Annotated in this window: 108 protein-coding genes (2 of these 108 cut by a window edge); 50 read left to right on the top strand and 58 right to left on the bottom strand. The window is 63.5% G+C overall.

Features of this window, described 5'->3' with window-relative positions:
- From KVP10_RS06795 to KVP10_RS06785, 3 genes are all read right to left on the bottom strand, one after another.
- A protein-coding gene (locus KVP10_RS06795; RefSeq protein WP_217963740.1) for an ABC transporter permease crosses the window boundary here: on the bottom strand, window positions 1-554 show its 5' portion. Its footprint begins 382 nt before the window's first position; 554 of the gene's 936 nt are visible here — the first part of the coding sequence; the start codon lies at window positions 552-554; the stop codon falls past the left edge of the window.
- Window positions 555-623: 69 nt separating this feature from the next.
- A complete protein-coding gene (locus KVP10_RS06790; RefSeq protein WP_217963739.1) occupies window positions 624-2,195 on the bottom strand; it encodes an ABC transporter substrate-binding protein in 1,572 nt (523 codons plus the stop codon).
- Window positions 2,196-2,394: 199 nt separating this feature from the next.
- The gene (locus tag KVP10_RS06785; protein ID WP_217963738.1) at window positions 2,395-3,834 is read right to left on the bottom strand and encodes a M81 family metallopeptidase; all 1,440 of its coding nucleotides are present in this window, start codon (window positions 3,832-3,834) and stop codon (window positions 2,395-2,397) included.
- A 354-nt stretch (window positions 3,835-4,188) separates the two neighbouring features.
- Here KVP10_RS06785 and KVP10_RS06780 point away from each other — a divergent pair, with 354 nt between their 5' ends.
- The 4 genes from KVP10_RS06780 (at window position 4,189) to KVP10_RS06765 (ending at window position 8,289) form a co-directional block, all read left to right on the top strand.
- Window positions 4,189-5,094 (top strand): LysR family transcriptional regulator, encoded by a 906-nt coding sequence (locus KVP10_RS06780; RefSeq protein ID WP_217963737.1) that lies wholly within the window; start codon window positions 4,189-4,191, stop codon window positions 5,092-5,094.
- Between the two features lie 131 nt (window positions 5,095-5,225).
- On the top strand, window positions 5,226-6,485 hold the full coding sequence (locus KVP10_RS06775; protein WP_217963736.1) for a D-amino acid dehydrogenase: 1,260 nt from the start codon (window positions 5,226-5,228) through the stop codon (window positions 6,483-6,485).
- Window positions 6,475-7,935: an amidase gene (locus tag KVP10_RS06770; protein ID WP_217963735.1), complete on the top strand. Its 1,461-nt coding sequence runs from the start codon at window positions 6,475-6,477 to the stop codon at window positions 7,933-7,935. Before KVP10_RS06775 ends, KVP10_RS06770 begins: the two co-directional genes overlap by 11 nt.
- Before the next feature lie 72 nt (window positions 7,936-8,007).
- Window positions 8,008-8,289 (top strand): peptidylprolyl isomerase, encoded by a 282-nt coding sequence (locus KVP10_RS06765; RefSeq protein WP_217963734.1) that lies wholly within the window; start codon window positions 8,008-8,010, stop codon window positions 8,287-8,289.
- Between the two features lie 164 nt (window positions 8,290-8,453).
- On the opposite strand, the gene KVP10_RS06760 is transcribed toward KVP10_RS06765, so the two are convergent.
- The 4 genes from KVP10_RS06760 to KVP10_RS06745 form a co-directional block, all read right to left on the bottom strand.
- On the bottom strand, window positions 8,454-9,665 hold the full coding sequence (locus KVP10_RS06760; RefSeq protein ID WP_217963733.1) for an MFS transporter: 1,212 nt from the start codon (window positions 9,663-9,665) through the stop codon (window positions 8,454-8,456).
- Between the two features lie 161 nt (window positions 9,666-9,826).
- On the bottom strand, window positions 9,827-10,639 hold the full coding sequence (locus KVP10_RS06755) for an alpha/beta fold hydrolase (RefSeq protein WP_217963732.1): 813 nt from the start codon (window positions 10,637-10,639) through the stop codon (window positions 9,827-9,829).
- A gap of 60 nt (window positions 10,640-10,699) precedes the next feature.
- On the bottom strand, window positions 10,700-11,677 hold the full coding sequence (locus KVP10_RS06750; protein WP_217963731.1) for a Bug family tripartite tricarboxylate transporter substrate binding protein: 978 nt from the start codon (window positions 11,675-11,677) through the stop codon (window positions 10,700-10,702).
- Window positions 11,678-11,747: 70 nt separating this feature from the next.
- Window positions 11,748-12,872, bottom strand: a complete 1,125-nt coding sequence (locus KVP10_RS06745) for a mandelate racemase/muconate lactonizing enzyme family protein (protein ID WP_217963730.1) — start codon at window positions 12,870-12,872, stop codon at window positions 11,748-11,750.
- A gap of 185 nt (window positions 12,873-13,057) precedes the next feature.
- Here KVP10_RS06745 and KVP10_RS06740 point away from each other — a divergent pair, with 185 nt between their 5' ends.
- Window positions 13,058-13,921, top strand: coding sequence for a LysR family transcriptional regulator (locus tag KVP10_RS06740; RefSeq protein WP_217963729.1), 864 nt, complete (start codon window positions 13,058-13,060; stop codon window positions 13,919-13,921).
- 69 nt (window positions 13,922-13,990) lie between these two features.
- Here the strand turns inward: KVP10_RS06740 and KVP10_RS06735 are convergent, their stop codons facing one another.
- Window positions 13,991-14,764: an MBL fold metallo-hydrolase gene (locus KVP10_RS06735; protein ID WP_217963728.1), complete on the bottom strand. Its 774-nt coding sequence runs from the start codon at window positions 14,762-14,764 to the stop codon at window positions 13,991-13,993.
- 169 nt (window positions 14,765-14,933) lie between these two features.
- Here KVP10_RS06735 and KVP10_RS06730 point away from each other — a divergent pair, with 169 nt between their 5' ends.
- On the top strand, window positions 14,934-15,872 hold the full coding sequence (locus KVP10_RS06730; protein WP_217963727.1) for a dihydrodipicolinate synthase family protein: 939 nt from the start codon (window positions 14,934-14,936) through the stop codon (window positions 15,870-15,872).
- 59 nt (window positions 15,873-15,931) lie between these two features.
- On the opposite strand, the gene KVP10_RS06725 is transcribed toward KVP10_RS06730, so the two are convergent.
- The 3 genes from KVP10_RS06725 to KVP10_RS06715 form a co-directional block, all read right to left on the bottom strand.
- Window positions 15,932-16,897, bottom strand: a complete 966-nt coding sequence (locus KVP10_RS06725) for a Bug family tripartite tricarboxylate transporter substrate binding protein (RefSeq protein WP_246600369.1) — start codon at window positions 16,895-16,897, stop codon at window positions 15,932-15,934.
- Between the two features lie 88 nt (window positions 16,898-16,985).
- The gene (locus KVP10_RS06720; protein WP_217963726.1) at window positions 16,986-17,396 is read right to left on the bottom strand and encodes a cupin domain-containing protein; all 411 of its coding nucleotides are present in this window, start codon (window positions 17,394-17,396) and stop codon (window positions 16,986-16,988) included.
- A 73-nt stretch (window positions 17,397-17,469) separates the two neighbouring features.
- On the bottom strand, window positions 17,470-18,564 hold the full coding sequence (locus KVP10_RS06715; RefSeq protein ID WP_217963725.1) for an Ldh family oxidoreductase: 1,095 nt from the start codon (window positions 18,562-18,564) through the stop codon (window positions 17,470-17,472).
- Window positions 18,565-18,763: 199 nt separating this feature from the next.
- On the opposite strand from KVP10_RS06715, the gene KVP10_RS06710 reads away from it, so the two are divergent.
- Window positions 18,764-19,693: a LysR family transcriptional regulator gene (locus tag KVP10_RS06710; protein WP_217963724.1), complete on the top strand. Its 930-nt coding sequence runs from the start codon at window positions 18,764-18,766 to the stop codon at window positions 19,691-19,693.
- A 218-nt stretch (window positions 19,694-19,911) separates the two neighbouring features.
- Entirely contained in the window at window positions 19,912-20,700 is a 789-nt protein-coding gene (locus KVP10_RS06705) for an SDR family NAD(P)-dependent oxidoreductase (RefSeq protein WP_217963723.1), read from the top strand.
- Between the two features lie 223 nt (window positions 20,701-20,923).
- Here KVP10_RS06705 and KVP10_RS06700 read toward each other — a convergent pair whose 3' ends face one another.
- Complete coding sequence (locus KVP10_RS06700) at window positions 20,924-21,916, bottom strand: Bug family tripartite tricarboxylate transporter substrate binding protein (protein WP_217963722.1); 993 nt, start codon at window positions 21,914-21,916, stop codon at window positions 20,924-20,926.
- A 215-nt stretch (window positions 21,917-22,131) separates the two neighbouring features.
- Here KVP10_RS06700 and KVP10_RS06695 point away from each other — a divergent pair, with 215 nt between their 5' ends.
- Together KVP10_RS06695 and KVP10_RS06690 are read left to right on the top strand one after the other, a co-directional pair.
- Entirely contained in the window at window positions 22,132-23,007 is an 876-nt protein-coding gene (locus KVP10_RS06695) for a LysR family transcriptional regulator (protein ID WP_217963721.1), read from the top strand.
- Between the two features lie 72 nt (window positions 23,008-23,079).
- Window positions 23,080-24,102 (top strand): LacI family DNA-binding transcriptional regulator, encoded by a 1,023-nt coding sequence (locus KVP10_RS06690; protein WP_217963720.1) that lies wholly within the window; start codon window positions 23,080-23,082, stop codon window positions 24,100-24,102.
- Here KVP10_RS06690 and KVP10_RS06685 read toward each other — a convergent pair.
- The 12 genes from KVP10_RS06685 to KVP10_RS06630 form a co-directional block, all read right to left on the bottom strand.
- Window positions 24,090-25,142, bottom strand: a complete 1,053-nt coding sequence (locus KVP10_RS06685) for a tagatose 1,6-diphosphate aldolase (protein WP_217963719.1) — start codon at window positions 25,140-25,142, stop codon at window positions 24,090-24,092. The two genes, KVP10_RS06690 and KVP10_RS06685, sit on opposite strands and share 13 nt — an antisense overlap.
- Window positions 25,139-26,092, bottom strand: coding sequence for a sugar kinase (locus tag KVP10_RS06680; protein WP_217963718.1), 954 nt, complete (start codon window positions 26,090-26,092; stop codon window positions 25,139-25,141). The genes KVP10_RS06685 and KVP10_RS06680 overlap by 4 nt, the downstream gene beginning before the upstream one ends.
- A gap of 104 nt (window positions 26,093-26,196) precedes the next feature.
- Complete coding sequence (locus KVP10_RS06675) at window positions 26,197-27,273, bottom strand: ABC transporter ATP-binding protein (RefSeq protein ID WP_217963717.1); 1,077 nt, start codon at window positions 27,271-27,273, stop codon at window positions 26,197-26,199.
- Window positions 27,274-27,282: 9 nt separating this feature from the next.
- Window positions 27,283-28,257 (bottom strand): alcohol dehydrogenase catalytic domain-containing protein, encoded by a 975-nt coding sequence (locus KVP10_RS06670; protein WP_217963716.1) that lies wholly within the window; start codon window positions 28,255-28,257, stop codon window positions 27,283-27,285.
- 17 nt (window positions 28,258-28,274) lie between these two features.
- Window positions 28,275-29,087 carry a carbohydrate ABC transporter permease gene (locus KVP10_RS06665; protein WP_217963715.1) on the bottom strand — a complete coding sequence of 271 codons (813 nt, stop codon included), beginning with the start codon at window positions 29,085-29,087 and terminating at the stop codon, window positions 28,275-28,277.
- 9 nt (window positions 29,088-29,096) lie between these two features.
- Entirely contained in the window at window positions 29,097-29,966 is an 870-nt protein-coding gene (locus KVP10_RS06660) for a carbohydrate ABC transporter permease (RefSeq protein WP_217963714.1), read from the bottom strand.
- 74 nt (window positions 29,967-30,040) lie between these two features.
- The gene (locus KVP10_RS06655) at window positions 30,041-30,784 is read right to left on the bottom strand and encodes an SDR family NAD(P)-dependent oxidoreductase (RefSeq protein ID WP_217963713.1); all 744 of its coding nucleotides are present in this window, start codon (window positions 30,782-30,784) and stop codon (window positions 30,041-30,043) included.
- A gap of 113 nt (window positions 30,785-30,897) precedes the next feature.
- Entirely contained in the window at window positions 30,898-32,196 is a 1,299-nt protein-coding gene (locus KVP10_RS06650) for an ABC transporter substrate-binding protein (RefSeq protein WP_343218697.1), read from the bottom strand.
- A 319-nt stretch (window positions 32,197-32,515) separates the two neighbouring features.
- Entirely contained in the window at window positions 32,516-34,246 is a 1,731-nt protein-coding gene (gene araD / locus KVP10_RS06645; RefSeq protein WP_217963711.1) for an L-arabinonate dehydratase, read from the bottom strand.
- 219 nt (window positions 34,247-34,465) lie between these two features.
- Window positions 34,466-35,386 carry an ABC transporter permease gene (locus tag KVP10_RS06640; protein WP_217963710.1) on the bottom strand — a complete coding sequence of 307 codons (921 nt, stop codon included), beginning with the start codon at window positions 35,384-35,386 and terminating at the stop codon, window positions 34,466-34,468.
- Window positions 35,387-35,392: 6 nt separating this feature from the next.
- A complete protein-coding gene (locus tag KVP10_RS06635; RefSeq protein ID WP_217963709.1) occupies window positions 35,393-36,163 on the bottom strand; it encodes an ABC transporter ATP-binding protein in 771 nt (256 codons plus the stop codon).
- The gene (locus tag KVP10_RS06630; protein ID WP_217963708.1) at window positions 36,160-37,221 is read right to left on the bottom strand and encodes an ABC transporter substrate-binding protein; all 1,062 of its coding nucleotides are present in this window, start codon (window positions 37,219-37,221) and stop codon (window positions 36,160-36,162) included. The genes KVP10_RS06635 and KVP10_RS06630 overlap by 4 nt, the downstream gene beginning before the upstream one ends.
- 196 nt (window positions 37,222-37,417) lie before the next feature.
- Between KVP10_RS06630 and KVP10_RS06625 the strand changes: the two genes are divergently transcribed.
- On the top strand, window positions 37,418-38,911 hold the full coding sequence (locus KVP10_RS06625; protein WP_217963707.1) for an amidase: 1,494 nt from the start codon (window positions 37,418-37,420) through the stop codon (window positions 38,909-38,911).
- Window positions 38,912-38,929: 18 nt separating this feature from the next.
- Here KVP10_RS06625 and prpR read toward each other — a convergent pair whose 3' ends face one another.
- Window positions 38,930-40,882 (bottom strand): propionate catabolism operon regulatory protein PrpR, encoded by a 1,953-nt coding sequence (gene prpR, locus KVP10_RS06620; RefSeq protein WP_217963706.1) that lies wholly within the window; start codon window positions 40,880-40,882, stop codon window positions 38,930-38,932.
- Between the two features lie 201 nt (window positions 40,883-41,083).
- Between prpR and KVP10_RS06615 the strand changes: the two genes are divergently transcribed.
- From KVP10_RS06615 to KVP10_RS06590, 6 genes are all read left to right on the top strand, one after another.
- Window positions 41,084-42,073 (top strand): Bug family tripartite tricarboxylate transporter substrate binding protein, encoded by a 990-nt coding sequence (locus tag KVP10_RS06615; protein ID WP_217963705.1) that lies wholly within the window; start codon window positions 41,084-41,086, stop codon window positions 42,071-42,073.
- Window positions 42,074-42,415: 342 nt separating this feature from the next.
- The gene (locus KVP10_RS06610) at window positions 42,416-43,702 is read left to right on the top strand and encodes an aconitase/3-isopropylmalate dehydratase large subunit family protein (RefSeq protein WP_217963704.1); all 1,287 of its coding nucleotides are present in this window, start codon (window positions 42,416-42,418) and stop codon (window positions 43,700-43,702) included.
- Complete coding sequence (locus KVP10_RS06605) at window positions 43,695-44,213, top strand: LeuD/DmdB family oxidoreductase small subunit (RefSeq protein WP_217963703.1); 519 nt, start codon at window positions 43,695-43,697, stop codon at window positions 44,211-44,213. The genes KVP10_RS06610 and KVP10_RS06605 overlap by 8 nt, the downstream gene beginning before the upstream one ends.
- On the top strand, window positions 44,210-45,145 hold the full coding sequence (locus KVP10_RS06600; protein WP_217963702.1) for an isocitrate lyase/PEP mutase family protein: 936 nt from the start codon (window positions 44,210-44,212) through the stop codon (window positions 45,143-45,145). The genes KVP10_RS06605 and KVP10_RS06600 overlap by 4 nt, the downstream gene beginning before the upstream one ends.
- Before the next feature lie 206 nt (window positions 45,146-45,351).
- The gene (gene yghU / locus KVP10_RS06595) at window positions 45,352-46,230 is read left to right on the top strand and encodes a glutathione-dependent disulfide-bond oxidoreductase (protein ID WP_217963701.1); all 879 of its coding nucleotides are present in this window, start codon (window positions 45,352-45,354) and stop codon (window positions 46,228-46,230) included.
- A 161-nt stretch (window positions 46,231-46,391) separates the two neighbouring features.
- Window positions 46,392-47,582: a Zn-dependent hydrolase gene (locus KVP10_RS06590; RefSeq protein ID WP_376810947.1), complete on the top strand. Its 1,191-nt coding sequence runs from the start codon at window positions 46,392-46,394 to the stop codon at window positions 47,580-47,582.
- Window positions 47,583-47,773: 191 nt separating this feature from the next.
- On the opposite strand, the gene KVP10_RS06585 is transcribed toward KVP10_RS06590, so the two are convergent.
- Window positions 47,774-48,502: an IclR family transcriptional regulator gene (locus KVP10_RS06585; RefSeq protein ID WP_217963699.1), complete on the bottom strand. Its 729-nt coding sequence runs from the start codon at window positions 48,500-48,502 to the stop codon at window positions 47,774-47,776.
- 128 nt (window positions 48,503-48,630) lie between these two features.
- On the opposite strand from KVP10_RS06585, the gene KVP10_RS06580 reads away from it, so the two are divergent.
- From KVP10_RS06580 to KVP10_RS06565, 4 genes are all read left to right on the top strand, one after another.
- On the top strand, window positions 48,631-49,614 hold the full coding sequence (locus KVP10_RS06580) for a tripartite tricarboxylate transporter substrate-binding protein (protein WP_217963698.1): 984 nt from the start codon (window positions 48,631-48,633) through the stop codon (window positions 49,612-49,614).
- 159 nt (window positions 49,615-49,773) lie between these two features.
- Complete coding sequence (locus KVP10_RS06575) at window positions 49,774-50,643, top strand: tripartite tricarboxylate transporter substrate binding protein (RefSeq protein ID WP_217963697.1); 870 nt, start codon at window positions 49,774-49,776, stop codon at window positions 50,641-50,643.
- A 48-nt stretch (window positions 50,644-50,691) separates the two neighbouring features.
- Window positions 50,692-51,561 carry an SMP-30/gluconolactonase/LRE family protein gene (locus KVP10_RS06570; protein ID WP_217963696.1) on the top strand — a complete coding sequence of 290 codons (870 nt, stop codon included), beginning with the start codon at window positions 50,692-50,694 and terminating at the stop codon, window positions 51,559-51,561.
- Between the two features lie 34 nt (window positions 51,562-51,595).
- Window positions 51,596-52,450: an amidohydrolase family protein gene (locus KVP10_RS06565; protein ID WP_217963695.1), complete on the top strand. Its 855-nt coding sequence runs from the start codon at window positions 51,596-51,598 to the stop codon at window positions 52,448-52,450.
- A gap of 82 nt (window positions 52,451-52,532) precedes the next feature.
- Here KVP10_RS06565 and KVP10_RS06560 read toward each other — a convergent pair whose 3' ends face one another.
- Window positions 52,533-53,279, bottom strand: coding sequence for an IclR family transcriptional regulator (locus tag KVP10_RS06560; protein ID WP_217963694.1), 747 nt, complete (start codon window positions 53,277-53,279; stop codon window positions 52,533-52,535).
- 248 nt (window positions 53,280-53,527) lie between these two features.
- Between KVP10_RS06560 and KVP10_RS06555 the strand changes: the two genes are divergently transcribed.
- The 3 genes from KVP10_RS06555 (at window position 53,528) to KVP10_RS06545 (ending at window position 56,359) form a co-directional block, all read left to right on the top strand.
- The gene (locus KVP10_RS06555; RefSeq protein WP_217963693.1) at window positions 53,528-54,490 is read left to right on the top strand and encodes a Bug family tripartite tricarboxylate transporter substrate binding protein; all 963 of its coding nucleotides are present in this window, start codon (window positions 53,528-53,530) and stop codon (window positions 54,488-54,490) included.
- A 60-nt stretch (window positions 54,491-54,550) separates the two neighbouring features.
- Window positions 54,551-55,228, top strand: a complete 678-nt coding sequence (locus tag KVP10_RS06550; protein ID WP_217963692.1) for an RraA family protein — start codon at window positions 54,551-54,553, stop codon at window positions 55,226-55,228.
- 102 nt (window positions 55,229-55,330) lie between these two features.
- Window positions 55,331-56,359 carry an amidohydrolase family protein gene (locus tag KVP10_RS06545; protein WP_217963691.1) on the top strand — a complete coding sequence of 343 codons (1,029 nt, stop codon included), beginning with the start codon at window positions 55,331-55,333 and terminating at the stop codon, window positions 56,357-56,359.
- A gap of 9 nt (window positions 56,360-56,368) precedes the next feature.
- Here KVP10_RS06545 and KVP10_RS06540 read toward each other — a convergent pair whose 3' ends face one another.
- Window positions 56,369-57,913: a DHA2 family efflux MFS transporter permease subunit gene (locus tag KVP10_RS06540; RefSeq protein ID WP_217963690.1), complete on the bottom strand. Its 1,545-nt coding sequence runs from the start codon at window positions 57,911-57,913 to the stop codon at window positions 56,369-56,371.
- A gap of 390 nt (window positions 57,914-58,303) precedes the next feature.
- On the opposite strand from KVP10_RS06540, the gene KVP10_RS06535 reads away from it, so the two are divergent.
- From KVP10_RS06535 to KVP10_RS06525, 3 genes are all read left to right on the top strand, one after another.
- Complete coding sequence (locus KVP10_RS06535) at window positions 58,304-60,145, top strand: ABC transporter permease (protein WP_217963689.1); 1,842 nt, start codon at window positions 58,304-58,306, stop codon at window positions 60,143-60,145.
- A 2-nt stretch (window positions 60,146-60,147) separates the two neighbouring features.
- Window positions 60,148-61,278 carry an ABC transporter ATP-binding protein gene (locus KVP10_RS06530; protein WP_217963688.1) on the top strand — a complete coding sequence of 377 codons (1,131 nt, stop codon included), beginning with the start codon at window positions 60,148-60,150 and terminating at the stop codon, window positions 61,276-61,278.
- A 71-nt stretch (window positions 61,279-61,349) separates the two neighbouring features.
- Entirely contained in the window at window positions 61,350-62,552 is a 1,203-nt protein-coding gene (locus tag KVP10_RS06525; protein ID WP_217963687.1) for an ABC transporter substrate-binding protein, read from the top strand.
- Between the two features lie 46 nt (window positions 62,553-62,598).
- Here KVP10_RS06525 and KVP10_RS06520 read toward each other — a convergent pair whose 3' ends face one another.
- Genes KVP10_RS06520 through KVP10_RS06490 form a run of 7 tightly spaced genes read right to left on the bottom strand, consistent with a single transcriptional unit; the run spans window position 62,599 to window position 69,121 of the window.
- Window positions 62,599-64,026 carry an amidase gene (locus KVP10_RS06520; RefSeq protein ID WP_246600360.1) on the bottom strand — a complete coding sequence of 476 codons (1,428 nt, stop codon included), beginning with the start codon at window positions 64,024-64,026 and terminating at the stop codon, window positions 62,599-62,601.
- Window positions 64,016-64,246: a hypothetical protein gene (locus KVP10_RS06515; RefSeq protein WP_217963686.1), complete on the bottom strand. Its 231-nt coding sequence runs from the start codon at window positions 64,244-64,246 to the stop codon at window positions 64,016-64,018. The genes KVP10_RS06520 and KVP10_RS06515 overlap by 11 nt, the downstream gene beginning before the upstream one ends.
- Window positions 64,247-64,303: 57 nt before the next feature.
- The gene (locus tag KVP10_RS06510) at window positions 64,304-65,074 is read right to left on the bottom strand and encodes an ABC transporter ATP-binding protein (protein WP_217963685.1); all 771 of its coding nucleotides are present in this window, start codon (window positions 65,072-65,074) and stop codon (window positions 64,304-64,306) included.
- Complete coding sequence (locus tag KVP10_RS06505; RefSeq protein WP_217963830.1) at window positions 65,055-65,840, bottom strand: ABC transporter ATP-binding protein; 786 nt, start codon at window positions 65,838-65,840, stop codon at window positions 65,055-65,057. The genes KVP10_RS06510 and KVP10_RS06505 overlap by 20 nt, the downstream gene beginning before the upstream one ends.
- Window positions 65,833-66,933 (bottom strand): branched-chain amino acid ABC transporter permease, encoded by a 1,101-nt coding sequence (locus tag KVP10_RS06500; RefSeq protein ID WP_217963684.1) that lies wholly within the window; start codon window positions 66,931-66,933, stop codon window positions 65,833-65,835. Before KVP10_RS06500 ends, KVP10_RS06505 begins: the two co-directional genes overlap by 8 nt.
- Window positions 66,930-67,811: a branched-chain amino acid ABC transporter permease gene (locus tag KVP10_RS06495; RefSeq protein WP_217963683.1), complete on the bottom strand. Its 882-nt coding sequence runs from the start codon at window positions 67,809-67,811 to the stop codon at window positions 66,930-66,932. Before KVP10_RS06495 ends, KVP10_RS06500 begins: the two co-directional genes overlap by 4 nt.
- Before the next feature lie 53 nt (window positions 67,812-67,864).
- On the bottom strand, window positions 67,865-69,121 hold the full coding sequence (locus tag KVP10_RS06490; protein WP_217963682.1) for an amino acid ABC transporter substrate-binding protein: 1,257 nt from the start codon (window positions 69,119-69,121) through the stop codon (window positions 67,865-67,867).
- A 446-nt stretch (window positions 69,122-69,567) separates the two neighbouring features.
- Between KVP10_RS06490 and KVP10_RS06485 the strand changes: the two genes are divergently transcribed.
- From KVP10_RS06485 to KVP10_RS06435, 11 genes are all read left to right on the top strand, one after another.
- Window positions 69,568-70,095, top strand: a complete 528-nt coding sequence (locus KVP10_RS06485) for a MaoC family dehydratase (protein ID WP_217963681.1) — start codon at window positions 69,568-69,570, stop codon at window positions 70,093-70,095.
- A gap of 23 nt (window positions 70,096-70,118) precedes the next feature.
- Complete coding sequence (locus KVP10_RS06480) at window positions 70,119-71,564, top strand: MmgE/PrpD family protein (protein ID WP_217963680.1); 1,446 nt, start codon at window positions 70,119-70,121, stop codon at window positions 71,562-71,564.
- Window positions 71,565-71,604: 40 nt separating this feature from the next.
- Window positions 71,605-72,759 (top strand): acyl-CoA dehydrogenase family protein, encoded by a 1,155-nt coding sequence (locus KVP10_RS06475; RefSeq protein ID WP_217963679.1) that lies wholly within the window; start codon window positions 71,605-71,607, stop codon window positions 72,757-72,759.
- Window positions 72,756-73,946: a CaiB/BaiF CoA transferase family protein gene (locus KVP10_RS06470; protein WP_217963678.1), complete on the top strand. Its 1,191-nt coding sequence runs from the start codon at window positions 72,756-72,758 to the stop codon at window positions 73,944-73,946. The genes KVP10_RS06475 and KVP10_RS06470 overlap by 4 nt, the downstream gene beginning before the upstream one ends.
- A gap of 2 nt (window positions 73,947-73,948) precedes the next feature.
- Window positions 73,949-74,713: a GntR family transcriptional regulator gene (locus KVP10_RS06465; protein WP_217963677.1), complete on the top strand. Its 765-nt coding sequence runs from the start codon at window positions 73,949-73,951 to the stop codon at window positions 74,711-74,713.
- Window positions 74,706-75,929, top strand: coding sequence for an MFS transporter (locus tag KVP10_RS06460; protein ID WP_217963676.1), 1,224 nt, complete (start codon window positions 74,706-74,708; stop codon window positions 75,927-75,929). Before KVP10_RS06465 ends, KVP10_RS06460 begins: the two co-directional genes overlap by 8 nt.
- Window positions 75,929-76,735 carry an HpcH/HpaI aldolase/citrate lyase family protein gene (locus KVP10_RS06455; RefSeq protein WP_217963675.1) on the top strand — a complete coding sequence of 269 codons (807 nt, stop codon included), beginning with the start codon at window positions 75,929-75,931 and terminating at the stop codon, window positions 76,733-76,735. The genes KVP10_RS06460 and KVP10_RS06455 overlap by 1 nt, the downstream gene beginning before the upstream one ends.
- A 125-nt stretch (window positions 76,736-76,860) precedes the next feature.
- Window positions 76,861-77,751 (top strand): LysR family transcriptional regulator, encoded by an 891-nt coding sequence (locus tag KVP10_RS06450; RefSeq protein WP_217963674.1) that lies wholly within the window; start codon window positions 76,861-76,863, stop codon window positions 77,749-77,751.
- Between the two features lie 136 nt (window positions 77,752-77,887).
- Window positions 77,888-79,093 (top strand): CaiB/BaiF CoA transferase family protein, encoded by a 1,206-nt coding sequence (locus KVP10_RS06445; RefSeq protein WP_217963673.1) that lies wholly within the window; start codon window positions 77,888-77,890, stop codon window positions 79,091-79,093.
- 79 nt (window positions 79,094-79,172) lie between these two features.
- Window positions 79,173-80,150 (top strand): Bug family tripartite tricarboxylate transporter substrate binding protein, encoded by a 978-nt coding sequence (locus KVP10_RS06440; RefSeq protein WP_246600359.1) that lies wholly within the window; start codon window positions 79,173-79,175, stop codon window positions 80,148-80,150.
- Window positions 80,151-80,178: 28 nt separating this feature from the next.
- Window positions 80,179-80,934, top strand: a complete 756-nt coding sequence (locus KVP10_RS06435) for an enoyl-CoA hydratase/isomerase family protein (RefSeq protein ID WP_217963672.1) — start codon at window positions 80,179-80,181, stop codon at window positions 80,932-80,934.
- A gap of 58 nt (window positions 80,935-80,992) precedes the next feature.
- Here the strand turns inward: KVP10_RS06435 and KVP10_RS06430 are convergent, their stop codons facing one another.
- The 11 genes from KVP10_RS06430 to KVP10_RS06380 all read right to left on the bottom strand — a co-directional run bounded on the left by KVP10_RS06430 (window position 80,993) and on the right by KVP10_RS06380 (window position 91,187).
- Window positions 80,993-81,556: a fumarate hydratase C-terminal domain-containing protein gene (locus KVP10_RS06430; RefSeq protein WP_217963671.1), complete on the bottom strand. Its 564-nt coding sequence runs from the start codon at window positions 81,554-81,556 to the stop codon at window positions 80,993-80,995.
- A gap of 10 nt (window positions 81,557-81,566) precedes the next feature.
- A complete protein-coding gene (locus KVP10_RS06425; RefSeq protein WP_217963670.1) occupies window positions 81,567-82,409 on the bottom strand; it encodes a fumarate hydratase in 843 nt (280 codons plus the stop codon).
- A gap of 89 nt (window positions 82,410-82,498) precedes the next feature.
- Window positions 82,499-83,476 carry an HpcH/HpaI aldolase/citrate lyase family protein gene (locus tag KVP10_RS06420; protein ID WP_217963669.1) on the bottom strand — a complete coding sequence of 326 codons (978 nt, stop codon included), beginning with the start codon at window positions 83,474-83,476 and terminating at the stop codon, window positions 82,499-82,501.
- Between the two features lie 40 nt (window positions 83,477-83,516).
- Entirely contained in the window at window positions 83,517-84,368 is an 852-nt protein-coding gene (locus KVP10_RS06415) for an HpcH/HpaI aldolase/citrate lyase family protein (protein WP_217963668.1), read from the bottom strand.
- Window positions 84,369-84,378: 10 nt separating this feature from the next.
- Window positions 84,379-85,182 (bottom strand): ABC transporter ATP-binding protein, encoded by an 804-nt coding sequence (locus tag KVP10_RS06410; RefSeq protein ID WP_217963667.1) that lies wholly within the window; start codon window positions 85,180-85,182, stop codon window positions 84,379-84,381.
- 47 nt (window positions 85,183-85,229) lie between these two features.
- Window positions 85,230-86,411 (bottom strand): amino acid ABC transporter substrate-binding protein, encoded by a 1,182-nt coding sequence (locus tag KVP10_RS06405; RefSeq protein WP_217963666.1) that lies wholly within the window; start codon window positions 86,409-86,411, stop codon window positions 85,230-85,232.
- A 96-nt stretch (window positions 86,412-86,507) separates the two neighbouring features.
- On the bottom strand, window positions 86,508-87,215 hold the full coding sequence (locus tag KVP10_RS06400; protein WP_217963828.1) for an ABC transporter ATP-binding protein: 708 nt from the start codon (window positions 87,213-87,215) through the stop codon (window positions 86,508-86,510).
- A gap of 3 nt (window positions 87,216-87,218) precedes the next feature.
- Window positions 87,219-88,175 carry a branched-chain amino acid ABC transporter permease gene (locus KVP10_RS06395; RefSeq protein WP_217963665.1) on the bottom strand — a complete coding sequence of 319 codons (957 nt, stop codon included), beginning with the start codon at window positions 88,173-88,175 and terminating at the stop codon, window positions 87,219-87,221.
- Window positions 88,172-89,035, bottom strand: coding sequence for a branched-chain amino acid ABC transporter permease (locus tag KVP10_RS06390; protein WP_217963664.1), 864 nt, complete (start codon window positions 89,033-89,035; stop codon window positions 88,172-88,174). Before KVP10_RS06390 ends, KVP10_RS06395 begins: the two co-directional genes overlap by 4 nt.
- Window positions 89,036-89,054: 19 nt before the next feature.
- Entirely contained in the window at window positions 89,055-90,269 is a 1,215-nt protein-coding gene (locus tag KVP10_RS06385; RefSeq protein ID WP_217963663.1) for a CaiB/BaiF CoA transferase family protein, read from the bottom strand.
- A 27-nt stretch (window positions 90,270-90,296) separates the two neighbouring features.
- Window positions 90,297-91,187, bottom strand: coding sequence for an HpcH/HpaI aldolase/citrate lyase family protein (locus tag KVP10_RS06380; protein ID WP_217963662.1), 891 nt, complete (start codon window positions 91,185-91,187; stop codon window positions 90,297-90,299).
- Between the two features lie 182 nt (window positions 91,188-91,369).
- Here KVP10_RS06380 and KVP10_RS06375 point away from each other — a divergent pair, with 182 nt between their 5' ends.
- A complete protein-coding gene (locus KVP10_RS06375) occupies window positions 91,370-92,167 on the top strand; it encodes a GntR family transcriptional regulator (protein ID WP_217963661.1) in 798 nt (265 codons plus the stop codon).
- A gap of 11 nt (window positions 92,168-92,178) precedes the next feature.
- On the opposite strand, the gene KVP10_RS06370 is transcribed toward KVP10_RS06375, so the two are convergent.
- Entirely contained in the window at window positions 92,179-93,132 is a 954-nt protein-coding gene (locus tag KVP10_RS06370; protein WP_217963660.1) for a hydroxymethylglutaryl-CoA lyase, read from the bottom strand.
- 31 nt (window positions 93,133-93,163) lie between these two features.
- Window positions 93,164-94,408 carry a CaiB/BaiF CoA transferase family protein gene (locus KVP10_RS06365; RefSeq protein ID WP_217963659.1) on the bottom strand — a complete coding sequence of 415 codons (1,245 nt, stop codon included), beginning with the start codon at window positions 94,406-94,408 and terminating at the stop codon, window positions 93,164-93,166.
- Window positions 94,409-94,512: 104 nt separating this feature from the next.
- On the opposite strand from KVP10_RS06365, the gene KVP10_RS06360 reads away from it, so the two are divergent.
- A complete protein-coding gene (locus tag KVP10_RS06360) occupies window positions 94,513-95,379 on the top strand; it encodes a hypothetical protein (RefSeq protein WP_217963658.1) in 867 nt (288 codons plus the stop codon).
- Here KVP10_RS06360 and KVP10_RS06355 read toward each other — a convergent pair.
- Window positions 95,365-96,342, bottom strand: coding sequence for a quinone oxidoreductase family protein (locus KVP10_RS06355; RefSeq protein ID WP_217963657.1), 978 nt, complete (start codon window positions 96,340-96,342; stop codon window positions 95,365-95,367). The two genes, KVP10_RS06360 and KVP10_RS06355, sit on opposite strands and share 15 nt — an antisense overlap.
- Before the next feature lie 306 nt (window positions 96,343-96,648).
- Between KVP10_RS06355 and proP the strand changes: the two genes are divergently transcribed.
- Entirely contained in the window at window positions 96,649-98,181 is a 1,533-nt protein-coding gene (gene proP, locus KVP10_RS06350; RefSeq protein ID WP_217963656.1) for a glycine betaine/L-proline transporter ProP, read from the top strand.
- A gap of 49 nt (window positions 98,182-98,230) precedes the next feature.
- On the opposite strand, the gene KVP10_RS06345 is transcribed toward proP, so the two are convergent.
- The gene (locus tag KVP10_RS06345; RefSeq protein ID WP_217963655.1) at window positions 98,231-98,464 is read right to left on the bottom strand and encodes a hypothetical protein; all 234 of its coding nucleotides are present in this window, start codon (window positions 98,462-98,464) and stop codon (window positions 98,231-98,233) included.
- Between the two features lie 299 nt (window positions 98,465-98,763).
- Between KVP10_RS06345 and KVP10_RS06340 the strand changes: the two genes are divergently transcribed.
- Entirely contained in the window at window positions 98,764-99,126 is a 363-nt protein-coding gene (locus KVP10_RS06340) for a type II toxin-antitoxin system prevent-host-death family antitoxin (RefSeq protein ID WP_217963654.1), read from the top strand.
- Complete coding sequence (locus KVP10_RS06335; RefSeq protein ID WP_217963653.1) at window positions 99,126-99,770, top strand: ATPase; 645 nt, start codon at window positions 99,126-99,128, stop codon at window positions 99,768-99,770. The genes KVP10_RS06340 and KVP10_RS06335 overlap by 1 nt, the downstream gene beginning before the upstream one ends.
- A gap of 137 nt (window positions 99,771-99,907) precedes the next feature.
- Here KVP10_RS06335 and KVP10_RS06330 read toward each other — a convergent pair whose 3' ends face one another.
- Window positions 99,908-100,564: a M24 family metallopeptidase gene (locus tag KVP10_RS06330; protein WP_217963652.1), complete on the bottom strand. Its 657-nt coding sequence runs from the start codon at window positions 100,562-100,564 to the stop codon at window positions 99,908-99,910.
- 71 nt (window positions 100,565-100,635) lie between these two features.
- Complete coding sequence (glmS, locus tag KVP10_RS06325; protein WP_217963651.1) at window positions 100,636-102,468, bottom strand: glutamine--fructose-6-phosphate transaminase (isomerizing); 1,833 nt, start codon at window positions 102,466-102,468, stop codon at window positions 100,636-100,638.
- A 455-nt stretch (window positions 102,469-102,923) separates the two neighbouring features.
- Here glmS and KVP10_RS06320 point away from each other — a divergent pair, with 455 nt between their 5' ends.
- Entirely contained in the window at window positions 102,924-103,409 is a 486-nt protein-coding gene (locus KVP10_RS06320) for an Lrp/AsnC family transcriptional regulator (protein WP_217963650.1), read from the top strand.
- A gap of 185 nt (window positions 103,410-103,594) precedes the next feature.
- Here the strand turns inward: KVP10_RS06320 and KVP10_RS06315 are convergent, their stop codons facing one another.
- The 5 genes from KVP10_RS06315 to KVP10_RS06295 form a co-directional block, all read right to left on the bottom strand.
- Window positions 103,595-104,662 (bottom strand): glycosyltransferase family 4 protein, encoded by a 1,068-nt coding sequence (locus tag KVP10_RS06315; RefSeq protein WP_217963649.1) that lies wholly within the window; start codon window positions 104,660-104,662, stop codon window positions 103,595-103,597.
- Window positions 104,663-104,694: 32 nt separating this feature from the next.
- A complete protein-coding gene (locus KVP10_RS06310; RefSeq protein WP_217963648.1) occupies window positions 104,695-104,922 on the bottom strand; it encodes a hypothetical protein in 228 nt (75 codons plus the stop codon).
- A 13-nt stretch (window positions 104,923-104,935) separates the two neighbouring features.
- Window positions 104,936-106,327: an MFS transporter gene (locus KVP10_RS06305; RefSeq protein WP_343218696.1), complete on the bottom strand. Its 1,392-nt coding sequence runs from the start codon at window positions 106,325-106,327 to the stop codon at window positions 104,936-104,938.
- A gap of 2 nt (window positions 106,328-106,329) precedes the next feature.
- Window positions 106,330-107,703, bottom strand: a complete 1,374-nt coding sequence (glmU, locus tag KVP10_RS06300) for a bifunctional UDP-N-acetylglucosamine diphosphorylase/glucosamine-1-phosphate N-acetyltransferase GlmU (RefSeq protein WP_217963647.1) — start codon at window positions 107,701-107,703, stop codon at window positions 106,330-106,332.
- Window positions 107,704-108,113: 410 nt separating this feature from the next.
- The gene (locus KVP10_RS06295; RefSeq protein ID WP_217963646.1) at window positions 108,114-108,884 is read right to left on the bottom strand and encodes a PhaM family polyhydroxyalkanoate granule multifunctional regulatory protein; all 771 of its coding nucleotides are present in this window, start codon (window positions 108,882-108,884) and stop codon (window positions 108,114-108,116) included.
- A 330-nt stretch (window positions 108,885-109,214) separates the two neighbouring features.
- Here KVP10_RS06295 and KVP10_RS06290 point away from each other — a divergent pair, with 330 nt between their 5' ends.
- Window positions 109,215-109,442 carry a DUF3717 domain-containing protein gene (locus tag KVP10_RS06290; protein ID WP_217963645.1) on the top strand — a complete coding sequence of 76 codons (228 nt, stop codon included), beginning with the start codon at window positions 109,215-109,217 and terminating at the stop codon, window positions 109,440-109,442.
- Between the two features lie 160 nt (window positions 109,443-109,602).
- Here KVP10_RS06290 and KVP10_RS06285 read toward each other — a convergent pair whose 3' ends face one another.
- Complete coding sequence (locus KVP10_RS06285; protein ID WP_217963644.1) at window positions 109,603-110,430, bottom strand: NUDIX hydrolase; 828 nt, start codon at window positions 110,428-110,430, stop codon at window positions 109,603-109,605.
- Window positions 110,431-110,679: 249 nt separating this feature from the next.
- Here KVP10_RS06285 and coxB point away from each other — a divergent pair, with 249 nt between their 5' ends.
- The 5 genes from coxB to KVP10_RS06260 form a co-directional block, all read left to right on the top strand.
- Window positions 110,680-111,840, top strand: coding sequence for a cytochrome c oxidase subunit II (coxB, locus tag KVP10_RS06280; RefSeq protein WP_217963643.1), 1,161 nt, complete (start codon window positions 110,680-110,682; stop codon window positions 111,838-111,840).
- Between the two features lie 98 nt (window positions 111,841-111,938).
- Window positions 111,939-113,579, top strand: a complete 1,641-nt coding sequence (gene ctaD / locus KVP10_RS06275) for a cytochrome c oxidase subunit I (protein ID WP_217963642.1) — start codon at window positions 111,939-111,941, stop codon at window positions 113,577-113,579.
- 27 nt (window positions 113,580-113,606) lie between these two features.
- Window positions 113,607-113,720: a cytochrome oxidase small assembly protein gene (locus KVP10_RS06270; protein WP_217963641.1), complete on the top strand. Its 114-nt coding sequence runs from the start codon at window positions 113,607-113,609 to the stop codon at window positions 113,718-113,720.
- A 13-nt stretch (window positions 113,721-113,733) separates the two neighbouring features.
- Window positions 113,734-113,961 (top strand): DUF2970 domain-containing protein, encoded by a 228-nt coding sequence (locus KVP10_RS06265; RefSeq protein WP_217963640.1) that lies wholly within the window; start codon window positions 113,734-113,736, stop codon window positions 113,959-113,961.
- A 58-nt stretch (window positions 113,962-114,019) separates the two neighbouring features.
- Window positions 114,020-114,529, top strand: the 5' portion of a protein-coding gene (locus KVP10_RS06260) for a cytochrome c oxidase subunit 3 (RefSeq protein WP_217963639.1). 369 nt of this gene lie beyond the right edge of the window; 510 of the gene's 879 nt are visible here — the first part of the coding sequence; its start codon is at window positions 114,020-114,022; its stop codon lies off the right edge, out of view.

The following is a 114,529-nucleotide window of genomic DNA, read 5'->3' as shown; positions in this document are numbered from 1 at the left end:
GCGCAGGGCAGCGCCAGGCTGCGCAACCACGGGATCAAGCCATGCGACAGGCTGACGTAGCCCTGGGTCGGAAACCATTGCAGCTTGACCCCGAAGGTGTACATGAACAGATAGCCGACCAGGAACACCGGCACCGAAAACGCCAGCACCGAGAACAACATCACAAGCCGGTCTATCCAGCTTCCGGCCCGATAGGCGGCCAGCACGCCCAGCGGTATCGCGATCACCACGGACAGCAGCGTCGTCAGTACCGCGATGGACACGGTGGGCCCCAGGCGTTGCGCCAGCAAGTGCGTGACCGGAGCCTGGGTGAATATGGAAGTGCCCAGGTCGCCGTGCAGCAGTTTCACCGCCCACAGCATGAACTGGCGCCATAGCGGCTCGTTCAGGCCCAGGGCCGCATGCAGCTTGGCGATATCGTCGGCTGTGGCGTAATCGCCGGCGATCAGGGCCGCCGGGTCGCCGGGCGACAGGTGTATCAGCAGGAACACCACGACCGCGACTACCACCACCACGGGGACCACGGCCAGGATGCGCTTGATAATGTATTGCATATGGGACTCCTGCGGCCCGCCTATATTGGACCAACTATCATGCAGGCCGGCAGGCTCATTCCATCGACGCTATTTGTCCAGAACCCAGACGTTGGGCAGGCCCCAGAGTTCGTCGGTGTGCTTGATGTCCTTGCGCGTGGCGTATACCAGCGAGAACTGGCCGATGGGCAAGTTGGGAAAGCTCGTGTAGGCCTCCACCTGGATCTCGTCCAACAGTTTCTTGCGCTGCGCCGGGTCGGTTGCGGCGATCCACTCGGAACGCAGCTTGTCCAGCTTCTCGTCGCAAGGCCAGCCCGGCAAGCTGTTGCCGCAGGCTGCCCCCAGGTAGGTGTTGTTCAGGGGCGAGTCGACGTTGAATTCGGCGGCTGCAGAGACAAACACATTCCAGCCTCCTTGCGCGACCGGACCCTTCTTGGCGCGCCGCGCCGACAGCGTGGCCCAGTCCATGGACTGCACATCCACATTAATGCCGATCTTCTGCATGTCCTGGATGGTCACCAGCGCAGCCGCATTCAGGTAGGCAACGTCCGTGGGCAGCAGCACAGCGATCTTCTGGCCCTTGTATCCCGATTCGGCCAGCAGCTTCTTCGCCAGGGCGATATCCGGCTTGCGATACGGTGCCGAGCCGGCATCCGTGTCATTGGCGCTCCCGCAGATGAAGAAGGTCGCGCAGTACTTCTTGCGCAGATTGTCGGGGTAACCCATGGCGCTGGTCACCTCGTTCTGGTCGATGGCATGGGCCACGGCCTGCCGCATCTTGACATTGTCGAATGGCGGCAAGGCCTGGTTCATGACCACGTAGACTTGCTGCTGCCCGATGACGCCGGTCTTGAGATTCTTGTCCGCGGCCAGGCCCGAGATGAAATCGGGCGGCACCTGCTCGATCATGTCGACTTCGTTGCTCTTGAGCGCAGCGGCGGCGCTATTGGAATCGGGCAGTATCACCCATTCCACGCGATCCACGTGCGAGGCCTTGTTGCCCGCCAGCCCGCTGGGGGCTTCCTTGCGCGGCACATAGGCGGGGTTGCGCACGAACACGACCTTGTTGCCCGGCACCCATTCGTCGCGCTTGAACAGATACGGGCCCGAGCCATCCACTTCGGAGATCGGCTTGTTGGTAGGCATGTCGGCGAGCCGGGCCGGCATGATGAACGCCGGATAACTGGACACCTTGGCCAGGCCGTCGAGCACCAGCCCGAAGGGCTGCTGCAGGGTCAGCTTGAAAGTGTTGTCGTTGACCACGCTCCATTGCCCGCCGGCCTTGGTCATGGCGTGTCCGATATTGTCGCGGGCGGCCCAGCGCTTGAGCGAAGCCACGCAATCGGCCGCGGTAACCGGCTTGCCGTCGCTGAATTTCAGGCCCGGACGCAAGGTAAATGTCCATTCCTTGCCGTCGTCCGACTTCTTGTAGGTATCGACCATCTCGGGCTGGGGCTGGCCCTTGGCATCCATGGCGAACAAGGTGTCATAGACCATGTAGCCGAAATTGCGGGTAATGTACGCCGTGGTGAAGCTCGGATCCAGAATCTTCAGATCGGCGTAGGGCACCATCTTCAGCGTCTTGGCATGGGCCTGCACCCCGCAAAGGGCGCCGGAGATTGCGAGCGCTGCCGCGAGCGGGGCGAGAATACGATTTTTCATGTCTCTGTCCAGGAATGAAATTGTTGACGACGAGCTGCGATTTTCGATGAATCGCGAATCACTGTGCCTGAGTCAGGGCGCCCGCTTGCGAGGCGCTACTCCTGCCCAGATGACCGCTAGTCCGGTATTTTCCATTTTTACCTCCCCCTTGTGTGTTTATCTTGCTATATATTGTTGCGCCATGCCCGCGGCCGCACGGCTACAAGGGCCACTTGGGCCGCTTGATATGCTTGTACGGCAGAGTCTTCCAGTCGGGGCTGGCCACGCCCTTGCCGCCCACGTAGATGATCTGGCGCGCAACCTTGGAAAAAGAGGCATGGAAATGCTGGGCGGATTTCACCACCACGATTTTCTTGGCGGACAGATCGCAGCCTAGTTGGGTGAACAGGTCCGTATTCATGGCCTGGTTGCGTGCGGTGGTCAGGACGATCTCGATGCCCTGGGCTTCGACCAGCGCAGAATTCCCCACGCGCACCGGCGCGCCGGTCAGCCCCGTCATGAGCATGTCTGGCTTGATGGCCTTGACAGTACAGACCACGTCCACCGGATCGCCGGACAACGGCCCGATCTTGCCGCCCAGCCGCATGGCCAGGGTGGCGCCCGGTTTGGCGTCGAAGGCGATGCGCACCGCGCCCGGATCCCACAGAGGCCCCAGCGCGGCATTGCGGATGCCGCGCTCCAGCATGCGGCGCAGGACGAACGTCGAGTCGCCCGGCGCCCCGCTGCCCGGATTGTCCGGCCGATCGGCCAGCACTACCGGGCCGCCGTCGATGGCCAGGGCCTCGTCCAGCGCCGTGTCGATGTCGCGATAAGGCACCATCAATTGCTCGCGCATGGCGATCAGTTCGTCGGCCAGTTGCCGGGCCAGCCGCTGCGCCGCCTCGGGCTTGCCGTCGCTGTACACCAGGACCTTGGTGCCCATGTCCGGCACATCGCCCGTGGCAAAACCATGGGCGACGGAGATCGACAGGATGGAATCCTTGCCTTCCAGGGACTGGATCCGACTCACAAAGCTTTGGCCCGGGTCACGCGTGGTGTGCATGGGCACGATCATGTCGCAATCGACCACGGCGGCTACGGGCTGCACGCGTTTCTCGTACTTGGCCAGGCACAATTCCACGAGCTCTTCGGCACGCTCGACGATATCGGTGTGCGGGTATTCTTTGAACAGCACCAGCACGTCGGCCTTTTCGACCATCGTAGGACTGAGATGGCAATGCAGGTCGAGTTCGGCGCCTATGATGGCCTTGGGCCCGGCCATCTCGCGCACGCGGGCCAGGATGTCGCCTTCGCAGTCGGGGTAGCCGTCGGCCACCATGGCACCGTGCAGGCTCAGCAGCACCATGTCCACAGGCAACGCCCGGCGCAAGTCGCCCAGCAATTCGTCGCGCAAAGCCTCGTAGGCGCTGCGGGTGGTGATGCCGCTGGGCGGCGCCGAAGACACCATGCCTTCATGGACTTCCCAGCCGAGCTCGGCGCCGCGACGGCGGGCTATGGCCAGCGGCGCGCCATACAGGGTGGGGCTGTCGGGATATTGCCCCGCGGGATAATATTCATGGGCCTGGAACGCCTCGATACTGGTCGGAATAGGTGAAAAAGTATTGGTTTCCGTGCCCAGCGCCCCGCTGAATACCTTCATGATCTTCCTTTGATCTTGGACCTGTCGACGCACCAGCCTCTATGGGATCCAATGAGTTTCGACGACAAAGTATGACGCCGGTCATTATCGGATTGCGATTCGACCATTGGCAAATAGCCAATTCTACAGAATGAATAACCTTTGGTTATAGTGCCTGGAATACGATGGATATTCGAATACCCAAGCCATGCCCATGGTCATGGGCGCGCCAGCCTCGCGAAACTCGGGATGACAGGCTTCGCGGCACGTTCCGCTTGCAGTGGTACAGTATCGCGGAACCTGCCGCCGCCGGGCGTTGCGGCGCCACGCGACCCGAACTATAGCAAGAGCTTCCTCTCCGAAGGCGGATCCATAATGCGGCTGCGCCACATAGAAATCTTCGGCGCCATTTGGCGCACCGGCTCCCTGACCGAGGCAGCCGAAGCACTGCACGTATCCCAGCCCGCGGCCAGCAAGCTTCTGGCCAATGCCGAGGCTCAGCTCGGATTCAAGCTGTTCGAGCGAGTCAAGGGGCGATTGCGCGCGACTCGCGAGGCCGAAGTACTGGCCCCGCAAGTCGCCCGCCTGCAGCAAGAGCTGACCAACGTGCGGCGTTTGGCCTATAGCCTCAAGCATAGTCACCAGGGCCATCTGCGCATAGGCAGTACGCCGGCGCTGGGCCTGGGCTTGCTGCCCTCGGTGGTGCGGCACAGCCAGCGCACACAGCCGCATGTCACGTTCGATCTGCATACGCATCACAGCGGCGAACTGGTGGAAGGGCTGCTCGCCCGCGAGCTGGACCTGATCGTCACCTTCGACCAGAATGAATACCCGGGACTGCGGCGCATACATGTGGGACACACGGAACTAGTCTATATGTCGCGCCTGCACAAACCCGGCCCCGTAAAACTGCGCGACCTCCCCAAGCGCGATTTCATAGCGCTGGAAGCCCGCGACCCCTCGGGCCTGCTGCTGCAGCAGGCCATGGACGCCGAGGGCCTGAGCATGAACATCATCGCGCAGGTACAGACCCACTACGTAGCCTGTGCACTGGTAGAGGCCGGCTGCGGCGACACCATTGTCGACCTGATCACCGGGCGCACCATGCTGCGCCCCGGCCTGACGCTCTGCCGCCTCGCGCCTCGCATCGATGTGCCTATCAGCGTCATGGTCCGCACCGACGACCCCTTGTCGGCCCAGCACCAGGCCTTCATCGACAGGCTGCAAACAGTCTGCAAGCAGATCATGCTGCCCGAAAATCAAGACAGCCTGCAGGGCTGATAGCGGTCACTATCGAAACGAGCGCCGAACGCTCCCATATCGCAAGGTTATGGCTACCTCCGATATTGGAATTGACGCTCTCGCAGCCCCAAGCCCAGAATCCCACATCTTTTGTGGGTGGGTCACAAGCCATGCATGTTTGCGTGATCGGAGCGGGGGTCGTCGGCGTGACGTCGGCCTATCAACTGGCGCGGGATGGACATCAAGTCACCTTGCTGGAGGTCGGCGCCGAGCCCGCCGGCCAGACCAGCTTCGCCAATGGCGGGCAACTCAGCTATAGCTACGTGGCGCCGCTGGCCGGGCCCGGAGTAATCCCCAACATGCCCAGATGGCTGTGGCAGAAAGACTCCCCCTTGCGCTTCCGCCCGCGCTGGGACCCTCATCAATGGCGCTGGATTGCCGCCTTCATGCGCGACTGCCGCTCGTCCGTGGCACGCGCATCGACAGCGCAGATGCTGACGCTGTCCTACCTGAGCCGCGAAACCCTGCATACGCTGCTGCAGGACGAACCCCTGGATTTCGACCTGCGGCGCAACGGCAAGCTCATCGTCTACCGCGACCCCGCGCTGCTGGAAAAGGCTCGTACGCAGGTCGCCTACCAGGCGGCGCACGGCTCGAGCCAGCGCATACTGACGCCGGCGCAAGTCCTGCAGCTGGAACCGGCATTGCAATCCTTCGGCAACACCATGGCCGGCGCCGTCTACACGGCCGACGAGGAAACCGGCGACTGCCGCAAGTTCACCCAAGGCCTGTTCGACCGCTTGCAGCAGTTCCCCCGCATGACGCGCTTGCTCAAGACCGGGGTGCTGAACTTGCGGCGCGAGCAGGGGCGCATCGTTGCCGCCTGCACCTCTGCCGGCGACATCGAAGCCGACTCGTATGTGGTCGCCAATGGCATGGGCAGCCGCGCGCTGCTGCGCCCCCTGGGCCATGACGTGCCTATCTATGCGCTGAAAGGCTATAGCCTGAGCATCCCACTGCCGGCAGCCGAAGAAAGCGCGGCCCCGGCCATCAGCGTCACCGACTACCAGCGGCGCATCGTCTACGCCCGTATCGGCGCCTCGCTGAGGGCGGCGGCCATGGTCGACATCGGCTATGACGATACCCGCCCCAGCCCCGAACGCATCGGAGGACTGGCCCGCCAGGTGCGCGAGGCCTTTGCGCGCCTCGACCTGGGCCGGGCACTGCCGTGGGCCGGCCTGCGCCCCGCTACGCCCTCGGGCAAGCCCATCATCGGCGCCAGCCCCGCGGCGAAGAACCTGTGGTTGAATATCGGCCAAGGAGCGCTCGGCTTCACGCTGGCCTGCGGCAGCGCCGCGCTGCTGGCGGCCCAGATGGCGGGCCGGCGCCCGCCCATAGACCCGACCCCATTCCATCTGCATGCTGCCTGAAGATTTCGTTTTCGAACGTTCGATCGCCGAACTGCAGGACGCCATGTCAGCAGGGCACTGCACGTCGCGCGACTTGGTACAGGCCTACCTGCGCCGCATCGCGGCTTACGACCACCTCGGCCCGGCACTCAATTCGATTGTCGCGCTGAACCCGGCCGCCGCCGCACAGGCCGGCGAACTCGACGCCGAGCGCGGCGCCGGGCGCTTGCGCGGACCGCTGCATGGGATACCCATACTGCTGAAAGACAATTTCGACGCGGCCGACATGCCGACCACCGGCGGCACGCGGGCCCTGGCCGGACACAGGCCCGAGCGCGACGCATTCCAGGTACGGCGCCTGCGGCAGGCCGGGGCTGTCATCCTGGGCAAGACCACCATGCATGAGCTGGCCTGCGGCATCACCAATATATCGTCGCTGACGGGCGTCACGCGCAATCCGTACGACCCGCAACGCGTGCCTGGCGGTTCCAGCGGGGGCACGGCCGCTGCGGTCGCGGCCTCCTTCGCCGCCGCCGGCATGGGCAGCGATACCTGCGGCTCGATCCGCATTCCCGCCGCATGCCAGAACCTGGTGGGGCTGCGCGCCACGCAAGGCCTGTCCAGCCGTTCCGGGATCATGCCGCTGTCCCCTACCCAGGACCTGGGCGGCCCCCTTGCCCGCACGGTTCGCGACCTGGCCATCATGCTCGACGCTACTGTGGGCCCCGATCCCGACGACCCGCCGACGCTGGAAGCCGCAAGCCACATTCCCGCCTCCTACCTGGCGGGGCTGCGGGACAAGGCCCTTGCCGCCGCACGCATCGGCGTGCCGGCCGATTTGTTCGGCACACAAGCCGAAGAACAGGAAGTCTCGGACATCGTGCGCCGCGCCATCGAAACCATGCGCGGCCTGGGCGCGCAGGTCGTGGACGTGCAGATTCCCGGACTGGCGGACGCCATGCGTGACAGCAACGTCATCGCCCATGAATTCAAGTTCGCCCTGGCCGCCTACTTGGCCAGCCACGCACACGCTCCGGTAAAGTCCCTGGCCGAGATCCTGCGGCAAAAGCTGCACCATCAGCAGCTCGACGCCGTATTGCGCCTGCGCGATCTTCCGGAAAGCCTGGACAGCCCAGCCTATGGCGCGGCACAGGCCGCCCGCCAAGCCTTGCGCCTGGCAGTTTGCGCCTGCATGCAGCAGCACCGGCTCGACGTACTGGCATATCCTGTGCTGCGCACCCCGCCCGTCGAGATCGGGCACGCCATGAGCGGAGCCAACAGCCAATTGAGCCCTGGTACCGGCTTGCCGGCCATCGCCATGCCCGCCGGATTTACGCAACAAGGCCTGCCGGTCGGCATCGAACTGCTGGGCCGGGCCTATGCCGAGCAGGACTTGTTGAATTATGCGGCCCACTGGGAACAAACAGGCGGTGTGCGGCGTCCGCCCCGCTACACTCCCGCGCTGGCTTGAGGCGCCGCCCATGGCTGCGGCGCAAACAGGTTATGCTGTCGGATTCAACACTCTATATATACAGGAGCCCTCATGGCCCAAGCATCCGCCCGCCATATCCTCGTCGACACCGAAGCCAAGTGCCTGGAACTCAAGAGCGCCATCGAGAACGGCGCCGACTTCGCCCAGGTCGCCAAGGAAAACTCCAGCTGCCCGTCCAGCCGTGACGGCGGCAACCTCGGTACCTTCGGCCGCGGCCAGATGGTCCGGGAATTCGACGAGGTCGTCTTCAGCGCGCCGGTCGGCGTGGTGCAAGGCCCCGTGAAGACCCAATTCGGCTACCACCTGGTCGAAGTCACGAACCGCCAGGACTGAACCCGGCGCGCCAGGCCGCGGCGGCTGGGCTTTCCCCGGCCGGCAGTGCATAGCGGCCCGAGCCATGTATCGACACGACGGTATAGGCCCCTATTGCAGGGGCCTTTTTCAAGCCTGTTTTGGCTTGGTGCGAACCGGACCCACAGCAGCGCAAGAGCGCCAGGCTAGGCGCGGATCGGGCGCAGCGGCCCGCGCCGCGCCCGATCCAGCCATACCGAAGCCAGCAGCAGCACCAGCCCACCCAGGGCAAGCAGGGTGCCCACCGGCCCCGTGGAAGTCCAGCCCAGGCCATGCGCGATGGCCATGCCGCCCAGCAGCGGCCCCAGCGCGTTGGCAAAATTGAACGCCGAATGGTTCAAGGCCGCGGCCAGGCCTTGCGCATCCCGCGCCACGTCCATCAAGCGGGTCTGCAGCACCGTGCCCAGCGCGCCGCCGATCCCGATCAGGAACACATTCACGCTTACCGCCCAGATATTGCCCGCCGTCAGCGGAAACAGGGCTGTGGCGATGGCGCTCCATACCAGCAGCCCGCCGGCGGTAGGCATCAGGGCGCGATCCGCAAACCAGGGAACCACGATATTGCCGACGGTCATGCCCACCCCGAAAATCCCCAGCACCACCGGCACGACTTGCGGCGACGCCCCAGTCACCTGCATCAGCGTGTCGGCCAGGTAGGTATAGACCGCGAACAGGCCGCCGAAGCCTATGGCGCCGGTTGCCAGCGTCAGCCATACCTGCGCATGCCGCAACGCGCCCAGTTCGCGCAAGGGGCTGGAGCCCGGCTCGGCCGGCGTGCGGGGAGCCACCAGAGCCACCAGGATGACGGTCAATATGCCCGCGAACGCCACCAGCGCAAACCCCCAGCGCCAGCCCACCGCGTGCCCGAGCCAGTTGGCGAACGGCACGCCTATGATGGTGGCGACGGTCAGCCCCAGGAACATCCGCCCCACGGCCTGGCTGCGCTTGTTCAGCGGCACCAGCGACACCGCGACCAGCGCGGCGATGCCGAAATACGCCCCATGCGGCAAGCCGCTCAGGAAGCGCAACACCAGCAGCCAATGATACGAAGGCGCAAACGCGCACAAGCCGTTGAACAGCGAGAACATCCCCATCAGCCACAGCAGCAGCGTGCGCCGCGGCATGCGCGCGGCCAGCACCGTCAGTATTGGCGCCCCCACGACCACGCCCAGCGCATAGGCGCTGATGACATGGCCGGCGGTGGGCGCGTCCACGTGCAAGTCCCGTGCGAAATACGGCAGCAGGCTCATCGTGGCGAATTCGGTGGTGCCTATGGCGAATGCGCCGATGGCAAGAGCAAAAAGGACCACGCCGGACGAATACGGCGTGGCCCCGGAATGGGAAGAAGCGCGGGTCATGCCGCTAGCGTAGCACGCGCCGGCCTGCTTCTGCCGGACAGCCCGCAGACCTTAAGGCCCCGGAGCCGGCGCCCGGGGCGACCGGCACGCGGCACGAACTGCGTGGCCCCAGGGCGAGGCATGGACCTCCGGGCAGCGGCGGGAAAAGCGGGAAGGAAAGATCAGGAGGCGCGCAAACCGTCCAGGAATTTGCGGGCCGCCTGAGCGCAGGTGTCGGGGTCGGATCCGGAAGCGTGATAGCAGTCCATGTCCAGCACCAGGACTTCGGCGTGCGGGGCATCGTGCCGGACCACCTCTGGCCCCAGCTGGCCGCCGCCCACGGCATTGGTCTCTTGCGACAGCGTGGTCAGGATGACCAGGGCCGGGCAGCTTATCTTGGGCAGATCCAGGCGAGGCTCGGTGGTGACCACCCATTTCAGGTAGGCCCTGGCGGTGGACAGAGCCGTGGCGCCCATCATGTCCACCCACCAATCGATGCAGCGCGGGTCCGTATCGCGGCCCAGCCTGGCCGGCATGGTGGCACGCGCCCAATCGCGCATGCCGTGTTCCGCCATGTACGGCACCCAGTCGCTATTGCCGGGGCTGGACAAAGGCGGGCAGGCCAGGGTCAGCGACTTCACCAGGTCCGGCCGGGTCGCCGCCAGGCGCATCACGCTGATGCAGCCGCTTTTGCCCGCCACCACATGCACCGGCCCGCCAGCCAGGTGGTTGATGACGCGCACCAGGTCATCGACAACCAGCTCGGTAGAGAACTTGAACGACTCGGCCACGGGCCCCGTCTTGCCGAATCCCCTCAAGTCCAGCAGCAGCAAGCGGTAGTTGCGGGCCAGGTGGGGGATCCAGCCTCGCCAGCATGTGGTGTTCTCGGTGAAACCATGCACGAACAGCACCGTTTCCGCTGGCTTCCAGGGGTCCGTACAGTCGTGGATTTCGTAATAAGGCTTGAAGTCTTCGGATAATTCCATATAGGGCATGAGGACACTCCATTCAAAACCGGAACAAGCGGCGCGCTGCCCCGCGGGCAGCCGGGGCAATCATCGAGGCTCGACACCCGCCGCCTTGAGCGCCTGGCCTATGGACGCAATATCATGCTCCACGGCCTGCTGCAAAACCTCGGGCGGGCAGCCGATCGGGTTGACGCCTTGCGAAATGAACTTCTTGACTAGGTCCGGATCGGCCAGCGCCTGGTTGATCGCATGGTTGAGCTTGTCGACTATGGGCTTGGGCGTGCCGGCCGGCGCGAACACGGCGTTCCAGCCCGTCACGTCGAAACCCGCCAGGCCTTCCTTGGCGACCGGCGGGATCTCGGGCAAGGCCCGCGATCCATGGGCGTCCGATATCGCCAGGGCCCTGAGCTTGCCGGACTTCACCATCGCCATGGCCGAGATCGGAGCCACGAACGCGGCCTGTATGTCGCCGCGGATCAATGCCGACAGGGTCTCGGGATCGCCCTTGTATGCAACCTGGGTGAGCTTGACCCCGGCCTGCGACTGGAACAGGAGCATGCACAGGTCGCCCAGGCTGCCCACGCCCACCGCCCCGTAATTCAGGGCGCCCGGCCGCGCCTTGGCAGCGGCGATCAAGTCCTTGACGCTCTTGATCGGACTGTCCTTGTTCACCAGCAGGATTTCCGCCACCGACCCGACCTTCGAGACGGGCGCAAAGTCCTTGGCCGTGTCGTAGGGCAGGTTCTTGGTGACGCTGGGGTTCACGACATGCGACGGGAACACCATCAGCAGCGTGTAGCCGTCCGGATTGGCACGGGCGACGTAACGCGAACCGATGATGCCGCTGGCCCCGGGCTTGTTGTCCACGATCAAGCTCTGGCCCAGGATCGTGCCCACCTTCTGGGCCAGGATCCTGGCCAGGGTATCCGTGATGCCGCCGGCCCCCGACGGCACCACCAGATGTATGGGCTGGGTCGGCCATGCCGCCTTGTCCTGCGCCAGCGACGGCCGCATCAGCGCCAGGACCGCGCATGCGGACACCGCGGCAAGCAGTACTTTCTTCATTGTCTCCTCCTCATCGGCGAACAATCATGGCCGGAGACGCCCGGCCCTGTGCTGGAACCGTATCGAATGGCTACCTGACGGTTTCCCATTTCGCGAATTTCGCGAGATAGGCCTCGTCGAAGCCGAAGCCCAGGCCGGGCTCCTGGTGCAGGATCACCCGCCCGCCCTTTTGTTCGAGCTGGCGATCGACCAGTTTGCGGAAGTTCAATACCTGGTCGTCCCAGAAGAACTCCACATAGCGCGCATTGACGGTGCTCGCCACCAGCGGCGCGTGCAGGTCGTGGAACCAGTGCGGACACATCACCAGGCCGTAGCTGGACGCGGTCTGCGCAATCCGCCGCCATTCGGTGATGCCGCCGCACACCGCCGCATCGGTCTGCAGGATGGCCGCGGCGGCCTGGTCCATCAAGGCCTTGTGGTACCAGCGGCCGTAGCCGATCTCCGCCGTGGCAATAGGCACGCGGGTGCGGGCGGCCAGCCGGGCGTGGTTGGCGATGTCGTCCGGCGAGAAAGGCTCTTCGAGGAAGTACGGATCGTAGGGCTCGAAGCGCCGGACGTATTGCAGGGCCTGCGTCACGTCGGACCAGGCGTTGTTCAGGTCTATCATCAGCTCCACGCCGGGGCCCACGGCCTCCCGCGCGGCCCGCACGCGCTGCTCCTCTTCGGCCGGACTGAGGCGGCCCGATTTCATCTTCACCGCGCCGAAGCCCTTGGCCACGTAGCTGGCCATCTCCTCGCCCAGGTGCCCGGGCGTCTTGCCGTCCAGGTAGTAGCCGCCGCTGGCATAGGCCGGCACCGACTCCAGCTCGACCGCACCCAGGAACTTGTGCAGCGGCAGGCCATGGGTTCTGGCGTTCAGGTCCCACAGGGCGATGTCCAGGGCGCTGATGGCCCGCATGACAGTGCCGGACCGCCCCTGCAGCAGCGATTCCTGGTACATCTTCTGCCACAGCCCTTCGACGGCATATGAATCCTGGCCGATGAGGACCGGCGCCAGCAGTTCCTTGACGGCGGTGGTGAAGATGGCGCCGCCCGCGCTGCCTACATAGCAGAAACCAATGCCCTCTATGCCCTCGCTCGAACGCACCCTGACCAGGCCGTAGTGCCGGTGGCTGACGCTGCGATTGGAAAATGAGGTGACCCGATCCAGGGGAATACCGGGGGCGCAGACTTCTATCGATTGAATGGTAGGCATAGAATCTCTTCTCTTTGCATGATGGGGATGTGGCCCGCAGATGTAGACTGCCGTATTGCCAGGCCTCATTCTTGTCGAACAGCCGGATGCGAACAACGGCATGCGGCTGCGTTCAGAAGTTAGGAAAACAGGTTTCCAGTGTCGGGATCCGGGTATTGCCGCCACGCCGCCGGCCGGGAGGAAAATTGGACACGCGCTTTCTAGAGAGTTTCGTGCAGATCGTCGAATTCGGCTCTATTGCCGAGGCGGCGCGGCGCCTGGACCTGACGCCCACGGCAGTGTCCCTCAGAATCAAGGCGCTCGAAGCGGAAGTGGGCACCACGCTGATCGAACGTGCGGGCAGGACGGTCAGACCCACGCTCGCGGGCGGGAAAGTCATAGAGCAAGCGCGCTTGATCCTGGGCGAAGTGAAGACTTTCAATTCGCTGGCGAGCAGCACCGACCTGCCCGCCGGCCCGCTGATCCTGGGCGCCGCGCCATCGGCGCTGAAAGGGATGCTGCCGTGCATCCTGAAAAAATGGATGGCGATCTATCCCGACATCAACGTGCTGATCGAGCCCGGGCCGTCGACCCCGCTATATGATCGCGTCCAGCAGGGCGAGCTGGACGCCGCGATCCTGGTGCACCCGGCTTTCGATATTCCGAAAAGCCTCAATTGGCGATTGCTCAGGACCGAGCGCCTGATCCTGCTGACACGATCGGAAATGGCGGGCATGAATCCCTTCGACATCATCCGGCAGGCCCCGTTCATCCGCTATGACCGCAGGGTGGTGGCGGGAAAGATGGCCGCCGATTACCTGGAGGCCCACCAGATCCGGCCGCACGTCCGCCTCGAATTGGACGGCATAGACTATATCGCCAACCTGGTCGAGGCCGGCCTGGGGGTATCCGTGCTGCCCGACTGGGCCGACGCGGACCGCATCGCGCCGACGCTGCTGCGCCACAGCCTGCCCGAACACGTACCCACCCGCAACCTGGGCCTCTTGTGGCAGCGCGCCTCGGCCAGGGAAAGACTCGTACTCGCGTTTCTCGAGTTGGCCGGCCCCTGAGCACAGGCGCGCAAACCCCATGCCGGGCGGGGCCTTCATGGTTCGCGGGCGCAAGCCCCCCACAAGCCGTCAGCCGCCGGCTGGCAGGCAGATGCTGTACGAGGTGATTTGATCCAGCGTCTCGCCGAACCAGGCCTCTATGGCGGCGCGGCGATCGCCCAGGTAGGCGACCTCGCCCGCCTTGAGTGCCATGGGCAGGTCGTGCCCCGGCACCAGGATGCTGCCGGGGCGGCGCTCCCAAAGCTGGCGGATAAAAGCGATGGAAGCCCCGCTGACAGCCTGGTCGTAGGTATGGAACGCCCGTCCGCTGAGAAGTTCGGCGCGATTCTTGACCGCGTCTCCGGTAAAGATCACATCGAGGTCGCGCGTTTCCAGGACGTAGACCATATGGCCGGGCGTATGGCCAGGCGCCATGCGCGCCGACATGCCCGGGAAGACTTCTTCGCCGTCGCGCACCGTTTTCAGCCGCGGCCACCGCTTCAGCTCGCGCATGTACAGCTCGGGCACCGGAGTCGTGCCCCACGGTTCGCCCAGCGACCATTCCAGTTCGCTTTCCCCGATGACGATGCGGGCCTTGTCGAACATGGTCCAATTGATCGAATGATCATAATGGGCATGGCTGAGCAGGACGTCCGTCACATCCGACGGCGCAAGCCCCCGCTCGCCCAATTGCTTGATGATGGGCGCCCGAGCGCCGAAAGGGCCGGTATCGACAATAACGACCCGCCCGCCGCCGCGCACCAGGCTTACCGTGCTCCAGCCCAGGGCGCCATGGCACACTGTCTTTCCGGGATACCCCTGCAGCAGCACATCGATTTGGTATTCGCCGATTTGGAGTTTCATATCGCCCGCAATGTTCAGCCCAACACAGGGGCCATTATGAACCACGCCGGCACCGCTCTTCAAAGCAAAAAAACTAGCTTTTAAAACAAGCATCACCCCCTTTGACGATGCGCCGATATGAGCCATACTCGGGCGTACCCCAACTTCAATCCGACATATCGAGCGACTCATGGCAGACCAGAAAATCCGCGGCGTCCTCTCGCCAGTGCTGACTCCCTTCAATCCTGACTACTCTCCCAGCGCCTCGCGGTTCGTGGCGCACTGCAAGTCCTTGATCGCGCAGGACGTGGGCCTGGCCGTGTTCGGGACGAATTCCGAGGCGAACTCACTGTCCGTGGGCGAGAAAAAGCGGCTGCTCGATACTTTGGTCGAACAAGGCCTGCCCACCGACCGCATGATGCCCGGCACCGGCTGCTGCGCGATCACTGATTCCATCGAGCTGTCCAGGCACGCCGTGCAACTGGGCTGCGCCGGGGTCTTGATGCTGCCGCCCTTCTACTACAAAGGCGTCAGCGACGAAGGCCTGTACAGGAATTACGCGACGGTCATCGATGCCGTCGCCGATGCCAGGCTGAAGATCTATCTCTATCATATTCCGCCGGTATCCCAGGTCGGCATCAGCTTGGCCCTGATCGAACGCCTCTTGAAGGCCTATCCCCAGGCCATCGCCGGCATCAAGGACAGCTCCGGAAACTGGGACAACACGCTGGCGATGCTGCAGCAGTTCCAGCCCCACGGCTTCGACGTATTCGCCGGAAGCGAAACCTTTCTGCTGCAAACCTTGCGCCACGGGGGCGCGGGCTGCATCACCGCCACCGGCAACGTCAATGCACGCGCCATCTCCATGCTTCATGCAACCTGGCGCCAGGAAGACGCCGATGCGCAGCAGGCGGCGCTGGACCAGGTGCGCGGCATCTTCCAGAAGCAGCCCATGATACCGGCCATGAAGGCGGCCATCGCCTGGCAGGCGCAAGACCCGTCGTGGTCGGTGATGCGCCCGCCGCTGGTCGAACTCACCCAAGAGCAACTCACCCAGCTGAAGAGCGACCTGCAGGCCATCGATTTCCGCATCGAGAATGCGGCGTCGCTGGCGGGCGCGGACGCCTGATCCGCGGGCGCCCGGCCTCGATACGAGGCCGGCACCGCCAGGCGCCGGCTCGCAGTCATTCAGCGCGGCTCTATGCCCGCGTCGTGGATCAGCTTGTGGTAGCGCGCCAGTTGCGTGCGTGTCTCGACGCCGAGTTCCTGTGCCGTCGAGCCGCGCGGCGTCAGGCCGTAGTGCTTGTAGCGCTCGATCACCTCGGGGTCTTTCAGGGCCTTGACGATTTCGGCGTTCAGGCGGTCGATGATGGGCTTGGGCGTGCCGGCCGGGGCGACGATGGTGAACCATGAATTGAACAGGAACCCTTTCAGGCCCGATTCGGATACCGTGGGCACATTGGGAAACTGCGGCATGCGATTGGGCGTCGTAACGCCGATCAGCCGCAATTTGCCTCCTTCAACCAGGCCGGTGACGGTAGCCAGGCCCTGGAACCCCACCGATACCTCGTTGCCGGCTATGCCGACCGCCGCCTGCGAGGCCCCCTTGTAGGGCACGTGGCGCATCTTGATCCCGGCGTCGGAATCGAACAATGCCATGGCGATGTGCTGCGGACTGCCGACGCCGCCGGATCCGTAATTGATCTGGCCGGGATCGGCCTTGGCGGCCTTGATGATGTCCGCCGCCGATTGATAGGGCGACTTCAGCGAAGCCACCAGGCCCCATTCCACCGTGGCCACCAGCGACACCGGCTCGAAGTCTTTCAGGATGTCCCAGGGCAGGTGCGCCTGTATGTTCGGCAGCATGGTCATGATGCTGTCGTTGAAGCCGCCGATGGTGTAGCCGTCGGGCGCCGCGCGCGCCACCTGGCCGGCGCCTATCTGCCCGGACGCGCCGGGTATGTTTTCCAGCACGATGGACGCGCCCATGTTCTGGGCCATCTTCTTGGCCAGCACACGCGCGGCATTGTCCACCGCGCTGCCCGCCGCCAGCGGGATGATCATGCGGATGGGCTTGTCGGGATACGCGGCACGCGCCGGCAGCGCCGCGGCAAGCGTGGCCGCGCAGGCAAAGGCACAAACGATACGCAACATTTTTGTCTCCTGAGTGATTTATTTTTTTATCGCCGCGGCGCATGCCGCCGCTGCGCCATGCTCGGGCGCCGGCGGCACGCGCCGCGGACTATTGGCGATGCTCGGCGGCTATCGGCCGCGTCTCGCCGGTTTCGACCAGCGTGCGCGTCGCGTTGGGCGAGGCATAGATCCACAGGATCTTCATGCCTTTATCCGGCGACATATTGCGGAAGCGATGGGGAATATTCGGCGGGATCCAGGTGGTGTCCAGGGGCTTGAGCCGGTATTCCTTGCCCTCGATGTCCAGAATGGCGTCGCCTTCCAGCAGCATCACGCTTTCTTCGCAATTGTGGCTGTGGAACGGTATGGCCGTGCCGGGCGCGAATTCGGTGATGCCGTTGATGAAGGACTGGGCGCCGACGGCCGCGGTAACGAGAGGCGTGGTGCGGGCCCCGCCCCCACGGTCGTGGCTCTTGATCCGGTCGGGATACATGACCGCCGGTGTGCGCTGTTCGCTCATGGTTGGGGCTCCTGTACGAGGAATTTCATGTTCATTACGCAACAGGCCCGGCACCAGTCCGGGCCCGACATATTCAAGCGCCCGTGCCTGCCGGGCTCATCGATCGCAAAGGTTCTATACCCAGCTCGGCGGCCAGCGCGTCGAGTTCGAGCGCCAGGGCGGCCGCGATCGGGATGCCGGCCTCGGCATATATTTCGCGTTTCGCATTGCTTTGCTCGCCGGGCAGCCGGATATGCTCCACGCCCGGCAAACGCTGGCTGCCGCGGATATCGCGGACCAGGCGATCGACGTCGGTCTTGAATGCTGCCGGATCGCGAAAGACCTTGAGATCGAGCGCGAGTATCGCCTGGCCGGTATTGGTGGGGGTGACGTGGTCCTTGTTGAAGTCGACCACGTCGCGCCCCATCGCGCCGCCGCCCAGGGTGCCCGCAAGCAGCCCCGTCACCAGAGCCAGGCCATAACCCTTGTAGCCGCCGATGGGCAACAGGAAGCCTTCGCCCGCCCGGGCCGGGTCCAGCAGGGGCTGGCCCTCGCGGTCCATCATCCAGCCTTCGGGCATCATCTGGCCGCGCTTGGCGAGCGCCTTGACCTTGCCGTATGCGGCCACTGTAGTGGCCATGTCCAGCACGATGGGAGGTTCCGTGCCGGCCGGCACGGCCACGGCGATCGGATTGGTCGACAGCAGCATTTCCAGGCCGCCCCAGGGCGGCAAGTGGTTGGCATTGCCCACCGCGAAATACAGGCCCAGCATGTCGTGCCGCAACACTTTGCGCACGTATAGCGATGCCGGCCCGGCATGATTGCTGGCCCGGGTACTGACCCAGCCTATGCCGCAGGCCCGGGCTTTTTCCACGGCCAGATCCACCGCGCGCGACACCACCAGGTGCCCCATGCCATTGTCGCCGTCCAGCACCGCCATCGCCGCATGCTCGCTGACGACATGGATGTCGGGCCGCACATTGATGCCGCCGGCGCGGATGCGCTTTACGTACTGCGGCAGCCGTATGACCCCATGGCCGTCGGACCCTTGCAGGTCGGCCTCGGCCATCAGGCCGCCGACGGTGCCGGCATCCGGCGCGGGCAGGCCGGCGCGTTCCAGCGCGCTGGCGATGAAGCGGGCAAGCTCGGAGACTTCTGCCCGTACAAATTGCTTGTCTGGTTTGGTCATGGCGGAATCACAAGGTTCGAGGCAAGTTTAGGAAGCTTGTTGCGGGGTGTCCAATACTGTATATTGGCCTAGCTATATCAAAGCGATATAGCCAAGCCCCGCCGGCACCTCGCCTTCCTGCCGGCTCGCCCCCCTCGCGGGGCCGGCCGATACGGCTCCTGAACGACACCGATACACACCAGCAAACGGAACAGCAGCGATGGACCTGCGCGCATTGCGATACTTCGTGGCCGCCGCCGATGCCGGCAGCCTCAACGCCGCATCCGCGGCGATATCGATCGCCCAGCCGGCCATCACCCGGCAAATCCGCCAGCTCGAACAAGATCTCGGGGTCGAACTGCTGCTGCGCACCTCGCGGGGCGTGCACCTCACCCCCGCGGGCGTGACGCTCTACACGGCGGCCCAGCGCATCCTGGCCGAGGCCGACCGGGTCAGGAAGCAGCTCGAAGCCCCCGGCGGGCCGGCGCAATCCCGGGTAGCCCTGGGCGCATCGCCGACGCTGGCCCGCATCATCGTCCCCGGCGTCTTCGACACCTGCCGGCGCATCCTGCCCGGCATGCACCTGGCCGTGCGCGAGGCTTTCACCCCCGCCCTGCTCGACTGGCTGGTGAAAGGCATCATAGACATCGCAGTCATCACCAAGACCGACGCTGCTTCCAGCGTGCCCGTCACTCTGCAGCCCTTGCTGGGCGAGCCGTTCGTGCTGGTCACGCAGAAATCGCGCAAGATCCAGCCTGTCGTCCAGGCGGCCGACTTGCGGCGCATTCCCCTGCTCATGACGACCTTGCACCGCGGCATCGTCGAGCCGCAGCTCGCGCCGCTGGGCATTACCCTGAACATTCCCGTGGAAATGGATTCGGTCGATTCCATCCGCGAGCTCGTGCTGCACGGCCACTGGTCGACCCTGATGCCGATATCCGTATTCAAGCCGGTCGAATCCTCATCGCCCATCACGCTGTCGGAAATTTCCGGCGTCCAGTTGTACCGGCAACTGCTGGTCGCCACCCGGATCCGGCGCACTCCCGATCCCGCGGTATCGATGTTGAAAGACCTGATCACCGAGGAATCGGCCCGCCTGTCGAGACTGGGCCTGTTCAGCCTGGGCAGCACGCTGCGCGCCCGCAATTGAGGCGCTGCAGCGCCGAGCCCATATAAGTCAAAACAGTTGAGAGCATCCACGCCCCGGAGCATGCATCCAGCCCGGGGCCTGGCGGGCCAGGCCGCGCCCGAGCGGCCGAACTGCCGAACCGCCAAACGGCCATATCCATTCGCTACGGCCCGGCGCTATAGTGTGCGGCGTACACCCTGTTTCCAACCTCTCATCACACACCCAGCCGGGGAAACTTCATGGATCTCGAACTTGCAGGCAAACATGTACTCATCACGGGCGGCAGCCGGGGCATCGGCCTGGCCTGCGCCCAGGGCTTCGGTCGCGAAGGCGCGAGGCTCAGCATAGTCGGACGCGATGCGGCCAGGCTCGATGCAGCGGTCGCCAAACTGCGCGACGCGGGCTTCGAGGCCGTGGGCTATCGCGCCGACCTGACCGACGCGGACGCGGCGCTACAAATGATCGACGCGGCGGAGGCCGGCGGCGGCCCTATCGATATCCTGGTCAATTCCGCGGGCGCGGCCCGCCGCACGCCGTTTCCCGAACTTACGCCGCAAGCCTGGCACAACTCGATGCAGGCGAAATTCTTCTCCTACATCAATGTGATCGACCCCTTGATCAAACGCATGGGCCAGCGCAAGACCGGCGCCGTAGTCAACATCGTCGGCATGGGCGGCAAAGTCGCCAGCACCGTACACATCTCGGGCGGCGCCGCCAACGCGGCGCTGATGCTTGCCAGCGCCGGGCTGGCCGCGGCATACGGCCCCATGGGCGTGCGCGTGAACGCCGTCAATCCCACCGTCACCCTGACCGACCGCATGGGACAGGGCCTGGAAGCCGAAGCGCGCGCCCGCAACATCACGGTAGAGGCCGCCAAGAAACAGGCCGAGGCCAAAATGCCGCTGGGCCACATCGCCTCGCCCGATGAAATCGCCAATGCCGTGCTGTTCTTGTGCTCGCCCAAGGCAAGCTATATCTCGGGCGCCATCCTGTGCATGGACGGCGCGGCGACACCGATGGTGGTGTAGGGCCTGCCCCAAAATGGGTCGGCACTTTCAAGGCGCGCCGGCGCTGGAAAAAGGCCCAGGCCCCAGCTTGAACTGCTCGTCATACTTCGCCATAAAAAACACCCCAAAGCCTGGATCGATGTCCGACTTTTGGGGTGCGGTTCAGCATGGGACCCGGGCCTTGTAGCACGAGAATCACCCATCAGGCGCGGCTGGGGCGGCTCTCGCGGCGCGGCATGCCGCGTCAGTTCAGGCTCAGATGGCGCTCTTTGATGATCTTGCCATAACGGGCGCGCGAGTCGGCGGCGATCTTGGCCAGTTCTTCGGGCGTCGAACCGTGCGCCACGGCGCCTTGCGAGGTCAGCTTGTCCTCGATGCTCTTGGAAGCAGCGATTTCGCGTATGGTCGCGGACAGCTTGTCGACGATGTCCTTGGGCGTGCCCTTGGGCACCAGCACCGCGGTCCAGGAGCCCGTCTGCGCGTTGTGTATGCCGGCCTCGTCCAGCGTAGGCACGTCCGGCATGACCGGCGCGCGCTTGTCCCCGGTCACTGCGAAGGCCCTGAGCTTGCCGCCTTTCACATAAGCCACGGTCTCGAGCACCGAAGCGAACAACATGTCCACACGGCCGGCGATCAAGTCGGTCATGGCCGGGCCGCCCCCTTTGTAGGGAATATGCGCCAGCTTCACGCCGGTGGCTTCCTGGAAAATTTCGCCGGCCAGGTGCGGCGCACCGCCTATGCCCGAACTGGCGAAAGTGTGCTTGCCCGGCTCGGCCTTGGCCAGCGCCACCAGTTCCTGCACATTCTTGGCCTTCAGGGAATTCGACACGACCAGCACGAACGGCAGGTCCGAGAACATCGACACGGGCTCGAACGCCTTGGCCGGGTCATTGTGCAGCTTGTACAGCCACGGGTTGATGGCCAGCATGCCGGAATTGGCGAACAACAGCGTGTAGCCGTCCGGCTTGGCGCGCGCGACATAGTCGGCGGCGATCTGGCCGCCCGCGCCGGGACGGTTGTCGACCACGATGCTGACGTTCATTTTGCGGCCCAGTTCCGAAGCCAGCAGGCGGGCGGAAATATCCGTGCCGCCGCCCGGGGCGAACGGCACGATCAAGTTGATAGGCCGCGACGGATATGTGTCGGCGGCGTGGCTGGCCAGCGGCAACAACGCCGCCATGGCCGCCGCGGCGCCGAACATGCGCACCCGGATGCGGAATTTATTTGTAGTCTCCATCGATTTCATGCCTCTTCTTGCTGATTGTGGAATAGGTCGCGCCGTGCAGGCCGGGCCGCCTGCCGGAAGCTGCATGCTCCTCGACACCGGCCCAGATGAAACAGGACCCGCGGTCTGGCCGCAGAGTGTCGAAGTATAGGGATGAATTGCGATCTATAGCCGTTCGAGCTATAAATAACATAGATCAATTCAATTATTGAATCAATAAGATAGCGATGGAACTACGCCAGCTCGAATGCTTCGTGGCCGTGGCCGAAGAACTGCACTTCGGCCGTGCCGCAGCGCGCCTGTGCATGACCCAGCCGCCGCTCAGCCGGCAGATCCAGTTGCTGGAACAGGACGTAGGCACGGCGCTCTTCGCGCGCAGCAGCCGCCAGGTGGAACTTACCCCGGCCGGCCGCAGCCTGCTCAGAGACGCGCGCCACTTGCTGGACCTGTCGGCGCGCGCGGCGCTGGCCGCGCGCCGCATGTCCGGCGGCGAAGCGGGCAATATCGCGCTCGGGTTCACGGCGGTCGCGGCCTACCGCCTCATGCCCACGCTCATCAAGCGCACTCGCCTGATCCTGCCCGACGTCGACATCCAGTTGCGTGAAATGGTGTCGACCGACCTCAACAGCCTGTTGCTTGCCGGCGAGCTCGATGCCGCGCTGACCCGCCACGTGCCGCAGCAGCCGGGCTTTGCCCACCGCCTGATCGAACGCCAGCCGCTGGTGCTAGCCCTGCACCAGGATTCCCCGCTGGCGCAACTGAAGACGGTGCCGCTGAAAGCCTTGCACCAGCAGCCTTTCATTCTTTATGCCCCCAAGGAAGGCAAATATTTCCACGACCGTATCGTCGGCGCGATGGAATTGGCGGGCGCCTCGCCGCTGATCGCGCAATACGCCGGCCAGACCCACACGCTGCTGGCGCTGGTCAGGGCCGGCATGGGAGCCGGCATCGTGCCGGACTCGGCCAGGGAACTGCGCTTTCACGAGGTGATATTCCGGCCGCTGCAGCACAACAGCCTGCATGCCGAAATCTATCTGGCCTGGCGCGCCAGGCACGACAACCCCGCGCTCGGCGCGTTCATCGAACGCGTGGTGGGCGGCTGATTCCGGCACGTTTCGGTTATCATGAAACCTGCTACATACCGTCTTGCGCCACCACAACAATCGCTATAAAAAATGGGCAATCATGTAGGAATCCGCCAAGTCGCGCTCAAGGCCAATACCTCGACGGCAACCGTGTCGCGCGCGCTGAACAACCCCAACGCCGTGCGCCCCGAAGTGCGCGCCCGGATCGACGCCGCGGTACGGGAGCTCGGCTACATTCCGGATGCGGCGGCGCGCGCGCTGTCGTCGCGCCGCACGCAGACCATAGGCGCCATACTGCCCACCGTCGACAACGCCATGTTCGCGCGCGGCATCGAAGCCCTGCAGAAATATCTTTCCTCGCAAGGCTACCTGTTCCTGCTCGCCACCAACGATTACGACCCCGAAGTCGAATTCCGCCAGGTGCAGAACCTGGTCAGCCGCGGCATCGACGGCCTGATCCTGCGCGGCGACATCCATTCCGACGAACTGCGCCAACTGCTGCAGCACCAGCGCATGCCCTTCGTCAATGTGGGCGTCTACCATCCCGACAAGACCTATGCGAGCGTCGGCATCGACAATACCGCGGCCGGCCGCATGGCATGCGAATACCTGATAAGACTGGGGCACCGGCGCATCGGCATGATCGCCGCCCTGACCGGGCGCAACGACCGTGCTTCCGGCCGCGTCCAGGGCGTGCAGCAGGCATTGGCCGAGCACGGCCTGGCGATGCGGGACGACTGGTATACCGAGATTCCATACCATCTGGACGATGCCCGCCAGGCCCTGCGCAACGTGATGCTGCGCGACGGAGAACGCCCCACCGCCCTCATCTGCGGCAACGACGTCATCGCCTACGGAGCCATGCTGGAAGCCGAACGGCGCGGCTTTTCGGTGCCGCGCGACCTGTCGGTGATGGGCTTCGACGACCTGGAATGGAGCCGCCACCTGCGCCCCAGCCTGACCACCATCCACGTGCCTACCGACGACATCTGGACGCGCGCCGGTGAATACGTGGTGCGCACGCTGGCCAACCAGCCGGTGTCACTGCACCACGAGGTGGAGGTATCGCTGGTCGTGCGGGAATCGACGGCGGCCCCGCATCAGGGCGCGTAAGCCGCGCAGAAGTCGCCCTCGGCTTCGATGCCTTTTGCCAGGCCCGCATAGTTCGCCGACCAGGTGCCGGCCTCTCGCCGTGCCAGGTCCTCGAGACGGCGCAATGTTTCCAGCCCGTCGCTGCGCAAGGTATCGCGGCAGGCCTGCAGGTCGGGGAACTGCTGCAACGCATGCCCCCAGATCGCACGGCCGGCGAGGAATCCGTCGGCCCCGGCCGCGAATGCATATTCCATGACGCGCACGAACTGTTCGCCGGTGACCCCAGCCGACAGCATGACCCAGGGCATGGACGCGGCCCGGCAGACGTCCCCCATCGCATCGAACAAGGCCTGCGCCTGAAGGTGCTCCGCGCCGCCGTCGCGCGCGGGCAAAGTTGCGCCCGGCAAAGGACTTTCGAGCTTGAGCAGATCCACGCCATAGCGCGGGTTGCAGAATTCGCGCACGCTGTCGATGACGAGCTCGGGCAGTTTTTGCGGCGACTCGACATAGTCGTCCGCCGGCGCCAGGCTGCCCTTCAAAGGATAGACCAGCAGTTCGAGCACATAGGGGATATCGTGCCTGCGGCATTCCTTGCCGATCTCCAGCACGTAATTACGCTGGTGTTCGAGCACTTCCGCGGCGGCATCGGGCCGATACCAGGCTAGCACCTTCACGCCGTCCGCGCCGCAAGCCTTGATCTTCGCCACGTTCCAGTCCTTGATCGAATGGGACAGGCGCCCGCCCGGCGTTTCCTGCGCGCGATGATCTTCCAGTGTCATGACCAGGCCGGTGCGCGCGGGCAGCAGGTCTATGGCCGCCGGCAATGCGTAATTCGGGTCGAACAACATGGCGCTGGCCTGCGCCCCCAGCACCTCCACCAGCAAGCGTTTGGCGGCCACCATGTCGGCGAATGCCACTTGCGCAGGCTCTATGCCGCGGCGCTTGGCAATCAGGTTGATGAGGGGCGGCCTCTGGTCAAGGGCGACCATGGAAAAATGCCCCTGGTCGTCGGCCAGGCGCTTCAGGCCCCGCTCTTTCCCTAGACGAAGCGTATGTGTCAATTTTTACTCCTGGTGAAATGATGCAAGAACTCCGCGGCTTCCCGTAAATCCGGGCAACCCGCCCTGCCGCCGGCATGCCGGCACTTGAGGGCCGCCACGGCCGCCGAAAAGCGCAGCGCTTCTTCCGTTTCGGCGCCGGCAGCCAGCGCGAAAGCCAGTGCGCCGTGCAGTACATCGCCGGCCCCGGTGGTATCGACCGCCCGCACGGGGAATGCGGCCTGGCGACGAACGCCATGTCCCGCTTCCCACACCAGCCCGCGTGCTCCCAGCGTCACGGCGGCCAGCCCGCAGCCGCGCGAACGCGCGTATGCCAGGCGCCCCGCCTCGTCTTGCGCGACGGCGCCCGCGTATCCCGCCAGGCCCGGCTCGGAAAACACCGCGAAATCCGTATGCGGCAACAACAAGTCGAACACGTCCGGATCGGCCACGTCGCCGTCCAGGACGGTCGGCACCCCCAGGCGGCGCGCGGCGACGAACAGCGCCAGCGCGCCTTCGGGCCAGCGCGGATCCGCCAGCACCGCCCCGGCGCCGGCCAGCGTATCCAGCAGCAGCCAGCCTGCCTCGGAAGGCTGGTCGGCGCCGCGAAAATTGAGAATCATCCGATCGCCGCGCTCGTCGACCACGATGCCTGAGACCGACGAACGCGCCCCCGGAAACAAACGGAATTGGCTCACATCGATGCCGAAGGCGGCCAATTCGGCGCGCATGCCGTGCCCGGCCGAGTCGTCGCCGGCGCGCCCCCAGAACGAGGCCTGCCCGCCCAGTTTCGCCACGGCCACCGAGGCGTTGGCGGCCATGCCGCCCCCGCCTTCTCGGTAATCCGAGGCGCGCGTCTTGCCATCCCCGGACGGCAACTCGCGCACCACCCAGGTGCGGTCGTAGGCGGACAGCCCCAGGCAAATCACGCGCGGCCGCGGCGGCCGATCCGGATCGCACCAACCCATGCTCATGGCCTGTGCCTCATCGCGCCCGGGTGCGGCGCGCGCCCGGCACTCATCGAACAAGCTTGCAGCACTGTGCGCATGGTTTAATTCCCCATAAATCGACATGCCGCTCAGCGCAAGGCCGCGCCATCGCTGCTGCGGAACAGATGAAGCTTTTCCCGCGGCAGCATCAGGGTCGCGCTGTCGCCGGCCTTGGCCTTGAAATCCGGCGGCACCCGCGCCACATGGCGGCCGTCGTCGCAATTGAAATACAGCAGCGTGTCGGACCCCAGTGGTTCCACCACGCTCAGCTTGATGGCTATGCCCTCCCCGCCGGGCGGCCCGACCTGCAGGTGCTCGGGCCGTATTCCCACCACGACCTGGTTTGCGCCGTCCCGGGCCAGGACCTGCTGCAGGCGCTGCGGAACCGGCAGGATGGCGCCGCCCTTCAGGCGCAAGGTCCCGCCGTCGACGGCCGCGTCGAAGAAGTTCATGGTGGGAGAGCCGATGAACGAGGCGACGAACTGATTGGCCGGCTCGCCATATACCTGGTCCGGCGTTCCCACCTGCTGGATGACCCCCTTGTCCAGCACCACGATGCGATCGGCCATGGTCATGGCTTCGACCTGGTCGTGCGTGACGAAGATCATCGTGGTCTTGAGTTCCTGCGACAGCGCCTTGATTTCGGTGCGTACTTCGGTGCGCAGCTTGGCATCGAGGTTGGACAAAGGCTCGTCGAACAAGAACACCTTGGGATTGCGCACCATGGCGCGGCCCATTGCCACGCGCTGGCGCTGCCCTCCCGACAGAGCACCGGGACGGCGCTTCAGGTACTGCTCGATGCGCAGCAGTTCCGCTGCCCGCTTGACGCGGCGATCGATCTCGGCGCGCGGCGTGCGGCGCATCTCCAGGCCGAAGGCCATGTTGTCGTATACGCTCATGTGCGGATACAAGGCGTAGTCCTGGAACACCATCGCGATATCGCGCCTGGACGGTGGCACGTCATTCACACGCTCGTCGCCAATGTACAGCTCGCCGCCGTCCACCGGCTCGAGCCCTGCCACGATGCGCAACAGCGTGGATTTCCCGCAGCCCGAAGGGCCTACGAAAACCATGAATTCCTGGTCCCGGATTTCCAGGTCCAGGCTGGGTATGACCTCGGTATCGCCATACCGCTTGACCAGTCGCTTCATATGTATCGCGGCCATCGGCACCCCTTACGCAAATGCGAGCAATGGTTTGATCAACTCACCGGCGGCAAAGCGGCCGTACATTTCCGGCAGCCGGTCGATGCCGAAGGTCGTATCCACCAGCCGGCGGTACTTGGCCTCGTTCCGGCGCAGCAGCTCGATATTGGCCTCCAGGTCTCCCTTGGGGAAATAGAACGTGCGCACCATGTAGAAATCCTTGCGCCGCACCGCCTTGTTCTCTTGCAACGGCCAGGGATTGTCGTTTTCCCCCACCAGCATCACCGCCCCGTTGGGCAGCACGATTTCGATAGCGCGCGTGCGCGCCGCGTGGGCGCCGCTGCACTCGACGATCAGCGCGAAGCGCCGCTCCATGTCGTCGGGCGGATGGGGCCGCGCGCCGAAGGACTCGGCCACCGCCAGGCGTTCGGCCTTGGGGTCGGAAATATAGACGTCGCTGTATCCCAGGTTCTGCAGGGCGATGACGGCCCCCAGGCCCACCGGCCCGGCCCCCGTCACCAGCACCGGCCCGGAACGTTCGGGCGGCACCAGCGGCCGGATAAAGCGCACGGCGTGCGCCGAGGTGCCTATGGTGTCCAGCAGCAGAGGCGCGAGGTCGTCGTCGATATCGTCGGGCACGGGCAGCAGGCATTGTTCGGGCACGGCAAGATACTCGGCGTAGCCGCCGGGCCGGTTCCAGCCGACCAGCACGGATTCGTTCAGGCACATCTGCGTATTGCCGGCCCGGCACATATCGCAGTGGCCGCAATGCACGGGGATGTACACCAGGCAGCGCCGTCCATCCAGTGCATGCCCGGGCGCCTCGACGACGCCGAAGATTTCGTGGCCCGGCGTGTACTGCGCGCCCTTCAGCCAAAGCTTGGTGTCGGAGCCGCACAAAGCGGTGCGCTTGACCTTGAGCAGCAACTCGCCGGCGGCGGCCGCCGGCTTGGCGAGGTCCACGATGGAGATTTCCTTGTTTCCATGGAATTTGGCAGCATGCATATCGAACCTCTAACCCTCTACCCTTTGACAGCGCCCAGCGCCAGCCCCGAAACCAGGCGGCGCTGGACGCAAAAAGCCAGTACCAGCGGCGGCAGCGCGATCAGCGTCGCGGCAGCCATCAGCGCTCCCCAGTCGGTGGAACCCTCGCCGATGAAATTGAACGAAGCCGCGATCAAAGTCTTCGTGTCGCCATTGGAAAGAATCAGCGCGAACAGGAAATAGTTCCACGAGAAAACGAAGGCCAGGATCACGGCCACGGTCAGCCCCGGCATGACGAAAGGCAGCGCGATGCGCCGCAGGATCACCCAGGCATTGCAGCCGTCGACTTGCGCGCTTTCCAGGACACTGCGCGGAATTCCATCGAAGAACGGCAGCAGCACCCACATCACGATAGGCATGGTAATGACCGCATGCGTCAGGATCAGCGCCCAATAGGAGCCGATCAGGCCCAGGGCGCGGAACATGGCGTACCAGGGCAGCAGGAACAGTGTGCCCGGCGCCATGCGCGCCAGCAGGGTCAGCGTGGCCGGCCATGTCACCCGCGTCCACGATACGGCGAATGCGGCCGGCACCCCCAGCACGACGCCGATCAGCGTCGACCCGCAGGTGGTGACGAGGCTGTTCCATGCGTACAGGCCGAAGGGTGTGGTGTGGAATAGCCGCACATAGTTTTCCAGCGTCGGCGAAAACACCAGGGTCGGGGGATACGCGGTCACGTCCGCCGAGGGCTTGAACGAGGACAGCACCATCCACGCCACGGGCAACAGGATGACGCAGGCCACGATGAGCAACTGCAGAATCGTCAGACAGCGCAGAACCTTTGCGTTCATCGTCGCTCCTTACACCGCGGCATATTTGCGCAGGCGCGTCAGCACCAGCACCGCGCCGAACACGATCGCCGACAAGGTGATCATCAACGCGCTCGCGTAGCCCATGTCGAAGAATTCGAACCCCTTGCGGAAACCGTAGATGTTCAGGGTGTTGGAGGCATTGCCGGGGCCGCCCTGCGTGGTGATGTAGATAATGTCGAAGAAACGCAGCAAGTCCACGCTGCGCAATATCGTCGCGGTCACCAGCGTGGGCAGCAACAGGGGCAGCGTGATCCGGCGAAAAGTATGCCAGCGCGACGATCCGTCGATCTGCGCCGCCTCATAGACACTGGGCGGCAGCGACTGCAGCCCGCCCAGCACGATCAGGGCGACAAAAGGCGTCCATTGCCAAGAATCGATCATGGCCACGGTAGGGATCACCCACTGCGGGGAGGCCAGCCAGCTCGAAGGCGGCAATCCGAACTCGCCGAGGATCCAGTTGGCTGCGCCGATGGACGGGTCCAGGATCACAAGCCACATCATGCCCACCACCACCGGCGGCAACACGAAAGGCGAAATCAGCAGCGTGCGCAGGCTGCCCCAGAGGCGCTTCGAACTGTGCAGCAGCACGGCGATATAGGTGCCGAGCAGCAGTTGCAAGACCAAAGAGAGCAGATAAAGCTCGATAGTGACTTCCAGCCCGTTCCAGAACTCCGGGTCCTGGACCATGGTCGCGTAATTGAGGCCATGGTTGAAGTGTGCCGGCATGCCGACGCTGAAATGCTCGAAACTGAGCCAGATCGCGTACATGAACGGAAACGCGATCATCAACACGGTAAAGATCGTGGCGGGCAGGGACATGACCATCAACTGCCGCCGCGTGCCTATCGATTGGCTCATTCCCGTCCCTCCCTTTTGCACAGGCGCGCGGGGCGCCCGCCGTACCGTTTCCGATAGGGATATCGCATGAGTCCTCAGCCTGCCAGGAAGCCGCCGTCGACGGCCATCACCGAACCGGTCATGTAGTCCGCGGCGGGGGTGCACAGATAGACCACGCTGCCGGCGATATCGTCGGGCTGGGCCCAGCGCCCTTGCGGGATGCGGGCCGCGATACGCTGGTAATGGGCGGCGTCCTTGCGCCCCTGGGCATTGATCGACGTCTCCACATAGCCGGGCGCAACGGCGTTCACACGTATACCCGCCTCGGCCCACGCCAGGGCCAGCGACTTCGTCAGCATCACCACGCCGCCCTTGCTCGCGCAATAGGCCGGTATGGTCGGCAAGGCGGCAAAGGCGTTCATGGAAGCGATGTTGACGATGCTTCCCGGCCGCCGGCCCGCGGGCCTTTCCAGCAGCGGCCGGCAGGCGCTGCACATCCGGAAGGTACCGGTCAGATTGACATCCAGCACACGCTGGAAGGTTTCGACCTGGAACTCGTCGAAGCGCGCGAGGATCCCCGCGCAATTGACCAGGGAGTCCAGGCGATCCACCCCTTTCATGAATCCGGCGATTTGCCTGTCGTCCGTGATGTCCAGCGCCGCCATGGCCAGGCCCGGACTCGGTTCCAGTGCACTGTCTGCCAAGGCGCGGTCGTCCACGCCGGTAGCTATGACTTCGCAACCCGCCTCGAGAAAAGCCCGGGAAATCGCCGCCCCGATATCCCCGGCGCCGCCGACGACCATTACCCGATAAGCAGGCTCGAACGAGAACAAGGACATGACAAGACTCAGGTCAGTATGAACAGGTGGATCTCCGCGCCCTTGCCGGCGCCGCATACGGGCTTGGATCACGCCGTGCGCGGCAACCGGGGGGGAACCTCGATGAACGCGCCTCAGTTTCCGGCAATCAGTTTGTCGAGCCGCGTGTCGGCCTCGCTGCAAGCCTGCTGCACGTTCTTCTGCCCCAGGATCATGGCCGTGACGGCCTGGCCTATGTATTCGCGCGATTCCGCATTGGCGACGATGGGATAGCCGATTTTCGATTCGCCCAGTTGGCCCACCTTGTTGACCGCAGTTATCCATTCCTCGCGCACCGGCTGCGCGTCCACCCATTTGCGGAACGCGGGATTATTGGCTACCGAGGCGCGCGGCGACACGATGCCGTCCACCGCAAGCTCGGCTTGCGTCTTGGGGCTGGTGGCCCATTGGATGAAATACCAGGCCGCTTCTTTTTTCTTGCTATGAGAGGAAATAGCGGCCGTCCATCCCAGGACCGTGGGATGCAGCCCGCCCGGCCCGGGCGGCAGCAGCGTAATAGCCGTGTCCTTCAGCCGCGCTCCGCCCGCCATCATATTGCGCAGTTCGTTCGACGATTCGAAGGCCATGGCCGCGCGGCCGTCCTTGTACAGCGACGAAATCTGGTAGAAGCTGTAGTTCACCACGCCCGGAGGGCCATAGTCCTTGAGCAGGCTCGAATACAGGCTGAGCGCCGCTTTGGCGGGGGCCGAGCACAACTGGGACTTGCCATCCTTCATGTATTCCCCGCCTTCGTTGTGCAGGAACACGCTGAAAGTGAAGGGCAAGGCCGGCTTCAAGCCGCGCGACACGAAGGGCGTGATGGCAGGCTCGCAAGTCTTGAGCCGTTTCGCCACGGCAGGCAATTGATCCAGCGTCTTCGGCATTTCTACCTTGCATTTCGCAAAAATGTCCTTGCGGTAATACAAGACCGGGCCCTCGATATTCAAGGGGATGCCGTTCAGCTTGCCGTCCACGGTAGCGTCCTTCACCAGCCCGGGGCTCAGGCCCGCGAAATCATAGCCGGGAGCCACGTCGTTCTTGACGTACGAAGACATGTCCGCGTACCACCCCGCCTTGGCGAACTGCAGGCCCTCGCGCGAAGGCAGGGACATGAACACATCGACCTCGTCGCTGCCCGAGTTCATCACTGTCATCAGGCGCTGGCGCATCTGCTGCTCTTGGTAGGTATCGACCTTGAGCTTCATGCCCGTGAGCTGCTCGAACTCGTGCCGATGCTTCATCAGCGTGTTGGCGATGGGGTTGTTGTTCGCCAGCACCGACAGCGTGGTGCCCTGGAACTTCTTCCAGTTGAATGTCTGTGCGGGGGCGGCCTGGATCGCCAGGCTGGCGGCTGCCGTCAAGCTCGCGACAGCGCATAGAACAGCTCGTTTCACACCGGTTTTCATATTGTCTCCTGGTAGATACAGCTGGCTCGGCTTATTATTTTTGTAACCGTTTGCAGACGATTCTACGACTGAGGTTTCAGGGTGTCAATAATTTTCTCCATAGCAATTCGGAAATTCAATTGCTGCCGCCATGGCCATCATCGATAGATGATATATATGTATTACTCATATCTTTGAAACCCGTTACAAAACATGGCGAGCCAGGCCAAAGCCGACAGATCCCGAGCCCGAGGCCGTGCCGGCGCGCCGGGAGACATCGCATCCGGCCGCCGCCCCGCCCTCCAGAAAGGGCGAGGACGCCTTGCTTCTAGAAAATGACGGGCTCGTCGGGCTCCTGCCAGCCGCTCAGGAAATCGAAATCGCAGCCTTGGTCGGCCTGGCTGACGTGCTCCACGTACAGGCGCAGATAGCCACGCTTGCGATCCGTCTTCGGCGGCTTCCATTGCTGCCGACGCTCTTCGAGCTGCGCTTCGTCCAGCAGGACATCGAGCCGGCCGGCAGGCACATCCAGCCGTATCATGTCGCCGGTGCGCACCAGGGCCAGCGGGCCGCCCACCGCCGCTTCGGGACTCACATGCAGCACACACGTGCCCGCATGCGTGCCGCTCATCCGCGAATCCGAAATACGCACGATGTCGTGGACGCCGGCCTCGAGCAGCTTCTTGGGAATCGGCAGATTGCCCCATTCGGGCATCCCGGAAGCCCCGACAGGCCCGCCGTTGCGCAGCACCAGCACCGTGTTCTCGTCGACGGCAAGCTCCGGATCGTGAATACGCCGGGTCATGTCTTCCATGGAGTCGAACACCAGCGCGGGCCCGGTATGCTCGAGCAGCCTCTCGCTGGCTGCGCTGGGCTTGATCACCGCGCCCGATGGCGCCAAGTTGCCACGCAACACGGCCAGCGCCTGCGCCTGGACCACGGGCGAGGACAAAGGCCGTATGACCTCGGGGTCGAGATTGACGGCGCTCTCGATGTTCTCGCCCAGGGTTCGCCCCGTCGCCGTCAGGCATTCCAGGTGCAGGCGCGGCGCAAGTTCCTTGAGCAGCGCCGGCAGGCCGCCCGCATAATAAAAATCTTCCATCAAGTGATCGCCCGTGGGATACAGGTTCGCCAGCACGGGAATATCGCCGCCGGCCTCGATGTACTGCTGCAAGGTCAGGGGGATGCCGGCGCGGCCCGCAATGGCGATCAGGTGCACGACCGCATTGGTCGAGCCGCCCAGCGCCATATGGACGGCAATCGCGTTGCGCACCGAATCGGCAGTCAGCAGGCGCCGCGGACGCAGATCCTCCCAGATCATGTCGACGATGCGCGCGCCGCTGGCCGCAGCCATGCGCGGATGCGCGGCGTCCATGGCGGGAATGCTGCTGGCGCCGGGCAGCGAGAAACCCATGGCCTCGGTGATCGAAGTCATGGTGCTGGCCGTACCCATGGTGTTGCAGGTGCCCGGAGAACGCGTCATACGCGCTTCCAGTGCGACCCATTCGGGCTGGCTGACCTTGCCGACGACGTAATCGTTCCAGAAAGTCTTGGTATGCGTCCCGGCCCCGACACGCTGCCCCTTGTAGCGGTCATTGAGCATCGGGCCCGCCGGCACGTAGATACAAGGCAGATCCGCGCTGATAGCGCCCATCAAAAGGCCCGGCGTGGTCTTGTCGCAGCCTCCCATGAGCACGGCGCCGTCTATAGGCAGCGAGCGCAGCAGCTCTTCGGTTTCCATGGCCAGGAAATTCCGGTAGGCCATGGCCGTCGGCTTGACCATGACCTCGCCCAGCGACATGGCCGGCAATTCGAAAGGCAGGCCGCCCGCTTCGAGAATGCCGCGCTTGACGGACTCGGCGCGCTCGCGCAGGTGCGCGTGACAGGGCGACAGGTCGCTCCAGGTGTTGATGACGGCCACGATAGGCCGCGTCATGAACTCTTCCCGCCGCAGCCCCATTTGCAGCAAGCGCTGGCGGTGGGCAAACGAACGTATGTCATCGGGCGCAAGCCAGCGGCGGCTGCGCAAAGCGGCAAGACGCTTTTCTTTATCGGTCATGGGAATCCGGCAATGGTGTGCGTGGGTATCGGGAATTGCGGCGGGCCTAGGCCCGGCAACATGCAGCAGCCCTTCCGGCAAATGCCAAACACAGCATCTCGACCACCGGCAACACTGCTTTTTTCAGTATATATCCTGACCGCTGCACCACCGCAAGGCAGCCCCCTGTCCGGCCGCAAACCCGCATGGAATAGGCTTTGCAGGCCTATCTATGCCGCGTCACGGCTCGAGCTGCTCGCGGAATTCCGGCAGCCAGTGCAGCAACCGGCGCTCCAGCAAGGTCACGCAATACACCAGCCCGACGCCGACGATGGACAGCAGCGTAATCGCGGCGAACATGTCGGTGGCGTTGAGCGTGGCCAGCGCGGTGATCATCAAGTAGCCCATGCCGGTGGTGGAGCCGACGAATTCCGCCAGCACCACGCCGATCAGCGCGAAGCTGATGGCGTTGGGCAGCGAGGCGAAGGTCCAGACCGCCGCCGAGGGGATGCGCACGCGCCACAGGATCTGGCGCGGCGACCCGCCCAGGGTGCGGCAAAAGTCCAGCAGTTCTGGCTCGACGCTGCGGCCGCCCTTGTAGGTGTTGAAGAACACCAGGAAGAACACCACGAACCACGACGTCGCCACCTTGGACGCGATGCCCAGGCCGAAGAACATGGTGATCAGCGGCACGAAGGCAATGCGCGGCATGGAATTGAAGGCCACGATGAAGGGGTTGAAGACATCGGCCAGCATGCGGTTGCGGCTGAGCGCCATGCCTATCACGAAGCCGCTGCCCACGCCCACGATCAGCCCCAGGAAGGTCGCCTGCAAGGTCTGCCACAAGTGCGGCCATACCGAATGGGGTCCGGGCAGCATCCATTGCCACAGGCGCAGCGCGATCAGGGACGGGCGGCTGATGAAGAAAGGATCGAAGATGGTGTTGTGCACGAACCATGGGATGCGGGTCAGCAGCTCCCAGGAACCGAGTATCACGGCCAGGATGACGACTTGCCATACGCTGACGCGGATGCGGCGCCGCCTGGCGGCGCGCCGGCTGCGCGCCAGGTATTCGGCATGGCTCGGGAAAGAATCATCCTGCCCTTGCGCGTCGCCCGCGTCGCGGGCCGGATCCTGGTCGGTAGAAGAAGGCTGCGTCATGGCGGTTCAGGCGGAGGCGCGGAACTGCTGGCCCAGCACGCCCCATATGCTCTGGAAATGGTTCAGGAACTGCGCGCTTTCCCGCACGCTGAAGACGTCCCGCGGATAGGGAATGTCGATGCGCTCGTCCAGCAGCACGCCGCTGGGCGGAGAGGACAGCACCACCACCCGGCTGGACAAGGTGATGGCCTCGTCCAGGTCGTGCGTGACCAGCACCACGGTCTGGCCCAGCTTGTGCCAGATATCCATCAGCTCTCTGTGCAAATGGGTCTTGGTGTGCGTGTCCAGTGCCCCGAAAGGCTCGTCCAGCAAGAGGATGCGCGGCTCCATGGCCAGGCTCATCAGCAAGGCCACGCGGCGGCGCATGCCTCCCGAAAGCTGGTGCGGATAGGCGTTGGCGAATTCGCTCAGGTGGCCGAGTTCCAGCAGCGCATCCACCCGGCTCCTGGCCTGGTCCGGCGGCATGGATTTGAACCGCAGGCCCAACGCCACATTCTTCTGCACCGTGTACCAGGGCAGCAGCGTGTCCTTCTGGAAGATATACCCTAGCGAGGGATGCAACTGGCCGGCCACCGGCTGGCCGTCGATGACGATGCTGCCCGAGCTGGGCATCAGGAACCCGGCGATCATGTGCAGCAAGGTGCTCTTGCCGCAGCCCGAAGGGCCGACAATCGACACGAACTCGCCGCTATCGATCCGCAGCGACACATCGCCTATCGCGCGGGTGCTGGCCCTGTCGGTCTGGTATGTCTTGCTGACATGCCGCAGTTCAATCACGAGGCGATACCCCGCGCCTTGCGCACGAAGCTCATGTCGACACACTGCGCGTAGGGAACGGTCTTGATCTGGTCGTTGCTGAACTGCCGCCCGTCGCCCATGATGCGCGTCATGCGGTCGTAGGCGTCCTGCGTAATGATGTTGTCCTTGAGCCAGACCTTGTTCTTGTACAGGTCTATGGCCTTGAGGACGCTGGGCCTGGACAGCGAGCTCAGGTAGTCGTCGTAGATCAGATCCGTGATCGCCTGCGCCGAACTGGCATTGATCAGGTCTTGCGCCTTGACCATGGCGGTCACGAAGGCTTGCACCTGCTCGGGGTGGCTCTGGATGGTGTCGCGCAAAGTATAGGCGGCAATGCCGGGCACGTCGCCGCCCACGTATTGGTTCCAGGCGGCATCGTTGGTGCCGTCGAAGATCGACACGCCCCAGCCTTCCTGCTCGGCCTGTTCCATCATCGAAGCCGTGGCCATGGTGGCCGCCACGGCGCCTGTCTTCAGGGCGCCCAGCATGGTGGCGAGATCGCCCAGCGGGCGGATGTCCACGGTCTTGGAAATACCCGCGCGCTGCATCAGGTAGATCGCCATCAGCGCGGTCACCGAGCCCGGCTGGGTGGCGCCGATGCGCTGCCCGGTCAGGTCTTTCAGGGTCTTGAACTTGCCGCTGTCGTAGTCCGTCTTGCGCACCAGCACATTGGCGTAGGTCATGCGGCGATCGAAGCCGAACACCAGGGCCGCGGGCTTGCCGGCCAAGGCCAGCGCCGGCGCCGCCGTAGCCGCGGTGGCGCCGAACAGGATCTGCCGTGCGGCCAGCATCTGGTTGGTGCGCGGGCCGCTCTGCGAATTGATGTACTTCACTTCGAGCCCTTCCTGGCCGAAGTAGCCCTTCTTCAGCGCCACATAGCCCGCGGTGAAGATCGGGTCGATGCTGCCCTGGCCGTACAGCGCGTTGCCCAGCTTGGCTGCCCGGGCGGCGCCCATGCCCAGGAGGCCGGCGCCCGCCAGGCCCCCGGCGGCAATCAGGATGCTGCGGCGGCGCGGTGAAGTAATCGATTGCGTCATGTCAGTTTGTCTCCGATGTAAGTCTGCCGGGAACCCGCCGCCGGCCGGCATCGCGGCCGACACAACTTCGGGCATCCACGCGGGCCACGCGTGCAGGCTGCTGGCGCAGGTCCGAGTGCCCATTCTATTTCCAAATCGCAGCGAAACATAATGCGCATTACGCTGTAACATCGGACCCGAAACACGAGGGATACACATGAGCGCAAAACCCACAGGCCTGGACGATATCGTGGCGATGTCCGCAAGGGCGCTGTCCGACGCGATCAAGAGCCGCGCGGTGTCGTGCCGCGAAGTCATGGCGGCCTACCTGGATCACATGGACCGCATCAACCCGCGCCTGAACGCCATCGTCGCCAGGCGCGGCCGCGACGAGCTGCTGGGCGAGGCCGGCGAGCGTGACGCCGACATAGCCGCCGGCCGCTGGCGCGGCTGGATGCACGGCATGCCGCAAGCCCCCAAGGACCTCACCGCGGTCAAGGGCATGGCGACATCCATGGGCTCTCCCATATTCAAGGACAACATCACCCCGCACGACTCGATACTGATCGAGCGCATCCGGGCCTCGGGCGCGATCTTCATCGGCCGCAGCAACGTGCCCGAATTCGGCCTGGGCTCGCATACCTACAATACCGTCCACGGCGCCACCGCCAATCCGTACGACACCTCGAAAACCTGCGGAGGCAGCAGCGGCGGGGCCGCCGCTGCGCTTGCCACCCGCATGCTGCCCGTGGCCGACGGCAGCGACTTCGGCGGTTCCTTGCGCAACCCGGCCGCCTTCTGCAACGTGTACGGCTTTCGGCCTTCCGCCGGGCGCGTGCCCTACGGCCCGGCCAACGAACTGTTCCTCAAGCAGCTAGCGGTTGAAGGCCCCATGGGCCGCAGCGTGCAGGACGTGGCCAGCCTGCTGGCCGTCATCGCCGGCCACGACGCCCGTGCGCCGCTGTCCCTGGCACAAGGCCCCGCCGTCTTCGCCCAGCCCCTGGACACCGATGTCGCCGGCACGCGCGTGGCGTGGCTCGGCGACTGGAACGGCTACCTGCCCATGGAAGCCGGCATTCTTTCCCTGTGCAAGGACGCGCTGGCGGCGCTGGCCGGCCTGGGCTGCGCAGTAGCCGACTACACAGTGCCCTTCGACGGCGAACGCCTTTGGCGCATCTGGCTCACGCACCGGCACCTGCTGGCCGGCGGCCAGTTGCGCCCGTTGTGGGAAAACCCGCAAACGCGCGGCCTGCTCAAGCCCGAGGCAGCCTGGGAGGCCGAAGGCCTGCAGAACCTGTCGGCATACGATGTGCTGCGCGCCTCCGAAGAACGCAGCGCGTGGTACCAGACCGTCCTGCGCATGTTCGAGGAATTCGACTTCCTGGCCATACCCAGCGCCCAGGTCTTCCCCTTCGACAAGAATCTGGATTGGCCGAAATCCATAGCCGGCCGAACCATGGACACCTACCACCGCTGGATGGAAGTCGTCACCCCCTGGACCCTGGCGGGCTGCCCCGTAATGAGCATCCCCGTCGGCTTCAACGCCGCCGGCCTGCCCATGGGCATGCAGGTGATCGGGCCGCCGCAAGGGGATCTTGCGGTGCTGCGGCTTTGCCATGCTTATGAACAGTGCCGGGACTGGGTGAATGAACGGCTGCCGCCGCTGCTCCCGGAGCAGGAAGATCCGGCCGGACCGCATTCCCCCTTGTAGGCCCACGCGCCCGCCGCCCTAGGACGACCGGATCTTCCGCCATAACGTAGTCCTGCTGATTCCCAGCGCTCGCGCCGCGGCGGCACGATTGCCGCCATGTGCGCGCAAGCTGGCGCGGATATGCTCGATCTCTGTCGCACGCTGCACGCTTTCCAGCGAATCGGGGGCGGCCCCCTGCGTCGCCGCAGGCCATGCGCCGTCGGGGCCGAAGGAGCCCAGCACCTTGCGCAGCGTCCCGGCCGCAGGCACCTTCCCTGCGAGCAGGCATTCGATCGCAATGCGCTCGACCACGTTCTCGAGCTCGCGGACATTGCCCGGCCAATCGTGCGCCATCAACATGGGCAGCGCCGCACGCAAGGCTTGCGCCGCAAGCTTGGCCGCCCCCGCCCGCTTCAAGGCGGCGGGCAGCAAATCCGCGGCCAGCGCCTCGATGTCTTCCGGCCGCTCGCGCAAGGGCGGCACGCGCAGTTGCAATATGTGCAGGCGATAGAACAGATCGTGCCGAAACGCCCCATCCCGCGCCAGCGCGGCGAGGTCGCGGTGCGTGGCCGCGATAATCCTTACATCGATGGGTATCGCATCGATTCCGCCCACCCGCGTTATCTCTTTTTCCTGCAGCACGCGCAGCAGGCGCGTCTGCAACGGCAAGGGCATTTCACCCACCTCGTCCAGCAGCAGCGTGCCGCCGTCGGCGGCCTCGAACAAGCCCGCCTTGCCCTGGCGCCGCGCGCCCGTAAAGGCGCCCTCTTCATAGCCGAACAGTTCGCTTTCCAGCAACTGCTCGGGAAAAGCGCCGCAGTTGATGGCCACGAAAGGCCGTGCGTGGCGCCGGCTGGCTCGATGAATGCCTTGAGCCACGACCTCTTTGCCGGAGCCGCTTTCCCCCTGAATCAATATCGTGGCGTCGCTGTTGCTTGCCAGCACTTCGCAGCGGTGCACCAATTCGCGCATGGAGGCGGAAACCGCTACCAGGCCGTTCAAGGTATATCTTGCGGAACGCGAGCGCCGGTGGCTATGGGCTCTCAGGCGGCCAACGGCATGCTCCAGGGGCTGAGAGGGATGCAAGGTCAATAGCGCACCCGCCTGGGCGCCAGCCTCGTACAGCGGCACGCAATCGACAACCAGCGACTTGCCGCGCACATCGTCGATGCGGCCCAGCTCGGGCATGCCGCGAGCCAGCACCGGGCCGGGGTTGAGCCCCGGTGCGACCTCGGTAATCGCGCGGCCGAGCGCCTGGCCGGCAGAGGCGCCCACTATGCGCGCCGCGGCCGGATTCATCGTGGTCACGCGCCCCCGCGTATCCACAGCGACGACGCCATCGCTCAAATGCCGTAATATCAGGTCCAGCCTGTCGCGGCGCGACCGTTCCTCGTACTGCGCCAAGGCGATGGCCAGCGCGGTATCCATCGCAGTGCGTACGGAGCCCGGGGAATACAGCAACACCCCGGCCAGTCCGGCCCGCTCCGCATAATCGGTGACCATGCCCGCCCCCACTACGACCTGTATGCCGCTCGCGGCCAGCTCGCGCACACACCGCTGCACATCCTCCGCGGACTCATAGGCGCGGAAATCCACCGCCATGCCGAACACATGGGCAAAGCGCCGCAATTCGGCGGGCACCTTGCTGTGCAGGACTACTGCAACGCGGTCCGACATCTGCCTGGCATGCGCCAACGCTGCCATGAGATCGTAGCCGCCCACCTGCACCAGTACCACAGGCACCGAGAGCCGCGTGCGCAGGAAGGCCCCGTTGCTGCCCGAGGCCACCACCACGTCGCAGCGCCCTTGCGCCGCGGCCTGCTTCAGGGGAGCCACGACAGGCTCGAAGGCGTCGTGCAGCAACTCGATCCGGGCGCGCGCAGCAAACTCGGATGCGACCGTCTGGAAGCTTTCGAACAGCCCATAGCCAGTTACCGCATAGATGCAAGGCAGCCTGCGCGTCACGGGCGGGGACACAATATCCGTATTCATGGAAGACGCGGAGCGGTTCATATTTGCCAGGATGGAAACGTCTCAAACATGAAACATGTTACTTCCATATATGAAACAAAACTGCAATGTACAGGGATCACGCCGCACAATGGCGGGGGAAAAGGCAGGTCGAACAATATTGGCATGGATATTGCTTTTATGTGTCTACCAGTAGTTCACCCATAACGACAGGAGACATCAGTGACAACATCTACATTGCGTCGCGCCCTGGGCGCGTTTGCCGCGATCTGCGGGCTTACTCTCCTCGGCAGTCCCGCGGCGGGAGCCGCCACCCGCTTTCCCAGCCGCCCCATCCACCTGATCGTGGGTTTTGCCGCCGGCGGCAGCGCCGACACGGTGGCGCGGCTGATGGCCCCCATTCTCAATAGAGAACTGAAGCAGAACATCATTATCGAGAACCGCCCCGGCGCCGGAGGCAATATCGCCTCCGCCGACTTGCTCAAGTCGGCCCCTGACGGCTACACCATCATGCTCGGCACCATCGGCTCACTTGCGGTAAACCAGCATATAAGCAAGCTGAAATACGATCCGGTAACCGATATGGAAGCCATTTCCCTGGCGGTCAAGTTTTCCAACGTGCTGGTGGTCAATCCGCATAGCGACATCCACACGCTTGCCGACTACGTGCGCGAAGCCAAGGCTTCCCATTCGAGCCTGTCCTTCGGGTCGTCGGGCATAGGCAGCAGCGGCCATCTGGCCGGCGAGCTGCTGAAATCGGTGGCGGGGCTGCACAACCAGCACATCGCGTATCGTGGCGGCGCCCCGGCAATGAACGATCTGCTGGGCGGCAGGCTGGGGGCGATCTTCGCCAGCCCCACCGATGCAGTCCAGTTCATCGCGGCCGGCAAGCTGCGCGCGATCGCAACCACGGGATTGTCCCGCATGGACGTGCTGCCCCATGTGCCGACCGTCGCGGAATCGGGCTACCCGGGGTTCGAAGCAAACAACTGGTATGCCTATGTTGCTCCGGCAAAGACGCCGGCCGACGTCATCCGGGTATTGAACAAGGCGATAGTAGTGGCCTTGAAAGATCCCGGCGTCTCGGCCAAGCTGGAGAAACTGGGGCTGCAACCCGCTCCCTCCACCCCGGCGGAAACCGCGGCATATATCCGCAGCGAAAGCAAGAAGTGGGGCGATCTCGTCAAGAAGATCGGCATCAGCGCGGACTAGGGCCTGTTCACACTAAAAGGGGTACCACATGGTCACAAAACAAGCTGTCCATCAAGGCGCGAAGCGCAGCCGTGGTGGTTCCACGGCGAGCATGAGCAACGCCGAGGGGCGGGTTGTTTTGTGGCTACCCTGCGGGCTGGCGGGCAGAAACACGCCATGCGTCGTTGCGGACTCGTTGCGTGGGGCGGCCACGCGGCCTCGCCCGCGCCTAGCCTGGCGTGTTTCTGCCCGCCAGTGTGGCACCCCTTTTAGTGTGAACAGGCCCTAATCCCGACGGCTTTTCACGCAAACCCGCAGGCCCAGCAAGCTCGCCAACCATGCATCACTTTTCCCATAGCCCATATGCCCTCGACAATCGCTGAAAAAATCCTCGCCCGGCACGCGGGCCTGGATCAAGTCCAGGTCGGCGACATCGTGATCGCCGATGTGGACTTTTCCATGGTCCACGACGCCCGCGCCCCCAACGCCATGCGCATGATAGACAAAATGGCCGAAGCCCCTCTGCCTTTCGCGCCGCGCACGGCATGGGTGCTGGACCATTACTCGCCGCCGCCCAATCTCGCTGCCGCTCAGGCCCATACGGCCATGCGCGAATTCGCGGGCACGCATGGCAGCCCGTTATACGACATCGGCGACGGCATCTGCCACCAGGTTCTGCCCGAAGGCGGCCACCTGACCTGCGGCGACCTGGTCGTAGGCACCGACACGCACTCGGTCACATATGGCGCATTCAACGCCTTCGGCACCAGCGTGGAGGGCACCGATGTCACTGCGGTCATGGCCACCGGCAAAGTATGGCTGCGCGTACCCGAATCGGTGCGCATAGAACTGCAAGGGCAACTGCAGCCCGGCGTCTGGGCCAAGGATGTGACCCTGCACATGCTGGGCAGGTTCGGCGCCGAAGGCCTGAATTACCAGGCCCTCGAATACACGGGTACGGCCGTCGCGGCGATGGACATCGACGATCGCATGACGCTGGCCAATCATGCGGCGGAACTGGGCGCCAAGGCCGCCCTGCTGGAGGCCGACGAAAAAACCCTGGCCTGGCTGGCCGCCCACGGCGCACGGCCGCCGAAACCGGTGGCGGCGGACCCCGGCGCCAAGTATGCGCAGCGCGTGACCATCGACGCCTCGGCATTGGCTCCGCAGATAGCGCGCCGGCATGAAGTGGACGACGTGGTGCCCGTCACCGACGTTGCCCGGCAGAAGATCAACTTCGCCCTGATCGGCACCTGCACCAACGGCCGCCTGGACGACATTCGCCAGGCGGCCTCGATCCTGAAGGGGCGCAAGCTGGCGCCGGGCGTCCGCATGATCGTCACGCCCGCCTCGCGCCGCATCTACCTGGACGCCGCGCGCGAAGGCCTGATCGAGATCCTGACCATGGCCGGCGCTTCTTTCGAGGCGGCCGGTTGCGGCACCTGCGTCGGCATTACCAACCATCTCATTCCGGGCGATCACGAGGTCGCCATTTCCAGCGCCAACCGCAACTTCAAGGGCCGCCTGGGCAATGACAAGGCCGAGATCTGGCTCGGTTCCGCTGCCACGGTGGCAGCCTCGGCGCTGACAGGCTATATCACCGATCCCCGCGAAGTCGCGGGCGGACAATGGAGGCCGGATCATGCCTGATGCCAGTATCGATATTGTGGCGGGCCGCGTCTACGTGCTGGGCGACGATGTCAACACGGATGTGCACTGCTCGGGCAAGTACCTGCCCGGCAAAGACGAAGCCTACATCGCCTCGCGAGCCTTCGAGGGCGTGTCGCCGGGATTCGCCGCGCGCTATGCCAAGGGCGGCATCATCGCCGCCGGACGCCACTTCGGTATCAATTCGTCGCGCGAACAGGCGGTCCACATCCTGCACCGCCTCGGCGTGGCCGCCATCATCGCGCCGTCCTTCGGCAGGCAGTTCTTCCGCAATGCGATCAACAACGGCCTGCTCGTCGTCGAATGCGACACATCCGGGCTGGCCGAGGGAGACGAGGTCGCCATAGATACCGCGAACGGCAAGTTTCTCGTGCCGTCCCGCGGCATTCACCAGGCGCTGCGCCCCCTGCCGGCGCAGATCCGCGCCATCCTGCGGGAAGGCGGCTTGATTCCCTTTTTACGCAAACACCCGGACTGGAAAATCGCCCAATGAGCTCGCAACCCGAAAAGGCCGGATACCCATTATCGGACAAGCCGGCGCGCCTGCGCCGCGCGCTGCGCGAACGCCTGTCGCGGGCGGGCCGGGACGCGCCCAGCCTGATCGCGCCGGGCATCTACGACGCATACGGCGCGCGCATGGTGCAGCACGCGGGCTTCGAAGCCGTCTACATGACCGGCAACGGGGTTTCGGCCAGCCTGCTGGGACGGCCCGACGTAGGCCTGGTCGACCTTTCCATGATCAGCGCGCATGCCCGGCGCATCGCCGCCTGCGTGGATCTTCCCCTCATCTGCGACGCCGACACGGGTTACGGCGGCGCCGCCGCCGTGCGTCGCACCGTCGAAGAATTCGAGGCCGCCGGCGTGGCCGCCATCCATATCGAAGACCAGCAATCGCCGAAGCGCTGCGCTCAATTCGCGGGCGCGCGCGCGGTCCTGCCATTCGAAACGGCAGTCGCCCGCATCGCCGCGGCGGTTGCGGCGCGCGACAGTGCCGGGCTGCTCGTCATCGCGCGCACGGACTGCGCGGCGTCGCTGGGCCTGGACGAAGCCATTCGGCGCGCCCGCGCATTTGCCCAGGCAGGCGTGGACGCGGTGTTCGTCGAACTGAAGGCCGGCGAACGGGTCCTGGATGAAATCCGCCGCGTGACACAGGCCGTGGAGGCCCCTTGCATATTTAATCTGGATACCGGCGGCCCCTTGGCCGGCCTGGGCTCGACGGAGCTGCAATCCCTGGGCATCGCCCTGGCCATCTACCCGTCCCTGATCCGTACCAGCCTGGGCTTCACGATGCGCGAGGCGCTGAAGCACTTGCGGGAGGACGGCAATACCGGCGCGATGCGCGGCCGCATGCTGAGTGCCGCCGAATACAACGCCTACCTGGGGCTGGCCGAAGTCGAGGAATGGGAGCAGCGATTTCCCGCATGAACCGGGGTTCCCGGCGGCGTTGCATATAGCCGGGCTTCATCGCGCAAGAGCATGTACAGGTCGCCCTGTGCGCCAGGCTCCGATCACCGGATTGTGCTATTTTCTGAGAGATCGAACAAAGGCAAAAGCGCCCTGTTCCTGTCGATCGGCATGGATGCCTTGCCGACGCGCCACCGGGCCTTAGCCGCAATCACGGAGAACCAAGCATGGCCGACACTCCCGAATACATCCCCCCAAAAGTCTGGACCTGGAACAAACCCAGCGGCGGACGCTTTGCCAGCATCAACAGGCCCATTGCAGGCCCGACGCACGACAAGGAACTGCCCGTCGGGCGCCACCCGCTGCAGCTCTACTCGCTGGGCACGCCCAACGGCCAGAAAGTCACGATCATGCTCGAAGAGCTGCTGGCGCTGGGCTATACCGGGGCGGAATATGACGCCTGGCTGATCCGCATCAGCGAAGGCGATCAGTTCGGCAGCGGCTTCGTCGCGATCAATCCGAACTCCAAGATACCTGCGCTGCTGGACCGCTCCGGCCCGAAACCGATACGCGTGTTCGAATCGGGCGCCATCCTGGTCTACCTGGCCGAGAAATTCGGCGCCCTGCTGCCGACCGAGCAGCCGGCGCGGGCCGAATGCCTGTCGTGGCTGTTCTGGCAGATGGGCAGCGCGCCCTATCTGGGCGGTGGCTTCGGCCACTTTTATGCCTATGCGCCGGTCAAGTATGAATACGCCATCGACCGCTACGCGATGGAGGTCAAGCGCCAGCTCGACGTGCTCGATCGGCGCCTGGCCGAAAGCGAATACCTGGGCGGCGGCGACTACACGATCGCCGACATCGCGGTCTTTCCCTGGTACGGAGGCCTGGTCAAGGGCTGGCAGTACGGCGCAGCGGAATTCCTGGCGGTGCAGGACTACAAGAATGTGCAGCGCTGGGCCGACACTATCCTTGCAAGGCCGGCAGTCGTGCGCGGCCGCAAGGTAAACCGCCTGTCGGGCGATCCGGCCAGCCAGTTGCACGAACGTCACGACGCCAGCGACTTCGATACGAAGACGCAGGACAAGCTGGCCGCGGGGCAGGCATAGGCCCGGCATAGCTTGCCGCCGCACAAAAAGAACCGCAGCCCGGCTGTCGCGACCCGTCGCCCGCCGGGCTGTGGGCAACACCAGGCAAGGATCGAAAGCCGCCATCGGCAGGAGCGCACATCTTGATTACCGTGGACGAACAGCGGCTGTGGAATTCATTGATGGAAATGGCCGAGATCGGCCGCACCGCCAACGGCGGCAGTTGCCGCCTGACGCTGAGCGATGACGATGTGGCCGGCCGCCGCCTTTTCATGCAATGGTGTGGGGAAGCCGGATGCCAGGTCTATACCGACGAAGTCGGCAATATATACGCGCGGCGCGCGGGCGCCGATCCGGATGCGCCGCCCGTGCTGTGCGGCAGCCATCTCGATACCCAGCCGCTGGGCGGCCGCTTCGATGGCGTGTACGGCGTGCTGGCCGGCCTGGAGGCGCTGCGCCGCTATAACGAGCTCGGCATAAGCACCCGGCACCCGATCGAAGTGGTGGCCTGGACCAACGAAGAAGGCTCGCGCTTCACCCCTGGCGTACTGGGTTCGGCAGTCTATGCCGGCCGCGCCGAGCTGGCATTCGCCCGCGGCCGCCCCTGCATGACGACCGGCGTCACGCTGGGCGAAGAACTCGACAGGACGGGGTTTTCCAATACACCGCTGTTTCGCGAGCGGCCCCGGGCCTACTACGAAGCCCATATAGAGCAAGGGCCGATACTGGAAGCCGCCGCCGTGCCGCTGGGCGTGGTGACCGGCGTGCAAGGCCTGTACGAATACGACGTGACGCTGACGGGATACGAATCCCACGCCGGCACCACGCCCATGCAAGTACGCAGGGACGCGCTGGCGTGTGCCGCGGGGATCATCACGGCGCTCGTCGAACTCGGACGCAGCTACGACGACATCACCCGCATGACCGTCGGGCACATAAACTGCCGCCCCAACTCGCCCAGCACCATACCGGGGCATGTGGTGTTCAGCGTGGACCTGCGCCATCCCGACCTGAAGAGCCTGGACTTCCTGGCCGGCAAGGTCGTCGAAATCTGCAACGGGCACGCGCAGGCGCAAAACATCGAGATCGACATTGAGCGCGTGGCGGCCTACCAGCCCATACAATTCGACCCCGGCTGCGTGGACCGGGTGCGCCAGGCCAGCCTGGACCTGGGCCTGCCGAGCCTGGACATGTGCAGCGGCGCCGGCCACGACGCCGTCAACCTGTCGTATGTCGCGCCTTCGGCGATGATCTTCGTGCCGTGCCGCCACGGCCTCAGCCACAACGAACAGGAATATGCCGAACCGCGGCACCTGGCGCAGGGGGCTTCGGTATTGGCCAACGTGCTGCTGACGGAGGCCGGCGCCTTTTAAGGTTTCTTGCACGGTGCGCCGGACCTCGACATCCGCCCGTAGGCAATGCCGCTCTTATTGCCTGGGAATCCGGGTCACGTAGGGACAGGCAACCCACTGGGGCGAACCGGGGCTCATGCGCAAGAGCGGCAGGCAGCATTGCGATTCACATATGGGGCTGCCGTGTTCACCTCAAGCTTTGCGCCTGACCCCTACGGGTGCCAATAGCTCTTTGGCGGCTTGACTGTTTTGTCGTCCCAGCGCATCAGGGCAGAGGAAAGACTGCGCCCCGCGGCCACGACAGCGGATGCGTAGGCTTCAAGCACGGGCTCCGAGGCGCCTTCGCTGGCGCAAGATATATTGATGGCCCCTATCACGGACCACCCGACGCCGAAAACTGGCGCGGAAACGCTGGCAAATGGTTTACGCGCTTCTCCGATGGTGATGTGATAGCCGCGCTGGCGGATGTCATCAAAGAGCTTTCCTCGTTTCCCGAGAAACGCCAGGATGACCTTGCCGGGAGACCCCTTGTCCAGCGGGAGTTGTTCTCCGACGGGGGCGGCACGAGAATCCGCGTCCGCTTCAACCCTCATCAGCCGGATGCGCGCCTCGCCTTCGCGCACGAAAAAAGTCGCGGGCCGATGAGTTGCCTGGGCCAAGGCATGCAAGGCGGGGCGCACGGCCCCCTTCAGATCGAAGGCCATCTGATAACGGGTCGCCAGCCACGCCGTGGATGGCCCCAGGCGCCAATCCCTTTTCTCGGTCTGGACCAAGTAGCCGCTTGCCGCCAGCGTCCGGGCCAGCCGCAACGCAGAAGTCTTCGGCAATCCGACACGCCGGGCAAGCTCTGCCATGCTTAGCCGCGGCTCGTCTATGCCAAAAGCATCCAGCAAGTCGAGAGCGCGACGGACCGCGCTTACTTGATCATCAGCACAAGGCATAGCCGCTACTCCCGAGCACAGCCAGTCCACCCAGTGGACCCTCATTTACAGGTAAAAGTATGACACCATATAGTGCCCGGAGCCAAAAACCGACAATCCCAACCGCCGCTATGCGGCAAGGCTCCGCCATGACACACCTACACAAAACCCTCATGCATTGCGCGCGTTTCGGCGCCATGCTTGGCCTGGTCGCAACCTGCGCGGGCGCATGGGCCGAGCAGCCCCTGAATCTGGTGGTGGGCTTCCCGGCCGGCGGCACAGTCGATGTCCTCGTGCGCCAGATCGCCGAAGGCCTGCGTGGACGGCTACACCGGCCCGTCGTGATAGAAAACCGCCCCGGCGCGGGAGGAATCATTGCCGCCGGATATGTGAAAAACTCGCATCCGGACGGCAACACCCTGCTGGTATCGCCAGCAGTCCTCTTCAGCCTGTATCCGCTGACCATGCACAAGCTGCCGTATGCGCCAAGCGACTTCATTCCGGTGGTCCATATTGCACGCTTCGAGTACGCCCTGGGAATAGGCAGCAAGGTGCCGGCGAAAACCGCAGCGGATTATGCCTCGCTGGTCCGCAGGGACAGCAAGTACGGCATGTATGGCGCACCAGGCCTGAATGCGCCGCCCCAACTCTATGGGCAGATCTTCGCGGCCAAGTTCGGCCTGGACATGACGACTATCCCCTACCCCGGCGCACATCCGGTGGCCCTTGCTCTTTCAAGCGGCCAGATTCCCGCGGCCGTACTGCCCCTGGGTGAAATGGCCAAACTCGCGAACAACGGCCAGGCCCGCCTCATCGCGACGACCGGCGCACATCGCGCCGCGAGCTTCCCCGATGTGCCGACCTTCTCCGAACTGAAGGTGCCTGTGTCCGGATACGGCCAGTATGTCGTCTACGCTCCGTCGGGGACGCCGGCCACATCGATCGAGCCGATTGCCCAGGCGCTACAGGCCGTGCTGAAGACTGCGCCCGTGAAATCGCTTTATTCAAACATGTATATGGAAACATCCGGCCAAACCGGCCCCGTCCTGGAAAAAACGCTCGCCGAGGACACGTCTTTCTGGAGCGCGGCGGTCCATGCCAATCCGGAAATGCTCCATGCAGGCCAGAAATAAGCCGCACGCCCGCACCACGATAAAAATCCCTTTATTCCGGAGACAATCTTGAAGACCTCTTTTCGATTCCTGGCTTCATCCGTGCTTGCCATCGCGGCACTACATGCGCCCGCAGCATTCTCTCATGACGGATTTCCGCGAGGCCCGGTAACTTATGTAGTGCCCAACTCGCCCGGCGGCTCGGGCGATGTAATTGCGCGGCTGCTGTCCACCGACCTGGCGAAAGACCTTGGCGTGTCCGTGGTCATAGAATACAAGCCGGGAGCCTCGGGAGCCATAGGCGCGCAGTTCGTGGCGCGCGCCAAGCCCGATGGCTATACACTGTTGGTCAGCTCCACTGGGCCCATGACCATCGTGCCCAGCTTGCGCCCCAATGTGGCCCATACCGAAACATCGCTGTCCCCCGTGGTCAAGATCGCCAATTCGCATACCGTGCTGGCCATATCGGCAAAAAAACCCTGGCGCACCATACAAGACCTGGTCGCAACAGCCAAGGCCTCGCCCGGCACCATGAGTTTCGGCTCCGGCGGAACCGGCACCGTGCTGCACCTGCAGGGAGAACTGCTCAAGCTGCGCACAGGAATGGATGCGGTACACGTGCCATACAAAGGCGATGCGCCCGCCGTCAGCGCCCTGCTGGGCGGCCAAGTATCATGGATGTTCATTCCGACTCAAGCAGTCGCCGCGCAAGTCCAGGCAGGCAATGTCCGGATTCTGGCCACGGCGTCGCCCAAGCGCCTCAAGAGCATGCCGGACGTACCTACCATGGCCGAAGCCGGCGTCAAGGACTTCGCGAGCGATGCCTGGTTCGGCGCCTATGTTCCCGCCAAAACGCCGGCCGCGGTCGTCGCACGCTTGAACGCAGCCTTCGATAAGGCGCTGAAAGACCCCGAAGTCATAAAGCGGTTCGAAAAATTGGGCCTGGACCCGGCGGGCGGCAAACCCGGCGACCTGATGTCGGCGCAACATGCGGATACCATACGCTGGAAAGAAGTAATCCAGAATGCCCATATTTCCTCGCAAGAATAGCGCGGCGCCCTCGCCGACCCCAACGATACGCACCCAGGCACAAACCACATGACAGGCCTCGAAGACATACTCAAGCCCGGAACCCCGCACAGGCTGGCCACCGGCTATACCTTTACCGAAGGCCCGCTATGGGATCCGCAAGGGTTCTTCTACTTCGCCGACGTGCGCGAGAATCGCCTCTATCGCATGGTTCCGGGCGAAACACCGCAACTGGTCCGCCAGACCAATGGCGGGAACGGGACCACGTTCGACCTGCACGGCAATATCATTCAGTGCGAAGGGCCGGGACGCCGCCTGACCCGCTGGAACCCTCGCACCGGACAGGCCGACGTGCTGATCGAGACGGCCAGCAATGGCCGCCTGAACAGGCCCAACGATGTCATCTGCAGCTCGGATGGCAGCATCCTGTTTACCGACCCCGGCATGAGAGTGGACGTGCGCGAACGCGAAAACGAGGCGGCCATCTGGCGCATTGCGCCGGATGGCGCAGTGCACCTGGTGGCGCTTTGCGAATACCCCAACGGCCTGGCTTTCTCCCCCGATGAGCGCAGGCTATATGTCGCCAACACACGCACCCAGAAATACTTGCAGGTCTTGGATCTCGATGAAAACGGCGAGCTCGCCGGCCGCCGTATATTCGGCGATATGAGCCATGACGACTCCCCCGGCCTGCCGGACGGCGTCAAGGTCGACACCCTCGGACGCGTCTTCTGTACAGGCCCCGGGGGCATTTGGGTATATTCCGCCGAAGGGGATTTTCTGGGAAAGATCCAGTGCCCGGAAACCCCGGTGAACTTCTGTTTCGGCGGAACGGATTTGCGCACCCTGTTCGTCTGCGCCCACAGTTCCATCTACGCACTGCGCACCGTGCATCCCGGCCTGCCCCTGCCCTGGTATTCCAGAATCGAGCGCTCGTAGCCCCCATCCCTGCACAATCCATTCCTTAGCCGGAATGACGGCCATGACGAATCCCCCGGTCTTGCCCGCGCTGCCGCCAGGGGCGTGCGACTGTCACATGCATATTTTTGACAGCCGATACCCTTACGCCCCTGGCGCCCAGCCTATCCCTCCCGCCTTGCCTGGCCAATACCGCGCAGTGCAAAAGCGCCTGGGCACCGCACGCACCGTGGTGATAGCGCCGTCGTCGTATGGCCTGGATAACCGCTGCACCTTGCAAGGCCTTGCCGACCTGGGCCCGCATAGCCGGGCAATTGTCTGCCTGGCTCCGACGGTAAGGGACGAAGAGCTGGCCGAGCTGCACGCCATGGGCGTGCGCGGCGTGCGCCTGAACCTGGCCAGGGGAAATTCCACGCCCATAGAAGACCTGGACCCGATCGCGCGGCGCATCGCACCGCTGGGCTGGCACATACAGGTCATGCTGACCCCCGCGCAACTGGCGGCATACGCAGACAAGCTGAATGCATTGCAGGTGCGTTTGGTCATCGACCATCTGGCGAGGATTCCGCAAGATGGGGGAATTTCCAGCCCGGCCTACCCCCTCTTGCGCAAACTGCTCGACGGCGGCAATACCTGGGTAAAGCTTTCTCTTGCATCATCGGCCCGCTTGATCGGCACGCCGCAAGAAGACGTGCTGCACGCCATGGGACGAGCGCTGGTGGCAGCCGCCCCGACTCGCCTGGTATGGGGAAGCGATTGGCCGCATGTGCTGTCCACCCTGGATGGAACCCCGCAGCCTGGCGACGAACATATGCTGGCGATTCTGCTGGACTGGGCCTCGAGCGACAGGCAGCGCCGCGGCATATTATGCGAAACCCCGGCAATGCTCTACGACTTTCCGGCAATTTGAATGTATTTCCCGGCGGCAAAGCCCGAATATGCGTACGCAGCCGCCATGGCTGGGGCAATCGCCATGAAGGCGCAACCATGGCCTAGGGATGCCAGGTGGCCCTCGCCTGGATCAGCCGCTGGGACGCTCCGTCATTGTCATAGCTGAGCGCGGCCGACAGGGCCTCGGCGGCGCGCCGGAGCTGTGGCGCGAAGCCCGTGAGCCGGGTCGCCACGCCATCCTCGGCCGGGGCGCCTATGCATAGCGCCCCGATTACCTTCCATCGGCTCCCGAAAACCGGCACGCCTATGCTCGCGGACGCGACCTTCGCCTCGCCGACCGTCACGTGATAGCCGCGCGCGCGGATCTCGTCGTACAGCATGCCCTGCTGGCCCATGGCGGCCAATATCACCCGTCCCGCCGCGCCACGGTCCAGGGGCATGGATTCCCCGACCCGGGCGCGGCTATGCCGGGCATTCGGGTACTGGATCTTGATCAAGCGTATGCGCCGGTCGCCGTCGCGCACGAAGAACGAGGTGTCTTCGCCCACGGTATCGGACAGCTTGCGCAGCGCCGGCTCGACGTTTTCCCGAATGTCGAAGGCGATTTGATAGCGGCCGCCCAGCGACGCGGTAGCCGGGCCCAGCCGCCACTGCGCGCTGTCGTTCTGGACGACATAGCCCCTGGATTCCAGGGTCTTGAGCAAGCGCTGCGTCGTCGACTTCGCCAGCCCCGCCCGGCGGGCGATTTCGCTCAGCCCGAGATGAGGATATTCCATGGTGAAGACATCCAGGATGTCCAGGGCGCGAACCGCGGCCGTCACGACTTCCGTTTCAGGGTTTTCACTCATTTCGACCTCATATCGGTCCGTTGTACGGACCGATATTGTAATGCCCGCCGCGCGCCCATAAGCTTCGTCCGCAGAGTAACGATACGCAGGAATTTTTCCGGCGATGCCCGCGGACGCAAGGTGTGCAGCCGTGTCGAACAGACAGGCAAGCATGCCAGGCCATCTCGCGCGCCGCGACGCCAGTGCCGTATTTACCTGCACAGCATTTACATAAGTCGACAGTCATTCCGATGATCAAAGGGGGACACATGAAACGAAATTTCGTACAGCTTGCCGTTGCGGGCATCGGCCTGTGGAGCGCGCTCGTGGGCGCCGCGGTGGCCAAATATCCGGACAAGCCTCTGCACATGGTCGTTCCCTATTCCGCGGGAGGCGGCGTGGACAACATCACGCGCGTGGTCGCCAAGGGCCTGGGCACTCGCGTGCAGCAGCCCGTCGTGGTGGACAACCGCCCCGGCGCGAGCGCGAATATCGGGGCCAACCTGGTCGCCAAGGCCGCCCCGGACGGCTACACGATGCTGGTGGGCGCGACCTTCCTCGCCTTCAACCGCGCCACCACCAAGAACCTGCCCTACGACGCCGCCACGGATCTCATCCCGGTGGCACGCCTGGGCAAGGCGCCTTTCGTGCTGGTCGTGCCGGCCACGCTGCCGGTCAAGAACGTCGCCGAACTGGTGGCCTACATGAAAGTCAACCCGAAAACAGCCTCGTATGGCGCGGTAGGTGCGGGCGCCCCCACCAACCTGATTTTCCCGAAGAATACCGGCACCAAGCCCATCCAGGTCCTGTACAAAGGGGGCGCTACCGCAATGCCCGACCTGATTGCCGGCCGCCTTACCTTCATGATCCAGACCGCCAGCGAAGTGCTGCCTCTCGTGCGTAGCGGCAAGCTGCATGCCTTGGCGGTCACGGGCACGTCGCGTTTCTATGCGCTGCCGGACGTTCCGACCATGAAAGAAGCCGGTGTCGCCGACCTGGAAAGCACCGGCTGGTGGGGTGTGTTCCTGCCCGCGCACACGCCAGCGCCCATCGTCGACAAGCTTTCCGACGAGCTCCAGCTCGTCATGAAACAGCCCGACGTCATCGAGTCCCTGCATAAAATGGGCATCGAATCCGCGCCTTTGCCGGCTGCGAAATTCAAACCCTTCTTCCAGAAAGAGCTGAAGAGCTACGATGATGTTGCGCGCCAGTTCCATCTGGTCGTCAACTAAGGATGCTCTTTCCGGCTTTTCCGGGCTTCGCCTAGCCCGGCCATTCTCAAGGAATTTCTCATGCAAGCAGGTTTTCAAGTTCTGAAGCGCCGCAGCGCCGTCGACAGCGAATGGGTCAAGAAATTCGCCACTATCCCCGTAGCCAATATCAGCGACTCCATGTCGCGCCTGAATTCGGGCGGCGCCCAGTTGCGCCCCCTGCATGCCGGCGGCGTCCTGTGCGGGCCCGCATTGACCGTCAAGAGCCGCCCCGGCGACAACCTGATGACACACATGGCCTTGAACCTGGCCGTGGAAGGTGACGTCATCGTCGTGGACGCCGGCGGCGACCTGACCAACGCCATCGTCGGCGAACGCATGCTTGCCTATTGCGTCGCCAAGAAATTCGCGGGCGTCATCATCTATGGCGCGGTGCGCGACTATGGCTGGATCCGCCAGCAGCGCTTTCCCGTGTACGCATGCGGCGTCACCCATCAAGGGCCCTACAAGGATGGCCCGGGCGAGATCAACACCCCCCTGTCGCTCGGCGGCATGGTGGTCCACCCCGGCGACCTGATAGTGGGCGACGAGGACGGTGTACTGTGCATTCCGCAGGCGAATGTGGCGGACGTGCACGTCAAGGCCGCTGCAAAGTACGAGTTCGAAAGCAGCACCTTCGCGGCCATCGGACAGAAAGACAACGACGCCGCGGGCTACCGCGCCAAGCTCGAGAAGCTCGGATGCTTCTTTGAAGAGTAAGCAAAACAGCAAAGCATTGCCCGGCGCGGGCCCAGCCCACGCCGCGGCGACCGCTACGCCCAGTTGAATCGTCCCGCCTCCTCACTCCAGACATAAGCACACATGATCATCGATTGCCACGGCCACTACACCACTGCACCGGCGCCGCTGAAAGACTACCGGGCCAGGCAGACCGCCGCCTACGAGGCCGGCCAGGTGCTGTTGCCCGATTTCGCCATCAGCGACGACCAGATCCGCGAATCCCTGGAGCCCAACCAGTTGCGCATCCAGCGCCAGCGCGGCGTGGATCTCACCTTGTTCTCTCCTATCGCCGGCGCCATGGCGCATCATGTGGGCGATGCGACCACCAGCCTGAACTGGACCCGCGCCTGCAACGACCTGATTCATCGCGCAGTAGAGCTCTACCCCGACCAGCTCGTCGGCGTCTGCCAACTGCCCCAGTCCCCCGGCGTCGGCCCCGAGAACTGTATCGGCGAACTGGTCCGCTGCGTCGAAGAGCTGGGCTTCGTCGGCTGCAACCTGAACCCGGACCCGACAGACGGGCACTGGGCCGACCCGCCGCTGACGCAGCGCTACTGGTACCCGCTCTTCGAAAAGCTGGTAGAGCTCGACGTGCCGGCCATGATCCATGTCAGTTGCTCGTGCAACCCCAACTTCCACCACACCGGGGCCCACTACCTGAACGGCGACACCACGGCGTTCATGCAATTCGTGCAGTCGGACATCTTCAAGGATTTCCCCACGCTGCGCTTCGTCATTCCCCACGGAGGCGGCGCGGTGCCCTACCACTGGGGCCGCTATCGCGGCCTGGCGCAACAGCTCAATCGCCCGCCGCTGGAAGACTTGATGAACAATGTGTTCTTCGACACCTGCGTATACCACCAGCCGGGCATCGAGCTGCTGCTGGAAGTCGTGCCGCCCGACAACGTCCTGTTTGCATCGGAAATCATCGGCGCGGTCCGTGGCATCGATCCTCGCACCGGCCATTACTACGACGACACCAAGCGGTATATCGATGCGGTGCAGTGGCTGGCCCCCGAGCATCGCGCCAAAGTGCTGGGCGACAACGCCTTGCGGGTATATCCGCGGCTCGCGCAGCGCCTGCGCGCGCGAGGGTTGCTGGACGCCTGAACCCCGCGCCTACCGCCCGCGGCCGGCCGCCCTGACAAAGGGCGGCTTCGACAGCCACACGATCCCGATCAGGGCCAGGAAGCAAAAGCCCAGCGCATCGAATATCTGGTTGAAGGAAACCTGCATCGCCTGCTGGGTAATCACCTGGTTGATGCCCGCCGCATAGTGCTGCAGCGAACCGCCGCTGGCGGCGATGCCCTGGCGCACTTCGGCATTCGACAAGGTAATGAACTCGGCCAGGTGCGCGTGGCTGGCCGCGGCGCCGCGGGTCCACAGATAAGTAGTGATCGACACCGCGAAACTGGCGCCGACCGTGCGCAGGAAAGTCGCCGACCCCGACCCTTCGGCGACTTCGGGGCCGTCCAGGTCCGAGAGCAAGATAGTCAGTATCGGCATGAAGAAGAAGGCGATCCCCAGCCCGAAGGCCAGCTCGGTGAGCGCAATATGGATGAAATCGACTTCGGTATTGAAACTGCCGAAGCGAAAGCAGACGAAGCTCATCACCAGGAAGGAACTCGCCGTCAGCCAGCGCAGGTCGAACCTGGCGGCGTACTTGCCCACCCAGAAAGTCAGCAGGATGGGCACGACCCCGATCGGCGCGACGGCCAGGCCGGACCACAGCGCCGTATACCCCAGCGTATTCTGCAGCCATAGCGGCAACAACAGCGACACCGAAAAAAACAGCCCGAAAGCCAGCACCAGCGCCAGCGTGCCCGCAGCGAAATTGCGATGCCGGAACAGGCGCAGATCGACCAGGGGCCGCTCGTCGGTCAGTTCCCATATCACGAAGAAGGTCAGCGAGACCGTGGCGGCGGCCGCCAAGGCGACTATCGTCCCCGACGAGAACCAATCCAGCTCATTGCCCCGATCCAGCATGACTTGCAGCGAACCCACGCCCAGGATCAGCGTGGCCGCGCCCACCCAGTCGATGCGTTCGCGGCGCAGTTGCTCGATGCGGCCGCGCATCTGGCCCAGGGCCAGTCCGCCCGCGAGCAGGCCTATGGGCACGTTGATGAAGAAGATCCAGCGCCAGGAATACGAATCGGTGATCCATCCCCCGGCCACCGGCCCCACGATAGGCGCCACCACCGTGATCATGCTGATGATGGCCAGGGCCATGGCGCGTTTTTCGCGCGGATAGATCGACACCATCAGGCTCTGGGTGATCGGGTACATGGGCCCGCAGACCGCCCCTTGCATCGCCCGGAAAGCCACCAGCATGGGCAGGCTGGTAGCCAGGCCGCAGGCCAGCGAAAACAAGGAAAACAGCAGCACCGCCCAGACAAACACCTTCACCTCGCCGAAGCGGCGCGAAAGAAAGCCCGTCATCGGCAGCGTGACCGCCTGGCACACCGTGAACGAAGTGATGACCCAGGTCGACTGGTCCTGGCTGGCGGCAAGATTGCCGGCTATGGTCGGCAGCGACACATTGGCAATGCTGATGTCCAGAACCTGCATGAAGGTTCCGAGCGACAGGCCGACGGTCGCCAGCACCAGGCTGGGAGGCCTGAATTCCTTGACTGGCTGGCTTGTTTCGGGAGATGCAATTTCCATGGCTCAACTTGCTTGCGCGGCGCCGGGCCGCACAAGAAGCGCGGCAGCCGCAGACACGTCTTACTTGGACAAGTGTAGTACCACCCATCGAAGAGCCACGGCAAGCCCGCCCCGACCGGGGCTTTCTCCTGGACTTGCGCGCCCCGGATACTTGCACGCCTGCCCGCGGCCGGCTTGACAAGCGCTGCGAGACATATGAGACTTCACGATTGGTCAATGCGGCGCGACTGGGGGGTAGCATCGCAGATTATTATCAATACACGACCTGGCCCGCGGCGATACGCTCGACGCAGCGTACTGGCCCCATCCACGCCGCAGGCCAAGATTCCCGCCGGTCCGGATTATCAATTCTTTCAGCCCATCGCTGATTTCGACGCCACAGGAGGCAGGGTGCACAGCGCGACGCATCACGAGGCAGCGGCCCCGCAAGGCCGAGGCACAAGATTCCCGGTATTTTCCAAGTACCGCCTGAAAATAGCGCTGCGCGAACCGACGGTCGTCATCGGCATTCTTGCCGCCATTCTGTTTTCTTACCTGATCGTCGCCCCCATCGTTTCGCTGCTGGGCGACGCGTTCCGGGTCCAGTATGCCGATTCGATGCGCCTGGGGCTGAATATCGGGTCCTGGACATTCTATTACCTGGAGCGGGTATTCAAGTCCATCATCGCGCCGGACATTCTTTGGCTGCCGTTGGTGCATACGATCAGCGTCGCGCTCGGCGCCATGGCCATAGCGCTGGTCGCGGGCGGGGTCATGGCGTGGCTCATCAGCAGGACGGACATCCTGGGCCGCAAGTGGTTCGCCACCGCGCTCATCGTTCCGTACATGCTGCCTTCGTGGACTATCGCACTGGCGTGGAGCGCGGTCTTCCTCAATCGCACCGTGGGCGGCCAGCCCGGGTGGATGGAAACCCTGGGCTTCGAGCCCCCCGACTGGCTCGCCTATGGCCAGCTCCCCATCACCGTCGTCCTGGCGCTGCATTACACGCCCTTCGTCATACTGCTGTTCGGCAATGCGCTGCGTTCCTTCGATTCGCAACTGGAAGATTCCGCGCGCATGCTGGGCGCCCGGGCATCCACCGTGGCCCGCCGCATCATCATCCCGCTGATGCGCCCGTCCCTGCTGTCGGCGGTCACCCTGATCTTCGCCAAGTGCCTAGGCGACTTCGGCGTGGCTTACATACTGGGCGCACCGGTCAAGTACGACGTCCTGGCCACGTCGCTGTTTCGCAGCGTAACGGCCAGGCAAGGCGGAGAAGCCGCCGTGCTGGCGGGGGTGATCATCCTCATAGGCTCGATTTCCGTACTGATCGATGCACGCCTGGTGCGCGAGGCGCGCCGCTTCATCACCATAGGCTCGAAGGGCTCCATGAACCGCAGCCAGAAGCTGGGGGCGTGGCGCCTGCCCATGACCGCCCTGGCCGGCGCCATGTTCACCGTCAGCGTGGCGATTCCATTGCTGGTGCTGTTCCTGAGCACCGTCATGCGCACGCCGGGCAAGTTCGCCCTGGACAACTTCACCTGGGCGTACTGGGTCGGCCACAACCTGCCCACGACGGCCCTGCGCACCGGCATCCTGGTCACCCCCGATTTCTGGCATGCCGCCTGGAATTCGCTGTGGATGGTCGGCATTGCGGCGGTATGCGCCGGCGTGCTCGGCGTCTTGGTGGGCTACGTGGTGGTGCGCACGCCGCTGAAATCCATAGGCGCCTATCTCCGGTACATCACCTTCCTGCCCTACCTGGTGCCCGGCATCGCCTTTGCCGCGGCCTGCCTGTCGATATTCGCGGTGCCGCACGGGCCCATCCCGGCCCTGTACGGAACGGCGGCGATCCTGATCCTGGCCCTCATGGCCGACCAGATGCCGTTTGCGTCGCGCGCCGGCATATCCGCGATGATGCAATTGGGCAAAGACCCCGAAGAAGCCGCGCAAGTCGCGGGCGCGGGCTGGTGGAAGCGCCTGGTCAAGGTCGTCATCCCCATCCAGAAGGGGCCGCTCGCCGCCGGCATCCTGCTGCCGTTCATATCCGGCCTGAAAGGCCTGAGCCTGGTAATCATGCTGGCGACGCCCGGAACCGACTTGCTGACCACATACGCCATACGGCTCGTCGACTTCGGCTACAGCCAGGCCGCCAACGCGGTCGTGCTGATGCTGTCGGCGATCGCATTTCTTGGAACACTGTTTATACAAAAAGCGACGAAGACGAGTCTTGCGTCGGGATTGGGGGGTTGATCGTGCCGGGAATCACGCTACGCGGAATCGAAAAACGCTACAGCAGAAGCGCCGTCCCGTCGGTCAGGAACCTGAACCTCGAGATCGGCGACGGGGAATTCCTGTGCGTGCTCGGGCCTTCGGGCTGCGGCAAGACCACGACGCTCAGGATGATCGCGGGGCTGGAACATCCCACCGCCGGCGAAATACGGGTCGGCGATACCATCGTCGACTCGGTTGAAAAAGGCATATACGTGCCGCCGGAAAAGCGCGGCATGGGCTTCGTGTTCCAGAGCTACGCCCTGTGGCCGCACCTGACCGTCCAGGACAACGTGGAATTCGGCCTGGCGCTGCGCAACGTGGATCGCAAGACCCGGCGGGCCGCGTCCGACGCGGTCATGGAAAAGCTCGGCATAGCAAAATACCGCGAACGTTATCCGTCGGATCTTTCCGGCGGGCAGCAGCAGCGCGTCGCGCTGGCGCGCATGCTGGTGGTGCAGCCCAGCGTCATCCTGATGGACGAACCCTTGTCCAACCTGGACGCCAAGCTGCGGCTTGAAATGCGGGCCGAGCTCAAGAGAATCCATCTCGATTCCAAGGCCACCGTGGTATTCGTCACGCATGACCAATGGGAAGCCATGACCCTGGCCAGCGTGATCGCCGTCATGAACGAAGGCACGCTGCAGCAGCTCGACAGCCCCGACAATATCTACAATCGCCCTTGCAACAGGTTCGTGGCCGGCTTCGTGGGCAGCCCGCCCATGAACTTCATTGAACTGGGCCAGGGCGAAACCTCGGAATTGTCGGCGTCGCTGCGCAAATACCTGGACGGCGCCGGCCTCGGGGCTTGCCGGGGCTCGGTGGGCATACGGCCCGAAAACATACAGGTCGAGCCGCCCGCCGCGGCGCTGCCCGGGCAGGCCTACTCCAGCCAGGCCACGGTCACCGGCATCATGCCCACGGGCGGCAACTGGATCGTCGAATTGACGGTGGCGGAACAAAAACTGTTTGCCACGACCAATGCCCCGCCGCGGATCCAGCCAGGAGACCGGGTAAATTTCCAGGCCGGCCGGGCCGACCTGCATCTATTCGACGAGCACGGAAACAGGCTGCCCGACCAAGGCGCGACGCCCGGGCAGCCCGAAGACAGGTAATATCGATGGCGAGGCCGCGATTACACGCGCAGCGCAATCCGGCATTAATCAATAACGCACAGGAGACCACAGTGAGGCATGCGAAACTGATTCAAGCAAACAAGACCCTGTTCATGGCTTCGGCCCTTGCGGCAGCGCTGATGATGGCCGGCTTCGGCCATGCCGCGCATGCGGCATCCGGCCCGAGCGCCGCCGCGGCATCCGACGGCAGCACCGGCCTGGGCATTCCCGACTCCGGCTACAGCCTGGACAAGCTGATCGAAGCAGCCAAGAAAGAGCCTCCCATCACTGTCGTGGACGCTACCGGCAAGATCAAGGTAATGGCCAAGAAGTTTTCCGAAAAATACGGCATCAAGACTACCGGCGAGAAAATGTCGGCATCCAACCAGGAAGAAATCCTGGTCCGCGAAGCCCAGGCGCACAACGTAAAGCACGACGTCTTCAACATGAGCAACCTGCCCGATGTCACGGCGCAGTTCCTGCCGCAGGGCATAGGCGTAAGCTGGATGCCGCCCGACCTGAAGAACGAAACGCCCCCCGAATACCAGCACCCCGCCATCACCAGCCTGAACGCCTGGGTGTGGGTCTACAACCCTGCCGTCTATGGCGACACGTGCCCGGTAAAGAACATGTGGGCCCTTACCGACAAGAAATGGAAGGGCAAGGTCAGCATCCCCGATCCGCTGCTGCGCAACGAAACCATGTTCTGGTTCAACCAGATCGCGGATAACGCGGACACCAAGATGAAGGCTGCCTATCAGGAATATTTCGGCAAGCCCCTGGAAACCAAAGAACCCAGCGCCATGGCCGAATGGGTCAAGCGCTTCGCGGCGAACAAAATAAAGGTGCAAAAGAGCGACACCGACGTCGGTCCCATCGTCGGCGCCAGCACCGCTGACAACCCCGTCATCGGCTTCGTCAGCGCGGCGATCTTCACCCACGCCAAGAACGAGCACTTCCCCATGGCCGTCTGCAAGCAGATGACGCCCTGGATCGGCCAGTTGACGCCGCGCGTCGCCGTCATCGCAGCCGGAACCAAGAGCCCGAATGCCTCCAAGCTGTTCGTGCACTACATGATGTCGGCCGAAGGCATGCTGCCGCAAATGGAAGACGGCAAGATCTCGACGAACCGCAACGCGAAAATGCCCGCCAGCGAAGCATCCGGCGTGGACAAGCTCACTGCCCACATGTTCGCCAATAACTCGAACAGCACGCCCGACGACTTCAAGAAGTTGCAGTTCTGGCGCGATCTCTGGACGGTAAGCAGCCGCTAAGGCGGCTCGGCGGGCCTTGCGGGGCCCGCCCCCCGACAGTTTGCCGCTATGCGCCGGGGCGCCGGCTATGCCACCGGGTATGCTGCTGGAACTGATGCCCCAGGCGCAATAAGGCAGCTTCATCGAACGGCCGGCCCACAAGCTGTATGCCGTTGGGCAAGCCATTCGAAGTGAAGCCGGCCGGCAAGGCCAGCGCCGGCAGGCCCAGGTAATTGATGCCGCGCGTCCAGTACGAAAAATTGCCGAACCGCGCCTCGATGTCGCCTTCGCTGCCGGTGATGGTTTCCTGGATCGTAGGCACTGCGCAGGGCAGCGTCGGCAACAGCAAGGCCTGGCCTCCTTCCAGGTAATCGGACAGGAAGCGTGCCTGGTATTGTGCCCGCAAGCGCAGGGCATCGACATAGCGCGTTGCCGGATACAACAGGCCACGCTGGATGCGGCGCCGCACCTGGGAACCGTAGTCGTCGGGACGCTTGGACAGCCATTCGCCGTGGATGGATGCCGCCTCGACCCCAAGCACCAGGGTCCCCAGGGCGCCGGCCTCGGCAAAGTCGGGCAGTGCCACGCGCCTGATTTCGGCCCCGGCCTTGGCAAAGTCTTCCGCAGCCTGCTCCACCAAGGCCCGTACCTCGTCGCTAAGCGGTGCATCCGATGGGAACTTCGGCACGAGAATCACGTCGCCAGCGAACAAGGGGCGATCCACGCCGGATTCGTAATCGCGCGGCCTGCTGGCCAGGCAGGCCGGGTCACGGGCATCCGGCCCGGACACGACGCTCAGCAGCCGGGCGCAATCGCGCGCGGTCTGCGCAAGAAACCCGACACAATCGAGGCTCGGCGACAAGGGCATGACGCCATATGTCGACACCGCATGCTGGGTGGGCTTGATGCCCGTGACACCGCAGACGGCCGCGGGAAGGCGCACCGAGCCTCCTGTGTCCGAGCCCAATGCGCCGAACACGAAGCGCCCGCCGACCGCCGCGCCGCTGCCGCTGGAAGATCCACCGCTGACGTGGTCCGCGGACCAGGGGTTCTTTCCATGTCCCAGATGCGCATTGAACCCCGTCGGGCTCATGGCGAATTCCGCCATATGCAAGGCGCCCAGGTTCACTGCGCCGGCATCCTCGAGCCGCCGCAGCACAGTCGCCGTATGGTCCGGACGGAACCCGCGCAGGATCCGGCTGCCGCATTCGGAGAGTTCGCCCGCCTGGAAGAACATGTCTTTGTGGGCCAGGGGTACGCCGTGCAAGGGCCCGCAGCGGGCTCCACCGCTTTTGCGGCGATCCAGGCTGCGCGCCTGGTCCAGGGCTTTTTCAGTTCGAGTGCGGACGAACCCGTTGAAGCCCGGCGCGGATGCCTCGATCGCTTCCAGGCAGGCGCCGACGACTGCCTGCGCCGACAGGTCCCCCTGCAGCGATTCGGCAAGCTCGCACAGCGATGCCCCGCGCGCCGGCGACGCCTTCATATCAATTGCCATCGGTATGCTCCTTGCGGCGCATCGCATCGACGAAACTATCCTGGGTCAGCCATGTAAGCTGCGCCGCCGCCCGCGATACCGCGACGCTCGCCTTCAGCGCCCCAGCCACGAGATCCCCGGCATCCGAGGGATTCAAGGGCGCAGCAGCGAAACGCTGCGCCCAGCCCTGGGCGGACTCCACCAGATCGTCGCCTGCGCCCACTTCATTTTCAATACCCATTCCCGTCTCCAGCACGGGATTGTCCCGTGCACACTTGAGCCGCGTACGCCCCGGGGCTCATCCCCCGAGAAACGAGCGGCGCACCTCGTCGTCCCCCAACAGGGCCCGCCCGGTGCCCGTATGGCTGACCACGCCCCGCTGGATCACATAGCCCCGGTCGGAAATTTCCAGGGCGGACCGGGCGTTCTGTTCGATCACCAGGAAAGTGATGCCGGCCGCCTTCTGCAGATCCTGCAACTGTTCGAACATATTCTTGGTAAGAATCGGCGACAGCCCCACGGAAGGCTCGTCCATGAGAATCATGCGCGGCTTGAGCATGAGCGAGCGCCCGATTTCCAGCGCGCGCCGCTCGCCGCCCGACAGCGTTCCGGCGTTCTGGGCCCTGCGTTCTGCCAGCCTGGGGAACAATTCCAGGATCTCGTCGATCCGCCTTTTCACCAGCGCCTTGTCGCGCACCAGGTACATGCCCAATTCGAGGTTCTCGTAGACGCTCATCGACGGGAAGATCGTGGACAACTGCGGCACCATCGCGATGCCGGCCTTCAAGAGGTCTTGCGGCCCCAGCGAGGCCACATCCTGGCCCTCGAACGACACCTCCCCAAGGCGTATCTTGATCAGGCCGTAAATCGCCTTGAATACCGTCGACTTCCCCGAACCGTTGGGGCCCACGATGGCTACGATTTCGCCCTTCCTGACTTCGAGATTGACTCCATGCAGGATGTCGAACCCGCCGTAACCCGCGACCACGCCCCTGAGAGCGAGCATGGGCTCGTCATCGTCCACGGCCGGGCCGCTGCCGGAGTTCCCTTCAAGCACCGAGGTAAGCAACGATGACCTCCTGATTCTGTCGGATATCTTCGGGTTGGCCGTTGGCCAGTATCTTTCCGTCATCGAGCACGACGATCCGGTCCGCTATCGAGAAAATGAAGCCGATATTGTGCTCGACGATGATGAAGGCGACGCCTTCGTCCCGGTTCAGGACCTTGACGTAATGCTTCAGGGACTCTATCAATGTGGGGTTTACGCCGGACGTCGCCTCGTCGAGCATGACCAGGCGGGGGCCCGACATCATGGCCATAACAAGCTCCAGCAGCCGCATCTGGCCGCCCGAAAGATTGCCGGCGTATTCGTGCATCAGTTGGGGAAACCCCATCAGATCGATGAGCTCTCCAGCCCGACGGCGGGTAGCGGCGTCGGCCGGGCACAGCATGCTGCGCAGGCCGACCCCCTTCCATTGCCGGCCCATCAAGGCGTTTTCCCATACCGACAGCTCGGGAAAGATGCGGACGCTCTGGAAGGTGCGCCCCATGCCGTTGCGGGCGGCCTGCATGGCCCGCAAGCCCGAAATATCGGTGCCGTTGAACAGGACTTTCCCCGTATCCATGGCTATGTCGCGCGACAGGCAGCCGAGCAGCGTCGACTTTCCCGAACCATTAGGGCCGACCAGGCCCACGATTTCACCGGCAGCGACATCGAAATCCACGCCGCGCACGGCCCGGATGCCGCCGAAGCTCTTGGCGACGCCGCGGGCGCAAAGCAGGGACGCAGTGCCGCTCGATTCCGCGGCCACGCTGGAAGACTGTAGCTTAGTCATTGCTTACTATCCTGGCGGGAGCGACGGCGGCTGCAGGCCGGGACGTATCGCCGTGCGAAGGGCCCTTATGGCGCAGACGACGGATCAGCCTCCCCATGACGGTACGTTCGCCGCGCTGAATAGTGCCGACGATGCCTTCCGGCATGAACAATACAAGGACGATCAAAGAAACGCCGAAGACAACCAGGAATGAAGTCCCCTGGTTGGCCCATAGCGTGTCGCGCACGGAAAGAAAGACCACCGAACCGATGACCGGCCCCCAGACCGTGCCCAGGCCGCCCAGCGTTGCCATGATCGCCACGTTGATGAGGAAACTGTCGCGAAACAGGATGCCCGGGTCGATGAAGGTCACCTCGTACGCCCAGCAGGCGCCGACCGCCCCCGTAATCGCCGCGGACAGGCAAAAGGCGGTCAACTTCAGCAAGGTGGTGTTCACCCCCCTGGCCTCGGCGCCGTATTCGTCGTCCTTGATCGCCAGCAAAGAGAGCCCGAACTGCGAGCGCCGCAGCCGCCACACCAGCGCCACGACCAGGATGGCGCCGACAAGAAAAAGATAATAGAAAAAGAACCGGTCCACATCCGACGGCAGGATAAGGCCCTGCGCGCCGGCGGTCAGCGGCTTGGCGATCAATGCCAATTCGCGCGTGGCCAGGAACAGGCCCAGCATGGCTATCGAAAAATACACCCCGCGCAAGCGCAGCAAGGGATAGCCTATGACCAGGGCCACGGCGGCCGAGACCAGCACCGCCAGGGGAACGGTCGGGGCAAAGGAAAACCCCGATTTCGCCATCAGGATCCCGGCCACATAGCCGCCGATGCCGAAGAACACCCCGTGCCCGAAATCCACGTACCCGGTGAACCCCGAGATGATGTTCCAGCTCGACGAGAGAATGATCCACATGAAGATCGTGCTCATCGTCAGGAGCATGCTGTCGTTGACGCCGGTGAACGGAACCAGGGCCAGCGCCGCCAGCGCGACGAGCGTCAGGGCCCATCCCCGGCCGTGCCGGACGCGCCCGGCCCCGCGGCCTCTGGCGCTATTGTCGCTATGCCGGGCCTGCGCGATCGCCCTGCCGGCGCTTGGATAGTTCATGCCTTCGCCCCTTTCAACTGGAATAAGCCCCTGGGACGGACGGCGAGGACCACCACGACGAGGATGAATGCCGCTGCGGTTCCGAGGCCGGTACCTACATTGGGCACGTAGCCGCTAAGCGCCGACTCGATCAGGCCCACGAACATCGCCGCGGCCAGCGTGCCCGAGATCCTGCCCCGGCCGCCGAGGATGACAATGACAAAGGCCTTCAGCGTGAACAGCGGGCCCGAAAACGGATAGAAACCCTGGGTGACACTGAACAGGCCCCCCGCGGCGAAGGCAGCCGCGGCGCCAACCCCGAAGGCCGCGCAGTGGATCCGGGTGATGTCGATGCCTACGATGCGCGCCGCCTCGCGGTTCTCGGCGGCCGCGCGCATCGCCTTGCCCGCCTTGGTGTGATTGAGAAACAGCGCGAACAGCCCCAGCAGGACTATCGCCGCCACCAGCATGACCACCCTGGCCACCGAAACGCTATACCCCATGAATTCGAGCACCGAATTCGAATAAGACGCGATCGTCATCTTGGGCGTGGTGGTGAACAGCCACGTCAACACCCCCTGGATTACCGCGGCCAGCCCGAAAGTGACCAGCAAGGGCATCAGCTCGGGCCGGTCGAGCACAGGTATCACCAGCAAGCGCGACACGACCCAGCCTACGGCGAAGCCTATGACGATCAATATGGGCAAGGCCACGATGACATCAATGCCGAAATACTGATGAGCCATCCACGCGAGATACGCCCCGATGACCAGGAATTCGCCATGGGCCAGATTGATCACCCGCATGATGCCGAACACCATGGCCAGCCCCTGTGCCATCAGCGCATAGAAGCCTCCGAGAATGATGCCGTCAATGACGACTTGTATTGCTGTATGCAAGGCTAGACTCCCATGGCGCCACGGCCATTTTTCTCACGCGGCGGTCTCCCGATTCAACGCGCATTCCAGGGCTTGAGCGGCTGGATCGGCGCTTCGGCGATATCCAGGGGCGCAACGACGATCTGGTTGCCTTTCGCGTCGAGCTGGATCGTAAGCATCTTGCGATGGACGTTCGCCCCCATCAGGCCGCTGGGATCGTTCGGGCCCGAATACGAAATGGGCCCATAGAACGTATTTACCTTCATGTCGAGCAAGGCCTGGCGCACTTTTTCCGTATCCGTGCTGCCCGCCTTCTCGATCGCAAGCTGCAGGGACAAGCCCGCCGCCGAAGCGCCCGCCGGCAAGTAGGAAGGATTCGATCCATATTTCTTGACGTAGGCGTTGAAGTAATCCCTGGCCGTGCCGAAATACTTGTCCTTCAGGTTGTCGGTCGGCACCCACTGGGTGGGGGCCATTATTCCTTGCGCGGTCGCCGCGCCGAGTTCCTTGACGAAGGTGACTTCCGTCGGCGCCTGGATCATCAGCACATAGGTCGGCGCCCAGCCGATATTGCGCATGGTCCGCGTAGCCAGCATGCCCATCAAGGTGGTGCCGGCCTCGACGAAGGCGTCGGGATGTTTTTCCTGTATCTGGCGCATGGCGCCCGTGATGTCGGTCGCATCCGCCGGCACGGTCTGGACCGAGAGCACCTTCATGCCCATGGCCTCGGCCTGCTTGACGGTGGCGTTCTTGATGTCGGTCATGGGAGCATCGTCGGAATGCATCACGGCGATAGTCTTCACGCCCTTGGCCTTCAAGGCTTCCAGGCCGCTGGTGGTGTAGCTGCTCGTCAGGCTCAGCGGGCTGAACACATATTTGTTCTTGTGATTGAAGACGCTGTTTGCCGCCGCCGCGCCCGCGAACATGATTTTCTTGTACTTGGCCGCGATGGCGGACGTCGCGATCGTCAGGCCCGACGAATAAGGCCCGAAGAGGAAATCCACCTTGTCCTGGCTGACCAGGCGCTGGATCAGCTTGATCGCCGTTTCAGGCTCGGACTGATCATCGTAATAGATGATCTGCACCTTGCGCTTGGTGCCGCCTACATCGATGCCGCCGCGCGCGTTGACTTCGTCGGCCCACATTTCGTAGCCGCGCTTGGTCGAAAGGCCTTCAATGGCGAATTTCCCGGTGTCCGAGACCGCAGCCCCGATTTTTATGGGCGTGTTCGCACCGCCGGATTCGGCGGAGTTCGCATTCGGCGCGTAGGCAGCCAGGAACAGGGAGCCGGCAAAGACGGCAGTGGAAGCAGCACTTAGCAGTCGATTCATGATTTGACCTCACCGAAAGTAGAGGAACTGGGCGGGAAGTACGGCGGACGCGGAGCCCAATGCGTTTATGGAGCGCGGAAGCTGCCTGGAGGCAGCCGATGTCGGCCCGCCCGGCAAGCCAGCGCGGGGCTGGAAACATGATTCGTGGACTACCGATTGCGGCGCGGGATCCGCTGTGACCATGTCTGTCTCCGAAGGTTTTATATTTCCAAATTCGAATGTCCGGACATTATGGGTTTGAGCAAGTGTCTTGTCAATACTTGCCTGCGCCGCGATCTTTCTACGCCGCGCGCACCCATCCAGCCCCATGCATGTCATGCCCAACCACCATCGCACCAGGCATGCAAGCCTGCGAGTCTTGACAAGGAAGAGCCTCGAACACATAATGTCCGGACATTCGAATATGAAACAGCAAGCACAGACATCAATGGACAAGCGAGCGTGACATGACCGCAAATATCTCCGGCAACCGCCACAGTTTCAGCCTCGGGCGCTACTTCGAAGACTTCGCCCAGGGAGACATCTACGAACACTTCCCGGGCAGGACGATCACGGAAGCCGACAACATCCAGTTCTCTCTTCTTACGATGAACAACCATCCTATGCATTGCGACCATGCCTTCGCAGCCAGAAGCGAATTCGGCAAGCCGCTGGTCAACAGCGGCCTGACGCTGGCCATCGTTCTCGGCATGACGGTGGCGGACGTAAGCGGCAAGGCCATTGCCAACCTGGGATGGACGGACATCACGCTGAGCGCCCCCGTCCATCCCGGGGACACTATCTATGCCGAGTCCGAAGTGCTCGAAAAGCGCGAGTCGAAATCGCGCCCGACGCAAGGCATCGTGACCGTACGCACGACGGGCCGCAAAGCCGACGGCACGGTATTCATGTCTTTCGTGCGATCCGTGCTCATTCCCAAGCGGGGCCACGAAGTCGAGCCGCAGCATCCTGGACGCCTCGCCGCGGCGCACTAAAAACCTTTCGGAAGAGACTCATCATGGCTGACACGCTTATCCAGGCCGACACGGCAACCGAGGCATCGGAAAACCAAGCAAACACAAGCATCGCGGCCAGGCTGGCGGCTTTCGCCGAGAGCCTGAACCCCGAAGCCATCCCGCGCGCCGTCATGGAGCGCGCCAAATACCTGATTCTCGACGCGGTGGGCATCGCGCATGCGTCCACCCGATACGAGTTCGCGCATCGATCGCTGTCGGCAGCCAGCGAGCTGTCCGCCAATATGGGCGACATGCCGGTCATCGGCCTGGCCGCCCGCCTGCAGTTGCGCGACGCGATGCTCATGAACGGCATTCTCATACACGGGCTCGATTACGACGACACGCACGTGCGCGGGGTCATACACTCGACAGCCGCATGCTTCCCCACGGCCCTCGGCGTGGCGGCCCACGCCGGGCTCGGCACGCAAGACCTGCTGGCGGCTTATGTAGTAGGCATGGAAGCGGGCACACGCCTGGGCTCGGTCGCCAAGGGGGGATTCCATCAAATAGGCTTCCATCCCACAGGGCTGGTAGGTGCTTTTTCCGCAACGCTCGTGGCGGGCCGGCTGCTCGGTCTCAATGCCCGGCAACTCGCCATGGCGCAAGGCATAGCCTTGAGCACCGGGGCCGGCAGCCTGGAGTTTCTCAACGACGGCGCCTGGACCAAGCGCATGCATCCGGGCTGGGCCGCGAATGCCGGCTTCACCGCGGCATCGCTTGCGCGCCATGGCTATATCGGCCCCAAGCAGACATATGAAGGCCGTTTCGGTCTTTTCGCAAGCCACCTGGGCCAGGACGCGGCAAACATCGACCTCGAGCTTGCCACCGCCGGACTCGGTAAAGAATGGGAAACCTCCCAGGTCGCCGTAAAACCCATACCCGCCTGCCATTTCACCCATGCCTGCGCCGACGCCGCGTCCATCCTGCACCGCGAGCATGGCCTGAAGGCCTCCGACATCAAATCGGTGCGCGCGCTCGTGCCGGGCGAAGTCGTGAAAACCGTATGCGAGCCGGTAGCCACCAAGAAGCGGCCGCAGAACAGCTACGACGCCCAGTTCAGCATTCCCTATATCGTCGCCACCGCGCTAGTGCGCGGCAGCTTCGGCCTGCTGCACCTAGAAAGCGCGGCACTGGCCGACCCGGAAGTGCTGGATCTCGCCCAGCGCGTCGAATACGAGGTCGACCCCGATTCTCCGTTCCCCAAGTATTACTCGGGAGAAGTCATCGTCACTACCCACGACGGACGCACCCTGCGCCACCGCGAGCAGATCAACCGCGGCGCCGCCGACCGCCCGATATCGGGTCCCGACATCGAGAAGAAATTCATGGACAACATGCTGCTCGCCGTGTCCCGCAGCCGGGCCGAACAGGTACGCGACCTGGTGCTCGGAATGGACACGGATATGCGCGCCCGCGACCTCGCGGAAGGACTGGCCGCGCGCGGCTGAACGACGAATACCCACAGATCACGGCAACAAGGAACATTCCATGACACCGGAACAGTTGGAAAACGAACAAATGATCCTCGACTCGGTCGATAAATTCCTCGAGTCGGAGGTGCGCCCCTATGCGCACAAGCTCGAGGCGGCCGACGAATACCCGCAAGAAATCGTGGACAGGATGAAAGAGCTGGGGCTGTTCGGCTGCATCATCGACCCGGAGTACGGCGGCTTCGGGCTTTCCACTACCACGTATGCGAAGATCATCGAACGCATGTCCGCAGTGTGGATGAGCGTGTCCGGCATCTTGAATTCGCACCTCATCATGGCCGCCGCCGTGCAAAAGAACGGCACCGAGGCGCAAAAGCGGCACTATTTGCCCAAGTTCGCCACGGGCGAATTGCGCGGCGGCGTGGGCCTGACCGAACCCGATTGCGGCACCGACCTGCAGGCGATCCGCACGGTGGCCCTGCGCGACGGCGACGACTATGTCGTCAACGGCGCCAAGACCTGGATCACCAACAGCATGTACGGCAACACCATCGCCTTGTTGGTCAAGACCGATCCGCACGCACAGCCTCGCCACCAGGGCATGAGCCTGTTCATCGCCGAAAAGGGGCCGGGCTTCAAGGTCGCCAGGAAACTCAATAAACTCGGCTACAAGGGCATCGACACCTGCGAGCTGGTATTCGAAAACTACCGCATTCCCGCCGACCGGCTCATCGGCGGCGTGGAAGGCAAGGGTTTGCAGCAAGTGCTCAACGGGCTCGAGCTCGGCCGCATCAACGTGGCGGCGCGCGGGGTGGGGGTCGCGCGTGCCGCCCTGCAGGAAGCCGTAGCCTACTCGCAGACCAGAAAGACTTTCGGCAAGCCCATTTGCCAGCACCAGGCCATCCAGCTCAAGCTGGGCGAAATGGCTACGCGCACGGAAGCCGCCAGGCTGCTGGTGGAATCGGCGGCCAACGCCTATGACCGCGGCGACCGTTGCGACATGGAAGCGGGCATGGCGAAGTATTTCGCCACCGAGGCGGCGATGGAAAACGCCCTGGAATGCATGCGCATCCACGGCGGCTACGGGTATTCGAAAGAATACAATGTTGAACGCTACTTCCGGGATGCGCCGCTGCTGCTGATCGGGGAAGGCACCAACGAGATGCAGCGGATCATCATCGCCAAGCAACTGATAGAGCGGAATCCATCATGAGCCTGCCTCTCACCGGCGTACGCATCATCGCCGTCGAACAATACGGGGCAGGCCCTTTCGGAACGCAGCAACTGGCCGACCTGGGTGCGGAAATCATCAAGATAGAGAACCCGGCCGAAGGCGGCGACGTCGGCCGGCTGGTCGGCCCCCACTATTTCGGGCCGGGCGACAGCCACTTCTTCGAGGCCTTCAACCGCAACAAGAAAAGCTTGACGCTGAATCTCAAGCACCCCGAAAGCCGGGCTGTGCTCGCCGACCTGGTGAAAAGCGCCGACGCCACCTTCGACAATCTGCGCGGCGATCTCGCCGAAAAGCTCGGCCTGACCTACGCCGACCTGGGCGCGCACAACCCCCGCATCGTCTGCGGGCACCTGTCGGCCTACGGGCGCAGCGGCCCGCGTGCCGCGTGGCCCGGCTATGACTACCTTATGCAAGCCGAGGCCGGCTATCTTTCCGTCACGGGAGAGCCCGACGGGCCGCCCGCGCGCTTCGGCCTGTCTATCGTCGACCTGATGACCGGCATCACCGCCGTGACCGGGCTGCTTGCCGGCATCATAGACGCCCGCGCCAACGGCAAGGGGCGCGACATCGACGTGAGCCTGTTCGATGTTGCGCTCACCAACCTCAATTATGTCGCCGCCTGGTACTTGAACGAAGGCGCCATGGTCAAGCGCGAACCGCGTTCGGCACACCCTTCGCTTACGCCCAGCCAGCTCTATCGCACCAAGGACGGATGGCTTTTCGTCATGTGCAACAAGGAAAAATTCTGGCCCGAGCTCGCCCGGGCAATAGGCAAGCCCGAATGGGCGACACACCCCGACTATGCGGATTACAAGGTGCGCCTGGCCAATCGCGAGCAGCTCACCCGCGACCTGGATGCAGTGCTGGGCACCGCCAGCACCGCCGAATGGCTGGAGCGCCTGGCCGGAACAGTGCCGGTCGCCCCGGTCTATGACGTCGCCCAGGCGCTGGAAAACCCCTTCGTGCAGGAACACGGCTGCATCATGGAGGCCCCGCACCCGGCAAGGGGCTCGATCCGTACGCTCGCCTCGCCGATCCGCTGTCCCGGCGAAGCCGAAAAAGTAGGCATAGCCCCGACGCTCGGGCAACATACCAGGGACCTCCTGCACGAGGTCGGTTACGATGAAGACCGTATCGACCAATTGTCCAGATCCGGAGTCCTCTGAAAGTGCCATCATCCGCCCCTGCGCTTGCCCACCAGCCCCAGTATGCCCTGGTGGCGCAACGGCTCATGGACGACATCGCCAGCGGCCGCTATCCGGTAGGCAGCCTGCTTCCCGCCGAGCTCGATCTGTGCACGCAGTTCGGCGTCAGCCGCCACACGATGCGCGAAGCCATACGCCGGCTGCTGGAGCGCGGGCTGGTCACGCGCCAGCGCGGAATCGGCACGACAGTAAAGTCGAACCGGATAGAAAATCGCTACGTGCAGACTACGGCGAAAATCGCCGACTTGCCGCGCTATGTCGAAGATACCCGGCTCGTCACCACGCAGGCCGAGGACGTAATCGCCGACGAGGCTCTTGCGGCGGTCCTCAAGTGCCCTCCCGGGCAGCGCTGGGTCAAAGTGACCGGCTTTCGCCACGTCAACAAGGGGAAGCTCCCCATGGCGCTCACCGACATCTACATCAGCGCCGCCTACGGGGGGATCCGCAAGCTCATCGGCACGATGAAAGTGCCCGTCTATACGATGCTGGAAAAGCAATACAGCCTGACCATAGTCGAAGTGCAGCAGGAAATCAGCGCCACCATAATCGGCGCCGTCGACGCCAAGCGCCTGAGCGTCAAGCCGGGCTCGGCCGGCCTCGTCGTCACGCGCCGCTATCTCAACGACAACGATCACACCATAGAAGTCGCCGTGAACCTGCATCCCGCCGACCGTTTCTCATATTCCATGTCGATGCGCCTGCAAGTGCCATCCGGGGCGAATGCGTAATACGCTGGCTCCGCTGGCCACGACACTGACGGTGCAATCCCTCGTGTCGATGGCAGTGGTGACGGTGCCGGTGCTCGCGCCAGCCGCGGCGCCCGAGACCGGGGTGCCGGCCAGCTATGCCGGTATTTTCATCGCGCTGGTATACGGCGCCGGCATGACGGCGAGCCTGGTATCGGGCCCCCTGGTGCAACGCTTCGGCGCCATCCGCGTGAGCCAGGCCTGCCTGGTGGCCTGCGCGTTGGGGCTGGCCTGCATCGCCTCCGGGTCCCTGCCATTGTTCATCGTCAGCGCCCTGCTGCTGGGCGCCGGCTATGGCCCCGTTACCCCGGCCAGTTCGCATATCCTCGCCAAGAGCACCCCGCCCGAGCGCATGGCGCTGATTTTCTCGCTCAAGCAAACAGGCGTGCCGATAGGCGGGGCACTGGCCGGCGCACTGATTCCGACGCTGGTGCTGTGGAGCGGGTGGCGCATGTCCGCGCTGCTGGTGGCCGTTGCCTGCATGATCACCGTCATCTTCACGCAGCCCTTTCGCAAGGCGCTGGATTCGGATCGCGACCCCGCCAAGCCGCTGGTGGTCGCCAGCCTCGCCGGCCCCTTGCGCTACACGCTGGGCAACCGCGATTTGCGCCGCCTGGCGCTGTGTTCCTTCTTCTTTGCGGCGCTACAGCTATCCCTGGTGAGCTTCCTGGTTACACACCTCACCCTGAATACCGGGCTTACCCTGGTCCATGCCGGCCTCATGCTTATGGCCGCCCAGGTGGGAGGCGCAGTCGCCCGTGTCATATGGGGCGCGCTCTCCGATCGATGGGGCCGGCCCACAAGCGTGCTCGGCTTCATGGCGATCGCCATGGGCGCAGCGGCCGTCGCGGCCGGATGTTTCACCGCGCAATGGCCCTTGGCCCTGATAGCCCTGGTATCTGTGGCTTTCGGCGGCACGGCTATCGGCTGGAACGGCGTATACCTGGCGCAAGTTGCACGCCTGGCTCCTCCGGGCAAAGCCGGGGACGCCACCGGCGGTGCGTTGGCTTTCACCTATGCCGGAGTGCTTTTCGGACCGCCCATATTCACGCTGCTCGTCGGGTGGGGCACGGGCTACGGGGTAGCCTACATGCTGGTCGCCATACCCTCGGTCGTATGCGGGCTATGGCTGCTTGGACATGCCCGCAGCGCAGCCGAACACAAGGAAAAAGAACTCGGCCCGATGGAGAACGACTAATGGACAGATCCTACTTGTTCGTGCCCGCCAACCGGCCCGAGCGCTTCGACAAGGCTTGCAACACCGGAGCCCATGCGGTGATCCTGGACCTGGAAGACGCGGTGGGGCCGGCCGACAAGGAATCTGCGCGAGACTCCGTGCGCCGCTGGCTTAGCGCCGAAAAGCCCGCATGGCTGCGCATCAACGGCCCCGAAAGCGAATGGTTTTCCCTGGATCTCGACATAGCGGCCCTGGACGGAGTGCAAGGAATCATGCTTCCCAAGGTCGAAGACGTGGCGGCCATTGCCAACGTACGCAAGCGCATCCGGTCGAGCACTCGCATAGTTCCGCTCATCGAATCGGCGCTGGGCCTGTGGCGGGCCGAAGCCATAGCCAGGGCGGAAGGCGTCGAGCGCCTGGCCTTCGGTTCCGTGGACTTCCAACTGGACACGGGCATCGCCGGCGAACGCGAAGAACTGCTCTACGCGCGCTCGCAGCTCGTGCTCGTATCGCGAGTGGCCGGCCGGCTGCCGCCGGTGGACGGCGTCACAGTCGCCCTGGACGACGAGGCCTTGCTGCGCGACGACGTGAAACGCGCGAGGCTATTGGGTTTCGGAGGAAAGCTATGCATTCACCCGAAGCAAGTCGTAGCCATAAACGCGGGTTTTTCCGTATCGGATGCGGACCTGGCATGGGCACGCCGGATTCTCGACGCGGCAGACTCCACTACCGGTAGCGCGATCCGCCTGGACGGAAAACTCGTCGACCGCCCCATCGTAGAACGGGCGCGTGCACTGCTGGATCAGGCCCGCGGCCGCGCGTCTTGAGCCGCACCATACCGGGCTCACACCTCGCAGAGAAAAACGCTCAGGTCCGTGCAGGGCTGGGCAGCGCCCGGTCCCCCTCCAAGCCGTAAAATCCAGGCTGGCGTTCAGCACGGCATCGCACATATATGATCAAGCTCTCGATCAGACAGCTATCGGCCATACGGGAACTGGCTGTGTCTCGCAACTTCACGGTCGCGGCATCAAGCCTTCATACCACCCAGTCCAACTTGAGCATGATGATCCGGCAGGCGGAAGAAATCGTCGGATTGCGTCTCTTCGACCGGACCACCAAGCAAGTGTCGCCCACGCCCGCGGGCGAGGCCTTCGCCAATTCGATCGGCAGGCTGCTCGACGACCTGGAGGCTCACATTGCAAGCCTGCAGTCGCTCGGCGAACTATCCAAGGGCACGCTCTCGATCGGTGTAACGCCGCTGCTGAGCAGCACCTTGATCGCCCGCGTGGTTGCGCAGTTCAGCGAGCAGTATCCGGGGATTTCCGTGCGCATGGAGGACACCACCACCGAAGCCCTGACTACCCTGCTGACCCGCCGCGAAATCGATCTCGCGATCGGCACCTTCGACGGAAGAGCCTCGGAAATACATATACACCCCCTGTTCGAGGACAGGCTGCTGGCCCTGTCCCACCCTGCGCTCGGCTTGGGCAGCAGGGTCAAATGGAACGACCTGCTTGCCCAGAAGCTGATCGGCATCGGCCAGAACAGCAGTGTCGGCAGATTGATCGAGCACGCATTCTGGAGCGCTTCCAGGCGTATCGTCCGCCCCGCAATCGCGTCCCACCACTGGCTGACCGTAATGGCCCTGACCGCCGAACTCAGAGGCGTCTGTATCGTGCCGAGCTACGCATGCATATCCGAACTTACCGAGAATCTGGTCCGCTCGGACCTGGTCGACCCTGTGGTGTCGCGCACCGTGGGCGTCGCCACTATCAAGGGGCGCAGCCTTTCTCCGGCGGCGCAGGCATTCATTCGAACGCTGCAAGAAAAAGCTCGGGCCTGAATTATCAATATTTTTGATAGAAACATAAGACAAATAAATTGGACTCATTATTGAGCGCTGCCTAGACTAGCCGTGTCCTTGCCGCAGCCCGTCCGCAACGGGTGCGGCGCCTTGGCTAATCAAAGGTTCGCAAAAGATGAGCGCTTCAAACATGCCTTCCGCCAGGCCGCTGGCAGACTATACGGTGCTGGACCTGTCCATCGCCCGGGCCGGCCCGGTGGCGGTGCGCCTGCTGGCGGATTGGGGGGCCAAGGTCATCCGTATCGAGCCTCCTCCGAAACAAGACCGGGGGTCGGTAACCGGGAAGCGGCGCAATTCCGACGAGCAGAACATGCATCGCAACAAGCGCAGCATTTGCCTGGACTTGAAATCGGAAAAAGGGCAAAAAATACTGCGGCGCCTGCTGCTGAAGTGCGATGTGGTCGTGGAGAACTTCCGCGCCGACGTCAAGGAAAGGCTGGGCATCAGCTACGAGCAGTTGCGCGCCATCAACCCCGCCATCATCCTGGCAAGCATCTCGGGCTTCGGCCAGACCGGGCCGTATGCGGACCGCCCCTGCGTCGACCAGGTCATGCAAGGCATGTGCGGCCTGATGTCCATTACCGGCGAAGCCGACGGCAAGCCGACCAGGGCCGGCATCGCAATCTCCGACACCACGGCCGGCATGTTCCTCGGGCAAGGCATACTGCTGGCGCTGTTGCACAGGGAACGAACCGGCCAGGGCCAATGGGTTCATACATCCCTCATGGAAGCAATGCTGAACAAGCTGGACTTCCAGGCCAGCCGCTACACGGTAGACAGGCAAGTGCCCGTCCGGGAGGGTAATTTCCACCCCACCCTGGTCCCCATGGGCACCTACGAAGCCAAGGATGGCTACGTGAATATCGCCGCGAGCACGGAAAGAATGTGGCAGCACCTTTGCACGGTATTGAAGGCTCCGGCCTTGCTGGGCCAGGAAGAATATAAGGGGCGGGCGGCGAGATATCAAAACCGCGAGCAGCTCAATAAAAAACTGAACGAACTGACTCGCAATTTTTCCGTAGACGAACTCACCGATGCGCTCAACGCCTGCGGCGTGCCCTGTGGCCCGGTGCTCGACGTGCGCCAGGCGCTGGAAAATGAACAGGCCAAGCACATCGGCATCACGCAAACCGCAGTTCATCCCGTGCTCGGAAAGCTCCAGCTCATCCGCTCGCCCATCAATCTGTCGCAATTTCCCCATCCGGAAAATTTCGCGTTCCATGCCCCCGACCCCGGCGAACAAACCGTCGAAATACTCGAAGAACTGGGGCTGAGCCGGGCAGAGATCGACGCGCTCATTTCAGAAGAAGTGTGCTGTTGACGCCCAGGCCGGCGTCGAACAGGCGCACCGCCATCCAAACCGTAAAAACCTTATTCCAAATCCAATGGAGACCCAAACAATGATGAAGATCAAACCCCTGGCTATCATGGCGGCGATGGCGCTTGCATATTCCATGGCGCCGGGCGCCGCGTGGGCGAAATATCCCGAAAGGCCCATCACCATAGTCGTGGGCTTCACGCCCGGCGGAGGCGCAGACACCGTTGCGCGCATCGTGTCGGAACACATGGCCAAAACGCTGGGGCAGCCGATTATCATCGAAAACAAGCCGGGTGCCGGCACCACCATCGCCGCCAGCCAGGTGGCCCGCGCCAAGCCCGACGGATACACGCTTTTCCTAGGCAGCCCAATTCTCTTCGGCGTGGACAAGATCTTGTACAAATCCATCACCTACGGCCCCAAGGATTTCGCGCCGATTTCCCAGTGGACCGTCGCACCGATGATTCTCGCCGTGAACCCGTCCCTGCCCGTAAAAACGGTGCCGGAACTGATCGCCCTGGCCAAGAAGAAACCCGGCAATCTGTTCGTGGCCTCGTCCGGCACGGGCGGCTCCCCTTACCTTACGGCGCTCGCGTTCCAGAAGCATGCCGGAGTCAAGTTCACGCATGTGCCGTTCAAGGGCGGCGCCCCGGCCATACAGGCCGTCGTCGCCGGCGACGTGCAACTCACATTCGGCACCCCGCCATCGGTGCTGCCGCTGATGACGGCCGGGCGCCTGCGCGGCCTCGGCGTCACATCGGCCGAAAGATCGCCGCTGCTGCCGCACATGCCGACCATCGCCGAACAAGGTGTAAAGGGCTTCAACCAGACGTTCTGGTTCGGGCTGTTTGCGCCTGCAGGCACCGACAGCAAGGCCGTCCAGACGCTCTACGACGCCAGCGTCGAAGCCCTGAAAGACCCTGGCGTACGCAAGAAACTGGCGAGCGAAGGCAACGACGCCAAGTGGTCCGCATCCCCCGCCGAATTTGCGGCATGGGTAAAGAACGAGGGCAGCGAACATGCAAAGCTGGCCGAAGAAGCCGGGCTGACGACCCAGTAACCCTTGACGCTACGGATGGCACCCAAACATGAATGAGCCGAATCAATCTCCCACGCTGCAGATGGACGGGCCTATCGCCACGATAACCCTCACGCAGCCCGAAGTCGCCAATCGCCTGGACGGACAGGCGATTTCCCGGCTCATCGAGCACATCGACCGCATCAACAGCAGCGAAGCACTGGTCCTGCGAATTTTCAGCACGGGCAAGTATTTCTGCAGCGGCTATAACATCGAAGAGATCAAAGGCGGGCAAGAATCTGGGTTCGACACCCTTACCAATGCGCTCGAAGATTGCCGGCCCGTCACCATAGCCGCCATACAGGGCGGCGTCTATGGCGGCGCCACAGACCTGGCCCTGGCCTGCGATTTCCGCGTCGGAACCCCGGCATCCAATATGTTCATGCCGGCGGCGCGCCTGGGCCTGCACTTTTACCAGCGCGGCATGGAACGCTACATAAGCCGGCTCGGCCTGAACACGGCAAAGAAGCTGTTCTTGACGGCAAGCAAGCTCGACGCCCACGAGATGCTGTCTTGCGGCTTCCTGACCGACCTGGTGGATCCGGACCAGCTCCAGCAAGAAGTTGACAAGCTCAGCCTGTCGATATGCGGAATGGCGCCCATCGCGGTTCTAGGCATGAAGAAGCACCTGAACCGCATCGCGCGCAATATGGTGGATGCGGATGAGCTTCGATCCGACGTCACGCGCTCGCGAAGCTCGGCCGACATCCAGGAGGGACGCAGCGCCTGGAAGGAAAAACGGGCGCCGAAGTTCACGGGGAAGTGATTGCGTGTGCGCAGGCGCCACCGACAAAGCGGCGGCCGCTATCATGCACAAGCAAGTGCTAGGGATTCAACATTTCCCGATATTTTTTGACTTCTTCTTCGTACAAGTCCCGGCCATGGGCGTCGTTGGTGACCAGCAAAGGAAAATCCACGACCACCAGGCGCTGGACCGCTTCGGTCTTCAGGTCTGCATAAGCCACGACTTCGGCGCTCTGGATGCAGGAAAACAAAGTGGCGGAGATGCCCCCGATCGCGGAAAAACAGACGGCAGTATTGTCGACACAGGACTGCCTCATGGCCTGGCCGCGATTGCCCTTGCCTATCACGGCTTTCACGCCATATTCGAACAGCGCCGGCGCGTAAGGGTCCATCCGGTAGGCCGAGGTGGGCGCGACGACGCCGATGACGTCCCCCGGCTTGGACGGCCCGGGGCCACCGTAGAAAATGACCTGGCCGTGCAAATCGACGGGCAGCGGCTTGTTTTCCGCCAACAGGTCGCAAAACCTTTTGTGGGCCGCATCGCGGGCCATGTAGATGACGCCGCTGAGATAGACCTCGTCCCCAATGTGCAGGGATGCGATATCTTCGTCGGCCAGAGGCGTACTGATGTTATAGCTTGCCACCGCGGCCTCCTCAGATTTCCACCGTCTTGCGACGTGCGGCGTGGCATTGGATATTCACCGCCACGGGAAGCGCCGTAATGTGGCATCCATAGGTTTCTACGCTTACCCACAGCGCGGTGGTCATTCCGCCGAAGCCCTGCGGGCCGATGCCGGTCTTGTTGATGGCCTCGAGCAGTTCGTCTTCCAATTGCGCGATGTGCGGGTCGGGATGATGGGTGCCGATGTCGCGCAGGATGGCTCTTTTGGCGATATCGGTCACTTTGTCGAAGCTGCCGCCGATGCCCACGCCCACCGTCAGCGGCGGACAGGCGCTTCCGCCGGCGGCGCGGATCGCATCCAGCACGAACCGCTTGACGCCGTCCACGCCCTCGCCCGGAAGCAGGAATTTCATCGTGCTCCAATTCTCGCTGCCGCCTCCCTTGGGCAATACCGTGAGCCTCAATTTAGAGCCCGGCACGATATCCGTATGCACGACCGCGGGCGTATTGTCGTTGCTGTTGACGCGCAGCAGCGGGTCGCTTACCACGGACTTTCTCAGGAACCCGTCAGCATAGCCCTTGCGCACGCCGGCCTGTATGGCCTGGCCGTAGTCGCCCCCCGTAATGTGTACGTCCTGGCCGACCTCCGCATAGACGATGGTCAGGCCGGTATCGTGGCAATAAGACACGTTCTTTTCCCTGGCGATCCTGTCGTTGTCCACCAGTTTCAGCAGCACCGCCTTGCCGAGGGGAGAGATTTCTTTTTCGGCGGCCCGGCGGAAACCGTCGACCACGCTATCAGGAAGCTCATGACAGGCATCGATGCATAGTTTCGCAACGGCCTCGACAATCTCATCGCTATGTACTTCTCGCATACCCATACCTCAATACCCCTACCCTGCCAAACCATGCCGTCATAGCGCGCCACACAAGCGCCTGAATCACAAGCCTGACGGCAGCCGCCTCATGCGCCCCCGCGCGCCGTATTTATCAATTCCTGCCGCTGCAGGATGGAGTCGGCCAATTTCACGTGCGCCATATCCACCAATACGCCGTCGGCGCCCGCCGCGCCGCGCCCTTCCTGGTTCGAGCGACGCATCAAGGCAATGATGTCCTGCGCCCAGGACAATTGCTCCGGAGACGGAGAAAACACCTCGTTGGCCGAATCGACCTGGGTCGGGTGTATCGCCCATTTCCCTTCGAGGCCGAGCGCGGCGGCCCGCCTGGCGCTCGCACGGAACCCATCCTGATCCTTGAATTCGGTGAACGGCCCATCTATGGGCCTGATGCCGTATGCACGGCATGCGTTGGCGATGCGCGCCATCGCAAAATGCCATTGGTCATTCCAATGCAGCTCGCGCTTGCCCTGCGAGCCTTCGTCTCCGGTGAGCACCGCATAACGGGCGCTGGGCTTGCCCAGGACCTGGTCATAGGTGCGCATTTCGACGGTATAGTCGCCGACGCCGAAGATCATCGCCTCGAGCCGGTCCGAAGCCTGGGCGATGAGTTCGACATTGGCCACGCCCAGCGCGGTCTCGATCAGGACTTCGATGCCTATGCGCTTGGTCCGGTTTGCCTGCTGTTCCAGCAAGCCCAGCAATTTCTCGACGAACTGCACATCGAAGGCCGAGCTGGCTTTCGGCAGCAATACCAGGTCGAGCCGGGGCGCATTCTGCACCACGTCCACAATATCCTGGTGCGCCCATGGGGTGTCCAGCCCATTGACGCGCACCGCCATTGTCTTATTTCCCCAATTCACCTCGTTCAGGGCCTGGATGGCCTGGGCCCGCGCAATATCCTTTTTTTCGGGCGCCACGGCATCTTCGAGATCCAGGAACACGACGTCGGCATGGCTGGCCGCCGCCTTTTCAAAAAACTTCGGGCTCGTGGCCGGAACCGCCAGTTCCGAACGGTGTAGCCGAACCGTGCGTGGTGGGACCATTATTTCTCTCCTTCTTTCTATCTATGCCAGCGCGGCCGTATCAGTCTTTCCGCCTGGCCTCGATTGCATCCGCCAGCTTCAGCACCCGTTCCGCCGCCACGACCAGATCGACGGCGACGAAGACGCCTGCGCCCACCGCCGTGCCATGGCCTTGCCGGATGCTGTCGCGATAGGTCGATATCAGCAATTTCGCACGATCGAGCTCTTCCGGCGTCGGGGAAAAGACCTGGTTGGCAACGGCGATCTGGTCGGGATGGAATACGACTTTTCCACTGAAGCCCAGTTCGCGCGCCAGCAGCGCGTCCCGGCGCGTCGCCTGCGTATTCTTGACGTCCTGGAAAAAGGCGGCATCGATCGCCTGCAAGCCGGCCGCTGCCGCCGCCGCGGCGACGACCGAGCGCGGATACTGCAGGACGGAATCGGAAACGGGCGCGCCCAGCGCCGAGGTGTAGTCGCCCGAACCGAAAAACAGCGCGGTACTGCGGGCGGAAGCATCCGCGATGGACAATGCGTTCAATATCCCCCGAGGGGTCTCCAGCGTCGCGATGAGCTCGACGGGGCGCTCGCGCTCGCGGTCGCATCCCAAGGAAGCCAGTGTCCGGTCCAGCTTCGACAACTCGGCGGCCGACTCCACCTTGGGAACCATGATCGTATCGACCAGATCGAAAGGCAGCGCGGCCAGGTCCTGTGAGCAGTCCGGCGTGGCCGCGCCATTGATACGCACGCAGATCTCGCGCTCTCCGCGAGGAGCCTCGCGCAACACCCGGGCAATGCTTACCCGGGCCGCCGCTTTTTGATCCGGCGGCACGCCGTCTTCCAAGTCGAAGACCAGCACATCCGCGGCGCAAGCCATAGCCTTGAGCAAGCGCTCCGGCCTGTTGCCCGGAGTCATCAGCACAGACCTACGTATGCGCCATTCCGGCATGGGCCGCCTCGTCGAAATCATTGAGATTCAACATCCGCTCTACCTCCTCGGGGACTTCTCCGAGGAACAATTGCTGGACATTGGGGTTTTCCAGCAAGCTGGCCGCCTCGCCGGTGTAAATCACACGGCCCGTATGCATGACGTAGCCTCTTTCGGCCACGGTCAGCGCACGCGACGCCTTCTGTTCCACCATGATGACAGTCAGGCCCTGGCCGGCGAGTTCGACCAATTTCTCGAACACGGCATCGACGAATTTCGGCGACAGCCCCAGCGACGGCTCGTCCAGGATGATGGCCGTGGGATCGGTCATCAAGGCACGCGCGATCGCCAGCATCTGCTGCTCTCCGCCGCTCATGGTGCCGGCAAGCTGGTCCATGCGCTGCCCTATTACGGGAAAGGTCGCGACCAGGCGTTCAATGGTCGCCGCGATGCGCCGGCGGTCGTTGCCCAATATATATGCGCCGATATCGAGATTCTCGCGCACCGTCATCTCGGGCATCACGATCCGGCCTTGCGGCACGAAGGCGACCCCGCGCGCCAGGCGTTTGTGCGGCGCCTCGGTGGTGACGTCGACGCCTTCGATGAATATCTGCCCGTTCCATACGGGAAGCAAGCCGACGGCGGCCTTGATTACCGTCGACTTGCCCGCCCCGTTCGAACCGATCACCGCCGACACGCCGCCCCGGTCAAAGACCATGCTGGCGTTGCGCACCGCGGGCACGTCGCCGTAACCCGTGGTGACTTGCTTTAACTCCAGAAAAGCCGTCGATTCGACTTCCACGACACCCTCCAATGGCAGCCCGAAAAGAGGGCCGCCCCGAAATGCAGTCAGCGCTTGTCCCAGGCCGGCATGGGGATGACCGGATCCATGGTTTTCAGATCTTCCGGCATGACGATCTCGCGCTTGCCGTTGCGTATCTGAACCAGGAGACCCGTGACGCCTACCTGCTTGTGGGTTACCGGATCGACCTTGTGGTGACCCATGACGGTGTCGGTCTGGAAGGTTTTCAGGACTTCCCGCAGCTTGTCCTGGTCCAGGCTCTTGGCCTGCTCGACGGCCCGCCCCATCACGGTCGCGCCGGCATAGGCAAAGGCCGAGTAATAAGCCGGGGATCGATTGTATTTTTGCTGGTAAGCCTTGACGAACTCCGCATTGCCTTTGGTCTTCAAGGTGGGCTCGTACAGGGAAATGCCGAACACGTACTCCGCATTCTTGCCCGAGGCCGTCATGAAGTCAGTAATGGATGCGCCGTTATGGATGAACACCTTGGGCAGGTAGTTCGAGGCCTTCATCTGCCGCACCATCTCGATGGCTTCGTTCGGATACCCGATAGACAGCCAGATGTCCGGATTCAACTGCCTGGCCTTGGCGATGAGGGACGAGAAATCCGTCGTGCCGGCGGGAAAGAATTCGGAATCCAGTATCTTCAGGTCCTGCTTCTTCGCCACGGCCTTCATGTCTTTCAACATGTCGCGCGCGGCCGGATAGTCGCGCCCGAAAAATACCAGCGTCTTGAGGTGGTACTTGGCTGCCAGCGGACCGATATTCGCCACATAGGCACTGATGGCCGGCGCCGTCTGGAACAAGTACTTGAAGCCTCTTTCTTCGATTTGCTCGGAAGCGCCGCCCGAGTTGAAGAAAATCCGATGGTGCTTGTTTGCCACGGCTGCGGCGGTCGCGCTCGACGCGGAGCCCCAGGGGCCGAACAGCAGATCGACCTTGTCGTCGCTGATCAGTTTCTCGTATAGCCGCGCGGCAGTGGCCGGGTCGCTGCGGTCGTCATACGAAATCAACTTCACCTTGCGCCCCAGCAAGCCGCCGTGCGCATTGACCTGCTCGCTCCAGAGCTCGAGGCCACTCCAATATAGCTTCGCGCTGTCCGCCAGATTGCCCGAACGGGACAGGGCAACGCCAATACGTATCGGATTGTCGGCCGCCTGGGCCGAGCCGAAGGCAGCCACGCCGAGAACAGCCGCGGTAATCGTCAATTTTGCAAGATGCATTTTCATCTCATGGACTCCTTATGTCTCCAAGAACCCCATTCCGAACAGGAAATGGGCCCAGTCTCCACCCTCTGATCCCCCGCACTTGCCTCCGTCCGAGGCCTAAAAATAAGCTTCCCTCACAGCCTGGCTGGCGCGAATCTCGGCCGGATCGCCGTTGGCGATGACCTGGCCTTCGGCCAGGACGTACAGCTCGTCGCAAATGCCAAGCACAATGCGCATTTCGTGGTCGATAAAGAACAGGGTCAGCCCGCGTTCGCGCAGCCCCTGCAGATGATCGACGATGCGATTCTGCAGGCGCGGATTGATACCGGCGAAAGGCTCGTCCAGCAACATGACCGTAGGCTGCAGCATCAATGCCCGCGCGATTTCCACCAGCTTGCATTGGCCATACGACAGCTCCCTGCCCCATTTGTCGCGCAAGCCGGTGATTTCCAGGAATTCCAGCAAGCCCATGGCGCGCTCCACCGCCTCGTGATCCGACAGGCCGTGGGCGATCGCCACCAGGTTTTCAAGTACCGTCAGTTCCGAAAACAGCCGCGATATCTGGAATGTGCGCCCTACCCCCTGGCGGCATATATCCGCGGGGGAAGCCTGCGACACATCGCGTCCATTGAGCAGGATGTGGCCGGCATCGGGGCGCAAACTGCCCGCCACGATGTTGAACAAGGTCGATTTGCCCGACCCGTTAGGCCCGATTACCCCGGTTATCGAGCTCTTGGCGACTTCCAGGCTCGCGCCATTGAGGGCCACCCGCCCGCCGTAGCTCTTGTGCACCGAATCGACTAGAAGAATGTTGTCGCGGGCCATGGCTCAGACCCCTCCTTTGGCACGATCGGCGAGCCGGCGGAGATGGCCTCGCGCCACGGGCACCCAGGCCCAGGTATGTTTCTGCGCATAGTTGATGACGCCCCGAGGCATGTACAGGATGGTGATCAGGATGATCACTCCGACCAGCGTCAGATAAATTTCCGGGAAGCGCGCCCAAAGGAAATCATTGACCACCGACAGCAGGACGGCGCCAGCCAAAGGCCCCAGGACCGTGCCCATTCCTCCCAGCAAGACCATTGCGATCGTCGTCAGCTCGGTCATGAGAGCGAATGCGCTGGGTGGATCGATGAAGCCCAGGTAGCACGCATACAAGGACCCGACCGCCCCGGGCGCGAAGGCCGACACGACGAATGTCCCTATCTTCAGGCGCGTCGTGCGCACCCCTAGCGCATTGGCCGCCATTTCGTCTTCGCGTATGGACAGCAATTGCAGGCCGAGCCGGGAATTGTCCAGGCGGAAAGTGATGAGCAGCATCACCAGGGCTATGGCGCCCAGCACGTAGTACAACTTGCCGAGATCCACCACGTCCAGGTACAACCCCGTCCCGCCCTGCGTGATGCCGCCCATGCCCAGCGCCATGAATTCGCAGACGCGCGCGATGCCGAACATGCCGATGCCGAAAAATATGCCGCTCAGGCGCAACATCACACCGCCCAGGATCACGGCGCACAGCACACCGGACAGGCCGGCTATCAGCGCGGCAAGCAGCCAGTGGACTCCGGCGATGATGCACAGCGTTCCCACATAGGCGCCTATGCCGAAAAACGTCACCTGGCCAAAATGCGCGTAGCCCGCATAGCCGCCGATCAGGTTCCATGAATAGGCCAGCGCGATGAAGATGAACATCTGCACCATGAAAGACATGGTGTACGAGCCCGCGAACAGCGGGAGCAGGGCCAGCAAGGCGGCGCCGATAAGGACATAGACGATGAATTTCATGTCCTCGCTCCTACGCCGAACAAACCGCGCGGACGGACGACCAGCACGATCAGCATCACCAGGAACAGTGTGGCGGCGCCGAATTCCTGGCCATACAAATAGCCCGCGAACACTTCCAATATGCCCATGAACAAAGCCGCCGCCATTGCGCCCGGATAGCTGCCCATGCCGCCGACTATGATTACCGCGAACGCCTTTACGCCGAAGCGGGTGCCGAGCTGCGCATCCGAGGCGAACGTGGGGGCCAGCAGCACCCCGGCCAGCCCGGCCATCGCGGAGCCCAGGGCGAATGTGACGTTGCGCACCTGGCTGATGGATATGCCCGAAATCACCGCCAGCTCGGGCGCCTGGGAAACCGAGCGTATCGCCTTCCCGTAGCGCGTCGACTGGAGGAACCACCACACCCCGGCCGTCGCCCCCATGGCCACCAGGAAGGCAAGCAGCTTGGCCGCGGGGATATGCAGGCCGAGTATGGGCAGGGAACCGCTCAGGACATCGGGCAAGCCATGGAAGCCGCCGCCCCATATGAGGATGGAAACATTCACCACTATCATCGATATTGCAAACGTGGCCAGCAGCGACATCACCATCGGCCCGTCGATGATGCGCCGGATCACCAGCAATTGCATTGCCAGGCCGAGCGCCGCGGTCAATATCGGCACGACGATCAGCGCCACGATATACGGCATGTGGTAGCCGACGACGACGGAGACGGTGGTCAAGGCGCCCACGGCCAGCAGGTCTCCGTGGGCGAAATTGATTACGCGCATCACCCCGAAGATCAGATTCAGCCCGCATGCAATGAGTGCGTATACGCCCCCGAGCAATATGCCTGACACGAGCAGTTCGAAAACAGGCATCTTCCCTCCTTGTGTGGTTTCAGATAACGCCGGCGCTCTTCAATTGCTCGATGCGTTCCGGGGACAGGCCCAGGCGCACCCTGTAGACTTCGTCGTTGTTTGCGCCCAGGGCCGGCCCCAGGCTTTCTATACGTCCCGGGGTGTCGGTCAGGCGGGGCACGACGTTGGGCACCGCGAATTCTCCCGCCCGCTCGTCATTGAAATACTTGATGTTCTCGCGCGCCGCATACTGCGGGTCTTTGAATATCTCGTCGATCGAATAGACCGGCCCGCAAGGAACCTGGTACGACTCGCACAAGGCCAGGACCTCGTCGCGGGTGTGGCGCCCGGTCCAGTCTCCGACACATTGGTCGACCTGTTCGCGCTGCGCTTCTCGCTGCGTGATCTTCCCCCACTTGCCGTCTCCGCCGACCTCGGGCATGCCCATGGCCTCGGCCAGCCGGGAAAAAATCTTGTCGCTCGTGCAGGCGATGGCCACCCATCGGCCATCCGAGGTGGGATAGTGGCTGTGCGGTACGACGTTGACGGTTCCGGGCCCCATGCGCTCTCGCACATAGCCTTTCATGTGGTAGGCGGGCGCCAGCTCGTCGAGGATGCGGAAAATCGTTTCGTACAAGCCGAGGTCGATGACCTGGCCGCGCCCGGTTTTTTGCAGCGCCTGCAACGCCAGCAGCACTCCCAGTGCGCCATACAGCCCGGTCAGGTAATCGGGGATCGTGGCCGACCCGGGCGTGACGGGCGGGCGGTCGGGAAAGCCCGCCAGATAGGACAGGCCTCCGAATGCATTGCCGATACGCCCGAAACCCGGCCTGCCGCTATAGGGGCCGGTTTGGCCGTATCCTGAAATGCGCACCATGATCAGCCGCGGATTGACTTCTTTCAGCGTCTCCCAGCCCAGGCCCCAGCTTTCCAGGGTTCCCGGCTGGAAATTCTCGACCAGCACATCGGATTGCTTGACCAGCGCCTTCAGAAGCTCTGCGCCTTCGGGCTTGCGCAGGTCCAGGGTGGCCGATTTCTTGTTCCGGCATTCCGACAGCCAGGGCAGGGAATCGCCGCAAGGCGTTATGGTTCCGAACCTGCGCAAAGCATCGCCTATCGTAGGCAGTTCGATCTTGATGACGTCCGCGCCGAACTCGGCCAACTGGGTCGCACAAAAAGGCCCCGCCAAGAAGCTTGATACGTCGATTACTTTCAGCCCGTCCAGAGCTCGAACTTGCCCTGCCACCTGTTCCATTTGCATCTCCTGTCAATCCTCAACGGCTTATTTCATTGGGCTCGCCGGCGCATTCCTGGCCAACTTGTCCGCCAGTTCCAATATGCGCTGCGCGCCATAGACAATCGGGTAATCGATGAACTGGCCGTCCAACTGGATGGCGGACGAGCCTTCGGCCTCGGCCTGGGCGAAGGCTTCCACCACTCGCCGGGCCTGTGCGACCTGCGCATCCGAGGGCGTGAACATGCGATTCACGACATCCACCTGGTCGGGATGAATGCACAGCTTGCCCTGGAAGCCCAGGCCGTGCGCCCGCTCTGTCGAGGCGGCAAACCCTTCGGGATCTTTCAGGCGCACCCATACCGTATCGAGCGGGGGCTCGATGCCGGCCGCACGCGACTGCAGCACCATCTGGCTGCGGTGGACGAGCAGCTCGTTTTCGTCGCGCGACCAGGCCAGGCCCAGGTCCAGGGTGAAATCCCCCGCACCGAAACTGGCGCGCTTGACCCGCGGCGTGGCGCGCAGAATCTCGCCCAGCCTAGACATGCCGGCCGCCGTTTCTATGATCGGAATCACATCCACGCCGCCGGCAGGCAGGCCTCGATCTCGCTCCAGCTGCGACAACAGCCAGTCCACGGTGAGCAAGTCTTCAGGCGCTTCCACCTTGGGCAGCACGATGCCGTCCAGGCCCGGAGCGACGATCTCGACCATGTCTCCATATGCATAGGGCGTCGACAAGGGATTGATCCGGGCGTAGCCGAGGCAGGTTCGAGGCAGCGACAGCGCTTGCACCACCTTGGGACGGCTGGATACCTTTTCGCTTACAGCGCACGCGTCTTCGAGATCCAGGATGACGGCATCGGCGCCGAGCGTGAACGCTTTTTCCACCCGCCTGGCGTGGTTCGCCGGAGCGAACACAAGAGATCGGAACACACCCATTGCCTGTCTCCTGAATTTGTATTCTTATATTTATACGAATGTACGTATAATATGTACTAACGTTTAAGCATGTCAATAGCCGGCGCCGCCATCAAACTTGCTTCCCGCTACACTTACAATCAGAGACGCATAATTCCAGAGATGCATATTTGGTTTCTGCAGCCTTAATCCGCACCGCGCCTATGCCCAGACAAAATCCTTCCCCTGCGTCCGCGAACCCTGCCTTCTCCGGCGAGAGCATCCAGGCCGGGCGATCTCCTCTGTACATTTCCCTGGCCAAAGCGCTGATACAGGACATCGAGACGGGAAGGTATGCCCTGAACAGCTTGCTGCCTACCGAAGGCGAAATGGCGCAGCGCTACGGCGTCAGCCGGCACACCGTGCGCCAGGCCCTGCGCGAACTCAAGGAGCAAGGGCTGGTCTTGTCCCGGCCCGGCATCGGCACCCGGGTCCGGTCGCGTCCGGAAGCGCCCCGCTTCTTCAGCGGCATCAACAATATTTCCGACCTACTGCAGTTCGTCGGCACTACGGAGATGCACGTCATCTCGCACCAGGAAATCGTGGCCGACGAAGAATCGGCTGCACAACTGCGCTGCCCGCCCGGCCTGGCCTGGCACCGCACCGACATCGTGCGCAAAGTGCCGGGGCGGGCCTTGCCGCTGTGCTATCTGCAGGCATATGTGCGGCCCGAATTTTCCGGTGCGCTGCGTTCCGCCAAGATCATCAGGAAACCCATCTATTCCTTGATCGAAACCCGCTATGGCCTGCGGATCGTCGAGGTCGTGCAGGAAATAACGGCGGCAAACCTGGATTCCAACATGGCGCACAGCCTGAAGGCGGAAGACGGGCAGGCCGCGCTGAAAATCTCGCGATACTATTTCGACAAGAACGGCACCATCGTCGAAGTCGGGATCGGCTACTACCCCAGCGGGCGCTATACGCAAAGCAGCAAGTTCCGGGCAGGCAACGACGGAAGCTGAAGGGCGGCGTTTCAAGCGGGGTGCTCGTGGGGATGATCCCGCCCCCACTGCATGACCGCCTCGCGGGTGCTGCCGTGCAGCCCATGGCTGCGCGGTTCTATCTCGAGCAGACCGGCAATATCCCGCGCGGCGGCCAGGACCGCATCGGCGTTCAGCCCCGTGTCTATGCCCATCAGCTCGAGCATGCGCACCATGTCCTCGGTCGGGAAATTCCCGACCGCGCCCAATGTTTCGGGCATGGCAATACCGCCCCCGATACCGCAAATAGCCCCTTCGAGCCAATGTGCGCCGCCATCGATCGCGGCCAGCATATTCGCGGTGGCCATGCCCGACAGGTTATGTACATGAAAACCGAACTCCACATCGGCGAACTCGGTTCTCAGCCGGGAAAACAGGCTTGCGACATGTCTCGGGTCTTCCATGCCTACCGACCCCGCCAAATACATGCGCCGGATCCCGGCGTCCCGGAACTGTTTCACCATGCCTGAAACCCGGCTCTCGGGAATAATGCCTTCATAAGGGCACCAGAAAGACATCCCGATGGCGAGCACATACCGCAAGCCGGCGGCATCCGCAATACGGAAAGCCTCGATGGCCTGCGCCTGCGCCTGTTCCGGCGTCATATTCTGGTTTTTCTTCAGGTAGGACGCGCTGGCTATGACCAGCCCGACGACCTCGTCGATGCGCGCGGCCACCGCGCGCTGCGCCCCGCGGGCATTGGGCGCCAATCCCCGATAAATCGTGCCCGGCGCCCGTTTGATGCGCTCGCACACCTCTTCCGCATCTTGCAGATTGGGGATGACGCGCGGATGCGCGAAGCCCGTGACTTCGATAGTCGACAGCCCTGCATCGGACAGGCGATCCACCATGCGGATCTTGTCTTCCGTGGGAATCGGCTTCTTCAGGCTCTGCAAGCCGTCGCGCGGACCGACCTCGACGACATCGATATGCTCGGGGAAATACATGGGGCGTGACCTTTCCAGGAATGATGAAGCATCAATGAGAGGCGCTCTGTGCGCCGGCCTCGGGTTCGTCCAAGGCAATGCCCGCCTGGGCGAGATCGGCCGCGGCGTATCCCAGCCGATCGACGAGTATCTCGCGATTATGCTGACCCAGGCGCGGGCCGGGATGGCGTACCGCCCCCGGAGAAGACGACAGCTTTCCTACTACATTCTGCATGTTCAGCACGGTGTCCAGCTCGGCATCGTAAACAGCGCAGATGTTTTCCCGGCTCTTGATATGCGGGTCTTCGAAGATCTGGGCCACATCGTTCACCGGGGCGATCGTGGATTGCAGCGCGCTGGAACGCTCGAGCAGATCGGACAAGGCGAATTTCGCAACCGCCTTGCCGATTTCCTCGTCCAGCGCGGCGACGTTCTGCAGCCGTTTCCGGTTGTCGATGAACCTGGGATCGTTCGCCACCTCGGGAATGCCCAGGGTTTCGCAGAGGTGCACGAACGTGGACTGCGCGCTGCCGGCCAATGCTACCCAGCGCCCATCCCGTGTCTGGTACGTATTGCGCGGCGCGGTAAAAGGCAAGCGGCTGCCATTGCGTTTCTGGACTATGCCCAACTGGTCGTAATTGATCACGTTCGGGCCTATCAGGGTGAGCAGTGTCTCGTATATGCCCAGATCCACGACTTGCCCACGCCCAGTAAGGCGCTTTTCGTGCAAAGCCACCATAGTCAGGTAAGCCGCCATCAAGCCCGTGGTCGAGTCGGCCAGCCCGAAGCCGGGCAGCAGCGGCGCGCCATCGGGATAGCCGCTGATCTGTGCATAGCCGGCATAGGCCTCGGCAAGCGTTCCGAAACCCGGGCGCCCGCTGTAGGGCCCGGTTTGCCCGAAGCCGGTAATTCGCACCATGATCAAGCCGGGGTTGATCTGCGCCAGCACGTCATAGCCCAGGCCCCATTTTTCCAGCGTGCCGGTACGATAATTTTCGACCACCACGTCCACATCGGCGACCAGCTTCTTGACCGCCTCTACGCCTAGCGGCGTGCGCAAGTCCAGCGTGATGGATTTCTTCCCGCGATTGAGGACTTTGTAATACAGGCCCACCCCTTCCTTGCTTTCGCCCCACATTCGGATTTCGTCGCCGTGGACAGGCCGTTCCACCTTGAGCACATCGGCGCCGAAATCCGCCAGGAACATGGAAGCCATGGGCGCGGCCAGGAAATTCGACAGATCAAGGACCTTTACATCCTTGAGCGCACCATTTCGATCTAGTGACTTCCCTGGCATGCCAATTCCCCGTAATATACGTATGTACGTACATTATGGAAGAAGACATACAGCGCGTCAAGACATCGCCCTTCCCGTGCCCGTCCACTTAAAGAGCTCCGCCCATGCCAGCCCATTTCCTGCCCGAAAACACCGTCCCCGATGACGCAGAGAATCAAGCCATATACCAGTCGCTGAGCCGGCTCACCGGCGTCGACAGGCCAGCATTGATTTTCCGGACGATAGCCGCGACGCCCGGCGCCTTGCCGTGGTGCTGGCGCCGCATCGGGCCGCTGTACCAGCGCGGGCAGGTTCAAGATGCAGGCTGGAAGATCGCCCCTGCCATGGAACTGGCGCCGGAATGCCAATTCCCCGAAGAGGCCTTGATGCTGCTCGGCATCGACCAGCCGGCCAGGCAAAAAGCGGAAAGAGCGCTTGACGTATACAACCGCGTCAATCCATGCAATCTCATTGCCATCGGCGTGCTGGACTTGATACTGGGATCCGCATCGCAACGACAAAGGAACAATGTGCCGGCGCCTGCCCCCGCGGAAGAATGGGTCCCGCCGCCGGCTATCGTCCCGATCACAACCATGCTTGCGCCCCAGGACATTCCCGATACCACAGCAAGATTGATCCAGGAGATAAGCCTCGACCAATCCGCCCCGGGTGAGCCTCGCTTATTTCCCAGCCTTTACCGGCACCTGGCCGACATACCCGGCTTTCTTCCCGTAGCGTCGATACTCTTGCAGCCTTTGATCCGGCGCGGGCAACTGGATTTGTTCGTCAGGCAAGTGCGCGAATCCGCCCTGCGCGAATCCGCCAGATTGGCCGAAACGATAGATTGCCCGGACAAGGACGAACTGCCCGACCGGGACCGCATCCGGGTCTTGCTGGAACGATTCTCGTGGAAAATCCCCGAGATGATCGTCGTGGGCGAAATTCTGCGCCGCGCCCTTCCGGAACCCGCCGGCAAGTTACGGAACCAGTAGCAGCGAGCCCATCCGTGCGCGGGATTCCATCGCCCGATGCGCCTGCGCAGCGGCCGCAAGAGCGAACTTTTGCATCGGGCCAGGCTTCAACACGCCCTCGGCGAATGCCTTGAAAAGCTGCTGCGCAACCTCGCGGCGATGATCGGCATGGCGCAATTGCACGAATACGCTCATGCGCGACAGGGAGTTGGACTTCTTGAACAGAAGCGATACTTCGAAGGGCGGCACGGCCCCCGACGACTGGCCGAAGTTGGCCAGATGGCCGGTGGGCGCCAGGCAGGCCAAAGAGCCAAAAAAAGTATCCTTGCCCACCGAATCGTAGGCGGCCTGCACCCCTTCGCCTGCGGTGATTTCGTTTACTCGCGCCACGAAATCTTCGTCGCGATACAGGATTGCATGCGAGCACCCATGCCGCAAGGCAAAGTCGGCCTTCTCGAGCCCGCCCACCGTGCCGATCACGCAGGCGCCCTTGGCGGCCGCCCATTGACATAGCAAGGCCCCTACCCCGCCGGCGGCGGCATGCACCAGCACCCGGTCCCGCGGCTTGACGGCATAGACCTCATGCAGCAAGGCGTAGGCCGTAAGCCCCTTGAGCAAGTGTGTCGCGGCCAGCTCGTCGGAGATACCGTCCGGCAAAGGGATGAGCGCATCTTCATCGATGGTACGCGCGGTGGCATAGCAGCCGTACTGCCTGGTGATATAAGCAACGCGGTCGCCAGGCCGGAACCGAGTGGCGCCGGGCCCGGTGGCAGTGACCACCCCCGCCGCCTCTATGCCGGGGATGCCCGGCAAGGCCAAGGTATGGTACAGGCCCGAGCGCACATACACATCGTGGAAGTTGACGCCGATGGCCGTGTGCCGGATCTGTACTTCTCCAGGGCCAGGTTCGGCGACATCCACGTCTTCAAGGCGTAGCTGATCGGGATCGCCCGCGCCGCGCAGGACAATGGCAGGTAGACGCATGCTGGTTCCTTGTGTATTGACCCGCATACACAGTGAGTTAATGGCATGACACGGGTCGTGTCACAGTAGGCACCCACATAAGAATCACAAGTGTCATTATGCATCACGGGCAGACTATGGCCGGTGCTGGCCGGCCCGGCAATTGACACATGCCGCAATTGGGCCCTATGGTCACGAGAGTATGCTCGCCAACGCAGACTGTCCGCCCGCAGCCGGGGAACTGAGAAATAAGGGGAGGAGCTTTCTGCGATACGCAATGCCAGCAGGAGCAATTTTTGTACTTTACCTGCCACGGAAAAGAAACTCATGACCCAACGCACCGCCACGCCGCCGGATGTTCGCCCTCTCAGTATCCATGACATTACGGTTATCGATGATGCCAAGCTCAAGAAAGCCGTCACGGCTGCGGCACTTGGCAATGCCATGGAATGGTTCGATTTCGGAGTCTATGGATTCGTCGCTTTCGCCCTGGGCAAAGTCTTTTTCCCAGATGCCGCGCCCGCCGTCCAGACGATCGCGGCGCTGGGCACGTTCTCCGTGCCCTTTCTGGTTCGCCCGCTGGGCGGGGTTTTCTTCGGCCTGATGGGTGATCGCTTCGGGCGGCAAAAGGTGTTGTCGCTCACCATCATCATCATGGCGATCAGTACCTTCTGCATCGGCCTGATCCCGTCCTACGCCAGCATCGGCCTGTGGGCGCCCATCATACTGTTGCTGTGCAAGCTGGCGCAGGGCTTCTCGGTTGGCGGCGAATACACGGGGGCCGCGATCTTCGTAGCCGAATATGCTCCCGATCGACGGCGTGGATTCCTGGGCAGCTGGCTGGATTTCGGCTCTATTGCCGGTTTCGTCCTGGGCGCAGGCATGGTCGTGCTGCTGCAGGCGATACTGGGTGAGGCTTCATTCCTCGATTGGGGGTGGCGCATTCCCTTTTTTATCGCCGGGCCGTTGGGGCTGCTGGGGCTGCACCTGCGTCATGCGGCGGAAGAAACGCCCGCCTTTACCCAGCAGTTGGAAAAAATGGAAAAAGAAGACCGCGATGCCATCAAAGAGCGGCCGACAATGTCTTTCCTCGATATCTTCTCAACATATCGCAAGCCGCTACTGGTCTGCATCGGCATGGTTCTGGCCACCAATATCACCTACTATATGCTGCTGACCTACATGCCGACCTATCTGTCCAGCAGCCTGGGATATTCCGAGGATCACGGTGTACTTATTATCGTCGTGGTCATGATAGGGATGCTGTTCGTACAACCTATCGTCGGATTTTTCAGTGACAAAGTCGGCCGCAAACCATTCTTGCTGATCGGCAGCCTGGGCCTGTTGATTATTGCCTTTCCGGCTTTCATGCTGATCGGCCATGACAATATTGGCTTGATTTTCGTGGGCCTGCTATTGATCGCGATCTTCCTGAATTTCCTGATCGGCGTCATGGCAGCCACCTTGCCGGCGCTTTTTCCCACGCGCATCCGATATAGCGCATTAGCGAGCTCATTCAATGTGGCAATCATTATCGCCGGCCTGACTCCAACGGTCGCCGCCTGGCTGGTAGAAACAACGAACAACTTGATGGTACCCGCCATTTATTTGATGATAGCTGCCATGATCGGTTTGATTACATCGTTCTATCTTCCGGAAACCGCGAATCGCCCGCTGCGCGGCGACACCCCCAATGCATCCAATCCCCGCGAGGCAAGAGCGCTGCTGCAGCAGGCCTACGATCATATAGAACAGACAGTCCAAGAAGTCGACGAAGAGATTGTGGCTCTGGAGCAGCAAATCGAAGTGCTGAAAGCACGCCGCCAGAGATTGACCGATCGGCATCCCGACCTGGAATGATGCGCCGACTAGACCTTTACCGCGTCGGCTATGGCTATGGCGTGCGGCCTCACCTTGTCGGCCTCCACGGCTCTACAACCCCGACAGTCAGCCGCAAATTGGGTGCCGTGGCGCACACACGCTCCATCAGCCGCGGGAGCAGCACGGCGGTCACGCCCTCCGAAGCCATCAATTGATAATGGCCGCTGTGGGTGGCGGGATCAAAAGCATCCGTAATGCGTTCCGCACCAGACAATAGTTCGATCGCGTCCTGCGTCCCCCGCGCCAGTTCCAGCAATTCCATCCTGCCCGGACTCACCGCTCCTGGATATGCTCGCGCAACCAATCCGCAAAATGCTGTTCGCCCATGTCGCCGGCGGCCGCGGAAAATAAAGTCCACGGCTTGTTGATTTTTCGATTGCCCGACATCGGAATTGGACTGGGGCCTGCTCACCCTAAAGGGGTGCCACACTTTTAGGCTGAACAGGCCCTAAAGACTGCGGAAATACGGAACGCGGTGACTCTGCAAGGGATAGATGTTCGCAGGTATAGGATCGCGACAAAAGGTCCAAATTAGGTAAAATAGATCAAATAGGCTTTTCCATGGAGAACATGATGGCTGCGCAATTTGAAGCAATTTCCCAGTTGCCGACGGCACCCGCTTCGACCATCAAACGCGAGGGCTGGAAAGGCGTCATGCGCTCGCTGAGCGGCGTGGGCCGGCTGGTAGTCACCAATCATAGCGAGCCAGAGGCCGTCATTCTGTCTACCCAGGAATACGACCGGCTTATCAAAGCGGCCCGCTCCGCCGCCAACGCGGTCAATGATCCGCTGCAAGCGCTCCGGGATCGGTTCGATGCCCGGCTGGCTACGCTCGACACGCCCGATGCCGGGCACCGGCTGCGAGATCTGATGGCCAACCCGGGGACGCTGGATGGCAAGGTCAAGGCCGGGGACACCTATTAATGCCGAACAAGCCCGTCTTGTATGTGCTGGCCGGCGTCAACGGCGCCGGCAAGAGTTCCATCGGCGGCCATTTGCTTACTCGAGCAGGCTTGGCTTGGTACAACCCGGATGATTTTGCCAGGGTGTTAGCGTCCGATTACGAAGTCGCCCAAGAGCAGGCCAATATAGAAGCCTGGCAAGAAAGTGTGCGCCGATTGCGGCAGGCCATGGCCAAACGCAGCTCCTTTGCGTTCGAGACGACACTGGGTGGGCAAAGCATTACACAGTATCTGTTGCAGGCATGCGAGACGCATGACGTCATGATCTGGTATTGCGGGCTGCGCGATCCCCAGCTTCACCTTGATCGCATCAGGCAACGTGTCCAAAACGGCGGCCATGACATCCCGCAGGCCAAGGTGCATCAGCGCTGGACGTCTTCCTTGAAAAACCTGATTATCTTGATGCCGTCTTTAGCGCATTTGCGCGTGTACGACAACAGCACGCAATATGAAATAGGACAGGCGATCGGCGAGCCGAAACTGCTCCTGGAAATGTGCGCCGGCAAGCGCCTTTATCCAGTCACACTTGTAGAGGCTGCCGATACTCCAGAATGGGCTAAACCAGTGCTTGAAGTGGCCTTTGAGTTGGATCCGGAAGCACCTTAGCGCCCCTGGACTGCATGAGTGGATCGGGCAAGCAACTGCACAGATCTATACGTCCACACGCGACCGATACACTGACACACACCACATGGAAAGGCTTTAATTTCACCCTTCCTCCTACCGCCGACACGGTCGTTTATTTACAGCAAGTCTTCGTAAAACGCACCGAATGGTCTTGTCGGATGTGCGATTTGAATTTCCAGAATCCACAGTCCCCCGCTCGGAGTATGTGGCAGGTCGGCGAGTTTCCCGGGTTTGTAAATCGAATGGGGAAAGTCACCGACACGGTGGCCCTTCATGTCGAGGTTGAGTTTCCACCCCATGGATTCAGCCTGCTCCGCAGCATAGGCGTATAGCGCCTGTCCTGTGACGCCGTGCGTCTGCCAGTATTCCCGAACCACCTCGAAAAGACGCTTCGCATCCGAGGCGCACCGACGCATCTCCGGGTCATGGCCGGTGGTGCGAGTAAGGCCACAATCGCCTTCGTGCCCTTGCCACATCACTCCGATGTCAATGAAGTAGATATCGTCATCACCAAGAATCGGGTCGTCTTGGCTCTGTTCGCCAAATGTCCGCAGGGTATTGTGGCCAAACCGTATCAATACCGGATGCCAGATTCGCTCCATGCCCAAGGACGCCAGCAAGGCCTTGCCGGCGGAAAGTGCCTCGGATTCACGCATGCCAGGGCGGATTGTCTCGGCGATCTTTTCCGTGGCGGCCCAGGTAAGCGCTTGTGCATGGCGCATGGCCTCAGCGCTGAAATTGGCACCTACCGCTTCTTTGGCGGCCAGAGTCATGGAAGCTTCTCCTTAAAACGGATCAGACACTTTGCTATTTACCTCCGGCAAAGGCCACTCAAGCCGCCCCCCTATTCCACCGTCACGCTCTTGGCCAGGTTCCGCGGCTTGTCCACGTCCGTCCCGCGTGCACACGCCGTGTGATACGCCAGCAGTTGCAGCGGTATCGTATGCAGGATCGGCGACAGCTTGCCGTAGTGTTCGGGCATGCGTATGACGTGTATGCCTTCGCTGCTGCCGATGCGGGTGTCGGCGTCGGCGAAGACGTAGAGTTCGCCGCCGCGGGCGTGGACTTCCTGCATGTTGGACTTGAGCTTTTCCAGCAGTTCGTCGCGCGGGGCGATGGTGACTACCGGCATGTGCTCGGTGACCAGGGCCAGGGGGCCGTGCTTGAGTTCGCCGGCGGGGTAGGCTTCGGCGTGGATGTAGCTGATTTCCTTGAGCTTGAGCGCGCCTTCGAGGGCGATGGGGTAATGCATGCCGCGGCCCAGGAACAAGGCGTTTTCCTTGCTGGCGAAACGGTCGGCCCAGTCCATGATCTGGGGTTCCAGCGCCAGCACCGCGCCTATGGCCACGGGCAGGTGGCGCAAGGCCTTGAGGTGCTCGGCCTCTTGTTCGTCGTTGATCTGGCCCTTGACCTGGGCCAGCGCCAGGGTCAGCAGGAACAAGGCGGTGAGCTGGGTGGTGAAGGCCTTGGTCGAGGCTACGCCGATCTCGACGCCGGCGCGGGTGATGTAGGCCAGCTTGCACTCGCGCACCATGGCGCTGGTGGCGACGTTGCAGATGGTCAGGGTCTGTTCCATGCCGAGGCTGCGCGCGTGCTTGAGGGCGGCTAGGGTGTCGGCGGTCTCGCCGGATTGCGAGATGGTGACGACCAGGGTGCGCGGGTTGGGCACGCTGTCGCGATAGCGGTATTCGCTGGCGATTTCGACGTTGACGGGGATGCGGGCGACGGACTCTATCCAGTAGCGGGCGGTGAGGCCCGCGTAGTAGCTGGTGCCGCAAGCCAGCACCAGGACGTTGTCGATGTCCTTGAAGATCTTGTAGGCGGCGTCGCCGAAGAGCTCGGGGGTGATGCTTTCTATGTCTTGCAAGGTGTCGCCGACGGCGCGGGGCTGCTCGAAGATTTCTTTCTGCATGTAGTGGCGGTAGGGGCCGAGTTCGGCCGCGGCAGTATGTACATGCACGGTGTGCGCCTGGCGTTCGGCCGGCCGGCCCTGGCCGTCGACGACCCAGATGCGTGCGAGCTGCAGGTCGACGACGTCGCCGTCTTCGAGGTAGACGATCTGGTCGGTGGTGCCGGCCAGGGCCAGGGCGTCGGAGGCGAGGAAGTTTTCGTTGTTGCCCAGGCCCACGACCAGCGGCGAGCCGTGGCGCGCGCCGATGACGCGATGCGGTTCGTCGCGGCAGAACACGGCGATGGCGTAGGCGCCGGTAAGGCGGCGCGTGGCCTGCTGCACGGCTTCGAACAAGTCGCCCGCATAAAGATGGTTGATGAGGTGGGCGATGACTTCGGTGTCGGTCTGGCTTTCGAACACGTAGCCGGCGGCCTGCAGTTCGGTGCGCAGTTCGTCGTGGTTTTCGATGATGCCGTTGTGCACCAGCGCGATGCGCGCCGGGCCTTTGCCCAGGCTGGAGAAATGCGGGTGGGCGTTGTGGGTGGCGGGCGCGCCGTGGGTGGCCCAGCGAGTGTGGGCGATGCCGGTGTAGCCGCTGAGGTGTTCGGCCTGGATCTCGCGTTCGAGTTCGGCCACGCGCTGGGTGCTGCGTGCGCGCTTGAGTTCGCCGTCGGCGTAGACGGCGACGCCGCAGGAGTCGTAGCCTCGGTATTCGAGACGCTTGAGGCCTTGCAGAAGAATGGGGGTGATGTCGCGTTGAGCGACGGCGCCGACGATGCCGCACATATTAGTGGCTCCTTGTTGGGTTCCGAGGTTTGCGGCGCCGGGAACTTCCGGCGCCTGGCAAAGGCGGAACTGGAATGGGGTCTATTGTGGGCATGCAGCAAAGAAATTAGCTTTCTTATTTAATATATATATGAAATATAATTTCTTTACAAATATGTATTGAAATTATATTTCATTTAATATGTTATTTTTATGATTTAGGCCGTTAAATCTTGCCTGGACTCGGCAGCTATAGATTTTTCGGCACAGGGGCCCAGAATCTTTGAAGCGTTGCACGCGGAGCGTAGTGCGAGTCAGTCGACATCGACATCTACGTCTACATCTACGTCTGCGCCAGGCCTTGTGGCGTGCAGAGGCCAAAGACATGCCCGGCCCGTCGCCCCGTCACCAGACCCTCAGCCTGGGCAGGCTCTTTTCGACCAAGACGGAAATAAAGCAGAGATCGAGACACCGATATGAGCGACAAGCCCTCCCCACTGGTCCCGCTGGACGACCTGGACCGCCGCATACTGGAACAGATGCAGGTCGACAGTTCCTTGACCAACCAGGAACTGGCGCAACGGGTGCATGCGTCCACGCCCACGTGCCTGCGGCGGGTGCGGCGGCTGACCGAAACCGGCGTGATCGCCAAGCAGGTAGCGATCCTGGACCCGGCCAAGCTGGGCAGCACTTTGACGGCCATCATCGAGATCACGCTGGATACTCAAGGCGCGGAACAACTGGACAGTTTCGAAGCTGCGATGCAGGACGAAGACGCGATATTGCAGTGCTACCGTGTTTCGCCCGGCCCCGATTTCGTGCTGCTGGCCCAGGTGGCCGATATGCCGGCCTATCACGCCATGGCTCACCGGGTGTTCACCAGCCACGCCAATGTGCGCAACGTGCGCACCTTCTTTTCCGTGCATCGCGCGAAATTCGAGACGCGCATCGACATCGCCTGATCCTGTCGTGCTATTGCGATTTGGTATGCAAGGATAGAGGTAACCAGATGGGCTGCAAGCATGGTGCCATTGCCTGTCGCGCCCGGCAAGGCCGGCTGCCTTGCGAGCGCATGAGCCACACCGCAATGAGGGCAATGGCTACATGCCTGCAAGCGCAATAGTGCGACAGGATACTAAGCGCACAATTAAGGGCGGGACCGCGGCGCCGCCAAGCCTCGATATAGCTCGATATACCGCTCGGCCATGTGGGCCGGGCCGTGTTCGCGCACGACATAGGCGTAGGCTTTTTCGATGACGGACTGGCGCAGCGCCTCGTCGTCGAGCAGCCGCGCCATGGCGTGCGCCAAGGCCATGTGGTCGCCGACCTCGCAATCCAGGCCGCGCCCGTCGGCCAGGCTTTCCTTCAGGCCGCCGGCATTGGTAGCGGCGACCGGCACGCGCCGCAGGAAGGCGTCCAGCACGCTGGTGCCCAGCGCCTCGGCGCGCGAACTGAGGACGAACACATCCATCAAGGCATACAGGTCTTCCACCGCCGGCTCGAAGCCCGCTAACAGATAGCGATCCTGCAAGCCGAGCTCGGCCACCAATTGGCGCGCCGGCTCGGCGGCATCGCCTTCCGCCCCCAAGTGCACGAACACGAAGTCATCGCGACTCTTGCCGAGCTCGTGCACGGCGCGCACCAGGGTGCATGGGTCTTTCTCGCGCGTCAGCGCAGCGGCCGTGGCCAGCACGCGCCGGCCGCGCAAGTCCAGGCGCGCGGCGAATTCACTGCAATGCGCAGGATTTGCCGGCGTGGCTTCGACCGCGCTGGGGATGATGCTTACTGCCAGGCCCAGGCTGCGCGGCTGCGCGGCGGCAGCCTGGCTGATCGCCACCAGCGCATCGGCGCGGCGCCATTTCCAGATGGTCCGGGCCATGCCGCCGCCCTTGGTGAATGCCGTGCGGCGCGTAAAAACCACGGGCCGGCGCAGCCAGCCCTTGAGCAGGGCCAGCCAGCTCAAGGTATTGGCGGTCTGCGCATGCAGGATGTCGTAGGCGCGCCCGTGGCGCAGCAGCGCGGCGCACAGGCCGGCCGCGCCGGAACATTCATGCACCGTATGGCCCTCGGCCAGCGCGCGCTGCGCCAGTTCGCCGCCGCGGCGCGCGAGCAGCGCGGTCTCGTGGCCGGCGCGGCGCAGTTCCCGCAGGGTCAGCAGCACCTGCCGTTCTCCGCCGCGCCAGCCCCGCTCGAGGTTCAATTGCAGGATGCGCATGGCGATTCAGCGCCCGAGGCCAGCAATGGGGTTCATGGGACGCATGGCGGTTCAGCGCTCGGGCCGATGACGAGGTTCATGGGGCGCATGCTGGCCCAGCACTCGGGGCCGGTGACGAAGTTCATGGCACGCATGGCGGCCCAGCGCCCGGGGCCAGTGACGAGGTTCATGGCGCGCATGGCGGCCCAGCGCCCGGGGCCAGTGACGAGGTTCATGGCGCGCATGGCGGCCCAGCGCCCGGGGCCAGTGACGAGGTTCATGGCGCGCATGGCGTCAGAACTCCAGGTCGGCGACCGGATTCATATGGCGCACGATATTGATCAGCAATGCCGCCAGCGCACAGCAGATGGCGGCCACCACGCCCAGCACCGGGCCGTGCAGCGCGCTGGACGCGAAGGCGATCGCCACCAGCGCGGTGCCGGAGCTCTGGCCGAACACGCGGGTGGTGGCCTGCATGCCGCCGGCCGCGCCGCTGCGGTGGCGCGGCGCGCCGGCCAGCATGGCGCGGTTGTTGGGGGTCTGGAAGAAGCCGAAGCCTATGCCTCCGAAAAACATGGCCGCGGCCATCCAGACGAAGGGGGTGCCCACGGGCAGGGCGGCGGTTATGCCCAGCCCCACGGCCATACAGCCTGCGCCTATGGCGCAGAGTATCGCCACCGGGAACTTGTCGGACATGACGCCGGCCAGCGGCGCCATGATGGCGACGGCCAGGGACCACACGCCCAGCAGCAGGCCGACCTGGGTATCGCTTTGCCCCATGACTTTCTGGAAATAGAAAGGCAGTGCGACGAAGGACGCCATTTGCGCAGCAAATGAAAAGCCCGACGCGGCCACGGCAAAGGCCACCGGCTTGATGCGCAGCAAGTCGATGGGCACGAGCGGAGCCGGCTGCTCGCGCGAGCGGCGCACCAGCACCCAGCCCGCCAGGGCGGCCAGCGGCAGGCACCAGGCCGCGCGCCAGGGGAATTTGACGATGGCGTCCAGGCCCACGATGGCAGCCCCGAAAGCCACTACGCTGAGCGCGCAGGCCGTCCAGTCGAAGCGCACAAGATTGCGCGGCACATCGGGCAGGAAGCGTATTCCCAGATAGGCCAGCAAGCAGATGGGCACATTGATGGCGAAGATCCAGGGCCACGAGGCGATGGTCAGGATGAAGGCGCCTATGGTCGGCCCCAGCACCGACATGACGCCCACCACCATGGCGTTGAGGCTGATGCCGAAGCCCAGTTTGCGCAAGGGGTAGATATTGCGCACCAGGCCGCCGAACAGGCACATCAGCATGGACGCCCCGAAGCCCTGCGCCACGCGCCCCAGCACCAGGCCGAACAGCGTGGTCGACAGGGCGCAGCCCAGCGACGACAGCATGAACACGGTGATGCCCAGCCCGAACATGCGCCGGAAGCCGATGCGCTCGGCCACCGCCGACAGGGGCAGCAGCGACACCACGACCATCAGGCTGTAGGCGATGACCACCCACACCACCGCGGCCGGGTCTATGGACAGGTCGCGCGCGATGGTGGGCAGCGCGACGTTGGCCACCGTCGCGTCCAGCGTGGACACGGCCATGGCCGACATCAGCGTAATCACGGCCCAGTAGCGCCGCGGTACGGGCAGGCCGTCGGAAGTAGGCGCGGCTTTCCTGCCGGAAGTACTGTGATCGGCCACGGTCAGGACTTTTTGCCTGGACGCGTCCAGCCTTCGATGGTTTGTTGCTTGGGCCGCGAGATCGTCAGCTTGCCCGCCGGCGCGTTGCGCGTAAGCGTGGTACCGGCGCCCAGGGTCGCGCCCTCGCCCACCGTCACGGGCGCCACCAGTTGCGTGTCGGAGCCGATGAAGGCGTCGTCGCCGATGACGGTCTCGAACTTGTTGACGCCGTCGTAATTGCAGGTAATGGTGCCTGCGCCGATGTTCACGCGCGCGCCGATGCGCGCGTCGCCGATATAGGCCAGGTGATTGGCCTTGGAACCCGTGCCCAGCCGGCTTTTCTTGATTTCGACGAAGTTGCCCACGTGCGCCTCGTCGCCCACATCGGCGCCCGGGCGCAGGCGCGCATAGGGGCCGATCCGCGCGTCGGCGCCGACCACGGCCTGCTGGATATGGCTATAGGCCTCGATGTGCGTGCCCGCGCCGATGCGCGCGTCTTTCAGCACACAGTGCGGCCCGACGCGCACGCCGTCGGCCAGTTCGACCGTGCCCTCGAATACGCAGCCCACGTCGATGAAGACATCGCGTCCGCAGGCCAGCGAACCGCGCAGGTCAAAGCGCGCCGGGTCGGCCAGGGTCACGCCCTGTTCCAGTTGGCGGCGCGCCTGCTCGCCTTGCCAGATGCGCTCGAGCGCGGCCTGCTGCACGCGGCTGTTGACGCCCAGCGTTTCCCAGACGGCGTCGGGCTGCGCGGCATTGACGGGCACGCCGTCTTGCACCGCCAGCGCGACCACGTCGGTAAGGTAGTACTCGCCCTGGGCATTGTTGTTGCGGATGCGCCCCAGCCAATCCTTGAGGCGCGCGGTGGGCGCGACCAGCATGCCGGTATTGACTTCGCGCAAGGCCAGCTCTTGCGGGCCGGCGTCCTTGTGTTCGACGATGCGCAGCACATGTCCCTGGGCATCGCGCACGATGCGGCCGTAGCCGGTGGGGTCCTGCAGGGTTTCCGTCAGCACGGCCGCGCCTTCGCCGCGCGCCTGCAGCAGGCGCCGCAAGGTTTCGGCCTGGACCAGCGGCACGTCGCCATACAACACCAGCGTGGCATCGGCGGCGCCGTCGCCTTCCAGCAATTGCGGCACCGCCTGTTGCACTGCATGGCCCGTGCCGTGCTGGGGACGCTGCATGGCGAAGCTGAGATCGGGCTGGCCGGCAAAGGCTTGCTGCACGCGCTCGGCGCCGTGCCCGACGACCACTACGATACGGTCGGGGTCCAGCAATCGGGCATTATCCAGCACGTGGGCCAGCATGGGTTTGCCGGCCACTTGGTGCAGCACCTTGGGCAAGTCGGACTGCATGCGCTTGCCGAGGCCGGCAGCGAGTATGACGATATTCAGCATAGGTCGATTGAGATAAGCATCCTGGAAAAACAACGGCCTGTCTCGTCCGCCCGCGCAAGGTCTCGTGTCGCGCCGGCAACTTCGCCGCCGCAAGTACCGCCTGCTGCGTATAGGCATCCCTCGGGGACTATTTTATTTCCATATCGAGACAAGGGCAGCGACGCCCCGAAAATGTACTGCCGGCGGGCATGGCGGGCGTACGCGCCCGGCGTGATGCGCCGCGGCGCGCGGTGCGCGATGCGCACCGCAGCCGGATCGAGCCACGGGCGCAGCGCCCGTAGCGACGTAGGCAGTATAGGCAGCGTACGCAGCATAGGCCGCAGAGGTAGCGCAGGTAGCGCCGGCAGCATGGGCGGCGCCGGCTCGCATGGGCCGGCGCCGCGCCCAGGCCTGCAGCCGCGAACCTGGCTTCATGCGGCCGGCCCTGTCTTGCCGCCCTTGCCTGCGCCGCCCGTACGCTTGCGCGCCGCACCCTTGGCCGCAGCGGCCTTGCGGGCCGGCTTGGCCTGTGGCGCCGCACCCGCGGCAGGCTGCGCGTCGGGCTCGGCAGGCCGCATGGTGGCGGCGGTGGCCGCGGCGAGCGTGTCGAACTGCTTCTGCAGCATTTCCCACCAGCCTTGCGTAGCGGCCTGCACCGCGGATAAATCCATGGAGTCCGCGGCGCCAGTGGCCGCACCGCTGGCCGCCGAACCCGACCCCACCCCTGCCGCCGAACCCGCACCCTGCGCAGAGCCCGCACCCGGCACCGAACCGGCATCGGCTGCCGCGGCGGCCTGGGCTGCAGCATCCTTGGCCGCGGATTGCCCGGCGCCAAAGGCGCCGGCCGCCTGGCCCGGTGCGCCGGCCGCGGCCTGGGCGGCCGCCGCGCCCGTACCCATGAACGCCTTGACGGTGGCGATCGTGGCGCGCTGCACTTCCAGCCCCTGTATGGTGCTGGACAGCATGGACAGGTTCATCTTCAGCCAGTTCTCGACCACCTGCAGTTCGGCGATGCGGCGTTCGAGGTCTTCGGGATTCATGGACGCGGCCAGCGCCGACTGCCCCAGCGCGCCGGTGCCGGCCAGTCCTTGCCAAGCCTGGCGCATCATTTCCATGCTGGCCATCAGGGGGTTCTGGCCAAGCTCGGCGGACTGGCCCAAGCCGGGCAGCACAAACGGATTTGTATTTTGTTGATTGGCCATGGCGGCTCCTTGGGCTGCAATCATTACGCCCCGGGCAGGGCGGAATACCGGGCCCGCCGGCCCCGCGCGCGCCGGGAACATGTCCCACGCACCGCGGCAACGAGGCCCGCCGGCAGCCGGAACGCCCCATACTGCGGGCGTTGCCGTAAGATTAAACTGAAGTGCGCCTAGCGTCTAATTGGCTAATATATATTCGACAACGATTCGACGACATCGGCCGATATATCGACGACACTGCGATGTATCGGTGACATCCGCGACGCAGCGCCGGGCCAAGCCGGGCGCGCCGATCGAACACAGCAAACCACGGACCGCGAACCCGGCCTGCCCATGAAAACCACCTATACGCTTGCGGAACTGGAATCGGCCATCAACTACTGGCGCGCCCGTTCGCCCGCGACCGGAGACGAGCTGGCGCTGTGCCCGCAGGCCAGCGCCCTGGCCGAGCCGTATGCGCTGATGATTTTCGAGGGGCGGCGCGAAATCGCCGCGGAACACCTGCCCCCGACGGCGCAAGAAGCCCTGGCGAGCTGGGATGCGGCGGAAGACCGCCGCTAGGCATCTACAAACCAAGCCACGCAGCAGGCTGCCAGGTGCCAGCCATAACCTGAAATAAGCCCCCGGCATGCCGCCAGGCATCACCCATAGCCATGCAAGTAAGGCACGGGCTCGCGGCCAGACGCCAGCCGCAACCATGCAGCAAGCTGCCGACCCGCCGCTAGGCGGCCTGCACCGTGCGGCGATACAGGCAATCGACGATCACCAGTTCGGCCTCGAGCGTAAATTCCCCGGCCTGCACCATGGCCCAGGCCTCTTCGACCGGCACGCTGCGTATTTCGCTGACTTCGCCGTCCTGGTTGCACGGCGCGGCCGAGGCGGGCAGCACGCACTCGCTGACCAGCAAGTCTTCGACCTGGTAGCCTTCGGGCAGGCGCCGGTGCATGCGGGTGATCATGTGCAAAGGCGTGCGCGCCTCGAGCTGCGCGGGCCGCAGGCCTGCTTCTTCGTGGCTCTCGCGCAGCAGGGAGTCGTCGAGGTTTTCGCCGGCCCCCACGAGCCCCCCGACCAAGGTATCCCACATGCCGGGATTGGTCGATTTGGTCATGGAGCGGCGGGCGATCCAGAGCTCTCCGGCCGGAGTCCAGGCGTTCAGGTGCACCGCCCGCGTCAGCAAACCCAGGGGCCGCATGGCGGCGCGTTCGATGACGGACAAGCGGCGGCCTTCGCCGACCACGTCCAGCAGTTCGTTGCGCCAGCCGCGCGCGCAGCCCGCGTCGTACAACACTTGGGCGACGCGCTCGAGCACCGCCTTCAGGACGATGCGCTGGCCGCTGGCGGCCGTAATATGCACGGCCTCATCTTCGACCTTGACGCCGGGCAAACCGGCCAGCGCCTGCGTGGCCTTGGCGGTGATCCAGCCCGACACACGCCCCGAAACAGTCAGGGGACGCGAGCCGCTGGGAGGAAGATGCTGGGCCTGGCGACCCAGCTTGCGCTGGCGCTCTTGCAGCGCCTGAGCCGGTACTCCGGCAGGCAAGTGGTTCATGCAATTGTTTACGGAATGGCGTGGCTGGAAATACGGCCCCATAGGAAGAAAACACTTCCAGCCCAAGTCGAATCAAGGCACGATTGTCGCATGTTCGCTATAATTCTGCGGTCTTTTAGTAATTCGAGCAGGTAATTTCAGTTTCACTTATTACAAGCCTGCCATTCACCATCCTTGTGTTACCCCCGGAAACAGGCGGATTGACGCGCGCCGGCTTCCTGGCGAAACACGCCGTATTTCGAGGTCAGCATGAAGAAGTTGAGAGGGTTACTGGGTGCCGGCACGTTGCTGCTTGCGGGCGTTGCCAGTGCGGAAGTCAAAGACATGCCCGGCGGACCCAGGGTCAATCAGCTCAATCTCCACAACGGGGTCACCGAAATCTCCAACAGCATCATGTGGCTGCACTGGATGATGCTGATCATCTGTACGATCATCTTCATCGCCGTGTTCGGCACGATGCTGTATTCGATCATCTACCACCGCAAGTCGCGCGGCGTGGTGGCCTCGAAATTCCACGAAAGCACGGTCATCGAAATCGCCTGGACGGTGGTGCCCTTCCTCATCGTCATCGGCATGGCGCTGCCGGCCACCCGCACGGTCGTGGCCATGAAGGACACCTCCAGCCCCGACCTCACCGTCAAGGTTACGGGCTACCAATGGAAATGGGGCTACGACTACCTGGACGGCCCCGCCTCCGGCGTGCAGTTCCTTTCCAACCTGAAGACCCCCATGGAGCAAATCCAGGGCAAGGCGCCGAAAGACGAGTTCTACCTGATGGAAGTCGACAAGCCCATGGTGGTGCCGGTCAACAAGAAGGTGCGCGTCATCCTTACCGCGGCCGACGTGATCCACTCGTGGGGCGTGCCCGACTTCGGCGTCAAGCAGGACGCCATCCCGGGCTTCCTGCGCGACACCTGGTTCCGCGCCAACAAGGTCGGGACGTACCGCGGCCAATGCTATGAACTGTGCGGCAAGAACCACGCGTTCATGCCTATCGTCGTCAAGGTGGTTTCCGAGCAAGACTACGAAAAATGGGCCGCCGACCAGAAGAAAGCCCTGTCCAGCGCCGCCGACGATCCCAACAAGAAGTGGACCAAAGACGAACTGATCGCCCGCGGCAAGGAAGTCTTCGGCGCCAATTGCGTTGCCTGTCACCAGGCCAACGGCAAAGGCATCCCCGGCACCTTCCCCGCCCTGGACGGCGACGTGAAATTCGTGCTGGCCCCCAAAAAGGGACAGATCGAGACCGTGCTCAACGGCCACCCCGGCACCGCAATGCAAGCCTGGCGCAATCAGTTGAACGACGTCGAGATCGCCTCGGTCATTACATACACGCGCAACGCGTGGGGTAATGCTGGAAAGGGCCCGGATCCGGTGGTACAACCGTCTGATGTGAAGGCCTTGCGCTAGGCCGGCACGCGCCGGCCTCGGGTACTACAATAAATCGTACGTTTTTTCCCCAGGGCAGCCGCGATGCGGCGCCCTGGTCGAGTAGGAAGGAGTTCACCATGAGCAGCATCACTGCCGACCACATACCAGCAAGTCACGGTCACGAAGACCACGACCATGCGCATCCCATACCGCACGGTTGGCGCCGCTGGCTGTTCGCCACGAACCACAAAGACATCGGGACGATGTATCTCATCTTCTCGTTCTGCATGCTGCTCGAAGGCGGCACGCTGGCCCTGCTGCTGCGCACCGAGCTGTTCGAGCCGGGCCTGCAGTTCTTCCAGCCGCAGTTGTTCAACCAGTTCACCTCCATGCACGGCCTGATCATGATCTTCGGCGCCATCATGCCGGCGTTCGTGGGCTTTGCCAACTGGATGGTTCCCCTGCAGATCGGCGCCTCCGACATGGCGTTCGCCCGCATGAACAACTTCAGCTTCTGGCTGCTGCCGGTCGCCGCCACGCTGCTGACGATCTCCTTCTTCGTCCCCGGCGGCGCCAACGCCGCGGGCTGGACCATGTACGCGCCGCTGTCGCTGCAAATGGGCCCGGGCATGGACTTCACGATCTTCGCCGTGCACATCATGGGCGCCTCGTCCATCATGGGCGCGATCAACATCATCGTGACCATCCTGAACATGCGCGCCCCCGGCATGACGCTCATGAAGATGCCGCTGTTCTGCTGGACCTGGCTGATCACCGCCTACCTGCTGCTGGCCGTGATGCCCGTGCTGGCCGCGGCCGTCACCATGATCCTGACCGACCGCCACTTCGGCACCACGTTCTTCAACGCGGCCGGCGGCGGCGACCCGGTACTGTTCCAGCACGTGTTCTGGTTCTTCGGCCACCCCGAGGTCTACATCATGATCCTGCCGGCCTTCGGCATCGTGTCCGAAGTCATCCCGGCCTTCGCGCGCAAGCCGCTGTTCGGCTATGCCTCGATGGTGTATGCCACCGCCTCTATCGCCATCCTGTCCTTCCTGGTGTGGGCGCACCACATGTTCACCACCGGCATGCCCGTCACCGCCCAGTTGTACTTCATGTACGCCACCATGCTGATCTCGATCCCGACCGGCGTGAAGGTGTTCAACTGGACGGCCACGATGTGGCGCGGCTCGATGACCTTCGAAACCCCGATGCTGTTCGCGACCGGCTTCATCTTCGTGTTCGTGATCGGCGGCTTCACCGGCCTGATCCTGGCCTTGGCCCCCATCGACATCGACCTGCAGGACACCTACTACGTGGTGGCCCACTTCCACTACGTGCTGGTGGCGGGTTCCTTGTTCGCCATGTTCGCCGGCGCCTACTACTGGCTGCCCAAATGGACGGGCCGCATGTACGACGAGAAGCTCGGCAAGTGGCACTTCTGGTCGACCATGATCTCGTTCAACGTCACGTTCTTCCCCATGCACTTCCTGGGCCTGGCCGGCATGCCGCGCCGCTATGCCGACTACCCGGCGCAGTTCACCGACTTCCACCAGGTCGCAACCATCGGCGCCTTCTGGTTCGGCCTGTCGCAACTGATCTTCCTGTACGTCGCGCTCAAGGCCTGGTCGGGCCGTGGCGAACCCGCCCCCGCCAAGCCCTGGGAAGGCGCCACCAGCCTGGAATGGACCATCCCCTCGCCGGCGCCGTACCACACCTTCGTTACGCCCCCGGACGTCAAATGGAGCAAGACCGGCGCCGTGGTGGTGACCGAGTAACCGACAGCCGTATCGATATTTGCCGTAATGACACCTGAACAACGCCGCCGCAACCGTAGAACCGGGCTGATACTGGCCATCTTTGCCATAGCGATCTTCGCCTGGTGTTTCTACCGCGGCGGCCTCATGATGGCCGGCTAGCACAGATTCAAGAATGGCCGACGAAAACCAAGACCCTCCCAAGCGCAAGTTGAATTTCCTCCAGACCATGAAGGCCGTGAGCTGGGCGTTCTTCGGCGTGCGCAAAGGCAAGGGCTACGCGGAAGACATCGCCAAGCTCGATCCCGGCCACATCATCATCGGCGGGATCATCGCGGCGATCTTGTTCGTACTGGTATTGGTATGGATTGCCCACATGGTCGTTTCCAGCGCCGTGGGCTGAGCCATATGGTTCGAATTACAACTATTTCAGTTTCGTATATTTGCATCAGGAGAACACCATGAGTGCGAGCCACTCGGCCACCCAAGGCGCAACGGCACCCTATTACTATGTGCCGCCGGATTCGATGCATCCGATCCGCGGCGCCATCAGTCTATTTCTGGTCCTGCTTGGCGCTGCGCTCTGGATCAACAGCTATGGCGCCGGTGTCTACCTGTTCGTCATCGGCATAGCCTCCCTGCTGTTCGTGCTGTATCGCTGGTTCGGCGACGCCATCCACGAATCCGAAGGCGGCATGAACAGTAAGCGGGTCGACCACTCGTACCGCTGGAGCATGGCCTGGTTCATCTTCTCCGAAGTGATGTTCTTCGGCGCCTTCTTCGGTTCGCTCTGGTATGCGCGCGAAGTCACCACGCCGTGGCTCAGCAACCTGGACACCACCACCCTGCTGTGGCCGCACTTCGCCGGCACCTGGCCCAACTTCGGTCCCGCGGGCACCATCGCCCCGTTCCAGGCCGTAGGCCCCTTCTGGCTGCCCACGATCAACACCGCGCTGCTGCTGAGCTCGGGC

This window comes from Candidimonas humi (assembly GCF_019166065.1).
In the GTDB taxonomy this organism is placed as follows: Bacteria; Pseudomonadota; Gammaproteobacteria; order Burkholderiales; family Burkholderiaceae_B; genus Candidimonas; species Candidimonas humi.
The sequence above is the reverse complement of the archived record's forward strand: the minus strand, read 5'-3'. Positions and strand labels throughout refer to the sequence as shown.

Coding starts and splice junctions, on each gene's coding strand:
- KVP10_RS06755 (WP_217963732.1), bottom strand. CDS start 10,639: ATGCCCTATATGGAATTATCCGAAGACTTCAAGCCTTATTACGAAATC.
- KVP10_RS06400 (WP_217963828.1), bottom strand. CDS start 87,215: ATGGCCCGCGACAACATTCTTCTAGTCGATTCGGTGCACAAGAGCTAC.
- KVP10_RS06545 (WP_217963691.1), top strand. CDS start 55,331: ATGATCATCGATTGCCACGGCCACTACACCACTGCACCGGCGCCGCTG.
- KVP10_RS06470 (WP_217963678.1), top strand. CDS start 72,756: ATGAGCCTGCCTCTCACCGGCGTACGCATCATCGCCGTCGAACAATAC.
- KVP10_RS06600 (WP_217963702.1), top strand. CDS start 44,210: ATGAGCTCGCAACCCGAAAAGGCCGGATACCCATTATCGGACAAGCCG.
- glmS (WP_217963651.1), bottom strand. CDS start 102,468: ATGTGCGGCATCGTCGGCGCCGTCGCTCAACGCGACATCACCCCCATT.
- KVP10_RS06425 (WP_217963670.1), bottom strand. CDS start 82,409: ATGCGAGAAGTACATAGCGATGAGATTGTCGAGGCCGTTGCGAAACTA.
- KVP10_RS06725 (WP_246600369.1), bottom strand. CDS start 16,897: ATGTTGCGTATCGTTTGTGCCTTTGCCTGCGCGGCCACGCTTGCCGCG.
- KVP10_RS06390 (WP_217963664.1), bottom strand. CDS start 89,035: ATGCCTGTTTTCGAACTGCTCGTGTCAGGCATATTGCTCGGGGGCGTA.
- KVP10_RS06360 (WP_217963658.1), top strand. CDS start 94,513: ATGCCAGCCCATTTCCTGCCCGAAAACACCGTCCCCGATGACGCAGAG.
- KVP10_RS06330 (WP_217963652.1), bottom strand. CDS start 100,564: ATGACTCTGGCCGCCAAAGAAGCGGTAGGTGCCAATTTCAGCGCTGAG.
- KVP10_RS06340 (WP_217963654.1), top strand. CDS start 98,764: ATGGAGAACATGATGGCTGCGCAATTTGAAGCAATTTCCCAGTTGCCG.
- KVP10_RS06435 (WP_217963672.1), top strand. CDS start 80,179: ATGAATGAGCCGAATCAATCTCCCACGCTGCAGATGGACGGGCCTATC.
- KVP10_RS06550 (WP_217963692.1), top strand. CDS start 54,551: ATGCAAGCAGGTTTTCAAGTTCTGAAGCGCCGCAGCGCCGTCGACAGC.
- KVP10_RS06295 (WP_217963646.1), bottom strand. CDS start 108,884: ATGGCCAATCAACAAAATACAAATCCGTTTGTGCTGCCCGGCTTGGGC.
- KVP10_RS06480 (WP_217963680.1), top strand. CDS start 70,119: ATGGCTGACACGCTTATCCAGGCCGACACGGCAACCGAGGCATCGGAA.
- KVP10_RS06680 (WP_217963718.1), bottom strand. CDS start 26,092: ATGAGCATGGGTTGGTGCGATCCGGATCGGCCGCCGCGGCCGCGCGTG.
- KVP10_RS06415 (WP_217963668.1), bottom strand. CDS start 84,368: ATGACTCCGGGCAACAGGCCGGAGCGCTTGCTCAAGGCTATGGCTTGC.
- KVP10_RS06285 (WP_217963644.1), bottom strand. CDS start 110,430: ATGAACCACTTGCCTGCCGGAGTACCGGCTCAGGCGCTGCAAGAGCGC.
- KVP10_RS06605 (WP_217963703.1), top strand. CDS start 43,695: ATGCCTGATGCCAGTATCGATATTGTGGCGGGCCGCGTCTACGTGCTG.
- KVP10_RS06590 (WP_376810947.1), top strand. CDS start 46,392: ATGGAAATGGCCGAGATCGGCCGCACCGCCAACGGCGGCAGTTGCCGC.
- KVP10_RS06515 (WP_217963686.1), bottom strand. CDS start 64,246: ATGGGTATTGAAAATGAAGTGGGCGCAGGCGACGATCTGGTGGAGTCC.
- KVP10_RS06735 (WP_217963728.1), bottom strand. CDS start 14,764: ATGAAACTCCAAATCGGCGAATACCAAATCGATGTGCTGCTGCAGGGG.
- KVP10_RS06320 (WP_217963650.1), top strand. CDS start 102,924: ATGAGCGACAAGCCCTCCCCACTGGTCCCGCTGGACGACCTGGACCGC.
- KVP10_RS06705 (WP_217963723.1), top strand. CDS start 19,912: ATGGATCTCGAACTTGCAGGCAAACATGTACTCATCACGGGCGGCAGC.
- KVP10_RS06665 (WP_217963715.1), bottom strand. CDS start 29,087: ATGAACGCAAAGGTTCTGCGCTGTCTGACGATTCTGCAGTTGCTCATC.
- KVP10_RS06775 (WP_217963736.1), top strand. CDS start 5,226: ATGCATGTTTGCGTGATCGGAGCGGGGGTCGTCGGCGTGACGTCGGCC.
- KVP10_RS06655 (WP_217963713.1), bottom strand. CDS start 30,784: ATGTCCTTGTTCTCGTTCGAGCCTGCTTATCGGGTAATGGTCGTCGGC.
- KVP10_RS06445 (WP_217963673.1), top strand. CDS start 77,888: ATGAGCGCTTCAAACATGCCTTCCGCCAGGCCGCTGGCAGACTATACG.
- KVP10_RS06765 (WP_217963734.1), top strand. CDS start 8,008: ATGGCCCAAGCATCCGCCCGCCATATCCTCGTCGACACCGAAGCCAAG.
- KVP10_RS06560 (WP_217963694.1), bottom strand. CDS start 53,279: ATGAGTGAAAACCCTGAAACGGAAGTCGTGACGGCCGCGGTTCGCGCC.
- KVP10_RS06730 (WP_217963727.1), top strand. CDS start 14,934: ATGGCAGACCAGAAAATCCGCGGCGTCCTCTCGCCAGTGCTGACTCCC.
- KVP10_RS06405 (WP_217963666.1), bottom strand. CDS start 86,411: ATGAAAATGCATCTTGCAAAATTGACGATTACCGCGGCTGTTCTCGGC.
- KVP10_RS06555 (WP_217963693.1), top strand. CDS start 53,528: ATGAAACGAAATTTCGTACAGCTTGCCGTTGCGGGCATCGGCCTGTGG.
- KVP10_RS06520 (WP_246600360.1), bottom strand. CDS start 64,026: ATGGCAATTGATATGAAGGCGTCGCCGGCGCGCGGGGCATCGCTGTGC.
- KVP10_RS06695 (WP_217963721.1), top strand. CDS start 22,132: ATGGAACTACGCCAGCTCGAATGCTTCGTGGCCGTGGCCGAAGAACTG.
- KVP10_RS06395 (WP_217963665.1), bottom strand. CDS start 88,175: ATGAAATTCATCGTCTATGTCCTTATCGGCGCCGCCTTGCTGGCCCTG.
- coxB (WP_217963643.1), top strand. CDS start 110,680: ATGAAGAAGTTGAGAGGGTTACTGGGTGCCGGCACGTTGCTGCTTGCG.
- KVP10_RS06770 (WP_217963735.1), top strand. CDS start 6,475: ATGCTGCCTGAAGATTTCGTTTTCGAACGTTCGATCGCCGAACTGCAG.
- KVP10_RS06675 (WP_217963717.1), bottom strand. CDS start 27,273: ATGGCCGCGATACATATGAAGCGACTGGTCAAGCGGTATGGCGATACC.
- KVP10_RS06715 (WP_217963725.1), bottom strand. CDS start 18,564: ATGACCAAACCAGACAAGCAATTTGTACGGGCAGAAGTCTCCGAGCTT.
- KVP10_RS06345 (WP_217963655.1), bottom strand. CDS start 98,464: ATGGAATTGCTGGAACTGGCGCGGGGGACGCAGGACGCGATCGAACTA.
- KVP10_RS06710 (WP_217963724.1), top strand. CDS start 18,764: ATGGACCTGCGCGCATTGCGATACTTCGTGGCCGCCGCCGATGCCGGC.
- KVP10_RS06745 (WP_217963730.1), bottom strand. CDS start 12,872: ATGCCTACCATTCAATCGATAGAAGTCTGCGCCCCCGGTATTCCCCTG.
- KVP10_RS06630 (WP_217963708.1), bottom strand. CDS start 37,221: ATGACGCAATCGATTACTTCACCGCGCCGCCGCAGCATCCTGATTGCC.
- KVP10_RS06335 (WP_217963653.1), top strand. CDS start 99,126: ATGCCGAACAAGCCCGTCTTGTATGTGCTGGCCGGCGTCAACGGCGCC.
- proP (WP_217963656.1), top strand. CDS start 96,649: ATGACCCAACGCACCGCCACGCCGCCGGATGTTCGCCCTCTCAGTATC.
- KVP10_RS06370 (WP_217963660.1), bottom strand. CDS start 93,132: ATGTATTTCCCCGAGCATATCGATGTCGTCGAGGTCGGTCCGCGCGAC.
- araD (WP_217963711.1), bottom strand. CDS start 34,246: ATGACCGATAAAGAAAAGCGTCTTGCCGCTTTGCGCAGCCGCCGCTGG.
- KVP10_RS06420 (WP_217963669.1), bottom strand. CDS start 83,476: ATGGTCCCACCACGCACGGTTCGGCTACACCGTTCGGAACTGGCGGTT.
- KVP10_RS06365 (WP_217963659.1), bottom strand. CDS start 94,408: ATGCCAGGGAAGTCACTAGATCGAAATGGTGCGCTCAAGGATGTAAAG.
- glmU (WP_217963647.1), bottom strand. CDS start 107,703: ATGCTGAATATCGTCATACTCGCTGCCGGCCTCGGCAAGCGCATGCAG.
- KVP10_RS06455 (WP_217963675.1), top strand. CDS start 75,929: ATGGACAGATCCTACTTGTTCGTGCCCGCCAACCGGCCCGAGCGCTTC.
- KVP10_RS06440 (WP_246600359.1), top strand. CDS start 79,173: ATGATGAAGATCAAACCCCTGGCTATCATGGCGGCGATGGCGCTTGCA.
- KVP10_RS06375 (WP_217963661.1), top strand. CDS start 91,370: ATGCCCAGACAAAATCCTTCCCCTGCGTCCGCGAACCCTGCCTTCTCC.
- KVP10_RS06385 (WP_217963663.1), bottom strand. CDS start 90,269: ATGGAACAGGTGGCAGGGCAAGTTCGAGCTCTGGACGGGCTGAAAGTA.
- KVP10_RS06270 (WP_217963641.1), top strand. CDS start 113,607: ATGACACCTGAACAACGCCGCCGCAACCGTAGAACCGGGCTGATACTG.
- KVP10_RS06265 (WP_217963640.1), top strand. CDS start 113,734: ATGGCCGACGAAAACCAAGACCCTCCCAAGCGCAAGTTGAATTTCCTC.
- KVP10_RS06690 (WP_217963720.1), top strand. CDS start 23,080: ATGGGCAATCATGTAGGAATCCGCCAAGTCGCGCTCAAGGCCAATACC.
- KVP10_RS06380 (WP_217963662.1), bottom strand. CDS start 91,187: ATGGGTGTGTTCCGATCTCTTGTGTTCGCTCCGGCGAACCACGCCAGG.
- prpR (WP_217963706.1), bottom strand. CDS start 40,882: ATGAATACGGATATTGTGTCCCCGCCCGTGACGCGCAGGCTGCCTTGC.
- KVP10_RS06750 (WP_217963731.1), bottom strand. CDS start 11,677: ATGAAGAAAGTACTGCTTGCCGCGGTGTCCGCATGCGCGGTCCTGGCG.
- KVP10_RS06660 (WP_217963714.1), bottom strand. CDS start 29,966: ATGAGCCAATCGATAGGCACGCGGCGGCAGTTGATGGTCATGTCCCTG.
- KVP10_RS06580 (WP_217963698.1), top strand. CDS start 48,631: ATGACACACCTACACAAAACCCTCATGCATTGCGCGCGTTTCGGCGCC.
- KVP10_RS06565 (WP_217963695.1), top strand. CDS start 51,596: ATGACGGCCATGACGAATCCCCCGGTCTTGCCCGCGCTGCCGCCAGGG.
- KVP10_RS06490 (WP_217963682.1), bottom strand. CDS start 69,121: ATGAATCGACTGCTAAGTGCTGCTTCCACTGCCGTCTTTGCCGGCTCC.
- KVP10_RS06625 (WP_217963707.1), top strand. CDS start 37,418: ATGAGCGCAAAACCCACAGGCCTGGACGATATCGTGGCGATGTCCGCA.
- KVP10_RS06720 (WP_217963726.1), bottom strand. CDS start 17,396: ATGAGCGAACAGCGCACACCGGCGGTCATGTATCCCGACCGGATCAAG.
- KVP10_RS06760 (WP_217963733.1), bottom strand. CDS start 9,665: ATGACCCGCGCTTCTTCCCATTCCGGGGCCACGCCGTATTCGTCCGGC.
- KVP10_RS06585 (WP_217963699.1), bottom strand. CDS start 48,502: ATGCCTTGTGCTGATGATCAAGTAAGCGCGGTCCGTCGCGCTCTCGAC.
- KVP10_RS06670 (WP_217963716.1), bottom strand. CDS start 28,257: ATGCATGCTGCCAAATTCCATGGAAACAAGGAAATCTCCATCGTGGAC.
- KVP10_RS06540 (WP_217963690.1), bottom strand. CDS start 57,913: ATGGAAATTGCATCTCCCGAAACAAGCCAGCCAGTCAAGGAATTCAGG.
- KVP10_RS06790 (WP_217963739.1), bottom strand. CDS start 2,195: ATGAAAAATCGTATTCTCGCCCCGCTCGCGGCAGCGCTCGCAATCTCC.
- KVP10_RS06290 (WP_217963645.1), top strand. CDS start 109,215: ATGAAAACCACCTATACGCTTGCGGAACTGGAATCGGCCATCAACTAC.
- KVP10_RS06355 (WP_217963657.1), bottom strand. CDS start 96,342: ATGCGTCTACCTGCCATTGTCCTGCGCGGCGCGGGCGATCCCGATCAG.
- KVP10_RS06475 (WP_217963679.1), top strand. CDS start 71,605: ATGACACCGGAACAGTTGGAAAACGAACAAATGATCCTCGACTCGGTC.
- KVP10_RS06640 (WP_217963710.1), bottom strand. CDS start 35,386: ATGACGCAGCCTTCTTCTACCGACCAGGATCCGGCCCGCGACGCGGGC.
- KVP10_RS06570 (WP_217963696.1), top strand. CDS start 50,692: ATGACAGGCCTCGAAGACATACTCAAGCCCGGAACCCCGCACAGGCTG.
- KVP10_RS06610 (WP_217963704.1), top strand. CDS start 42,416: ATGCCCTCGACAATCGCTGAAAAAATCCTCGCCCGGCACGCGGGCCTG.
- KVP10_RS06700 (WP_217963722.1), bottom strand. CDS start 21,916: ATGGAGACTACAAATAAATTCCGCATCCGGGTGCGCATGTTCGGCGCC.
- yghU (WP_217963701.1), top strand. CDS start 45,352: ATGGCCGACACTCCCGAATACATCCCCCCAAAAGTCTGGACCTGGAAC.
- KVP10_RS06505 (WP_217963830.1), bottom strand. CDS start 65,840: ATGACTAAGCTACAGTCTTCCAGCGTGGCCGCGGAATCGAGCGGCACT.
- KVP10_RS06780 (WP_217963737.1), top strand. CDS start 4,189: ATGCGGCTGCGCCACATAGAAATCTTCGGCGCCATTTGGCGCACCGGC.
- KVP10_RS06310 (WP_217963648.1), bottom strand. CDS start 104,922: ATGAACCTCGTCACTGGCCCCGGGCGCTGGGCCGCCATGCGCGCCATG.
- ctaD (WP_217963642.1), top strand. CDS start 111,939: ATGAGCAGCATCACTGCCGACCACATACCAGCAAGTCACGGTCACGAA.
- KVP10_RS06500 (WP_217963684.1), bottom strand. CDS start 66,933: ATGAACTATCCAAGCGCCGGCAGGGCGATCGCGCAGGCCCGGCATAGC.
- KVP10_RS06485 (WP_217963681.1), top strand. CDS start 69,568: ATGACCGCAAATATCTCCGGCAACCGCCACAGTTTCAGCCTCGGGCGC.
- KVP10_RS06785 (WP_217963738.1), bottom strand. CDS start 3,834: ATGAAGGTATTCAGCGGGGCGCTGGGCACGGAAACCAATACTTTTTCA.
- KVP10_RS06460 (WP_217963676.1), top strand. CDS start 74,706: ATGCGTAATACGCTGGCTCCGCTGGCCACGACACTGACGGTGCAATCC.
- KVP10_RS06450 (WP_217963674.1), top strand. CDS start 76,861: ATGATCAAGCTCTCGATCAGACAGCTATCGGCCATACGGGAACTGGCT.
- KVP10_RS06315 (WP_217963649.1), bottom strand. CDS start 104,662: ATGCGCATCCTGCAATTGAACCTCGAGCGGGGCTGGCGCGGCGGAGAA.